The 115343-nt window shown below is 34.8% G+C and carries 103 protein-coding genes, 1 pseudogene, 2 riboswitches and 1 other annotated feature; of the genes and pseudogenes, 31 read left to right on the top strand and 73 right to left on the bottom strand.

Features of this window, described 5'->3' with window-relative positions; all coding sequences use genetic code 11:
• Positions 1–9: 9 nt before the first annotated feature.
• Positions 10–1386: an MFS transporter gene (locus tag HMPREF3267_RS06145; RefSeq protein WP_037553850.1), complete on the top strand. Its 1377-nt coding sequence runs from the start codon at positions 10–12 to the stop codon at positions 1384–1386.
• Positions 1387–1875: 489 nt separating this feature from the next.
• On the opposite strand, the gene HMPREF3267_RS06140 is transcribed toward HMPREF3267_RS06145, so the two are convergent.
• A complete protein-coding gene (locus HMPREF3267_RS06140; RefSeq protein ID WP_002479045.1) occupies positions 1876–2448 on the bottom strand; it encodes an ECF transporter S component in 573 nt (190 codons plus the stop codon).
• A 134-nt stretch (positions 2449–2582) separates the two neighbouring features.
• A riboswitch (TPP riboswitch) is annotated at positions 2583–2681 on the bottom strand.
• A gap of 97 nt (positions 2682–2778) precedes the next feature.
• Positions 2779–2878: riboswitch (TPP riboswitch) on the top strand.
• A gap of 71 nt (positions 2879–2949) precedes the next feature.
• Here HMPREF3267_RS06140 and HMPREF3267_RS06135 point away from each other — a divergent pair.
• The 3 genes from HMPREF3267_RS06135 to HMPREF3267_RS06125 are packed head-to-tail and all read left to right on the top strand — an operon-like array spanning position 2950 to position 6254.
• On the top strand, positions 2950–4017 hold the full coding sequence (locus HMPREF3267_RS06135) for a LuxE/PaaK family acyltransferase (protein ID WP_002460757.1): 1068 nt from the start codon (positions 2950–2952) through the stop codon (positions 4015–4017).
• Positions 4018–4029: 12 nt separating this feature from the next.
• Positions 4030–5463 carry an acyl-CoA reductase gene (locus HMPREF3267_RS06130; RefSeq protein ID WP_062078247.1) on the top strand — a complete coding sequence of 478 codons (1434 nt, stop codon included), beginning with the start codon at positions 4030–4032 and terminating at the stop codon, positions 5461–5463.
• A 20-nt stretch (positions 5464–5483) separates the two neighbouring features.
• Positions 5484–6254, top strand: coding sequence for an SDR family oxidoreductase (locus tag HMPREF3267_RS06125; RefSeq protein WP_002460759.1), 771 nt, complete (start codon positions 5484–5486; stop codon positions 6252–6254).
• A gap of 205 nt (positions 6255–6459) precedes the next feature.
• Here HMPREF3267_RS06125 and HMPREF3267_RS06120 read toward each other — a convergent pair whose 3' ends face one another.
• Positions 6460–7995 (bottom strand): PTS transporter subunit EIIC, encoded by a 1536-nt coding sequence (locus HMPREF3267_RS06120; protein ID WP_062078249.1) that lies wholly within the window; start codon positions 7993–7995, stop codon positions 6460–6462.
• Positions 7996–8242: 247 nt separating this feature from the next.
• Between HMPREF3267_RS06120 and HMPREF3267_RS06115 the strand changes: the two genes are divergently transcribed.
• The 3 genes from HMPREF3267_RS06115 to HMPREF3267_RS06105 all read left to right on the top strand — a co-directional run bounded on the left by HMPREF3267_RS06115 (position 8243) and on the right by HMPREF3267_RS06105 (position 10615).
• Positions 8243–8821, top strand: a complete 579-nt coding sequence (locus HMPREF3267_RS06115) for a hypothetical protein (protein WP_002460762.1) — start codon at positions 8243–8245, stop codon at positions 8819–8821.
• Positions 8822–8924: 103 nt separating this feature from the next.
• Positions 8925–9680: an SDR family oxidoreductase gene (locus tag HMPREF3267_RS06110; protein ID WP_002460763.1), complete on the top strand. Its 756-nt coding sequence runs from the start codon at positions 8925–8927 to the stop codon at positions 9678–9680.
• Positions 9681–9820: 140 nt separating this feature from the next.
• Positions 9821–10615 (top strand): arylamine N-acetyltransferase, encoded by a 795-nt coding sequence (locus tag HMPREF3267_RS06105; protein ID WP_237450174.1) that lies wholly within the window; start codon positions 9821–9823, stop codon positions 10613–10615.
• A 372-nt stretch (positions 10616–10987) separates the two neighbouring features.
• Here the strand turns inward: HMPREF3267_RS06105 and HMPREF3267_RS06100 are convergent, their stop codons facing one another.
• The 5 genes from HMPREF3267_RS06100 to HMPREF3267_RS06080 form a co-directional block, all read right to left on the bottom strand.
• Positions 10988–11257, bottom strand: coding sequence for a hypothetical protein (locus HMPREF3267_RS06100; protein ID WP_002479052.1), 270 nt, complete (start codon positions 11255–11257; stop codon positions 10988–10990).
• 63 nt (positions 11258–11320) lie between these two features.
• Complete coding sequence (locus tag HMPREF3267_RS06095; protein WP_002460766.1) at positions 11321–11641, bottom strand: hypothetical protein; 321 nt, start codon at positions 11639–11641, stop codon at positions 11321–11323.
• Between the two features lie 18 nt (positions 11642–11659).
• Positions 11660–13003, bottom strand: a complete 1344-nt coding sequence (locus tag HMPREF3267_RS06090) for a glucose transporter GlcP (protein WP_062078253.1) — start codon at positions 13001–13003, stop codon at positions 11660–11662.
• A gap of 115 nt (positions 13004–13118) precedes the next feature.
• Positions 13119–13640, bottom strand: a complete 522-nt coding sequence (locus HMPREF3267_RS06085) for a hypothetical protein (protein WP_062078255.1) — start codon at positions 13638–13640, stop codon at positions 13119–13121.
• A 42-nt stretch (positions 13641–13682) separates the two neighbouring features.
• A complete protein-coding gene (locus HMPREF3267_RS06080; RefSeq protein WP_062078257.1) occupies positions 13683–15089 on the bottom strand; it encodes a YfcC family protein in 1407 nt (468 codons plus the stop codon).
• A gap of 878 nt (positions 15090–15967) precedes the next feature.
• Between HMPREF3267_RS06080 and HMPREF3267_RS06075 the strand changes: the two genes are divergently transcribed.
• Positions 15968–16483, top strand: coding sequence for a YceI family protein (locus HMPREF3267_RS06075; RefSeq protein ID WP_002479056.1), 516 nt, complete (start codon positions 15968–15970; stop codon positions 16481–16483).
• Positions 16484–16671: 188 nt separating this feature from the next.
• On the opposite strand, the gene HMPREF3267_RS06070 is transcribed toward HMPREF3267_RS06075, so the two are convergent.
• A complete protein-coding gene (locus HMPREF3267_RS06070) occupies positions 16672–17439 on the bottom strand; it encodes an ABC transporter permease (protein WP_062078259.1) in 768 nt (255 codons plus the stop codon).
• A gap of 1 nt (position 17440) precedes the next feature.
• Complete coding sequence (locus HMPREF3267_RS06065) at positions 17441–18136, bottom strand: ABC transporter ATP-binding protein (RefSeq protein WP_002479058.1); 696 nt, start codon at positions 18134–18136, stop codon at positions 17441–17443.
• Between the two features lie 278 nt (positions 18137–18414).
• Between HMPREF3267_RS06065 and HMPREF3267_RS06060 the strand changes: the two genes are divergently transcribed.
• Positions 18415–18936: an immunodominant staphylococcal antigen IsaB family protein gene (locus HMPREF3267_RS06060; protein ID WP_002460777.1), complete on the top strand. Its 522-nt coding sequence runs from the start codon at positions 18415–18417 to the stop codon at positions 18934–18936.
• Positions 18937–19133: 197 nt separating this feature from the next.
• Here the strand turns inward: HMPREF3267_RS06060 and HMPREF3267_RS06055 are convergent, their stop codons facing one another.
• A complete protein-coding gene (locus tag HMPREF3267_RS06055; RefSeq protein ID WP_002492441.1) occupies positions 19134–19577 on the bottom strand; it encodes a MarR family winged helix-turn-helix transcriptional regulator in 444 nt (147 codons plus the stop codon).
• A 164-nt stretch (positions 19578–19741) separates the two neighbouring features.
• Here HMPREF3267_RS06055 and HMPREF3267_RS06050 point away from each other — a divergent pair, with 164 nt between their 5' ends.
• On the top strand, positions 19742–21382 hold the full coding sequence (locus HMPREF3267_RS06050; protein ID WP_002460779.1) for an alpha-keto acid decarboxylase family protein: 1641 nt from the start codon (positions 19742–19744) through the stop codon (positions 21380–21382).
• Between the two features lie 189 nt (positions 21383–21571).
• Here the strand turns inward: HMPREF3267_RS06050 and HMPREF3267_RS06045 are convergent, their stop codons facing one another.
• From HMPREF3267_RS06045 to HMPREF3267_RS06020, 6 genes are read right to left on the bottom strand one after another with little or no spacing between them, the layout of a single operon-like run.
• Complete coding sequence (locus HMPREF3267_RS06045) at positions 21572–22195, bottom strand: ABC transporter ATP-binding protein (RefSeq protein WP_062078263.1); 624 nt, start codon at positions 22193–22195, stop codon at positions 21572–21574.
• Positions 22182–22898 (bottom strand): ATP-binding cassette domain-containing protein, encoded by a 717-nt coding sequence (locus tag HMPREF3267_RS06040; RefSeq protein ID WP_002479059.1) that lies wholly within the window; start codon positions 22896–22898, stop codon positions 22182–22184. Before HMPREF3267_RS06040 ends, HMPREF3267_RS06045 begins: the two co-directional genes overlap by 14 nt.
• Before the next feature lie 23 nt (positions 22899–22921).
• Complete coding sequence (locus HMPREF3267_RS06035; protein WP_062078265.1) at positions 22922–23692, bottom strand: ABC transporter permease; 771 nt, start codon at positions 23690–23692, stop codon at positions 22922–22924.
• On the bottom strand, positions 23689–24639 hold the full coding sequence (locus tag HMPREF3267_RS06030) for an ABC transporter permease (RefSeq protein ID WP_002479061.1): 951 nt from the start codon (positions 24637–24639) through the stop codon (positions 23689–23691). The genes HMPREF3267_RS06035 and HMPREF3267_RS06030 overlap by 4 nt, the downstream gene beginning before the upstream one ends.
• The gene (locus HMPREF3267_RS06025) at positions 24639–26192 is read right to left on the bottom strand and encodes an ABC transporter substrate-binding protein (protein WP_002479062.1); all 1554 of its coding nucleotides are present in this window, start codon (positions 26190–26192) and stop codon (positions 24639–24641) included. The genes HMPREF3267_RS06030 and HMPREF3267_RS06025 overlap by 1 nt, the downstream gene beginning before the upstream one ends.
• A 5-nt stretch (positions 26193–26197) precedes the next feature.
• On the bottom strand, positions 26198–26881 hold the full coding sequence (locus HMPREF3267_RS06020) for a class I SAM-dependent methyltransferase (protein WP_062078267.1): 684 nt from the start codon (positions 26879–26881) through the stop codon (positions 26198–26200).
• A gap of 375 nt (positions 26882–27256) precedes the next feature.
• On the opposite strand from HMPREF3267_RS06020, the gene HMPREF3267_RS06015 reads away from it, so the two are divergent.
• The 5 genes from HMPREF3267_RS06015 (at position 27257) to HMPREF3267_RS05995 (ending at position 32414) form a co-directional block, all read left to right on the top strand.
• Entirely contained in the window at positions 27257–27853 is a 597-nt protein-coding gene (locus HMPREF3267_RS06015) for a DUF5067 domain-containing protein (protein ID WP_002460789.1), read from the top strand.
• Positions 27854–27877: 24 nt separating this feature from the next.
• Positions 27878–29374, top strand: coding sequence for a DUF6583 family protein (locus HMPREF3267_RS06010; RefSeq protein ID WP_002460790.1), 1497 nt, complete (start codon positions 27878–27880; stop codon positions 29372–29374).
• Positions 29375–29644: 270 nt separating this feature from the next.
• Positions 29645–30811, top strand: coding sequence for an ABC transporter permease (locus HMPREF3267_RS06005; RefSeq protein WP_062078269.1), 1167 nt, complete (start codon positions 29645–29647; stop codon positions 30809–30811).
• Positions 30808–31728 (top strand): ABC transporter permease, encoded by a 921-nt coding sequence (locus HMPREF3267_RS06000; RefSeq protein WP_070823829.1) that lies wholly within the window; start codon positions 30808–30810, stop codon positions 31726–31728. The genes HMPREF3267_RS06005 and HMPREF3267_RS06000 overlap by 4 nt, the downstream gene beginning before the upstream one ends.
• Positions 31729–31742: 14 nt before the next feature.
• A complete protein-coding gene (locus HMPREF3267_RS05995) occupies positions 31743–32414 on the top strand; it encodes an ABC transporter ATP-binding protein (RefSeq protein WP_002460794.1) in 672 nt (223 codons plus the stop codon).
• A 126-nt stretch (positions 32415–32540) separates the two neighbouring features.
• On the opposite strand, the gene HMPREF3267_RS05990 is transcribed toward HMPREF3267_RS05995, so the two are convergent.
• Together HMPREF3267_RS05990 and HMPREF3267_RS05985 are read right to left on the bottom strand one after the other, a co-directional pair.
• Positions 32541–33014: a MepB family protein gene (locus HMPREF3267_RS05990; RefSeq protein ID WP_062078273.1), complete on the bottom strand. Its 474-nt coding sequence runs from the start codon at positions 33012–33014 to the stop codon at positions 32541–32543.
• 34 nt (positions 33015–33048) lie between these two features.
• Complete coding sequence (locus HMPREF3267_RS05985; RefSeq protein ID WP_062078275.1) at positions 33049–33990, bottom strand: hypothetical protein; 942 nt, start codon at positions 33988–33990, stop codon at positions 33049–33051.
• 444 nt (positions 33991–34434) lie between these two features.
• Between HMPREF3267_RS05985 and HMPREF3267_RS05980 the strand changes: the two genes are divergently transcribed.
• Positions 34435–35607, top strand: coding sequence for an MFS transporter (locus HMPREF3267_RS05980; protein WP_062078276.1), 1173 nt, complete (start codon positions 34435–34437; stop codon positions 35605–35607).
• A gap of 172 nt (positions 35608–35779) precedes the next feature.
• On the opposite strand, the gene HMPREF3267_RS05975 is transcribed toward HMPREF3267_RS05980, so the two are convergent.
• The 6 genes from HMPREF3267_RS05975 to HMPREF3267_RS05950 are packed head-to-tail and all read right to left on the bottom strand — an operon-like array spanning position 35780 to position 41793.
• A complete protein-coding gene (locus HMPREF3267_RS05975) occupies positions 35780–37285 on the bottom strand; it encodes a phytoene desaturase family protein (protein WP_002492491.1) in 1506 nt (501 codons plus the stop codon).
• 2 nt (positions 37286–37287) lie between these two features.
• On the bottom strand, positions 37288–38151 hold the full coding sequence (locus tag HMPREF3267_RS05970) for a phytoene/squalene synthase family protein (RefSeq protein ID WP_012990676.1): 864 nt from the start codon (positions 38149–38151) through the stop codon (positions 37288–37290).
• A gap of 35 nt (positions 38152–38186) precedes the next feature.
• A complete protein-coding gene (locus tag HMPREF3267_RS05965) occupies positions 38187–39305 on the bottom strand; it encodes a glycosyltransferase family A protein (RefSeq protein ID WP_002479071.1) in 1119 nt (372 codons plus the stop codon).
• A gap of 1 nt (position 39306) precedes the next feature.
• Positions 39307–40806 carry a phytoene desaturase family protein gene (locus HMPREF3267_RS05960; protein ID WP_002479072.1) on the bottom strand — a complete coding sequence of 500 codons (1500 nt, stop codon included), beginning with the start codon at positions 40804–40806 and terminating at the stop codon, positions 39307–39309.
• 11 nt (positions 40807–40817) lie between these two features.
• Positions 40818–41300 carry a glycosyl-4,4'-diaponeurosporenoate acyltransferase CrtO family protein gene (locus HMPREF3267_RS05955; RefSeq protein WP_002479073.1) on the bottom strand — a complete coding sequence of 161 codons (483 nt, stop codon included), beginning with the start codon at positions 41298–41300 and terminating at the stop codon, positions 40818–40820.
• Positions 41293–41793 carry a TspO/MBR family protein gene (locus HMPREF3267_RS05950; RefSeq protein ID WP_037544261.1) on the bottom strand — a complete coding sequence of 167 codons (501 nt, stop codon included), beginning with the start codon at positions 41791–41793 and terminating at the stop codon, positions 41293–41295. The genes HMPREF3267_RS05955 and HMPREF3267_RS05950 overlap by 8 nt, the downstream gene beginning before the upstream one ends.
• A gap of 201 nt (positions 41794–41994) precedes the next feature.
• Here HMPREF3267_RS05950 and HMPREF3267_RS05945 point away from each other — a divergent pair, with 201 nt between their 5' ends.
• Positions 41995–43200, top strand: coding sequence for a DUF418 domain-containing protein (locus HMPREF3267_RS05945; protein WP_062078278.1), 1206 nt, complete (start codon positions 41995–41997; stop codon positions 43198–43200).
• A 178-nt stretch (positions 43201–43378) separates the two neighbouring features.
• On the opposite strand, the gene HMPREF3267_RS05940 is transcribed toward HMPREF3267_RS05945, so the two are convergent.
• Positions 43379–45076: a CocE/NonD family hydrolase gene (locus tag HMPREF3267_RS05940; protein WP_062078280.1), complete on the bottom strand. Its 1698-nt coding sequence runs from the start codon at positions 45074–45076 to the stop codon at positions 43379–43381.
• A gap of 154 nt (positions 45077–45230) precedes the next feature.
• Here HMPREF3267_RS05940 and HMPREF3267_RS05935 point away from each other — a divergent pair, with 154 nt between their 5' ends.
• On the top strand, positions 45231–45806 hold the full coding sequence (locus HMPREF3267_RS05935) for a TetR/AcrR family transcriptional regulator (protein WP_062078282.1): 576 nt from the start codon (positions 45231–45233) through the stop codon (positions 45804–45806).
• A gap of 55 nt (positions 45807–45861) precedes the next feature.
• Here the strand turns inward: HMPREF3267_RS05935 and HMPREF3267_RS05930 are convergent, their stop codons facing one another.
• The 11 genes from HMPREF3267_RS05930 to HMPREF3267_RS05875 all read right to left on the bottom strand — a co-directional run bounded on the left by HMPREF3267_RS05930 (position 45862) and on the right by HMPREF3267_RS05875 (position 58822).
• Positions 45862–46062: a cold-shock protein gene (locus HMPREF3267_RS05930; protein ID WP_002479078.1), complete on the bottom strand. Its 201-nt coding sequence runs from the start codon at positions 46060–46062 to the stop codon at positions 45862–45864.
• A 248-nt stretch (positions 46063–46310) separates the two neighbouring features.
• Positions 46311–47084 (bottom strand): acetoin reductase, encoded by a 774-nt coding sequence (locus tag HMPREF3267_RS05925; RefSeq protein ID WP_002460813.1) that lies wholly within the window; start codon positions 47082–47084, stop codon positions 46311–46313.
• Between the two features lie 375 nt (positions 47085–47459).
• Entirely contained in the window at positions 47460–48167 is a 708-nt protein-coding gene (locus tag HMPREF3267_RS05915) for a hypothetical protein (RefSeq protein ID WP_002479079.1), read from the bottom strand.
• Entirely contained in the window at positions 48167–48985 is an 819-nt protein-coding gene (locus HMPREF3267_RS05910; protein WP_002479080.1) for an ABC transporter ATP-binding protein, read from the bottom strand. Before HMPREF3267_RS05910 ends, HMPREF3267_RS05915 begins: the two co-directional genes overlap by 1 nt.
• Before the next feature lie 150 nt (positions 48986–49135).
• On the bottom strand, positions 49136–50425 hold the full coding sequence (arsB, locus tag HMPREF3267_RS05905; RefSeq protein WP_269466908.1) for an arsenite efflux transporter membrane subunit ArsB: 1290 nt from the start codon (positions 50423–50425) through the stop codon (positions 49136–49138).
• Complete coding sequence (locus HMPREF3267_RS05900; protein WP_002460816.1) at positions 50425–50742, bottom strand: ArsR/SmtB family transcription factor; 318 nt, start codon at positions 50740–50742, stop codon at positions 50425–50427. Before HMPREF3267_RS05900 ends, arsB begins: the two co-directional genes overlap by 1 nt.
• A 123-nt stretch (positions 50743–50865) precedes the next feature.
• Positions 50866–51621, bottom strand: a complete 756-nt coding sequence (pflA, locus tag HMPREF3267_RS05895; RefSeq protein ID WP_012990672.1) for a pyruvate formate-lyase-activating protein — start codon at positions 51619–51621, stop codon at positions 50866–50868.
• 21 nt (positions 51622–51642) lie between these two features.
• Positions 51643–53889: a formate C-acetyltransferase gene (gene pflB, locus HMPREF3267_RS05890; RefSeq protein ID WP_012990671.1), complete on the bottom strand. Its 2247-nt coding sequence runs from the start codon at positions 53887–53889 to the stop codon at positions 51643–51645.
• Between the two features lie 313 nt (positions 53890–54202).
• Complete coding sequence (locus tag HMPREF3267_RS05885) at positions 54203–54772, bottom strand: PepSY domain-containing protein (protein WP_062078286.1); 570 nt, start codon at positions 54770–54772, stop codon at positions 54203–54205.
• Positions 54773–55128: 356 nt separating this feature from the next.
• Positions 55129–56160, bottom strand: coding sequence for an SDR family oxidoreductase (locus HMPREF3267_RS05880; RefSeq protein ID WP_062078288.1), 1032 nt, complete (start codon positions 56158–56160; stop codon positions 55129–55131).
• A gap of 175 nt (positions 56161–56335) precedes the next feature.
• On the bottom strand, positions 56336–58822 hold the full coding sequence (locus tag HMPREF3267_RS05875; RefSeq protein ID WP_062078290.1) for an MMPL family transporter: 2487 nt from the start codon (positions 58820–58822) through the stop codon (positions 56336–56338).
• 234 nt (positions 58823–59056) lie between these two features.
• On the opposite strand from HMPREF3267_RS05875, the gene HMPREF3267_RS05870 reads away from it, so the two are divergent.
• Positions 59057–59653 carry a TetR/AcrR family transcriptional regulator gene (locus tag HMPREF3267_RS05870; protein WP_002460823.1) on the top strand — a complete coding sequence of 199 codons (597 nt, stop codon included), beginning with the start codon at positions 59057–59059 and terminating at the stop codon, positions 59651–59653.
• 390 nt (positions 59654–60043) lie between these two features.
• Here the strand turns inward: HMPREF3267_RS05870 and pbp4 are convergent.
• The 3 genes and pseudogenes from pbp4 to HMPREF3267_RS05855 all read right to left on the bottom strand — a co-directional run bounded on the left by pbp4 (position 60044) and on the right by HMPREF3267_RS05855 (position 63407).
• Positions 60044–61279, bottom strand: a pseudogene (gene pbp4 / locus HMPREF3267_RS12855) (penicillin-binding protein PBP4).
• A gap of 198 nt (positions 61280–61477) precedes the next feature.
• Complete coding sequence (locus tag HMPREF3267_RS05860) at positions 61478–62593, bottom strand: low temperature requirement protein A (RefSeq protein WP_062078292.1); 1116 nt, start codon at positions 62591–62593, stop codon at positions 61478–61480.
• A 121-nt stretch (positions 62594–62714) separates the two neighbouring features.
• Entirely contained in the window at positions 62715–63407 is a 693-nt protein-coding gene (locus HMPREF3267_RS05855) for an alpha/beta hydrolase (protein WP_002479088.1), read from the bottom strand.
• A 118-nt stretch (positions 63408–63525) separates the two neighbouring features.
• Here HMPREF3267_RS05855 and HMPREF3267_RS05850 point away from each other — a divergent pair, with 118 nt between their 5' ends.
• Positions 63526–64446, top strand: coding sequence for an ABC transporter substrate-binding protein (locus HMPREF3267_RS05850; protein ID WP_062078294.1), 921 nt, complete (start codon positions 63526–63528; stop codon positions 64444–64446).
• Between the two features lie 364 nt (positions 64447–64810).
• Here HMPREF3267_RS05850 and ptsG read toward each other — a convergent pair whose 3' ends face one another.
• Positions 64811–66802 (bottom strand): glucose-specific PTS transporter subunit IIBC, encoded by a 1992-nt coding sequence (ptsG, locus tag HMPREF3267_RS05845; protein ID WP_248285658.1) that lies wholly within the window; start codon positions 66800–66802, stop codon positions 64811–64813.
• A 462-nt stretch (positions 66803–67264) separates the two neighbouring features.
• Here ptsG and HMPREF3267_RS05840 point away from each other — a divergent pair, with 462 nt between their 5' ends.
• On the top strand, positions 67265–67864 hold the full coding sequence (locus HMPREF3267_RS05840; protein WP_002460829.1) for a hypothetical protein: 600 nt from the start codon (positions 67265–67267) through the stop codon (positions 67862–67864).
• A 139-nt stretch (positions 67865–68003) separates the two neighbouring features.
• On the opposite strand, the gene HMPREF3267_RS05835 is transcribed toward HMPREF3267_RS05840, so the two are convergent.
• Both HMPREF3267_RS05835 and HMPREF3267_RS05830 read right to left on the bottom strand, forming a co-directional pair.
• Positions 68004–68972 (bottom strand): alpha/beta hydrolase, encoded by a 969-nt coding sequence (locus tag HMPREF3267_RS05835; RefSeq protein WP_062078296.1) that lies wholly within the window; start codon positions 68970–68972, stop codon positions 68004–68006.
• A complete protein-coding gene (locus HMPREF3267_RS05830) occupies positions 68953–69633 on the bottom strand; it encodes a type 1 glutamine amidotransferase (RefSeq protein WP_002479091.1) in 681 nt (226 codons plus the stop codon). Before HMPREF3267_RS05830 ends, HMPREF3267_RS05835 begins: the two co-directional genes overlap by 20 nt.
• Before the next feature lie 194 nt (positions 69634–69827).
• On the opposite strand from HMPREF3267_RS05830, the gene HMPREF3267_RS05825 reads away from it, so the two are divergent.
• Positions 69828–70307 carry a peptide-methionine (S)-S-oxide reductase gene (locus HMPREF3267_RS05825; protein WP_002460833.1) on the top strand — a complete coding sequence of 160 codons (480 nt, stop codon included), beginning with the start codon at positions 69828–69830 and terminating at the stop codon, positions 70305–70307.
• A 146-nt stretch (positions 70308–70453) separates the two neighbouring features.
• Here the strand turns inward: HMPREF3267_RS05825 and HMPREF3267_RS05820 are convergent, their stop codons facing one another.
• Entirely contained in the window at positions 70454–72085 is a 1632-nt protein-coding gene (locus HMPREF3267_RS05820) for an APC family permease (RefSeq protein ID WP_070823828.1), read from the bottom strand.
• A gap of 201 nt (positions 72086–72286) precedes the next feature.
• Positions 72287–72874 carry a DJ-1/PfpI family protein gene (locus HMPREF3267_RS05815; protein WP_002460835.1) on the bottom strand — a complete coding sequence of 196 codons (588 nt, stop codon included), beginning with the start codon at positions 72872–72874 and terminating at the stop codon, positions 72287–72289.
• 212 nt (positions 72875–73086) lie between these two features.
• Here HMPREF3267_RS05815 and HMPREF3267_RS05810 point away from each other — a divergent pair, with 212 nt between their 5' ends.
• A complete protein-coding gene (locus HMPREF3267_RS05810) occupies positions 73087–74400 on the top strand; it encodes a M30 family zinc metallopeptidase (RefSeq protein WP_002460836.1) in 1314 nt (437 codons plus the stop codon).
• A gap of 136 nt (positions 74401–74536) precedes the next feature.
• On the opposite strand, the gene HMPREF3267_RS05805 is transcribed toward HMPREF3267_RS05810, so the two are convergent.
• The 12 genes from HMPREF3267_RS05805 to brnQ form a co-directional block, all read right to left on the bottom strand.
• Positions 74537–75727, bottom strand: a complete 1191-nt coding sequence (locus HMPREF3267_RS05805) for a staphylopine family metallophore export MFS transporter CntE (RefSeq protein ID WP_002460837.1) — start codon at positions 75725–75727, stop codon at positions 74537–74539.
• A gap of 11 nt (positions 75728–75738) precedes the next feature.
• Entirely contained in the window at positions 75739–76488 is a 750-nt protein-coding gene (locus HMPREF3267_RS05800; protein ID WP_002491982.1) for an ABC transporter ATP-binding protein, read from the bottom strand.
• The gene (locus HMPREF3267_RS05795; protein ID WP_070823827.1) at positions 76481–77296 is read right to left on the bottom strand and encodes a staphylopine uptake ABC transporter ATP-binding protein CntD; all 816 of its coding nucleotides are present in this window, start codon (positions 77294–77296) and stop codon (positions 76481–76483) included. Before HMPREF3267_RS05795 ends, HMPREF3267_RS05800 begins: the two co-directional genes overlap by 8 nt.
• Positions 77293–78162 (bottom strand): staphylopine uptake ABC transporter permease subunit CntC, encoded by an 870-nt coding sequence (gene opp1C, locus HMPREF3267_RS05790; protein ID WP_062078300.1) that lies wholly within the window; start codon positions 78160–78162, stop codon positions 77293–77295. The genes HMPREF3267_RS05795 and opp1C overlap by 4 nt, the downstream gene beginning before the upstream one ends.
• Complete coding sequence (gene opp1B / locus HMPREF3267_RS05785; protein WP_002460841.1) at positions 78153–79094, bottom strand: nickel/cobalt ABC transporter permease; 942 nt, start codon at positions 79092–79094, stop codon at positions 78153–78155. The genes opp1C and opp1B overlap by 10 nt, the downstream gene beginning before the upstream one ends.
• Positions 79095–79106: 12 nt before the next feature.
• Complete coding sequence (gene nikA / locus HMPREF3267_RS05780) at positions 79107–80708, bottom strand: staphylopine-dependent metal ABC transporter substrate-binding lipoprotein (protein WP_062078302.1); 1602 nt, start codon at positions 80706–80708, stop codon at positions 79107–79109.
• 512 nt (positions 80709–81220) lie between these two features.
• On the bottom strand, positions 81221–81442 hold the full coding sequence (locus HMPREF3267_RS05775) for a hypothetical protein (protein WP_002460843.1): 222 nt from the start codon (positions 81440–81442) through the stop codon (positions 81221–81223).
• A gap of 164 nt (positions 81443–81606) precedes the next feature.
• Positions 81607–82965, bottom strand: coding sequence for an MFS transporter (locus tag HMPREF3267_RS05770; protein WP_062078303.1), 1359 nt, complete (start codon positions 82963–82965; stop codon positions 81607–81609).
• Positions 82966–83094: 129 nt separating this feature from the next.
• Positions 83095–83895 (bottom strand): Cof-type HAD-IIB family hydrolase, encoded by an 801-nt coding sequence (locus HMPREF3267_RS05765; RefSeq protein WP_062078305.1) that lies wholly within the window; start codon positions 83893–83895, stop codon positions 83095–83097.
• Positions 83896–83971: 76 nt separating this feature from the next.
• Positions 83972–86584, bottom strand: a complete 2613-nt coding sequence (locus HMPREF3267_RS05760) for an AAA family ATPase (protein ID WP_062078307.1) — start codon at positions 86582–86584, stop codon at positions 83972–83974.
• A 13-nt stretch (positions 86585–86597) separates the two neighbouring features.
• Positions 86598–87326 (bottom strand): zinc ribbon domain-containing protein, encoded by a 729-nt coding sequence (locus HMPREF3267_RS05755; protein ID WP_062078310.1) that lies wholly within the window; start codon positions 87324–87326, stop codon positions 86598–86600.
• Positions 87327–87942: 616 nt separating this feature from the next.
• Complete coding sequence (brnQ, locus tag HMPREF3267_RS05750) at positions 87943–89301, bottom strand: branched-chain amino acid transport system II carrier protein (protein WP_012990665.1); 1359 nt, start codon at positions 89299–89301, stop codon at positions 87943–87945.
• A 312-nt stretch (positions 89302–89613) separates the two neighbouring features.
• On the opposite strand from brnQ, the gene HMPREF3267_RS05745 reads away from it, so the two are divergent.
• Positions 89614–91116, top strand: a complete 1503-nt coding sequence (locus HMPREF3267_RS05745) for an FAD-dependent monooxygenase (RefSeq protein WP_062078312.1) — start codon at positions 89614–89616, stop codon at positions 91114–91116.
• A gap of 198 nt (positions 91117–91314) precedes the next feature.
• On the opposite strand, the gene thrS is transcribed toward HMPREF3267_RS05745, so the two are convergent.
• The 5 genes from thrS to HMPREF3267_RS05720 all read right to left on the bottom strand — a co-directional run bounded on the left by thrS (position 91315) and on the right by HMPREF3267_RS05720 (position 98158).
• Positions 91315–93231, bottom strand: a complete 1917-nt coding sequence (thrS, locus tag HMPREF3267_RS05740; protein ID WP_002491985.1) for a threonine--tRNA ligase — start codon at positions 93229–93231, stop codon at positions 91315–91317.
• A 50-nt stretch (positions 93232–93281) separates the two neighbouring features.
• Positions 93282–93496, bottom strand: a binding site (T-box leader).
• Between the two features lie 281 nt (positions 93497–93777).
• Positions 93778–94392, bottom strand: a complete 615-nt coding sequence (locus tag HMPREF3267_RS05735) for a metallophosphoesterase (RefSeq protein ID WP_062078314.1) — start codon at positions 94390–94392, stop codon at positions 93778–93780.
• Between the two features lie 41 nt (positions 94393–94433).
• On the bottom strand, positions 94434–96092 hold the full coding sequence (locus HMPREF3267_RS05730) for an ABC transporter permease (protein ID WP_002460870.1): 1659 nt from the start codon (positions 96090–96092) through the stop codon (positions 94434–94436).
• 1 nt (position 96093) lies between these two features.
• Positions 96094–97116 (bottom strand): extracellular solute-binding protein, encoded by a 1023-nt coding sequence (locus tag HMPREF3267_RS05725; RefSeq protein WP_002479112.1) that lies wholly within the window; start codon positions 97114–97116, stop codon positions 96094–96096.
• Positions 97117–97120: 4 nt separating this feature from the next.
• On the bottom strand, positions 97121–98158 hold the full coding sequence (locus HMPREF3267_RS05720; RefSeq protein ID WP_070823826.1) for an ABC transporter ATP-binding protein: 1038 nt from the start codon (positions 98156–98158) through the stop codon (positions 97121–97123).
• A 136-nt stretch (positions 98159–98294) separates the two neighbouring features.
• Here HMPREF3267_RS05720 and HMPREF3267_RS05715 point away from each other — a divergent pair, with 136 nt between their 5' ends.
• Complete coding sequence (locus HMPREF3267_RS05715) at positions 98295–99164, top strand: LysR family transcriptional regulator (protein ID WP_002479114.1); 870 nt, start codon at positions 98295–98297, stop codon at positions 99162–99164.
• 263 nt (positions 99165–99427) lie between these two features.
• On the opposite strand, the gene HMPREF3267_RS05710 is transcribed toward HMPREF3267_RS05715, so the two are convergent.
• Positions 99428–100219 (bottom strand): hypothetical protein, encoded by a 792-nt coding sequence (locus tag HMPREF3267_RS05710; protein ID WP_062078318.1) that lies wholly within the window; start codon positions 100217–100219, stop codon positions 99428–99430.
• A gap of 233 nt (positions 100220–100452) precedes the next feature.
• On the opposite strand from HMPREF3267_RS05710, the gene HMPREF3267_RS05705 reads away from it, so the two are divergent.
• Positions 100453–100647 carry a hypothetical protein gene (locus HMPREF3267_RS05705; protein ID WP_002460876.1) on the top strand — a complete coding sequence of 65 codons (195 nt, stop codon included), beginning with the start codon at positions 100453–100455 and terminating at the stop codon, positions 100645–100647.
• A gap of 145 nt (positions 100648–100792) precedes the next feature.
• Here HMPREF3267_RS05705 and HMPREF3267_RS05700 read toward each other — a convergent pair whose 3' ends face one another.
• Both HMPREF3267_RS05700 and HMPREF3267_RS12585 read right to left on the bottom strand, forming a co-directional pair.
• Positions 100793–101404, bottom strand: a complete 612-nt coding sequence (locus tag HMPREF3267_RS05700; protein WP_062078320.1) for a hypothetical protein — start codon at positions 101402–101404, stop codon at positions 100793–100795.
• Positions 101405–101505: 101 nt separating this feature from the next.
• Positions 101506–101667, bottom strand: a complete 162-nt coding sequence (locus HMPREF3267_RS12585) for a hypothetical protein (RefSeq protein ID WP_002460879.1) — start codon at positions 101665–101667, stop codon at positions 101506–101508.
• Between the two features lie 659 nt (positions 101668–102326).
• Between HMPREF3267_RS12585 and HMPREF3267_RS05695 the strand changes: the two genes are divergently transcribed.
• The 4 genes from HMPREF3267_RS05695 to HMPREF3267_RS05680 all read left to right on the top strand — a co-directional run bounded on the left by HMPREF3267_RS05695 (position 102327) and on the right by HMPREF3267_RS05680 (position 105047).
• The gene (locus HMPREF3267_RS05695; RefSeq protein WP_002479118.1) at positions 102327–102755 is read left to right on the top strand and encodes a DM13 domain-containing protein; all 429 of its coding nucleotides are present in this window, start codon (positions 102327–102329) and stop codon (positions 102753–102755) included.
• A gap of 128 nt (positions 102756–102883) precedes the next feature.
• Positions 102884–103342, top strand: a complete 459-nt coding sequence (locus HMPREF3267_RS05690) for a DoxX family membrane protein (protein ID WP_062078797.1) — start codon at positions 102884–102886, stop codon at positions 103340–103342.
• A complete protein-coding gene (locus HMPREF3267_RS05685; RefSeq protein ID WP_002479120.1) occupies positions 103320–104000 on the top strand; it encodes a response regulator transcription factor in 681 nt (226 codons plus the stop codon). Before HMPREF3267_RS05690 ends, HMPREF3267_RS05685 begins: the two co-directional genes overlap by 23 nt.
• Positions 104001–105047: a sensor histidine kinase gene (locus HMPREF3267_RS05680; RefSeq protein ID WP_002460885.1), complete on the top strand. Its 1047-nt coding sequence runs from the start codon at positions 104001–104003 to the stop codon at positions 105045–105047.
• A 271-nt stretch (positions 105048–105318) separates the two neighbouring features.
• On the opposite strand, the gene HMPREF3267_RS05675 is transcribed toward HMPREF3267_RS05680, so the two are convergent.
• The 8 genes from HMPREF3267_RS05675 to HMPREF3267_RS05640 all read right to left on the bottom strand — a co-directional run bounded on the left by HMPREF3267_RS05675 (position 105319) and on the right by HMPREF3267_RS05640 (position 113702).
• Entirely contained in the window at positions 105319–105897 is a 579-nt protein-coding gene (locus tag HMPREF3267_RS05675; protein ID WP_002460886.1) for a histidine phosphatase family protein, read from the bottom strand.
• 123 nt (positions 105898–106020) lie between these two features.
• Positions 106021–106785 (bottom strand): DeoR/GlpR family DNA-binding transcription regulator, encoded by a 765-nt coding sequence (locus tag HMPREF3267_RS05670; protein ID WP_002460887.1) that lies wholly within the window; start codon positions 106783–106785, stop codon positions 106021–106023.
• A complete protein-coding gene (locus HMPREF3267_RS05665) occupies positions 106778–108118 on the bottom strand; it encodes an MATE family efflux transporter (protein WP_062078322.1) in 1341 nt (446 codons plus the stop codon). Before HMPREF3267_RS05665 ends, HMPREF3267_RS05670 begins: the two co-directional genes overlap by 8 nt.
• A complete protein-coding gene (locus tag HMPREF3267_RS05660) occupies positions 108102–108962 on the bottom strand; it encodes a metallophosphoesterase family protein (protein WP_002460889.1) in 861 nt (286 codons plus the stop codon). The genes HMPREF3267_RS05665 and HMPREF3267_RS05660 overlap by 17 nt, the downstream gene beginning before the upstream one ends.
• A gap of 13 nt (positions 108963–108975) precedes the next feature.
• Positions 108976–109872, bottom strand: a complete 897-nt coding sequence (locus HMPREF3267_RS05655; RefSeq protein WP_002460890.1) for a carbohydrate ABC transporter permease — start codon at positions 109870–109872, stop codon at positions 108976–108978.
• A 13-nt stretch (positions 109873–109885) separates the two neighbouring features.
• Positions 109886–111577, bottom strand: a complete 1692-nt coding sequence (locus HMPREF3267_RS05650; protein WP_002491962.1) for an extracellular solute-binding protein — start codon at positions 111575–111577, stop codon at positions 109886–109888.
• Positions 111578–111587: 10 nt separating this feature from the next.
• Complete coding sequence (locus HMPREF3267_RS05645; protein WP_002479125.1) at positions 111588–112556, bottom strand: ABC transporter permease; 969 nt, start codon at positions 112554–112556, stop codon at positions 111588–111590.
• A 27-nt stretch (positions 112557–112583) separates the two neighbouring features.
• Entirely contained in the window at positions 112584–113702 is a 1119-nt protein-coding gene (locus HMPREF3267_RS05640; protein WP_002491959.1) for an ABC transporter ATP-binding protein, read from the bottom strand.
• A gap of 468 nt (positions 113703–114170) precedes the next feature.
• Here HMPREF3267_RS05640 and HMPREF3267_RS05635 point away from each other — a divergent pair, with 468 nt between their 5' ends.
• Positions 114171–115103, top strand: coding sequence for a ketopantoate reductase family protein (locus tag HMPREF3267_RS05635; RefSeq protein ID WP_062078326.1), 933 nt, complete (start codon positions 114171–114173; stop codon positions 115101–115103).
• Here HMPREF3267_RS05635 and HMPREF3267_RS12670 read toward each other — a convergent pair.
• Positions 115072–115343: hypothetical protein (locus tag HMPREF3267_RS12670; protein ID WP_083324704.1), on the bottom strand; the 272-nt coding region annotated here is incomplete at its 5' end. The genes HMPREF3267_RS05635 and HMPREF3267_RS12670 overlap by 32 nt on opposite strands.

Below are 115343 nucleotides of genomic sequence, written 5' to 3'. Positions count from 1 at the left end.
GTGATGAGTATGTCAAATTCATATCAAAAAGGTAAACAACTTATTATTGGAATTATATTAGGTATTTTAACGTATTGGCTTTTTGCGCAATCATTATTGAATATTGCACCTCATGTGCAACATGACTATAAAATAGACATGAGTGTAGTTAATATAGCAGTGAGCTTAACCTCATTACTTACAGGCGTCTTTATCGTTGTAGCAGGCGGATTATCTGATAAATTAGGCCGTGTCAAAATGACCAACATCGGATTAATCCTTAGCATTATTGGTTCTTTAGCACTCATTATCTCAAACATGCCTATCTTATTATTAACAGGACGTGTCTTACAAGGATTGTCAGCAGCTTGTTTATTGCCTTCTACAATTGCTTTAATTAATCAATTTTTTACTGGTGAAGAACGGCAAAAAGCTTTAAGTTTCTGGTCATTTGGCTCTTATGGTGGTACAGGTTTAGCGTCATTATTCGCTGGTACTATTGCAACTTATGTAGGTTGGCGTTGGATTTTTATCCTATCTATCATCTTTGCGTTTATCGCAATTATCTTATTGCGTGGTACACCTGAATCCAAAGATCGTTCTAGCGATGGTAAACGCTTTGATGTCATCGGTATCATTGTCTTTGTAATCATGATGGTCAGTGTCAATGTAGTGATTACGCAAGGATCAAAAATTGGCTGGTTAAGCCCAACCATTTTAACCTTGATGATTATATTTGTACTCACGTTATTTATCTTTTATTTTTACGAACAACGACAACGGCATCCCTTTATCGACTTTAGTTTATTTTCAAACAAGGTCTATATTGGAACAACAATTGCCAATTTATTAGTAAATACCGTGATTGGTTCACTTGCTTTATTCAATATTTTTGCGCAAGCGGGCTTAGGTTTAACCGGAGCACAAGCTGGACTGATTACTATCCCTTATATGCTAGGCAGTCTATTAATGATACGTATTGGTGAGCGTTTTATGCAGAAAAAAGGCCCACAAATCCCATTGATGGCTGGTCCAATATCAATTAGTGTAGGTATTTTGTTGCTTGCCTTAAACTTCTTACCACATATCCTGTATTACATCATTGCTCTTATTGGTTTCTCTTTTATAGGACTGGGATTGGGCTTCTTCGCCACACCAGCGCTATCAACTGCAGTATCTAATGCACCTGAATCTAAGGTCGGTATGGCTTCAGGTATCATTAAAATGACCTCTACATTAGGTGCCGCATTCGGTATCGCTGTAGTAACAACTGTTTATTCAACTTTAGAGATAAACCACACACCTCATATGGCAGCAACTATCGCCCTTATTGTCGGTGCATGTATGGTCATTTCAGCCTTTATAGTAGCTTTCTTAGTTATACCTAAACAACACGTCAAAGCCTAACTTTTCACAGTCTAGGACATCAATACCTCTGACAAGTTAGGGCGGGGCCCCAACAAAAAGAATTTCAAAAAGAAATTCATCAAGCAAAGCAAGTTGGGGGCGGGGCCCCAACAAAGAGAATTTCAAAAAGAAATTCATCAAGCAAAGCAAGTTGGGGGCGGGGCCCCAACAAAGAGAATTTCTAAAAAGAAATTCATCAAGCAAAGCAAGTTGGGGTATACACAATATTAAGTGTTGTATATAAAAGAAGCACAGAGATGGTTTGATATAAATCATCTTTGTGCTATTATTTTAGAATCTTTTTCTTAGCCTGTTTTATACGATGTGACTTTTACTATTATATAATAATTCAGCGTTTTAGATGATTGAAAAAGCTTGGTATCCAGCGTATTTTCAACCCAGTCAACTAGTGACAATATATAGTTTATAGCCTAAAACATAATGATGTCCCAGACTTTCTTTTTAATAATCAAAGTTATCACTGTATCTTTATAACGAATCGATATCTTTTTTCGTCGATGATTGATACAAGCGTGTAACACCTGTTTTCTCTAGTGATAGGACAATATAATAGCCAAATAATCCTGATAAAATGGTTCCACTTAAAATGCGAATCGTATAAAGTAATATCACATTCCACCACGGCATATTGCCTAAATAATTAAAGAACCAATCGACAGGAACGGTAAAAATTCCTGCAGTTGCCCCTGCCAACATGGCAACAGATGCTTTCGTTGACTTATATTTAAAAATTAAGAAAATCAATTCACATGCAAGACCTTGTGCAAGACTGTGCATGATGATTGACATGTTTAACTCGCCAGATAATATTGTTTCTCCTGCGCCAGCTGCAAGTTCTGCTAAAATGGCAACACCCGGTTTACGAATGATAAGAAAAGCAACAATCGCCGCGATAAACCATAAACCATATGCAATTTGGTCTAAATGCAATCCTAGTGGTTTTAATGCGGCAACGGTTAAGCCTACCATTTTATAAATAATTCCAAAAATAAAACTAATTAATACGGTGACTAAAATATCTGCTAACGTCAATCTTTTCATTCTTACTCTACTCCTTCGATAACATTGAGCAGAAAAGTACAAAAAAAGAGAGAGACAACAATCTAGTTTCAGAACTTTTGGTTCCGAAAGCATAAGCTGTTTCTGTCTCAACCTCGTAAAAAAAGTATATATATCCCGCATCCTATATACTTCCCTACGCTAGTATTAACTAGGTCAGGTTCAAAGGGTTTGGATGACACCATCTCAGTTCGAAAACACCCCTAGTACTTATATCTGCATTACTTAAAATATAGTTCATTTAAAATACAATGTCAAAATTATTTTTGCATACACGATCTATCTTCAATATAATAAAAGTATTCCAATATTATACATCACTATGGGTGCATCTTGCTGAGAGAAGTAACTTACTTCAACCATTGAACCTGATATGGCTAATACCAACGTAGGAAAGTGATTAGATTTAATTACCGCTGAGCAGGATGTACCATTATATGATGGTGTATCCTGCTTTTTATTTATGCTTAGGAGGCTGTCCCAATGGATATTACACAAATAAAACAACAGATGACTAACTTTATTACTGACGGTAAATCAGAAGATTTTCCACAAATGGCGCTCACGCTTTTTAACTTTCAATTTAATCATAATTTAGACTATCAAAAATTTTGTATCGCCCAAGGCAAGACACCTCAAACTGTGCGTCAATGGCAAGATATTCCTGCCGTACCTATAGACGCCTTTAAACAAGCGACCTTTAGTGCGATTCCTCCAGAAGATGCAGCATATGTCTTTATGACAAGCGGTACGACACGCGGAATCAAAGGAAAAAATTATCATCTAGATTTAGATGTTTATGATTTAGCTATGACGAAATTTTTTAAGCAAAAGGTCATGCCTCAGATAGAACGTATTGATATGGGTATCTTATTCCCTAGCCCTAATGATATGCCCCATTCATCTTTAGCGCATTACTTAGAGGTTGTTAAACAACAATTTGGAACCTCACTTAGTGACACATTTATTAATCAACAGGGCATTCAATTTGAGTCAGTGGTGCAATCTTTACGTCATGCCGAAGCACAAGGAACACCTTATGCATTATTAGGCGCAAGTTATAGTTTGGTTCATTTCTTGGATTATTTAGCTGACCACGGCCTTTATTTTAAACTACCTAAAGATAGCTTTATCTTTGATACTGGAGGCTATAAAAATCAATCTCGCGATGTACCTCAATCAGAATTTTATAGCACATTAGAAAAACGATTTGGTGTGCCAAAAGATAAATGTATCAATATGTATGGTGTCACAGAATTAAGTACGCAATTTTATGATGATGGCAATGCGGTGTCACCTTCAATCAAGCACGGACCTCATTGGTGTCGTAGTAGAATTGTTAATCCGCTCACATTAGAACCTGTTCCAAATGGAGAAAAAGGTGTCTTAATTCATTATGACTTAGCTAATTATAATTCTGTTGCTGCAATTATGATGGAAGATATTGGTGAAGCACGAAATGATGGCTTTATCTTACATGGACGCACTGAAGGCGCTTTAGCTAAAGGTTGCTCCCTAGCTGTTGAGTCATTTTTAAACACGATGAAATAAAGGAGGATTAACGTGACCATACAACTTGGCTATGTCCCTTTTCTAAAGGCTGAAGACATTCATTATCAAACAATTCAAGTGGGCAACTATACCGTGAAAATTCCAGACTTAACACAATCTCAATTAACTAACGTGTGTCATCAAATTAAATCGGCCAGATATCATTTACAAGCATATACGATTAATGACATCATTGACGTAATTGATCACGCCATCCAGATATTATTAGACCGCACATCTAAATGGCGTCAATTAGCTGAAGAAATTTTACCGCAATCAACGGGTTATCCTTTTGACATAATAAAGGTTGGGCTAACGCGTTATTTAATGACTTTCCGGAAGCATCAACTACATCGTTTTATCGCGGAAGACTTACCTAACCCACAAATACTTAATCAGTTTATTCCAAATCATAAAGGGGGTTATACTAAGGCCGTTAGTCCTGCACTCATCACCCATTTATGGTCTGGCAATATACCAGGACTACCATTATGGAGCTTTATTAGTAGCTTATTAGTGAAATCTGGTAGCATTTGTAAATTACCGCATGCTGAACCCTTTTTAGCTAGTTGGTTCGCAGAAATTATTGCGGAAATCGATCCTGTTATTGCTCAATGCTTCGCCGTCATTTATTGGCCTGGTGGCGAGACACAATTAGAAAGTATTGCCATTGAACAATCAGACGTTATTTTAGGTTACGGCAATAATGATGTTCTGTCTGCCATTGCTCAACGAATTCCCGTGACTAAACGTTTCTTAGCTTATGGCGAAAAGGTCAGCTTAGCCTTAATAGGCAATGAAACATTATCTCCTAATAAAGTAGAGCAAGTAACTCGAAATATTGCCCGGGAAATTACTAACTATGATCAGCAAGGCTGTTATTCACCACAAATGATTTTTATACAACAGGGTGGCAACTATCATCCTCTACAAGTTGCTCAAATGATTGCACATCAGCTACAACAACTTGAACAACTTTTCCCTGTTCAATCATTCAATTTACAAGATAGTATGACCAGATCACATTGGTTACAACAAGCAGAGACGCAAGCTTTACTTACTGATGATATACATGTTTTTAAAGGTGCTCATGCGTCATGGATTGTCACCTTCCATAAACAATTAACCTTTTTACCAAGTCCATTAAATCGATTTGTTAGAATTATGCCATTTACCAACATTACACAGCTAACACAGCTGCTCACACCTTATCGTTCATATTTGCAAACGGTTGGCATTGCAGCTGCGACTGAAAAAATGTTTCAGTGGTCTGAAGCACTGGCTCAAGTAGGTGTCTGTCGTTTTTCAAGTCTTGAAACAATGACTTTACCGGAAGCTGGTTGGCATCATGATGGTGGCTTTAACTTACGTGATTTACTAAGCTTTGTCGATATTGAACAACCATTATTATCCAGCAGTGAACATTTTGTCGATTATGAAATTTAATTTTCAAAGAAGGAGGAATGATGATGACTACGTTACAAGACCAAGTCATACTCATCACTGGTGCAAGTAGAGGTATTGGCAGTGCCATCGCAGAAGCATGTGCTCAATCCGGTGCACACGTTATTATCAACTATAAATCCAATACACAAGCGGCACAAAAAACTGTGTCACGATGTCAAGCACATGGCGGTATTGCTGAAGCGATACAAGCAGATATCAATCAACGTCAACAAGTAGATGAGATGATGCATTATATACAGAATAATTATGGCAAACTCTCATGCGTTGTAAACAATGCCTTTCGTCCATTCGAATTTAATGCTGAAACCCGTCAAGTCGCAGATGAGATGAATTGGCAAGATTACGCGACACAATTTGAGGGCGCACTGCTGTATACGCATAATGTGATACAAGCAGCCTTACCCTATTTAAAGCAACAACAAGCAGCTTCAATTATTAATATGACAACAAATTTAATTAAACGGCCCATCGTCCCTTACCATTCTTATAATGTAGCTAAAAGTGCACTAGAAGCCTACACCAAAAATTTAGCAATAGATTTAGGTAAGTATGGTATTCGCGTAAACTGTGTTGCTCCTGGCCTTGTCTATCCAACAAATAATACACTAGCTACGAAAGAACAGCTTAAACAACAATTGATACAGCAAACACCTTTAGGCCGCTATACCGTCCCAGATGATATTGCTGGACCTGTAATGTTTTTAGCAAGTGATTGGAGCCGTTTTATGACAGGACAAGTTCTATATGTTGATGGTGGACTCACAATATAGAATGACATTATGAGAGAACGAATCTGGAACATCATGCAGTAGTTGACTGGATTGAAAATACGTTGATACCAAGCTTGTTTCAATCCTAGTCAACCTTGCCGGGGAGCGGGACAGAATGCATAATAAATTCTGCCCCGCTCCCGTTCGAAATCATATTATATATATCATATTTAACGATGAAAAAGCATATTTTAAACTATGTTCCCTATGATTGTTCTAATAATTCTTCAACTTCATTTTTAATTGTCGTAACGTGAGGACCGTATACAATCTGAGCGCCGTTACCTCTAACAATTACACCTTTGGCATCGGTCTTTAACAGTGTGGATTTATCAAGTAAGTCACCATCTTTAAGTGTTACACGCAACCGCGTTGCACAGCAATCTACGACCTCAATATTTTCTTTACCGCCTAACCCTTGGACAATTGTTTCAGCGCGCTCTGTTGCAGCTACTGTGTGTTGTGCTTCTTTATCTTCTCGACCAGGTGTCTTAAAGTTAAAAACAGTAATCAATGTTCTGAAAATCACATAATATAAGACAAACCACACAATACCAATAGGAATGACCCACAGATAATTTGTCTTATCATTACCTTGTAAAACACCAAATAAAATATAATCGATAAACCCACCACTAAATGTTTGTCCTACCGTGATATTAAAAATATCTGCCATCATAAAGGCCAAGCCATCTAAAAATGCATGAATTAAATACAATACTGGCGCAACAAATAAGAAACTAAATTCTAACGGCTCGGTAATCCCTGTCAAAAATGATGTTAATGCTGCAGACAACATTAATCCACCAACAACCTTTTTATGTTGTGGTTTAGCCGTATGATAAATGGCCAATGCCGCGCCACATAACCCAAACATCATCGTAATAAAACGGCCAGACATATAGCGTGAAATACCTGAGAAATAATGTGTGACATGTGGATCTCCTAGCTGTGCTAAAAAGATATTCTGCGTACCACGTACCATATGGCCTCCAACTTCTAATGAACCTCCAAGACCTGTTTGCCAGAATGGTAAATAAAAAATATGATGCAACCCAAATGGACCAAGTAATCTTAAAATAAAACCAAAGAAGAATGTACCAATAACGCCTGTTTTTTCAACTAAACCGCCCGCATTAAAAATCCCACTTTGCACTGTAGGCCAAATATAAAACAAGATAACGCCAAGAAAAATAGCACTTATCGCTGTGACAATAGGTACAAAACGAGAACCACTAAAGAAACCAAGATAAGCAGGTAACGTAATTTTATTATATTTATTATGCAAATAAGCCGTCAAAATACCTGTAACAATCCCACCAAAAACACCTGTTTCTATCGTTTGAATTCCTAACACCATACTTTGTCCATGCTTTGCAAGCTCCGTTGTCTTAGCTAAACCATCAGTTATGACTAGCATCCCATTCATGGTGGCATTCATGATTAAAAAGCCAATCAATGCAGCTAGTCCAGCCGTCCCTTTATCACTACGCGCTAGGCCTATAGCAACACCAATCGCAAAAATAACTGGTAAATTTTGAAAGACAATGTTTCCTGCACTAGACATTAATGTAAAAATATTCTGTAGTATGGCTACATCTAATACTGGATAAGCTTTGACTGTGTTTGGATTACTAAGTGCACCTCCTATGCCAAGTAATAATCCAACAGCAGGTAAAATAGCAATAGGCAACATAAATGATTTCCCAAATTGTTGTGCTTTCTCAAAAACTTTGTTCACTGTTTACACTCCTCCCAATAAGCAAGAACCACATTGTATGTATATGGGTTCGTTTTCACATATACTATAATGTCGCAGAAAATTATTATCAATCTTTTTTAGTATTTTGAAAAAACTTTTCAAAAGAGCACTTGAACAACTAATTTTATATCAGTCTAAATAAACAACAAATTATTTCATATAATTTATACTTCAATATTTATATATAATAAAACTACTACGCCATACATAAGAAAGGTCACTAACCATGGAAGAAGTATTGACAAATGATAGCTTTTCAAATTTAACATATACAAAACTTAAACGATTTAATAAAGATTATTGGAAATTTGTCTTAATCATGTTTCCAACCATACCAATATCTGCTATATTGCCTTATTTAGGAAATATATATTTAAAAAATAATAAAGATAATATATTTGTCCATGGAACCATATTTCCAGATAATTGGACGATTATAGCTGGTTTAATCTTTGCTTTACTATTTTTTTATCTCATTGTGCTTTCACCGCTACTCTCATTTAAAAATGACGTGCAAACTGAAATTGACATCGTAAATAGCGTACTTATAAACAATCAGGGTGAGCTTCACTCATTTATTCACTTAATTAGGTGTGATCATTTTGAAACTGAGTATTACGAACATTTAATTACATTTATCTCAAGAGAATATACACGCGTAACTAAGCAAGATTTATCTCATGAGCAGCAAACACGCTATGACGAAGTACAGCCACATTTATCATTAGATGAAGCGCATCGCTATGTACGAGAATTGTATTTAACATTGGAAAAACGTTATAACAACATTAACCTACCAGAATAGTCATGCCTTGTATTGTCAAATAGCATTTATGATTTAATTGGTTTAAGATCTCCTTTTTGATGGAATAGAGAGAGTGAAAATTAATTAATCATGAGGTGATGGAATGTTTAAGTTAACAAATCAAATTGCACTCGTTACTGGCGGTGCTAATGGTATTGGCAAAGGCATTGCAGCAGCATTAGCCCAAGCAGGTGCTAAAGTGATTATTGGGGATATTGATGACACACGTGGTAAAGAAACGGCACGTGAATTGAACGGAGACTTCATTGAGTTAGATGTCACACAGCATGACCAAGTTAAAGACGTCGTTGATCAAATTGTTGCTAAATATGAACGCATTGATATTCTGGCATCAAACACAGGTGTATACCCACAAATTGATATCGAATCATTGACTGAAGCAGATTGGGATTATATTCAAAATATTAATCTAAAAGGTATGTTTTTTGTAACACAAGCTGTGTTAAAAGTAATGAAAGCACAGCGTTATGGTCGTGTCATCATTACTTCTTCTGTTACTGGGCCAATTACTGGCTACCCAGGTTGGGCGCACTATGGTGCCTCTAAAGCAGGTCAATTAGGCTTTATGCGCAGTGCGGCACTAGAGTATGCGAAATATGGTATAACTGTAAACGCTGTACAACCAGGAAATGTATTAACTGACGGATTAAAAGCTCAAGGTGAAGCTTATTTAGAAGGCACACGTAAAATTATTCCTACACATGAATTAGGCGAACCTTTAGATATTGGTTATGCGGTAACATTCTTTGCGTCACAAGAAGCAAAATTTATTACTGGCCAAAGCCTAGTTATCGATGGTGGTCAATTGTTACCCGAAGAACCTGATGGTGTACTATAAAAATAGCACTGCTTTAATAAAACGGGGATGATGTTACCCCGTTTTTTTATTTTTAAAAATTGATAAAACATCATAATTGTAACAAGATATAACGATTGTTAACATTGCGTCTATAACTGATTATAAAAGGAGATTTTATGATGAATATCCGAGCGTTTGAGCACTATATGAGCATTGATTCTGAACGCTATTCAGAACCATCGCTAGAAGCACTAAATGATTATGCAACACGCTTTATGTATACGGTGCCTTTTGAAAATATCAACGTTCAAAATGGCATACCTATCTCTGTCGACATCAATGATTTATACCATAAAATTGTCGACAACCATCGCGGAGGTTTTTGTTATGAATTAAACACGTTATTCCAGGCATATTTAAAAGCTAAAGGTTTTGATGCACAGATGATGTCAGCTACCGTTCACACAGCAAACGGGGGACATCGGTTAGAAGGCTCACACGTGTCACTCGTCGTTCCATTACAAGGGACATATTATGTGACCGATGTAGGATTTGGTGATTTACCACTTCATGCGATGCCTATTACTTTAGAACAAGATAGTCAACCTGTACAAGATATATCTGGAACATTTCGTGCCATATTTGAAAATGAAAATAAAACAAGATTTTTTGTCCAAAAATGGGAAAGTGATACTTGGAAAACGAAATACGATGCAATATTAAAAGCATCTTCAATTGATGCATTTAAAGATAAAATTAACTATAATGAGACACATCCCGATTCTATCTTTGTTCAAAACTTACTCATCACACAGCCTAAATCATATGGTCGTGTAACAATGTCCCAACAACATCTTACGGTGACTAAACAAAACAAAAAAGTACAATACGACGTCACACCTCAAAATTATCGTCAGCTGTTACAAGATTATTTTAATCTTAATGTGACGATTGATCGGCTAGAACTATCATAATAGAAATTTCAATTGTATAACATATGTTATGCTGATTTTATACACAAGTTACCTCATTCGTTTAGCACCGAAAAACTGGCTAAACCAGTTTTTCTAACAAAGTAAGCTACCCACTAAGCAAAAGCGTCAACTATACGAAGTATTGAATATAAAAAGGGAGCGGGACAGAATTCATAATGAATTCGTAGTCCCGCCCCGGCAAGGTTGACTAGTATTGAAAAAAGCTTGGTATACGCGTATTTTCAATCCAGTCAACTACTGCCAATATAGAACTCAGAGCCTAAAATATAATTATGGCCCAAACTCTATATTTTAAAATCAGACATTTGTCCTGAATTATATTGATGACTTTTTATAAAAAGAGACAATCTTTCAAATTATCAACGCGATGATTGTTAGTACACCAACAACAAGCGCTATGATTACAGCTTTAACATACTGCTTATCAAACACTTCAGATATAATCCATAATAACATGCTAACAAATACAAAGTACATATTATACTGAGTATTAATGATATGATGGTTTACCGATATTCCAGCTATAAAATTGATGATATCACACAAAACCACAGCACTGATGATGATAACCGCTAATATCAATAATAAACTACTAATGATCGATCTACGTCGCTCACTCAAAATAACACTCCTTTTATGATGTTATTATTTCTTTTATAAATATAATTTCACTTTGTTACTCAATTAATCAGCGAAAATAATAATGATTGCTAACACAATCATTATTATACTTAACACCACAGCTTGAGTCTGACGCTGTATAATATTAATACTAACTTCAGCAAGCATGCCAATGATAAACAATACATATGCAAAATGATAAAATGGACGACCACCTACAATAAAATGGGCAATGATACTGATTAATAATGTTAAGACAGCTAACCCGACAAAGACAATCATAATGATATGCAGTACAGTTAATAATTTGGGATGTTGTTCTTTATTAAAAATAATATCACCTTTCCTAAGAATGTTTTTAACATCGCTACAATGATTGACCATTATTACATGATTTAATTGTTACTGTTCTGTTTTTACACCAGCACGCTGTCTAAGCTCAATTTCTATTTCTTCTAAGCTACGGCCTCTTGTTTCTGGCAAGAACTTAATAACAAAGATTAAGGCTACAACGCCAATTGCCGCAAAGATTAAGAATACCCATTCAACATCTAATGCTGCATTAATCATTGGGAACAATTGTGCCACGATAAGCGTACCAATATTCAATACTAAGGTTGCAATCCCTGTTGCAGCACCACGTGCACGCGTTGGGAATAATTCTGGTAACATTACCCATAACACTGGTCCCCAAGACGCACCGAAGAATACAATAAAGAGTGATAAGCAAACAATAATAATCCATGCAGATGATTGAATGCCTAACGTCCAAATCAAGATTGCCATAATTACTAAAGAAGCCACCATACCGATATTACCGACAACCAATAATTTTTTACGATCTATTTTATCGACAATAAATAATGCCAGAACTGTTACAAGCACATTTACTACACCAATGCCTACAGAACCTAAGATTGACGCTGATTCTCCAAAGCCAGCTTTTGTTAAAATAGGTGATGCATAGAAGATAACAGCATTAATACCAATAAACTGTTGTAAGATAGCAAACGTACAACCGATGATTAACGTCGGTCTTAACCATTTAGATTTTAATACCGACCAACTACTCTCCGTCTTTTCAGCAAGTTCTTTCATTTCTTTAATCTCACGGTCGATTTCTTCATCACTATATGTAATTTGCATTACGTGACGCGCTGCTTTTTCTGTTTTATTTTCTAATAGCCATCTTGGGGTTTCCGGCATAAAAGCAATACCTATTAATAAAATAATAGATGGTACCACTGCAAGTCCAAGCATCCAGCGCCATGCGCCCATATCTGCAAAGCCATAGCTTACTAAATAAGCTGCCAAAATGCCGATTGTAATCATCAGTTGGTTCAATGAACCCAATGAACCACGTAGTTCTGTTGGTGCTAATTCAGATAAATACACTGGCACTGTTGCCATTGAACCCCCTACAGCTAGGCCTATGACAATTCGTCCAAGAACTAATATCGTAACATTAGGCGCAATTGCTAAAATAAATGCACCTAATGCGAAGATAATCGCAATAAATAGTACTAAACGACGTCGTCCAATCTTATCTGATAGCGGCCCGCTACTACCTGCACCAATAACGGCACCAAACAGCATAGATGACACAACTAAACCACTTTGAAAGCTTGTTAACGGAATATCTTTAGGGATATAGGTTAAAGCACCTGAAATAATCCCATTATCGTAACCATAAAGTAAACCGCCTAGCGCACCTATAATAAAAATTAAATATTTTTTAATATTCATGTAATTATCCACCTTTTTTAAAACTTATGTATATTATAAGCTCTGACTCCATATGATTCAATTTACTTCACTCATCACTATTATCGACTTTCACTATTTTTACAGCGAACTCTATTCATTGAGATAGACGTTTAAAATGAGCCTCCATTTTTCCTATAGCTTCTTGTGCTCCTATTCGTGTAGTCGCAAACTTAAACGTGCCATTTAATGTTACGAGTGTTAACGAAATATCTGGCGCAAATAACGTTGTATCCCCAAAGTATCGTCGTAATCTTACTTTATCAACATGTTTGTAATACCCTGTATATTGTTGGTTACCAATGATGAATTCGTAACGTTCATGTCCATATTGGTACAATGTAACTTCTTTTTCAAAGATTTTATTGTGTAAACCTTTAAATAAACTATACGAAACAACAAGCGCAACGAGCCCACTAGCCATAAAGCTATATTGTCCAGTTATTGTCGCTGAAAGAAAACCAAAAATGACAATAAAGACGACTAAACCACATATAAACAAAATAACGCCAACTATAAATGGGAAAATGATATTTGACGTATATTTTAATATTTCATTGTCAATAATTGTTACTTTAGCATGTGTATTATCTTGATGTATTGCATGGTTAAATTCCATGTATTCACTACCTTTACATATTTTGTAAACGCTGCAATCTATTTAATATCCTACAAATAAAGCGATAGACATTGCTATAGCACATATTAACACCCAAATCACAATCAACTTCCAAGCAAATTTAATCCATTGTCCATAAGTGATACGCCCTACTGCTAATGCCCCCATCAAAATAGCAGATGTTGGAAAAAGCACATTGCTAATCGCATCACCATATTGGAAAGCTAATACCGTCAATTGGCGGTTGATGTGTAATAAGTCAGAGATAGGGACCATCAGTGGCATCGTTGTTAATGCCTGACCTGAACCTGATGGTATAAAGAAATTAAGCATAAATTGTAATATAAACATAGCAATAATAACGAACGACGCGGGTACATCAGCTAATAGTGATGTCATGCCATGAACAATCGTATCGATAATCTTGCCATTTTCTAAAATAACGACGATACCTTTAGCAAAGCCTACAACCAACGCGCCAAACAGAATACTTTGCATGCCTTCAATTAAAGCATCAAATGTCCCATTTAGTCCTAAGCCAGAAATAAGACCAGCTAATATACCTGCGAGTAAAAAGTTGGCACTCATTTCACCAAACGTCCATTCAAACTTAAAAATTCCGACAACATTCAAAATAATTGCTCCAAGCATAAGTGCCAAACTTATCACTTGTCTCGGCGTAAAATGCTGGTATCGAATATCTTCGTTCATTGTCCCCTCTTGCTGTTCTAACTCATAAACAAGACTTTTCGAATGATCTCGTTTAACTTTACGTGCATATAACATCACTGTTGTAATGGCTGCAATTAAGATAAAAATGTAGATAATCGAACGTAAGCCCCAACCAGAGAACATTGGTAATTCAGCGACTGTTTGTGCCACACCGACCGTAAAAGGATTAAGCATGCCACCAATAAAACCACTAGCAGCACCCAAGATGACCATTGCAGCACCTGTCATAGCATCATAACCCAAAGTTCTAGCGATTAAAATACCTAAAGGAACAAAAATAATGGTTTCTTCTGCTAAGCCAATTGAAAACCCTAAAATTGAAAAGATTGTCATCGTTAAAGGAATCATCAATATTTTTGCATTCCCTAATGCACGCATCGCTTTGTTCACACCATTTTCAAACGAACCCGTTTTATGTACAATCCCAAATGCGCCACCTACGAGAAAAATATAAAATACAATTTCTGCCCCGCTTACTAAGCCCTCTGGTATAGCTCTAAATATATCTAGAAATGACGTTGCCGCATGCGGTACATGATGATATGTACCATCTACAACTAACGTCTGCCCACCTTTTTTGTGACGTTCATACTCTCCTGAAGGTATGATAAATGTCATAATCCAAGCAATGGTAATAATGATCATTAATAATGCATATGTATGTGGCGTTTTAAACTTTAATTTCCGTTTCGGTCGTTTATTGTACCCGCGTGCCATAACGTTTGTCTTCCTTCCTCAACCAGGTTTATTTTATATGTTGTTTTCATATTTTATCATATACCCTTATTCTAGCCGGTTAACATACCCTTTATTAATTCTAAATTTTATCTTGTTCATTAAAACAAATGATTGCTCCAATTCAAATATACGATGCAATTTAGTAAGTATATAAATTTTTCATATATACAATGAGATTAAACACACTATATTAAAGTACATCTAGGACATAAAGTTCTTGGACAAATTAAAAAGGCAATTCCCATTGAAATAATTATAGAAACTGCCTTATTTTTAAAGCATTTAAAGGTAAAATTACATGTTAATACGTAGTATTTATGGCGAGACTCCTGAGGGAGCAGTGCCAGTCGAATACAGGGGTCCCAACAAAGAAGCATTTCGCCAAGCAAAGCAAGTTGGGGTGGGCCCCAACAGATAGGCTTTCGAAAAGAAAGCCATCGGACAAAGCAAGTTGGGGTGACTGAGACGGCACCCTAGGAAAGCGAAGCCATTCAATACGAAGTATTGTGAAAACTGTAACATTTTACACCTTATTATTATTTACTAATCAGACCTACTACAAATATAACTGCTACCATCACAATAAATCAGTTACTTAATTAGATAGCAAAATAATCCATATTGAAATTAACAGTTTAATAGAAACTATACATACTACGATAAACTACGCCATACAACACATTTTGATTTGTAGTTTTTATGTTTAAGTTTACATAAATGGGTTAAGTCAATAGTGACAATGTTTTTAAATTAATCGCATTTCGATACATTTTAGTGTACAAAGTTTAGAACATGTGATACATTATTTATATCAAATATACAAAATATATTAAGATAAAATTAGGAGGTATTTATTTATGACTCAATTTAATTTCGATAAAGTACACAGCAGTATTGAATTTCAAATCAAACATTTAATGGTATCAAAAGTAAAAGGAACATTTAATGACATCGATGTAACCGTTGAAGGTGACATTAATAATCTTAGCTCATTAAAAGCAACTGCTACAATTGACCCTAAATCTATAGATACAAAAAATGAAGATAGAGATAACCACTTAAGATCAGGTGATTTCTTCGCAACGGATGAATATGACAAAATCACTTTTGTAACTAAAGAAGTGAAAGACGATAAAGTTGTCGGTGATTTAACAATTAAAGGCGAAACACACGAAGAAACATTCGATTTAGAATTTAATGGCGTAAGTAAAAATCCTATGAACGGTGAACAAGTTACTGGCTTTGTGGTTTCTGGTAAAATTGATAGAGAAAAATATGGCGTTAGCTTTAACCAAGCTTTAGAAACTGGTGGCGTTATGTTAGGTAAAGAAGTGAAATTCGAAGCATCAGCAGAGTTTAGTATTCAAGAGTAATTCAGTCATAAACATTTTATAAACTGAGATAACATCTCAATAGTATGTTTAGTTTGGTATATGCGTATATCCCAATAATAGATGGACTTGTTTTTAATAATTAATAAAAATTTTAACACTAAATAAAGCTATCGCTTGTGACACACTCCTCACAAACGATAGCTTTGACTTTTATCTATATATCGAAGTTACACATTTTTCTTTTTAAAAACAACAACTAATAATACTAAGAAAATAACGATATAAACAATATTACCAATAAACAATTCATGTAATTCTAAGTGACTCATTTCCTTAAAATCATTATCTACAATTTGTTGAGGTAACATAATCATATTTAGCGGATTCCATTTAAACCATTCCCATTTGCCATTAAAATATGTTAATAATGCTGCGACAAATGACATTACAAAATAAAAAAAGATGCCTATAGTAATCGAAAGTGTCGGACCTTTCATCGCACATGAAATCAGTAAAGTCAAACTTAGCACAAGCCACATGGTTACAAAATCAGCTACTGCTAAAAGTAACATTTCATTTAACAGTGGTGGCTGACTACCGTGTGGAGCCAATAAATCAATATCATTAAAGCTAATAGCATATAGGAGTAACGTTACAGCAATGACCCCAATAAAGCAGATAAGTGAATATATTACTAATGTAATAACCTTACTAATAACAATGCTCGTACGTGAATAATTACGGTACAATACATTTTTAATTGTTTCATAATGAAATTCCATTGAAATAATCGTACTTGCTTGTACAATCATTAAAATGACCACCCAATAAAATCCTGAAAAACCACCTTGAATAAGGCCTTCGCTAGACATGATATCACTATTTTGGGAAATGAAAAGTAATGTAAACATTATTGCTATAATAACGATTGGCCAAATCCACGTCGATTTCTTTTTACTTAATTTGAAACATTCTTGTTTAATTAAAGAACCCATATTATGCGTCGCCCTCCTTATCAATAATGTCTAAGAGCACCGTTTCAAAATTTTCAGCATCATGTTGCTCAATTTCTTCCCGCGTTGTTTCTTTAACGATTTTACCTTCATCAATAATTAAAATAGCATCTGTTATCTTTACTAATTCGCTTAGCATATGACTGGAAATTAAGAACGTAATACCTTGCTGTGCTTTATCTAAAATAAGATTACGCACATCTCTAACTGCTCTAGGATCTAAACCATTCATAGGTTCATCCAATATAATCAGCTTTGGGTCATTTAAAAAAGCAATTGCGATACCAAGCTTTTGTTTCATACCTAGTGAATATGTTTTAGCCTTATTATGTATATAGTCTTTCATTTTCAATTTAGTGACAATATCATCAATATCTGAATTATCCTTCGATTCATTTAACAATTTTAAATTATCGTATCCAGACATAAATGGGTAGACTCCAGGGCTTTCAATTAAAGCACCTATACTACTTCTTTTACTGCCACTATCAACAACTTTATAGTGTCCTTTTTGGTAATTGGAATATCCAAGTATAACTTTCATTAATGACGTTTTACCTGCGCCGTTCGCACCAACAAGGCCTACAATTTCACCTTTTTCCAAGTTAAAAGAAACATCTTGGAGAATCGTTTTCGAATTTATTTTCTTCGATATGTTATCTACTGTTAAAACGCTCACTCTGTCATCCCCTCCATTGAATAATAAGTAACACTTTAAGCCAATTCTCATATCATCATTAGCTACATCTAAATAAAAAGTGATACAGTATGACCATAACATAAAATATGTATTAAATTGATAATTGATTGTATATTTAAGGTTAATTTAAGAAAAATTATTTAAACTAAATACAACTATGTCATTTTACATTTTTTGTAATCGTTTGCAATTTTTGTAACTATTTTGTAATATGAAGGTGTAATAACTGCTATATCAAATTTAAGGAGTGAACGAACATGAATAAAATGACAAAGTTAGTATTATCTAGTACCCTTGTTTTCGGTTCTGTCCTCGGCGTAAATGCGATTAGTACGAATGCTCAACATGTATCCCATGCAGCAATAACTCCATATTATACTTATCATGGATATGCAGGTTATAACCCTAGTTTCTTGTTAACTCATGAGTTCAAAAATGGTATAAAATATAAAAATATTACCTTTAACGGCAAAAAAATTGTACCAACAAAAGGAACTAAAACTGTAAAGCTTTATGATCAAACCTTTTCTGGAGTTACTAAATCAGGTAAAAGTGCTTCAACCGTCTCATTTGATGTAACAGGTAAACTCACAACAGCACAACTCAAAAATGCTTACGGTAAAGCTTTAAAAAAGGTCGGTCCACCGAAACCTAGTAAAAAAGTAAAAGCAGTCTATGATTATCGACCATCTCTGGAGACACCACGTGTCTTATTTACCGTAAACCATAACAACAGAGTTACACATGTCGATATTACTTATGGTAGCATTGGTTATTAACCATCACCTCAATATATGTTTTATAATCAATAACTACTGACAAATGACGCGCGCTTACCCTCTTTGAGAATAAGCGCGCGTTCAATTTTTTATTGTTAGTGACCGTGCACAGTACGCGCACACAACCCGAAGTCTGACTTAATATTTTGTTAACCGTATATTATACGTATACTAAACCATTTCTGCTGTGTGCTTTTTTATTCATCTTTAAGGTGTTTTACATTTTTAAATCCTTGTCGATAGGAAGCCAATTCTTCCATAATCGCATACCAATCCGTACCAACTTTTTTTATTGTCTGCTGTATTAACTCATCTTGTGCTTTGTTTAAAGTGGCAATCAAGGCTTCACCTTCTTCAGTTGTATAAAGTTGTTTCACACGCCGGTCGTGTTTAGAAGGTTGTTCAAAAATTAATTGTTTATCTTTTAACTTTTTCAGTGTCGCATGTGAACCTTGCTTAGAAATTTCTAATGTCTGCAATAATTCTTTTATGGTAATACCGGGCAATTTATTAATAAAGAAAAGAAATCTATGGTGTTGCCGACTCATACCATATTGTTCGATAATTTCATTTGCAGTTAATGTGAAGGTTTTGTAGGCAAAATAAAATAACATGTGTTCATAATCATTTTTGTTCATCATTTTTACGTCACTTTCTATAAAGTAGAATAACGTCATTATAGTAAACTTTTGGTCTCACGTCATTAAAGTTCGAAATATTTTCGATAGGTCAATTATGTTGACCTATCAATAAAAAAGTATTATCATTCAAAGTGTAGAAAAAAGAGATAAAGGTGGAATGAATTATGAAACAACGTGTAGGACAATATTTAATGGACGCAATTTATCAAGCTGGTGCAGATAGAGTATTTGGTGTTCCAGGTGACTTTAATCTGGCATTTTTAGATGACATTGTTGCTCATGAACATTTGCAATGGGTTGGCAATACAAATGAACTCAATGCGAGTTATGCTGCAGATGGTTATGCCCGCCTCAAAGGTGTAAGCGCTTTAGTAACTACTTTTGGTGTTGGTGAACTTAGTGCTGTTAATGGCATTGCCGGTTCTTATGCGGAGCGTGTGCCTGTCATTGCCATTACAGGTGCGCCAACACGTGCCGTAGAACAAGCAAAAAAATATGTCCACCATTCATTAGGTGAAGGTACTTTTGATGATTATCAAAAAATGTTTTCACATATTACAACTGCACAAGGTTACATTACACCAGAGAACGCGACAACTGAAATACCAAGATTAATTAATGCTTCCCTTCAAGAGCGTCGACCTGTTCACATCCATTTACCAATTGATGTAGCTATGACAGAAATTGAAGTTACAGAACCATTTAAACTTCAAAATCCAAAACAACATGATGTTTCAGAATACATTAAACTCATTCAACAAAAATTACAATCCGCTTCAAACCCTGTCATTATTGCAGGCCATGAAATCAATAGTTTCCATCTTCATGATGCGCTTGAACAACTCGTGAATCAGACCAACATTCCTGTCGCTCAATTATCTTTAGGTAAAGGCGCTTTTAATGAAGAAAACCCTCATTACCTTGGTATTTTTGACGGTAAATTTGCTGAAGATAATGTACGTGACTATGTAAATAACAGTGATGCGATATTAAATATAGGTGCTAAACTTACGGATTCAGCAACAGGCGGTTTCTCTTACGACTTTGACATTGAAGATGTCGTCATGATTAATCATCACAATTTCAAACTAGGAGATACTCAAAATAACGAGGTCTCATTGCCTGATATGTTACATGGGCTATTAGAGATGGATTACCATAACAAAGGTACGTATTCATCATATGTAAGACCTAAAGCACATTCTTACACATTATCAGATGAGCCACTTACACAAGAAACATACTTTAATATGATTCAAGACTTCTTACAGCCTGATGATGTTTTACTTGCAGAGCAAGGCACATCTTTCTTTGGTGCTTACGACTTAGCATTATATAAAAATGTTGACTTTATCGGCCAACCGCTTTGGGGTTCTATTGGTTATACTTTGCCCGCTACAATAGGTAGTCAAATGGCTGATACAACGCGTAGAAATATCTTACTTATTGGTGATGGTTCTCTACAATTAACGGTTCAAGGTTTATCAACGATGATTCGTAACCAGTTAAAACCAATCATTTTTGTAATCAACAATGATGGTTATACTGTAGAACGTCTTATTCATGGCATGAAAGCACCTTATAATGATATCCATATGTGGGACTACAAAGCCTTACCAGCAGTGTTTGGTGGCGATAATGTAGCCATACATGATGTACACACTTCAAATGATTTAAAACGAACATTTGATGAGATAAATGCAGAAAGTGATGTCATGCATTATGTCGAAGTTACAATGGCAGCTGAGGATGCGCCTGAAAAACTTGCGAACATTGCAGAAGCTTTCGCCTCACAAAATAAATAAGCTAAATATAAAACAGTTTGAGCCATAATTATGTTTTAGGCTATAAACGATATATATTGGTAGTAGTTGACTGGATTGAAAATAAGCCTTATCCCAAGCTTTTTCAATCCAGTCAACCTTGCCGGGGCGGGACTATGAATTCATAGTCCCGCCCCCTTTTTCACGTGAAACAGTGAATAACTTTATTTATTATGTTAAAGAGAGATGCTGTGCTTCAAATTGTTGAATCACATAAGGGTCATGAGAAATAATCAGCAATTGTATATCCGTAAGTGATTGCAACATTTGTAAAATTAAGTCTTCATTAACAACATCTAAATTCGTTGTCGCTTCATCTAAAATCAATAGTTTAGGTTGAATGATTAACGCTTTGGCAATCCATACGCGCTGAAATTGACCACCACTCAATATGGATACACGCTGTTGTAGCAATTGTGAAGATAATTGACATTGCGATAAAACGTTATCAACACGTGAAGCATGTAACGTCTTTGGTATACCAAACCGTTTTAACGGCTCGGTTAATACCGCTTCAACGGTTTGTCGTGGATCCATACTTGTACGCTGATATTGTGGCACATATTGAATATCACGCATCCATTGTTTCGTTTTGTAATCATGCATTAACCTTCCATCTAATCTTAAAGAACCGGTATATTGTTTATCTAATCCTGCAATTATATGTGCTAATGTCGATTTCCCACATCCGCTTGGTCCACTGATAATAAGATTCCCTTGTGCTAAATCAAAAGAAATATCTTCCAATATTATGCGCCCTTGTATCGTTTTATTAATATGATCAACCTGTAGCATAAGCTTCCCTCCGCTCTGCTGTACGAATCAGTGTTTGTGTATAGTGTCGCTCAGGATGATGCATCACCTGTTGCGCCTGCCCACTTTCAATAATTTGACCATGTTGCATAATACTGACATGCGTAGCGTAATCTTTTACTAAGCTCAAGTCATGTGTCACAAAAATAACCGTCATCTTTCTTTCTGAAATAATATGCATTAACTGCTGCATAAACTTAGTACGATTTTGCACATCCAAGGCACTTGTCGGCTCATCTAAAATCAAACATTGTGGATTACGAATTAATGACAGTATAAATGCCACGCGTTGAGCCATACCGCCACTTAGTTCGAACGGATAGTATTGTAAAAGTTGTTCAGGTTGTTCTAAACCTAAACGTGTCATCATTGTTTTTACCTCTTGATATTGTTCTGCTCGTGATAGTGTTGATTTTTTTGCATCATATAACATTGCAATATGCTGCTTGATTGTAATATTTTGAAACAAATTACTATTAGCATCTTGAAACATGGCATCGGCATGTAGTAAATCAATGTCCACATTACCTTGATATGTCAACTGATCATCAGTCATGTGTAAAATACTGCGAACCAATAGCGATTTACCACTACCACTTTCACCAACAATACAATGAAAACTGTACCGTTCTACCTCAAGCGATAACGATGAAATCAAGGTTTTATCTTTATGATAGATACTCAATGACTTAACTTGTATTATTCGATCTACTTGATGATTTTGTTGTTGATGATTTGAAATAATAAGGCATAACCTCCTAACAAAATACCAGGGAAGAAGAATAACCATGGTGCAATCGTTAAATAACTTTTACCGTCAAATAAAATAGTGCCAAGTTCGGGAATAGGCGGTTTAACACCTAAACCTAAAAAAGCTAATCCTGAAATACTCAGCATTATTTTTCCAAAATCTGCCGTTACTAACGCCATAATTTTACTTAATAAGTGTGGTAACATATGCGCATACAGCGTTTGAACGTTAGAATTACCACTTAAAACTGCGTATTGAATAAATGGTTCTTTTTGAATATCACGTGTAAGATTACGAAAATAACGTAAATAGCGCCCTAGCCAGCCTATAACTAATGCACATAATAACCCAATCATTGAATCACTAACTAGCCCTAAAATAACGAGCGCAATAATGAATGAGGGTATTGCTAATAATAAGTCAGCTACGAACATACATAGTTTGTCTAACCAACGTCCCATTAGGCCTGCCATCATGCCAAAAATCAAACCTATACTGACACTTAAAACCACTACGACGACAGTTAAACCTAAAGTAACACCACTTCCTATAATCATACGTGTAAACATATCTCTGCCTAGCTGATCGGTTCCCAATAAATGTTGCAAAGAAGGCGGCGCTAAGTGTTCACTAGGTTTACTATTCCACCCAATAACAGCAATATACAGTGCTCCTATGAGACTGACACCTATGATCCTCCATTGCCAATTAACATGTGAATATTTCATCGTGCACCTCTCACTTTTGATTTATTAGCACGCAATCGCTGAATTCGAGGATCACTTTTTAATATCAATATATCTCCCAAATAATTAAGCAACATAATGACGACAATAATCAACATAATAATGCCTTGAATAAGTGGATAATCTCGTTGATTAATTGCTGTAATTAGCAGTTTTCCTAATCCCGACATACTAAAGATCACTTCTAAGATTACAGCTCTACTAAACAAATGAATAATACTATTGACGACAATCGTCATCAATGGCGCGAAGATAACTTTAAATTGGCAATAAATACGTGCCTTCCAAGTTGCTTGTCGTAACTTTATTAATTGGTAGGTATCATCCTGTCTAGTCTGCGCAATAAGATGCGCTGTCATCAATAAGAGATGACTTCCTTCTACTATAATCATGATGCCAACAGGCAATAGGTAATTTTGCCAAGATGCACTACCTACAAAAGGAAGTAACTGCCATTTGACACCCATATAATAAATAGCGACAATGGCTATCCAATATTCTGGCATCGATGTTATCACCTGGGAAATATAGCGTAAGCTTTGTGCTATACGAGCATGTGGCAGCATACCAACGCAGTAGCCTAATCCTACCCCTAAAGGTAACATGAGTACTGTAGCCCAACTCATTAATATCCATGTAGGTTTAAGTGCATTAGCAATGAGATTCATAACAGGTTCTTGCGTACTAAAGCTATACCCCAAGTCCCCAATTAATGCATGACCTAACCAATCCAAATAGCGCAACAAAATATGGCGTCCTAACCCCAAATGATGTTGTGCCATATCAATTTGTTGTTGTGTCATTTGAGTATAGCCATGGCGTTGTAAATATAAAATGGCTGGGTTACCTGCCGTTTGTTCTACTAAAATAAAAATGATAAGCGAACTTACAATAAGATAGCCAAATAATTTATATGTACGCTGCCACATTATTGATTAACTTCCAGCTTTTTATAGTCTACAGGTGCATCCGTTAGACCTGAAAATTTAAAGGACTTTATTTTGTCACTTGTTACGAATGTTTCGTTTGGATACGCGATAGGCACACCATAATATTGTTGATTAAAGTGCTTAAAGATATGATTAAAAGCCTTTTTTTGTGATTGCTTATCTATTTCTTTAGGAAATGCTTCTAACTGTTGCGTTAAGACTTTATCATTAGCTAAAACGCCTGGTTTATCGCCATTATTTTTAAACACTGAGTTCATGAAGTTATATGGCATTAATGCATCCGAATACGTGCGATAGAAAATCAAATCATAATCTTTCTTTGTCCATAAAGTATCGTAATACGATTGGGCATCTAAGTGCTTAATATTTACTTTAACTCCAACCGCTTTAAGATTGGCTTGAACTTGTTCAGCTTTATCTTTCCAATTCGGAAATTCTGCAGTTTGAATCACTAGATTAAATGTTAATACTTGACCATCTTTTTCATACATGCCTTGCTTGTTGCGATGATAGCCTGCCTGTTCAAATGCGTGTTGTGCCGCTTTTTTATCAAAACGATGTTGCTGTTGATTTTGCGCCGTTACATATTGTACATCTCGTTGAAATAGGCCTTTTAATGGTTGAGATGATAGCGCTTTTGTCTGAATACTTTCACTAATAGCTTGTCTTAAATCTTTATGTTGCAATTGTTTATTTTCTGGATTAAAAGCTATAAAATGGCTGACTGTACTAGGATTTTCTGATACCGATAACTTTTGGGTAGATTTTGCTTGTTTAATTTGTGCATCAGTCAACATACCCAAGGCACCGCCAGTAATATCAACTGCCCCACTTTGAATAGCGGATTGACGAGCATCACCATCTTCAATTGTTTGGAAGACTAAATCATAATTTAGTGGTTTATTGCCTTTAAAATACGGATTAGGTTTTAACGTTGTTTTTTCTTTGCCAGCGTCGCCTATTTTAAACGCACCCGTACCAATCGCTTCTTTAAATTGACCTGTTACCTTGCCGTCTTTTACCGCGTGTGGACTCATAATTCGTAATGGCCTTACTTGTGTCAATTCATTCAACACTTGGTTGGATGGTGTCTTGAGGTTGATTTCAACTGTATGTTTATTTTTAACGACGACACTTTTTAATTGTTTGAGTGTTTCAACTGTCGTCTCTTTATTCATTGCTTTGGCACGTTCAATTGAGAATTTTACCGCTTGCGCATCAAAATCACTACCATCAGAGAATTTAACGCCTTTTTTCAAATGGAAACGATAAGTTTTACCCCCATCTTCAACCTCCCATTTTTGTGCTAATCCAGGTTTAAATGTTTTCTTTTTATCATACTGCACAAGGGCATCATACACAGCACTATAAACTGGCATTGCAGCATCATAGCCTTGTGCATCCAGCTTCGCAGCTTTTGCTTCAGTTGGCAATGACAACGTGACTTGTTTATGATTGTGCTGTGATTGCGAACAACCAGATGTTAATATTAATGCCCCAGTTACTAAAGCACATAATTGTCGTTTCATCATAATGACTATCCTTCTTTCACTGTTGCTTTAATCACGTAAGATTCTTGGAAAAGTGTACGCAAATAGTCACTCGGCGATAAATAAAAATCACTATAATGGGTTAAATCTATTTCGTCTGGCACCATTTCCCTCTTTACGCTAACTTGAAAGCCTTCCTGAACAAAACTGTCCACAATATGTTTGAGCGAATGATTTTGCGAAGGCGTTGCGCCATATGTATTAATGACTTGTGCCATATAATCACAACTTGGATTATCGGTTAAATCTGCAAACGTAGCATAGTAAACACCTTGAGGCTTTAATACGCGTTTTAACTCTTTTGCGTGTTGGGGAATATCATCGATAAGATACAATACAGACGTACTAATCGCTGTATCAAACTGTAGGCCAGTATCACTTGGCATATCGGTTAAGACATACGATAATGGTAAATCTCCTTTTAGCAATTCTGCTTTCTGCAAAGATTTTCGAGCTAAGTCAATACCTACACCTTGCTTGAATGGAACCTTTTGATATAGTTGTCGTAAAAAGCCACCTTGATTACACCCAAAATCCAAAATCGTTTTTCCAATAATATCTTCTTTAGCGATGACATCAATTGTTCTATCCCAAGAATCATGATGATCACGTGCCATCGTGTCATCATCTTCTTGTCCTTTATGCCACCACTGTTCATAACTGTTTTTCATATTCTTCTCCTTAATATTTCTTAATCGTAATTATTACGTTTTGTATTGTACTACAGTTTTCAATGAATAACAATGTCAAAATGGACTGACTAAATACAATTTATGTTGTCTGAATTTAATTAACATTTGTTCAAATGATGGGCAAGGCCTTTCTTAAATTATTAAAAATTATTTTAGATATATAAATGATACTAGAGTTAAATTGAATAGTCATTTATATAAATTAAGATTTTCTTTGTATACGAAATTTAATAAAAGTGTTACCTTTTAAAAACATCAATGGTATACTATTTTCGAAAACACATAAATAATACTACTTTAATACGATTTATTGTTTTCAGTCTTACATCATTCTATATAAGTTGGGGAGGATATATGAAGAGATTATTCAGTTTATTGCTCATTTCATCATTAGTACTTACAGCATGTGGATCAAAATCGCATTCAGAATCAAATAGTTCTGAGAAAAAATCATCTGAAAGCAAGTCGGCTACTGACAAATCAGAATCAGTTGATTCTTGTTTAGAAAAAGCCAAAAACAAACCTACAGCTAAATTCAAAGATAATAAATTTACATCAAATAAATTTGATATTGAAATTAAGGAAACAAAGGTTGTTAAGCCAGATAAATATGCAGATAGTAAAAATCCTAATTTAGCCATTGTCTATAAGGTCAAAAATAAATCTAGCGAAAAAATTACGGCTAGTACGGCTTTTATTGAAGCATTTGACGTCTATAATGACACGAAAAACGTTCAAAAACGTTTAGAGACCGGTTTTGCTGAAGACTCAGACTTGTACAAAAAGTATGGCGAGGATATGCGCAATAACATTAACAAAGATGGTGAAGTAACAGGTGTGAGATTCTTTGAAATTAAAGATGACAAAAAACCTATTACGATTGAAGCCAAAAATCCTGATGGTTATACTACCAAGGAAATAGGCAAAAAAATCATTAAATTAGAACATTAATATAAGCTATTTAGGAGGCGCACAATGTCAAAAAAACTTAAAATTATTATTTCAGCAGTAGTGATATTGCTTATCGTTGCAGGTATTGGATTTGGTGCATATAAAATTTTTTCAAACACACCAAAAAATACATACTTACTGAGCGAACAAAAAACAGCAAAAAAATTCCAAAATTATTTTAATGACCGTTTTGATAATGAAGTTAAATTCCAAGAAAAGATGAAGGATAATTCTTATTTATCAAACATGTCTTTGAGTGCAGATGCTTCTAAAGAACTCATTGAAAGTATGGGATTGCCTAAATCAGTCATTGATGCAACAAAAATTACAGCTTCTATTGGTCATGACGATAAAAATACTAAATCATTAATCAAAGTAAATCCTACAATTGCAGATAAAGAAGTGGGTAATTTCCAATGGGCTGCAGATAAGAATTTTCAATACTTTACAGCACCATTATTTAAAGGTGACTACAAAGTTAAAAATTCTGAGTTAGTGAAACAATATGCAGAAATATCTGGAGAAGATGAAGAGCAGCTTAAATCATCAGGAGTGACGAATCAAAGTTTAAATCTAAATACACTTTTAGGTTCGACACAAACACAACAAAAAGATTTGGATACAATTATTAAACGCTATACAGATATTGTCTTCGATCATTTAAAAGATGATAACTTTAAAAAAGAAGGCAAAGAAGAAGTTAAAGTCGACGGTGAGACAGAAAAAGCAAACAAAGTCACATTAAAATTAGACCGTGCTGATACTAAAAAACTTACTTTAGCCATCCTTAAAAAAGCTAAAGATGATAAAGAACTACAATCACTTGTGAAAAATCAAATGTCTAAAGATGAATACAAAAAACAAATTGAAGATGCACTCAAAAAAGCCGAAGATGCAAAAGAAAAAGAATTTATTGAATTCACATCCACAATTTACGAAAAACATCATGAAATCTTAAAACGTGACATTACATTAACAGATAAAGACAACAAAAAAGTAAAAATCGTTGGTAACAATAGCATCACTGATGACAAACTTGCGTTAGATTATAAATTCACTACTGACGATGGTTCATTCTCATTAAAAGGTAAATCTACTGGTAAAGACGATAACTATAAAGATAAATACGATGCTACATTCGATAACAACTACAATAAATCTACATTGACATTTGAAAACAAAGAAAAACAAGACGGTACAAAACGTCATGATAAAGGTACAATCACATTTGACAATGCTGGAACTAAACAAGACTTTACTTTTGACAACAGCTTAGATACAGATGTGAAAAATAACCAACAAAAACAAAAATTAACAGTTGGTATCAAACTTCAAGACGAGCCAATTAACTTTATTTTAAACAGTGATACGAAGTTAAAAGCAGACATCAGCTTTGATACGGATAAAGCCAAAGATATTGGTGAACTTTCATCTAAAGAACTTGACAAATTAGATAAAGAAATAAGCAAAAATGGCGAAAAACTATTAGAATCTATCATTAAAAAAGTAACTGATGATTAAACGTTTACGACCTACGCGTTAACTGTGATGAGCTGAAAAGCAAAGATGGTAGCGGGACAGAATTTATTATGAATTCGTAGTCCCGCCCTGGCAAGGTTGACTAGGATTGAAAAAAGCTTGGTATAAGCGATGTTTTCAATCCAGTTAACTACTGCCAATTTAGAGTCTAGAGCCTAGTCCAAGACTCACATCTACTGCAATAATAAATCCCTACACAATCATATCGCAGTGCATGCTCACACGATGATTAAATATGGAAGGAGTGGTCAAATGAAGTCAATACAATTGTTTCATATCTACCACTCTTTTTTATTAAAGAAGTGGTATTTATTTGTCTATTTAATATTGATTGTCCTATCACTAGTCTTGGCTTTGACGGCAGTTCAATATGCCAATCAAGAAGATAAAGGTTTCCGTCTTGGCATTGTGGATAAGGATCATTCAAAAGAAACACAGCTTATTTTAGGTTCCGTGGGTAAAGGGAGTAATTTTGGGAAACATGTTACCTTAAAACAATACAGTGAGAAAACAGCTAAACAACGTCTATACAAACATGAATTAGATGGCTATTTTGTTTTTGACAAAGGTATGACACATGCCTTTTATCATCAAGGACAATTACCTATCACAGTATATACATACGACCAACAGTCTACAAAGAGTGTCGTTATTAGCCAATTAACCCATTCAGTTTATGATCGCTTAATGTTATCTATGGGAGGTATTTTAAGCTACACACACTTAACTGAGAAGCCATCATCTCAAGACATGGTTATGCTAATGACTGATTTACTATTTACCGGATTGAATCGTGTTAATGCTTTTAATTACGAACCAGTAAAGGTTTATGATACAGGCAGTTACTATGTCGTTACTGGATACTTACTATCCATTTTTATACTTTGTCTATCGTTATTTTCTGTGCTCAAAATGAATCAAGAAACGGCATTGAAAGAACGATTGCAACTCTTTCACTTCTCATTTGAAAAGTTAACATTTGTTCGTGGTGCGATTGCATGGTTCTATTCAATGATTTGGGCAATCCTTGGCTTTCTATGGATTAACCATACATTAGACGGGTCTTTTGAAAGTTATAATTGGCCAACCGTAGCAATTCAGCTCACTTATTTCGTGACTTTCTTAGTCATGCTGCTCATCTTAATTGAGCTTATTAGTAAAAACTGGATGAATTTACTTTTAAAATGCGTATTAACGCTTATCTTTATCGTATTCTCAGGCATAACGGTGCCAACAATCTTTTTCCAACATAGCTTTAACAGTATATTGGCAACACAACCGTTTAGTTTAGTAACAAATCAAATGTTGGAAATCACATTAAATAACTTTATTTTAGATACACATCCAGCCTTTTATATCAGCTTTATTGCTGTGGCATTGGCACTCTGTGTGGTCGCTGTTTGGAGGTATCGTCGATGAAACCTTACATTCAACTTGTCATTCGAAAACAATGGCTACAATATGTTCTTCTGCTCATCATTATTGGTGCAGCACTAAGCTTATTATATGCCGGACAAAAAATGGCTAGTCAAAACTTTAAGATACCTATTGCTATTCAAGATATGAGTCATAGTAATGACTCAAAACAACTGATCAAGCACATTTCGGATACACGATTTGTTTCGGTTAAATCCATATCTGCAGACGATATTTATATTGATGATGCAGTTAAGAAAAAGGAAGCTATGATCAGCTTACAAATTCCAAAAGATTTTGATAAGCGCTTAGCCGAAAACCGTTTGAAGTCATCGATTCAACTCTATGGACGAGATGATTTTATTGGTAATATTGCATTAGAAATCGTTAGTCGTTCATTATATGAACAACAAATACCGCACATCATTCAAGAACACTTAGATAAAAATCATCACCACCAAAGTATAGACAAAATTAAAGAAGCCTATAAGAATCATACACCAACATCAAAATTCAAAAATGTTGCGATTCATTCATCAGCGAATCACTCGCTTTCGATTAGTTTAATATTTGCATGGGTACTCATGATCAGTGCAATTCAAATTGTACTTCATCAAAGATTAAAACAAAATGCGCCACTTGGGCGATTATTCCAATTTAATCACAGTCGACTCAAACTTTATGGCACTTATATCGTGACACATACATGTTTGCTTTTATTCGTAATGATGATGATTCAGTGGTTGATGCACCAGCCATTAAGTTTATTCTTTTATGCTAAATCATTCGCTGTTATTTTTATCTATGAATGGGGTATCGCAAGCTTATTATTTAAGGTTAATACACTCAGCCATAGATTATTTATGGCTATTGTCTGGTCAATCGTGATAGCTATTCTATTTATTAGCATTCAAATGTAAAGGAGTGAGACACATTGATCGAATTACATGCTATTTCTAAAAGTTATAAACGTAAACACATTTTTGAACAGCTAAATATGCAATTTGCTGACAATCAACTGACTGTCTTGCTCGGAGAAAATGGTGCTGGGAAATCGACATTATTGCGTTTGATTTCAGGGATTGAACAACCAAATTCAGGTACCATTGATTACTTTGGTAAGACGCTATCAAAACGTCAAATTAGAAATATAGTAGGCTACGTGCCACAGGATATTGCTTTATTTGAACATATGAGTGCACAAGAAAATATTCAATTTTTTAAATCATTGTGTGACAAACCTGTTGATGATGATACCATAGCCCACTATTTGAAATTATTAAACTTTACTGACATGAAGGCACGTGTATCTACATTATCAGGCGGGAATAAACGCAAAATTAATATTTTAATTGGTTTATTAAGTCAACCTAAAATACTAATTTTAGATGAGCCTACTGTTGGTATTGATTTAAAATCACGTTATGATATTCACCAACTGTTAAACCAAATGAAATCCAGTTGTTTAATCATTTTAACGACACACCATTTAGATGAGGTAGAAGCATTAGCTGATAACATTAAACTCATCGGTCAACATCCATTTTATCGAGATGTTTTAAATGATAAACAATGGACTTATGAACATTATCATAATGCTTTATAGTATTAATAAACGCCTATCACAAAAGGACAATTTCTAACTCCTTTCGTGATAGGCGTTTTCGTATAATGCAGTTGTATCTTAAACAATTTCAAAGTAATATTCTTGCCAATTGATTATATTTAACCTTCATTCAATAGTTAGATTTGTAAAATACTTATCTTGCCAATGCTGTGTTTTAGCAGCTGATGGATTAAGGTCCTCTTCCCATGTTGGATAGACACGTAAAGCCATTTTCCCCTTATGTGATGTTGTCGATATGATATGTTGTTTAACTAGAACCTCTCGAGGAAATACGAACTGTCCAAACCGTTGTCCATCAATAACATTGACGACTAAAAACATTGGAAATTCAGCATCTTGATATGGTCTGTTGTTATTATCGTCATCTTTACACCACATCGCAAAGAAATATCCTCGTTTTTTAGGTGTTTTATGTGCGCGTCTACTCATATAAGTTTGCCCATTTAACTCGCACCTAAATGCTTCATAATCCGCATTCCACAGTTCTGTCTTGATTTCGATAGATGTATTACTATGATTAACTTGCAGTAGTTCTTTAACTAGATCTAAAGATTGCATGTTTTGTAAGTGTTTTGTCATATATACCTACCTTTTTGGCATAACCACATCTGCTTTATGATGCTGAATCATTTTTGATTGGTGCCGATTTGACTTGATTACCATTTTGATCTTCTTTAATCATTTTTTTACCTTGCAATTTATAAGTACCTAGAATTTCGCCATCTTGATTCCGATAATTGATTGACCAACTATCTTTCGTCATTTTAATATTATCCCACAGATAATCTTTATTAGCAGGCGCTCCTTCAAGTTGAGCAATTTGGTCAAATAGCTGACTACGTGCATGTGCCATTTCAGTGCCGCTTTCTTTTAATTCGCGCTGTTTTCTCTCAGTATCTGATTCATCCATACGTGGATCCTTTTGTGTTATTTTAATTTTATTCTCCATCTCAGGTAATGAACGATTATTTTTATTCTCTGTATATACTTTATTTAAATCGTATTCATCTCCAGATTTCAAAGCATCTTGATAATTGCGAATTGGACTTTGTGTAGCACCAATATAAATCTTATCATTATTTACCCCTACTACTGTGCGATAGCTACCTTTATCAGGATAAACCATGTAGAATTTCATTCCATCAGGTGCCTGACTTATATTTTCATAAGGAACTAGACCAAAGTCAACAATTTGCTTCACATCATTGTCACCTGTCCCTTGTCGCTTATATTTGCCTGTTAATATTTCATTTTTGGTTAGTGAATATTTACCTTTTGGATCAGCATAAAAAATTAATGCAAGTTTCGTTTTATCTGATAATTGTCCTGCTGACGATTTAGTTTGTCCCTTATCTTCTTTATCACTGTGTTGTTGGCCTGATGTTTTATTTTGTTTCTCATTGTTCTCCGTTTGATGTTTAGATGTGTGCTTTTCATCTTTCTTATTATCAGCTTGTGACGTCTTTTTTTGATTTTCTTGTTGTGATGAATCACTGTTTTGACAAGCCGTCAATAACATGAGTGCCACCGAACTTGCTAGAAATACTTTTTTCATATTCCTCATCCTTTCTTTGTTTAATAACACTTTTTAAAATATATAATTAACTTATACTTTAAACATATCATAAAATGTATTATAAAAAAATATGGTATATGCTTCACATCCTACGCGCTTAATTCAACCTACTTTACATAACTTCGAACGGCAAACGTATGTCAAAGTTGAAACTGAACAAGAAACAACGAATTCAAACACTTTATATACAAAAAACTGAATAGCGCACAGAACAAAGAAATATCATAAACATTTCTACAAACAATGCAAGATGGAGATGAATTGTCTAAATTGACTTTGTTGTCAGTTTTCTTCTTTTAAGATTTACTTACTTCTTTGAATTTTTTTACTATTGCCTCTTTTTAATGTGGCCTTTAGAAAAGTCATGAAACGTGGGATAATATGAACATTGCGAACAATTTAATATTTGAAAGGAGTTAAATGATGACACCATCATTGAAATATAATCAAATTACAACTATTTTCTTCATCACCGGCATCGCTGTGATGTGTAGTTTATATACAGCGCTTCCTTTAACCGTAGCATTCGCTAAAGACTTCGATATTCCAAAATCGATTGCTACATTAAATGGTGTTGTTTTCTCAATTACCTATTCTGTAAGCTGCTTATTTTATGGCACTATTTCAGAAAAATTTGGTCGTATTCGTACCATTTTATGTGGCTTAGTGGGCTTAGTCATTATTTGCTGTCTGATTGGCTTTGTGCGGTCATTTATCTTATTAATTATTCTACGCGCACTGCAAGGCATCTGTGCTGCAGCATTTTCTCCAGTATCTATTACCTATGTAACTGAGAACTATTCACCAGTGAAGCGTGTAACAGCCATTAGTTTTATTAGTACAAGCTTTATGTTATCTGGTGTAATTGGTCAAAACTTAAGTGAAATTATTGTACGTTATACACATTGGCATAGCGTGTATTTTACCTTAACAATACTTTATCTCATTTTAGCTGTGGCCATTTATAAAAAAGTTCCTGAAAGTCCAGTCTACCGCCCTCATATTCGTTTACTTAGCTTTTTCACTAATTTTAAAGCCTTTAAAACGAACAAAATGGTCTTACTATGTTATTTTGTATCACTAACCTTGTTAACGATGTTTATTAGTATGTATGATATATTTAATGCCTATATCACTTCAGATATTGTCGGCGGGAATCAAACAACTGCGATTAATGCAAAGCTATACGGCATCTTCGGCATGCTATTAGCTTTACTTGCAGGACGTTTAAGTGATCGTATCGGCGTCAAAAATGTCATCCTTACATCATTAATGATTAGTATTATATCGTTATTAGGTATGGCATGTACTACAAATGTTACTTTACTTGTGATTTGGAGTGTCACGTTTATTGCAGGAATTGCATTTTGTGTCCCTTCCGTCATCTCAAATGTAGGTATTGTAGTCAACGGTAATCAAGGATTCTTTTTATCTGTAAATACCTTTATTTTATTTTTAGGAACTGCACTTGCACCAATTATTAATATTTATATAGCACGCATACAAAGCTTTTCACTTCAATTTATTATTATCGCTTGTATTGGTATCATTTCTCTTTGTGTTGCACTTTTTCTACCTAAAACTAAACGCTATTAATTAACAATGGTATGTGTCTGGGGCATAATTATGTCTCAGGCTCTGAACTCTATATAGACAGTAATTGACTGGATTGAAAATACACTTATCCTAAGCTTTTTCAATCCGAGTCAACCTTGCCGGGGCGGGACTACGAATTCACAATGAATTCTAGCCCGCTCTAATTCTTTTACTATATACCTGCTGCAATATCTTTCAATATTTCTTCAACAGTAATCTTTGCACTGGTTAAAACAATAGGCACACCTGCACCTGGATGTGTACTTGCACCTGCAAAATATAGATCGTGATAGTCACGAGCAACATTTGGCGGTCGGTAATAATTACTTTGAGCGAGCGTTGGCATTAAGCCAAATGCTGCACCATACTGCGCATGATAGTCTCGTTGAAAATCTAACGGTGTAAAAATTGTTTCTGATACGATATGCTGTTTAATATTTTCAAGGGCTTCTATCGTTGCTAACTTGTGATAAATGATTTCCTTGATGCGAGCTACTATCGATTCATCCTGCCAATCTATTTTTGTTGTTTTCAACTCTGCAGTAGGCATAAGTACATATATACCTGTTTGTCCCTCAGGCGCTAGCGTCGTATCACCTACTGCTGGAACATAAATATATAATGATGGATCCTTTGACAATTGACCATTAAATATTTCTTTCACATTTTGTTCAAAATCTGCCGAAAAAATCACATTATGTAATAACAGGTTGTCTCTCAAGTCTTGATCTATACCAATATACATTAGGCATGCAGAACATGAATAATCTAATTGTGCTATTTTTTGTGGCGGATACTTTTTAACAGGGCTATGTTCAGGCATAAGATGTTGTGCTGCATATGGAAAATCAGCAGTACATAATACCTTATCAAAGCGTTCAACAAGACCATTGACTCTTATTCCATCGGCTCGTTTATATTTTGGGTCTATAATAATTTCATCGATTTGTGCGTTTAAACGAATATCAACACCCAAATCTTGATTTAAACGTGTTAAACCTTGTGCCATGCCGTACATGCCGCCTTTAATAAAATGCACACCAAACATCATTTCAATCATCGGTATAATAGAATATAGTGATGGCCCACGCTTGGGATCGATGCCAATATATAACGTTTGAAAAGCTAAGAGTTTTTGGATTTTATCATTATCAACATATTGTGCAATTAAATCATCTGCATGATTTAACGTCTTTAATTTAGCACCTTGCACTAATGACGTTAAGTTATAAAAATCACTAGGCTTACGAAACGTACGCTCTAAAAAATATTTGCGTGCAATTTCATAACGCTTATAAATATCAGTAAGAAATGACATAAAGCCATGTGTTGAACCTGGCTCGATGTGCTCTAACATTTGTTGTAATTGAGCTAGATCAGTAGGTACACGAACTTTGTCATCCTTAGCAAAATAGACATCATAAATATAAGGTAATTGTGTCATCTCTACATAATCTTCAAAGTTTTTGCCACATGCTTCAAATACTGCTTTATAGACTTCAGGAATCATCACGATTGTAGGGCCCATATCGAAAGTAAATCCATCTTTAGTAAACTGACTCATACGCCCACCAAGTTGATCATTTTTCTCAAACAATGTCACTTGATGACCTTTTGCTGCCAATCTTGCCGCGGATGCTAAACCAGTCACGCCTGCACCAATTACTGCTATATTCATTGCTATTCCACCTGTCCTTGATATTTCTTTTTTATACGTCGATAAAATTTTGCCTTATCTACTTTGGATACATACACGCGTTGATGTAATGTGTACCCTGCCTTTCTAACTTCATCAAGAATGCTCGCATAAATCACTGCAGCTAGCTCAATAATAGGTTGCGCTTGCTTATTAAACACATGAATATTCGACAGCGCATCATGGTAGGCTTGTTCTGCTATATAAGCTAATGCTTCCCACATCTTAATATAATTCGATGTCACACCTTGCTGATATTGTTGTTTAATATCAATATTAAAGTGCGCCAACCGTTCTTTACTAATATAAATACGTCCCTGTTCAAAGTCTTCTCCAACATCACGTAAAATATTAGTTAATTGTAAAGCTTCTCCTAATTTTCGTGCGACTCTAAACGTTTCTGTAGTTGGCTGTTGTGCTAAAATAGGTGTTAAAACTTCTCCAACAGTTCCCGCAACCCCATAACAGTAATCTAACATAGCTTCATCGGTATCAAATTGCTCAAAATATTGATCTTTGCGTACTGTATCAATAAGCTTGTAAAATGCTGGGTATTCCATTTTAAATGTATGTGCGACATTTGAAAATGCGTGCATGATTCGCGCATCGCTTTGAAATTCAGGATGCAACTGTTGTTGTTCAATGGCCATAATATCTTGTCGTATGTACTGCAAATATTGTGGATCATGATGAACATCGATACTATCATCAATCACACGGCATACAGCATAAATCGCCCATACTGCACGTCTTTCTCTATCTGGTAAATAATCAAAGGCATAGGAGAAACTTTTAGAATGATGCTTCATCAGTTGATGGCAGTACTGAAAATGGTCATCTAGTGTCATCTCGTGCACCCTCCTTGTATTAAATATTTATAACATCACAAATGATACGTTCGGCCTTTCCATATAACGCTTCGCTTACAGTAAGACTGTATCCATGATGATAAAAACACACCACTAAAAAAGATAAATAAGATAGGGTGCAAACATAACATCCAACGTGAAAAATGACCTACTCGTCGATGTATGCGTATAAATTGCATTGTATAAAGAATATATAATATCCCCATGTTAACTTTAGATATCGGCTTTACTAACAAACTAAGTATTAAGCCTGATGCTGTAATAATCGATCCCATTAACCATATAACAATACTTGTCATAACCTTTGGCGAAGTTGCAGTAGCACCAACAGAAAAATGTTTAACCCATCCATGAACGAGTGACTGAATGCCATCTTCATACATTCGGAATTGAATATCTTGCTGTCCTTCATATAAATTTACTGGTAAGCCTTGTTGTGAATATGCTTGACCTAATGCGAACCCTTCAATAATATGATGTTTAGCTTGTTGATGTCCTTGTGTGGACTTATAATCAGTTGAATTAGTCAAGACAACAGGCCCAAAGGCCATGCGCGTAGTCTGCTGTCCGTCTATTAATGAAAATTGATTCGTACCAACTACTGTCAATGTATTAAATAGCGCCGATAAACTTTCATAAGGTCGTATAGTAGAATGATAAGGTTGGACACTTAACAAACCTCGGTAATCTTGTTGGTAGTAAGTATCGATGAGTGCTTGAATTGCTCTAGGGGATGTTAATGTCACATCGGCATCAACAAACAACAATAGTGGAGTTGATGCGTAGGTCGCACCTTGATAACAAGCCAATGACTTACCTTGCCATAATGACGGTTTATCAGCTTGAACTGAATAGACAGAAGCTCCAGCTGCGCGTGCGATTTCAGCAGTTTGATCTGTGGATCCATCATCCATCACAATCATTTCTACAGAAACGGTTTGTTGTGCTAATGACTTTAATAAGCGTGGTAAGCGTTGCGCTTCGTCACGCGCTGGAACAATAACGGATAATTCCAATTGTTTTGATGAATGAATCTTACTATGTGTCAATGGATGGCGTCGACCATACATGACTTTACCACTAATGATAGAAAAGAACGTAAATAGCATAGTTAATGAACTAATCCATTTCACTTTAGTCTCTCCTTTCACCGTGTTCGATAGCATTAATTTTATCCGCTACTTGTTGCCCGCTTAAAGTAACCATAGGCATGCCCCCACCCGGATTTACAGAACCACCAACAAAAAATAGATTATTAAAATAAGCACATTGCTTTGGAAACTTGAAGCCCTTATTTTTCTTTTTATCTGCCACAACGCCATAAATAGCACCACGATTAGAACGATAATGATGTTCTATATCTTCAGGCGTCCACATATCCTCAAACACAATGTGCGCTCTTAAATCATCTAATCCCATAGCTTCTAACTTATCCAAAACACGTTCTTTTAATTGCAGATAATCTTCCTGAGAGAAAGGTTGATTTTGAATATATGGAATATGCGGTAAAACTTTAATGCTCTCATAACCTTGAGGTGCCTGAGTTGGATCGGTTTTATTCGCATTCACTAAATAAATTGTTGGATCATACGGTAATATTTTGTCGTGAAAGACTTCACGATAATTACGCTTTGAATCTGCTGTGAAGAAAAAGTTATGATGTGCAAGCTGTGGAAAGTACTTATCAATACCTAAATGTAGTACAAGACCTGAACTTGCAGGTTCATAAATCTTTTCTAAACGTTCAATCTTTTTATCACTAAAATGCAGTAATTCACGATATGTCGGAATAACTTCCATATTTGAAATGAGATAGTCCGCTTCGACGCTTTCTCCAGTTGTTAGTCTCACACCTACAACTTTGTCAAATGACGTTTGAATGTTTTCTACACCTACACCAGTATGAATATGAACGCCTTCTTCACGCGCTAACGTTTCAAGTGCTTGAGCCAGATGATGCATTCCTCCTTTGACATACCACAAGCCTTGTTCTTGTTGCATATGATAAAGCATTGATAACACGGCTGGTGCGTCATATGAAGATGAGCCAACATATTTAATAAAGTACCCTAACATATCTCTCAATTGTGGATTTGATACACGTCTATTAATAGCTTGTTGCATAGTAGAAAAATAATCAAAGCCACGCAATGCTTTAAACGGCCCGTGGTAAGTCAAAATTTCTGGTAAGGTATCTAAACCTAAGCGGAAATAGCCTTGTTCCGTAAAACGATGAATGCGTTCTGCGTAATCATAAAATGACATTAATTCTTGTCGATCTTGTGCTGTCAGAGTTGAATTATTATCAATAGTATCAGCAACATTATCATATAAATCTATCGTTTCCCCAGATGGAAAGAAACTACGCCATTGCAATGGCAATCGCTCTATATCTACGTAATCTCTCATTTCTTTACCACTGTGTTGAAAAAGCTGTTCAAAAATATAAGGCATAGTAAGAATAGATGGTCCTAAATCAAAACCAAATTGAGAGGTAGTTAGACGATTAACCTTTCCGCCGATATGGTCATTTTGTTCATATAAATCGACACGGTAGCCACTCTGTGCCATCCGAATCGCAGCGGAAATACCGCCAAGACCGCCACCAATCACAACTACTTTTTTAATTGGCATACACTCACTTCCTATCTGTTTTTCAATTTATGATAATAACGCTCGAGCTTAGGGCGATTATAACGTTGCACAATCATACATGGTAAATTTGCTAATAAAGCATATGTCATATGTGGTATTTTTATATATTTCGGCGCAGCAAGAAATACAAACATTGGTAACATCGCTATTCCATGAACAAATTCTGCACGCCGTGTTTCTATAATAAAATCATATATATCTTGCGCTGACGGTTGCGCCATTAGAGTCGATTTATTATAAATTGCCGGATTTAAACGATGTCCCTTTGGCAAATGATCTTTCCAGCGTTTGACTTGAAAGACATCATTCCAAAAATCTCCTTCACGTTCGAATGCGAATGACTTAAAACAGAAATCACACTTCATTAAAAATGTAGTACTTAAACGTGTTCCCCACACGGCAACCAACATCTGAAGCACAAACCAATAAATACCACTGCCTATGATGAGCCAAATAACGGATTTTTTACGCATGGTGTCCTGCCGTATAATCTGGATTATCTTTATTGAGTAACCAATTACCTGTCGCCAAGTATGAAGCAAACGCTGACCAACAAATATAAGGAATTAATAAATAACCCGCAATTCGATGTTTTTGATAGAATTGGACGGCGGTCGCAACAACTGCACTAAATAAAATATAACTGTCAATGAGGGCTGCACCACGTAATTTATATTTAAAATAAAGTAATGACCATAAGTAATTTAAACCTAACTGCAAATAATACGTGGCTTGTGCTGCTTGATGCTGTTTTTGTTGTGAAATGATGTCATGAGCAATACCCATACTTAAGTAAAGTGTTGGCCAGACAATCGGAAAAACATAACCCGGTGGTGATAATGGTGGTTTAACATTTTTACTATAATCCCGACGTGCATTTTTTACGGTGATTTTGCCAATAATTTGGCCACCGATTAAAGGTAAAGCAATACGACATAGCTTCTTGCTCACTTTGATACTGTTCATCTTCACATCCTCCTTTATGTTGAATAACGTAAATTTATAAAAGAATTAATTACATTTAGTTAATAATTCACCTATTCCCTTAAAAGATATGCATTAACCACTATATAACAAATTGGTACCTTTAATATTTAAGGAAGAATTAAGCTGCATTTAGTTTTATTTTTATGTGTGTACGTTATGGTATGGGAGAGGTGAATAATATTGAAACGAATTAAAGTTGCAGATGCACTAAGAGGATTTAGCTTATTAGGGATTTTTATAGCTAATTTACTTATATTTCAATTTGATTTAACTGGCCAATTATATATTGATTATTTTCATTTAAGTCCATTCAACCATGGTGTTTTTAATATTATTAATATTCTTTTTGTAGGTAGTTTTATGCCTATCTTTGCTATGCTTTTTGGCTTTTCTATGGATAAATTATACCAATCCATGAAACGAAAAGGTGTTAAACGTCCGAAACTAAAACTCTTTCGTCGTGCTTTTTTCCTGATGATTATTGGAGGTTTACATGCATCTTACATATGGGGTGGAGATATATTATTTGGTTATGGCTTCTCTATGCTATTTGTCATTCCTTTCATTCATATGGGGAAACGTGCTTTTAAATACTTTACGCTCATTATTTTTGGATTATTGCTCGTACTATTTATTGTCATGCCATTTTCCGGTGATAATGGTATGCAAACAACACCTAGCAAACATGACACAGCAAATTATGTATCAAAGATTACAAAGATTTACAGTGAAGGTAGTTATTCAGATATTCGTCATGTTGATGAAACAGTTGAAGATCCAAAATTTGCTTTATTCGAAGATCAACTAGGGTCAATCTTTTTCCTACTCATTTTTATTCTTATTCCTTTAATGGAAGTGCCATTATTTACATTAGGTGTCTATTTATCTAAAAGTGGTTGGTTCGAAAAAGATGCGCTTGATTGGTGGTCCTCTAAATTATGGATATGGATTATACCCCTAGCACTTATCGGCAAATCAGCAGTACTCTGGGTTCAACATCCAACAATTGCTGAAAATTTCACGGAAGTGTTCGGTATCATACTCGCATTTGGTTATATGAGTTTATTTAAATATATGTATCAAAAATTACCACAACATTTTACATTCCGAGGTTTAGAACATATTGGTAAAATGTCACTGACCTTTTACTTAATACAAAGTGTGATTGGCACTATGATTTTTTATGGCTATGGCTTAGGACAATTCGGCAGCGACCATGTAACAATGATGTTTGGTATCTTTATTATTCTTTATGTTCTTCAAGTGCTAGTTGCTTCTTGGTATCAACGTCATTGGCGGTATGGACCAATGGAATATCTATTACGTATGTTTACCTATTGGCAATTACGTGTCGGCAAGAAAAAACATGCGAGACATCATTCCTAGAAAAAAAAGTTTAGGCCAAAATTATGTATTAGGCTATGAACTATATATTGGCAGTAGTTGACTGGATTGAAAACACACTGATACCAAGCTTGTTTCAATCCTAGTCAACCTTTCCGGGGCGGGACTACGAATTCGTTATGAATGCTGTCCCGCCCTTTTTTTATTTTATGTTTATCCCTTAATCTTCTAATAATTGATATGGAATTAATAGATGCGAGTCATACTTGCCACCTGTATATATGTGATTTAAACCATGATTGACTGTATCTTGATGTTCATAGCGTGTCTTCATTCCTGGTACTGGTGTGCTTGTGCCTTTAACGACTTCACTACCCTTTATCACAACTTGTAATTGTTCTCCGCTTTTAAATAGCGTACTAGATGGCAAAATTTCTACTTCAACAGCAACAATTTCTTGAGGTGCAAGTTTATGTTCTTTCATATGGTGATACCAAGGTTGTAGTGCTGTTGATTTTTCAATATCTAATTCTCGATGTGATACACGTAACCATCCAGTTGCCACTTGTCCATTTTCAATATGATTAAAATCAGGAAAATGTACCTCTTCTCCTTGACGATTGATTTTCTTTATGCCAATGAACAAGTCCATATCATCTGCTTCTTCTGTTGCTACCCATAACTTGAGTTTCATATTTCCAGTTATTTCAGTATTGTGAGTAAAACGTTTACTAAATCTCACTTCATCATCAAGTGAATCATCACTTAAATAGCTTACTGAAACTGTTTCTTCTGGTAACTGCGCTTGTAATGACATATCTTGTGCATTTAAATATAACGGCTTTTCACTCATCTGTGGTAATGGATATGCTGTCGCTGTGTTGTGATAACCCTGATAAAATTTATCACGTACTTCATAACTTACACGTGGTGTTTCAGGCCAATCATTATCAATACCTTTAAGGTAGTAATCAAAGAACGATTTTTGTTGTTCTAGTGATTCACGTGCATAATATGTTTCCCATTCTTTACGTCCATGAATTTTCAACCATTTATGCTGTGATGATGCTTGTTTAAATCCTTCAAATGTGCCACGATTATGGAGGCCTTGTGTAGACCAACTCGCACAGACAAACATAGGTATTTGAATGTGAGCTAATGGCGCTTGTTTAGCTTGCCAGTATTCATCAAACAACGGATGATTTTGCTGTGCAGCAATTAAATCTTCAATATCCATGTCTGGCCATCTTTGCACTAAACCTTGATACCAAAAACGGTAAAATCCTGTATCTGGAATACCACCATGAAAGGCGATTTCTCTATACATATCGTTCAATCCTTCCCACGGTATCATAGCTTTTAAATGCGTTGGATTTAGAGAAGCAACCCACCATTGCGTCACCGCTAAATAAGATACGCCATTCGTCCCTACATTGCCATTGCTCCATCGTTGTTTGCCAGCCCAATCGATGACTTGAGCATAATCTTTAGCTTCTGATAATCCCCAAGGATAAAGTGCACCAACTGATTTAGCACTACCTCTTAAAGCTACTTTTACAACAACATAATCATTAGGTACCCAAAAGCCTGGATCCGGTGATTCTTCAGGTGTAAAGCTTGACGTTAGAATTGTACCTATTGTTGGCCACATAGGTCCCATATTTGTGATTTTAGGTTTATTATCTTTTCCATAGGTATCTGCAGATATAACAACAGGAAATTGCCCTTCTTTATTTGGTCTAAATATATTCACATATAATTGTGTACCATCTTCCATTGTCACTGGTCTATCTTTTTCCATTATCATTTCTTGATTTCCATATTGAACACTATCAACGACTATATGATTAGTTCCTTCTTTAATCTGTTCTAATGGCGTAACTGTTAATTGTGGATTACCTAACATATCTTTTTCTATCGTTTGTCATCCCTTTCATGTTTCTGCATTTTAATTACAATTTCATTCTAACCACTGTATCATTTTTAACAACAAGCAGACCATCGCAATTTGTTTGAAAATCAACATAGGAGTCAAAACTGTTTATAATTAGACTGGAATGAGGAGGGAGTATGTGGCACAAGATCGTAGAATTAGAAAATCTAAACAAGCGATACACCATGCCTTTTTACAATTACTAACAGAAACGTCGTTTGATAAGCTAACTATACAACAATTAACTGAAACTGCTGATATTAATCGTAGTACGTTTTATAGTTATTACGTAGATAAATATGATTTATTAGAAGAAATTGAGAATAAACTCATACAAGATTTACAATATTTTATTGCTGAACAACATCAACAACAACACAACATCATGCTTAAAAACATCATCACCTATTTAATCGAGCACATTGATAATCATAGAGATGTATTTAGCATCTTATTTAAAATTGGTAAAGCATCAATGATTCAAGAAAAACTTTATAACCTTATTTATAATCATTTAAGTCAATATAAAAATGAAGATGATACGATTGAAGGCATGCCATTTTCTTATTATATGAGCTATGTTTCAGGTGCAGGAATTTCTTTAGTCAAACATTGGATTCAAGATCCGCATCCTATAGATAAAGCACAACTTGAATATCACTTTTATCAAATTGTTAGCCATGGTGCAGCAAGTATGATTCGATTTGACTCATAAAAACATAAAAAAGCCTAGAACATTGAATGTTCTAGGCTCTTTCTATAATGGTTAGTTACATTACTACAACGTTAGTAGCTTGGTCGCCACGTTGACCTTCAGTAATGTCGAATTCAACTTTTTGACCTTCTTCTAAAGTTTTGTAACCTTCACCAGCGATACCACTGAAATGTACGAATACGTCATTTCCGTCTTCTCTTTCGATGAAACCAAAACCTTTTTCTGCGTTAAACCATTTTACTGTACCGTTATTCATATAGAATACCTCCGTGTGCTTTTGCACTAATATTTGTAACAAAATCATGTATAAAAAAGAGAGTATTCTAGATAAACACACTACAATTTCACGAACTTTTATTACGATAGACTAACTATAACGTATATTTCATGATAAGTAAAGCTTTTTACTAAAATAAATAATTATAAGTTTTAGTTATTTTTATTTTCAACTGATAAAACCCTACTAAATCCTACAGTTATCCGCTTCACTTTGTAACTTATAATTTATCTATATACTAATCCACCATCTGTAAGAATAGCTTGACCTGTAATATAGTCTGAATCATCTGATGCTAAGAATGATACTAGATTAGCCACATCTCGTGGTTCTTGATAACGTCCTAATTTAATTGCAGCTGAAAATTCAGCAAAAGCTTCACCTGGTTGTAACTCGTCGTTATAGCGTACCATTTCAGCATCGATACGATCCCACATTTCTGTTTTAGCAACACCTGGACAATAAGCGTTCACTGTAATATGATCTTGCGCTAACTCTTTTGCTGCTGCTTGTGTAAATGAACGCACCGCGTGTTTTGAAGCTGAATATGTGCTTAACATTTCATAAGATTCATGTCCGGCAATGCTGCAGGCATTGATGATTTTACCTTTAGTATGTTGTTTTTTAAATTGTTCTGCTGCTGCTTGTGTGCCATAAACCATACCAAAAACATTAATATTAAACACACGTTGAAGTTGCGCTTCATCAACTTCTAAAAATGGACTTACTGCATCAACACCAGCATTGTTTACGAACACATCTAATTGACCAAATTCAGCTACTGCAAATCTAACCAATTCTTGTTGTTCTTTTTTCACTGATACATCACTTCTAAAAGCAACAACGTTATAGCCTTTACCTTTGAATTCTTCTTCTGTTTTTAATAAAACATCTCCATTAATATCTTGGATAACTACGTTAAAACCATCATTCGCTAAGCGTTCTGCAATGCCTTTACCTAATCCACCTGCTGAACCTGTAACTACTGCTGTTTTTGACATAATAAACAACTCCTTAAGATTATTAATCTATCTCTCACTTACTAGTTTAGCCTTAAGAAGTAAAATTACAATAAATACGCATAAAAACCAGCTCATTTTAACATATCTTTCAAACTTGTAAGCTGAAACTAATATTTTGAAAGATTAGATAAAGGCTCATACATATAACCATTTATATAATCAAATTATAATAAATCATTTGAGGTGAAGTACTATGACAATATTGAAAAATATCATTTCAACACTTTTCTGTCTCGCAATGGTGGCGTTGGGTTTATTCATCATCATGAAAATTGGTGGTCACTATTTCCCACAAGTTGACATGTTACGCACAATCAATGAATATAACCCGCTCTCTAATCTGGATATCTATTATTAACGGTATTCTGTGCGACTTACAAACACAAAGATTAAAGTAATTAGCACGCAAATATATAAAGCAAACCAAACATTCAGAATGGCAAAGGGCATATTCAATAATTGAGATACATCTTTGTTATAAACGGATAATAACTCACTCACGGGTGGAAAGACCCATAAGATAAATTTTAATATTGAAAAATTTTGTATCAGAGGTATCTTCAAAATTGAAATTAAATATATCAACACCAGTACTAACCAGCGATACTTTTGAGATAAACCTTGAATAACTTTTAACAATAATGTAAAAACAATTCCTAATAGCGCTAATGCTATGTGAATGTATATTCCTAAAAGAATATTAGAAACTGAAAGATGTTGCTCAAACCTCATCGTCACAATTGGATATGCCACAGCAAATAATATGAAAGGTATAGACACAAGACAGCTAAATACCAATTTACCCAAAATGTATTTCCTTTTCCCATTCAATTGGACAAACAACAATTGTTGTTCTTCGATATTTTCTAAATTTAAAATTATTGTAGTTAACCATGTCATGATGAACAATAAAATAATAGCACTGCTAGCAAAGCTTGAGAGAATAGGCTGTCCTGAATAAAAATAAAGCATGATAAGCGCAGTTAGAAAGAACATACAAGGGGCAATGTATTGATATGCTGTAATAAATTTCTTATATTGATAGATGACAAGACCGCCCATTATGTCCACTCCTTCACTGTTGTTATATCATATTGTTTATCTATTAATATTTTTAGAAGATGATTACATTGTTGTTGATTAACTTTTATTAAAGTACACGTTGAGTGCTGTTCAATGATTTCCATATCAAACTCTCTTACTAATTCATTTAAGTCTATTTGGCTAACAAATTGTGTTTCAATTATTTTATAACTTACTTGAGCCTGTTCCGTTAGTTTCATGAGACGCTGTGTACTTAATTTAAATTGGTGTGTGACTAATCCGTAATGCTGCGCTTCATCATGTGAGGTTAATATTACTGTTGCATATTGTTTCAAATACTTCAATATAGATGTTAGCACTGAAACAGATTGTTTATCTAATCCTGAAAAAGGTTCATCCAAAATATAAATGTCTGCTTGTTTTAATAAGCATTGTATTAGGTTTAATTTTTGTTGCGTCCCTTTTGAACATTGTTTAATCGGTTGTGATAAAAATGCCTCAATATGGAAACGTTGAATTAAATCATCTAAAGCGAAACAGCTATGTTGCACTTCATAAAGTTGTTCAACAAATAATAGATATTGTTGTACCGTTAATGTTATGGATTTAGGTAAATGATCAGGTGCATAACTCACTTGCCCATTAATAGTTACATTTCCCACTGTTGGTTTATATATTTGTGCTAACATCTTTAAAGTAACACTTTTACCCGAACCATTAGCCCCAACGATTTGGATAATGCTCTGATTAGGAAATTCAATCGTCATATCACTAAAAATCACTTGTCCATTGATAACTTTAGTGAGAGATTTCCCTTTAATAGCTAAGTCCATCATACCTTTGTCTCCTTATTTGTTTCTGTCTTTATAACGTAAGCTTAACATCATTTTCTTGAATCAAATTTATTATCCTATCGTGTTTGACAATCATATACAAGCATTCCAACACGATAAACGAATTATACAGAGATGACATCATTTTTGAGATTATAGCCACTTCAAAGTGATGTATAAACCTATTAATGTGATAAAGAGGACAGGTAATGTAATCACAACCCCTGTCTTAATATACGTCCACCAAGAAATTTTCATCCCTTTTTGGCTTAAGACATGAAGCCATAACAATGTGGCAAGGGAACCAATAGGCGTCATTTTAGGTCCTAAGTCAGAACCAATCACATTAGCGTAAATCATGCCTTCTTTAACTATTCCTACTACAGCTGCTTGGTCGATAGCTATCGCATCAATCATCACGGTAGGCATATTATTCATCACAGAAGATAATATTGCTGACATAAAGCCCATACCCATAATGCTTGTAAAGAGGCCATGATGTGCTATCGTCACTAATACATGTGATAATAATGTTGTAATGCCTACATTTTTCAAACCAAAAACAACCAAATACATTCCTATGGAAAAGATAACAATATTCCATGGTGCACCTTTGACCACCTTTGTTGTATTAACAACATGCGATTGCAGTGCTAATGCTAAGAAAACAAGTGCAATCGTTCCAGCAATAAATGATATCGGTATAGGTAGAAATTCACTTAGTATATAACCTATAAATAGCACACTGAGTACAATCCATGACCAACGAAATAATCGATAATCTTTAATCACTGCTGTAGGTTCTTTTAATTGTGAATGATCAAAATGTTTAGGAATTGTTTTTCTAAAATAAAGCCACAACACAATGATACTTGCAAAAAGGGAAAAGAAATTCGGTATTAGCATTCTAATTGCGTAACCCATAAAACTCAAACTAAAAAAATCAGCTGAAACGATGTTCACTAAATTGCTGACGGTAAAAGGCAATGATGTCGTATCTGCAATAAAACCACATGCAATAATAAATGGGAAAATGACTTTTTCTTTAAAGCCAAGATGACGTACCATAGCTAAGACAATAGGCGTTAAAATGAGGGCTGCACCGTCATTAGCAAAGCAAGCTGCAACGATTGCACCTAAAAGCAAAATATAGATAAACATCTTTACCCCTTTACCATTAGAAGCACGTACCATATGTAATGCTGCCCATTCAAAAAAACCAATTTCATCTAAAATTAACGAGATGATAATCAATGCGACAAAAGTTAACGTCGCATTCCATACAATATCAGTAACTTTAACAACATCTCCAATGCTGACCACACCTGTTAATAAAGCAATGATGGCACCCATCAATGCAGTGATACCAATATCTAAGCCCTTTGGCTGCCAAATAATAAAAATAATCGTCACTATAAATATAAGGATCGCTAGCATAGTTATCATTGACTTCCACCTCGCTCAAGATCATTACAAATACACATCGGATTAGATTGGTGAATCTGATTTAGCTGCTGTATTAACTGTTGATAATGTTCTTGATTTAAGCGATACATTCGCTTATTACCTTCTTTACGTACTTCTACAAAATGATGTGCAACTAGCACTTTCATATGGTGGCTCAGTGTTGGTTGCGAAATATTAAAGTATTTTAAAATATTGTCTGCACACAACTCATCACATGATAGTAAGTCTAAGATTTCTAAGCGTGTCGCATCTGCACATACCTTTAATTTTACTGCTAACGATTGATATGACATGGCTATCCTCCTTTATCCATATATAGATTAACATCTATATAGATAGAGGTCTATATGTATTTTACATAAAATTAAACCTCTCTACATTACCAAATATTGGCAATATAGAGAGGTCATCATTCATTATAATTGTACTGGGATTTTACCTTTAAAGTTCACATACCGATATGCTGCCATTACCGCTTCCTCATCAGGGGGGTCAACATCTTCTAATTGGTAATGTACGCCTAACGTCTTCCATTTATGAACACCGAGCTGATGATAAGGTAAGATTTCAAACTTTTCTACATTATCTAGCGAATTAATAAATTCTCCTAGTCGTATCAAGTCTTCTTTATCGTCTGAGTAACCTGGAACAAGTACATGACGAATCCACACGGGTTGTTTCATTTCTGATAATTTTTGAGCGAATTTCAATATATGGGTATTGGGTCTTCCTGTTAAAGCCATATGCTTATCATTATCAATATGTTTGATATCTAATAAGATTAAATCCGTATACTGCTGTAGTGTGTCAAAATGACGATTGAAAGCAATGGTATCATTGGCACAACCTGCTGATGTATCAATACATGTATGAATACCATATGCTTTTAAAGATTTAAATAGCGCTTCTAAAAATGGCATTTGAAGTAATGGTTCTCCACCACTTACGGTCACACCACCACCTGAGGCATCAAAGTATGGCTGATATGGTAATATTTCGTTAACCATTTCATCAACAGTCACTTCTCTTGATGGCTCATTAATCTTCCACGTATCAGGATTATGGCAATATAAACAGCGTAATAAGCAACCTTGCGTGAACAATATATATCTTAATCCAGGTCCGTCGACAGTGCCCATACTTTCAACGGAATGTATGTGTCCTTTAATCATTTGACTCCCACCCTACTTCTATTACATTTGTTCATGGAATGTACGAGAAATAACATCTAACTGCTGTTCACGTGTTAATTTAATAAAGTTTACCGCGTATCCAGATACACGAATCGTCAATTGTGGATATTCTTCAGGATGTTCCATTGCATCCATTAATGTTTCTCTGTTAAATACGTTAATATTTAAATGGTGTCCATGTTGCATAGCATAACCATCTAGCATACTTGTCAAGTTTCTATTTTGATCGTCATCTTCTTTTCCAAGTGATTTTGGCACAATACTGAAGGTATTAGAAATACCGTCTTTACAGCAATCATATGGAATTTTAGCAACCGAACTTAATGATGATAATGCACCTTTTTGATCGCGTCCGTGCATTGGGTTAGCACCTGGTGCAAATGGTTCTCCTGCCTTACGACCATCTGGTGTGTTACCAGTCTTTTTACCGTAAACAACGTTTGAAGTGATTGTTAAGACACTCATCGTATGTTCAGAATCACGATATGTTTTATGACTACGTAGCTTAGTCATAAAGCGCTCAACGAGTTCGACAGCAATATCATCAACGCGACTATCATTATTACCATATTTAGGGAAATCGCCTGTAATATCGAAATCAACCACTAAACCATCTTCATTACGAATTGGTTTCACTTGGGCATATTTAATTGCTGAAAGTGAATCAGCTGCGACAGATAATCCTGCAATACCTGTTGCCATCGTACGAATAATGTTCGTGTCATGTAAAGCCATTTCAATACGTTCATAACTGTACTTATCATGCATGTAATGGATGATATTTAATGAATTAATATAGACACCTGCAAGCCAGTCCATCATTTTATCAAACTTATCATATACTTCATCGTAATCTAATATTTCTGTATCAATACCTTTATATTCCGGTCCTACTTGATTGCCAGATTTTTCATCTTTACCACCATTAATCGCATATAATAATGTTTTTGCTAAGTTAGCACGCGCGCCGAAGAATTGCATTTGTTTACCAATCTTCATGGCAGATACACAACATGCAATACCGTAATCATCACCATAGCTTTCACGCATTAAATCATCATTTTCATATTGAATTGAACTTGTTTTGATACTCATTTTAGCACAATACGTTTTGAAATTATCAGGTAAGCGTACAGACCATAGCACAGTTAAGTTTGGTTCTGGCGCTGGTCCAAGGTTATCTAATGAATGTAAGAAACGGAATGAGTTTTTCGTTACGAGCGGACGTCCGTCAATACCTACACCACCGATTGATTCAGTTACCCAAGTTGGGTCACCTGAAAATAGTTCATTGTAATCTGGTGTACGTGCGAATTTTACGATACGTAATTTCATGATGAAATGATCGATAATTTCTTGAACTTCACTTTCTGTGATTGTTCCATTATTTAAATCACGTTCAGCATAAATATCTAAGAACGTTGATGTTCTACCTAAACTCATTGCTGCACCATTTTGTTCTTTAATTGCTGCAAGATAAGCAAGGTATAACCATTGCACCGCTTCTTTAAAGTTTTCAGCTGGACGACTTAAATCAAAGCCATACGTTTGACCTAATTCTTTTAACTCTTTTAATGCACGATATTGTTCTGATAATTCTTCGCGCAAGCGGATAACATCTTCTGACATTTCTGTAGACATCGTATGGAAATCATGTAGTTTTTGTTCCATCAAGAAGTCTACACCGTAGAGTGCAACACGACGGTAGTCACCGATAATACGTCCACGTCCGTAAGCGTCTGGTAATCCTGTAATGACACCTGCTTTACGACAAGCAAGCATTTCTTTAGAATACGCATCAAAAACACCTTGGTTATGGGTTTTACGATATTCTGTAAATATTTTTTCTGTATCGGCATCTAATTCATAACCATAAGCTTCACAAGCTGCTTTAGCCATACGAATACCACCAAATGGTTGCATAGAGCGTTTAAACGGTTTGTCCGTTTGTACACCCACTATAGTTTCTAAATCTTTATCAAGATAGCCTGCATCATGAGAAGTTATTGTTGAAGCAACTTTAGTGTCCATATCCCACATGCCACCGCGTTCACGTTCTTCTTTAGACAGTTGCATCACTTGTTGCCATAATGTTTGGGTTGCTTCTGTAGGTCCTGTTAGAAACGCATCGTCTCCTTCATATAAATTGTAATTCAATTGAATAAATTCTCTTACATCTACATGTTTGTTCCAACGACCATTTTTAAAACCTTGCCAAGCATCAGTATGTTTATATGTTTCTTTCATACAGTTGCCCTCCATTTCTATTGTAAGTGTTTTCAAGAGCATTGTAGCATGGTTATTGTGATTTTTTTCACATTATTTATGACTAATTTTCATCAAATATTTGTCTAAATCGTAAACCTGTATTAGTTTGTAAAACAGTTTAATGTTCATTTAGTTGTGTTATGCAACAGTTGTATTGTGCAATGTATAAATTATAGTTTTGAACTATCAATCATTCATATAATCAAGCATGAAACGCGAAGCAATTATCAAATTTGACTTTTGCTCCGCGTTTCTTATGTCAGCTTTAACTTCTATTTTTGATTGCCAACTTTTAATCGTCTTGTTGGTTGTCTATTACTTTACCTGTTTGCGCATCTACTGTGATATCACGTTGTTCTTTACCTTTTTGTAACGTGATATCATAGACTAACTTACCATCATCTTTACTGAGTGACCATTCTTTAATCTCACCATCAAATGCTCGTTGTGCTGCTTTAATAGCTGATTTATAGCTTTTCACTTCGCTATATTTAAACGTGTCTTGGTCATCTGAATGATCTTGATCACCTTTTTCTGATTTTTTATGCTCGACACGTTGGCTTTTATCGTTAACTATAACCTCAGATTCATTATGGTTCTGAGGGTTTTGCTGTTCGACTTTATAAACCCATTCTCCATTTGATTTTTCAAAAGAGATTTCGGTCACTTGCTGATTTTTATAACTGTTCTGAGCTTTTTTAATCGCGTCTTCAGGTTTCGTTTTAACTTCTTTTAATGCAATTGTCCCCTGATGACTATCTTTTTGATGGTTCGATGTCGTGGTATGGTTATCTGATTGACTACAAGCACCTAAAAATAGTGCCGATGCTGTAATCAATGCGATTGTTTTCTCTTTTTTCATGTTGTTCCACTCCTTTTTATGTGTTAATAGACGTTTCCCGCTGAACATCGAACAAAACACATTTTAAGAAATTTTATAAATTAGATATGAAGCAAATGGGAGCGTGATAGCACTCATTTTGAATTCGTAGACCCGCTTCCAGCAAGGTTGACTAGGATTGAAAAAAGCTAGGGATAAATGTATTTTCAATCTAGACAACTACTACCAATATATTTGTTTAGACTGAGACAGCACACTGGGAAAGTGAAACCATACAATACAAATCATTAAATATAAAAAGGCACAAAGACGCCTTTAATTTCAAATCATCTTTGTGCCATTATCTTTGAATTTATATTACAGCGTTGTATGAATCATTAATTATTTAACAAATCATATTGTACGATGCTGTCAAGTGCTGCTAAAATCGCTTCTTCTTGTGTCGCTATTGGTGTCCAACCAAGATATTTCCTAGCTTGTTCATTACTAACATTACGATTAATATCAAGTAACAATTTGCCCTCTTTCGCTTGCTTATTCACTTTTGCACCTAACGATAATATAAAATTAGGCACGCGTTTTGTTGATACTTTCTGTGCTAGATTTGGGCGTTCTTTCTTAATAAGCGCTGCGATTTCCGGCATAGTAATCTGACCGTCTGCAGTGGCAATAAAGCGTTTACCGTCTGCTTCATTATGCGTCATTGCACGAATATGCAAATCGGCGACATCTCTCACATCAACAATATTTAATGCAATATTTGGTATGCGTTTCATTGAACCATTAACTAAATTTTTGACTAAATCAAAACTACCAGAAATATGTGCATCTAAAGATGGGCCCATCATTGCTACTGGATTGATTGTTGCAAATTCTATTTTACGCGTCGCATTTTCAACATAATTCCATGCAGCTTTTTCAGCCAATAATTTAGATTTTTCATAAGCTGATAAGCCCGGTTCATGTGCATCTGTCCAATTACGTTCCGTCGTTATACTTGATTTATCCTTATTACTAAAACCAACCGCACCAAAATTTGATGTCATCACAACACGTTGAACACCTGCATGATCAGCAGCACGTAAAATACGTTGCACACCTTCGATTGCAGGACGTATTACTTCTGACTCATCGTCAGGAATTTCAAAAAAGACAGGCGAAGCGACACTTAGCACATATTGACAGCCTTGCATCGCATCATCCCAATGTTCATCACTAGATAAATCTGCTTCGACAAATGTGAGTCGTTCTGTTGGAATATCATTGGCTTTCATTGTATTTAAAATATTTGCTTGTTTATTGATAGAACGCACAGTTGTACGTACGTCATAACCTTGTTTCAATAGTTCCGAAATAATACGCATGCCTAAAAAGCCGGTACCACCTGTCACTAATACTTTACTATCCATGCTCATAACCTCCTGGCTACTTCTTTTTAAGAGTAAATTTTAACAGCTTATCACATTATAACGTTAATAAAATAACTTAATTCACTGTTTATTTAGCAGCTCATCTTATTAAAATACCCCTTAATCAACATGACCAAGCATCATATCAATTAAGAGGTATCTTTTTTTATTTCATCTATTTATGTTGCTGTTTTTTAGGACCTTTTAATGGCCACCAATTTCCTTTACCTAGCGTGCTTACTACGGCTGGAATAAACAATGGTAAGATGAATAAATTATATATAAGTAGCCCCAAAATGAGTATTGTCGCAATTTGCATCAGTGTGAGCATTCCTGATGTGTACAATGCCGCAATGGTACCAACGATAATAATGCATGCTGTCACAATAACCGTACCCATTTTCTTCATCGCAGTTATTAATGCATTATGAATATCATGTGTGCGTACTTCCTCATTAAAGCGGTTGAGTAAGAAGATTGCATAATCAATACCTAATGAGAATAATATAACTAGGCTAAAGAATGGTGCTACTAAAAGTACGCCTTTTTCACCAAACGAATAATCAAATAGCATATTGGCGATACCCATAGAAACGTAATACGTAATGAGTATTGAGAACATCATATACAACGGCATAATAATAGAACGTTTAAAGACGACAAGTACTAAGAATGTAACTAGAGACATTAATATAATCACTTTCGTCATATCCGTATTAATCGTGTGGTCTAAATCTGCGTTTTGTGAGGTAACACCGCCGTATTCAATCTTGCTATTTTTAAATACAGTACCATTTTTCTGATTATCTACTGTATTTTTAATGTTATTTAACGTTTTAAAGGCTGACTTAGAATAAGGATTTTGTTTTAATTCTACATTGAGCAAGACAACATTACCGTGGTTTGCACTATATTGGTCAATTGAGCGTTTCATATCTTTATTATTCAGCATATCTTGTGAAATATACATACCTGAACGGTTAACACTATCGTCTTGTGACATACCTTTCAAATAGCTTTGTATTTCTTTTTGACCATCGATGACTTGTTCATTACCTTGTTGTGCTTGTTGCAAGCCTTGGGATAATTGACTTGCTTGCTGTGTAATACTTTGAACACCAGCCTGTGGATTTTGACTTGCTTGTTGCATTTGTTGCTGTACAACTTGACTTTGTGTCAATGGCTGAACCTTTTGTTGCATTGTACCTAAACCATTGTTAACTTGTCCTAATCCTTTATTGGCTTTCGTCAATTGTTGTTGAATTTCATTTAATTGATTTGTGGCAGATAATTGCTTAATTGGGGTGCCTGTTGGACGAGTAATCGTATTAACACCTTTGACATTATCGATTTTATTTATACTTTTCGTTAACGTTTCTAAATCACTTAACCCTTTAGATGTTGTTAATTTATCATTATCTTTGATGGCAATGGTTACCGGGAAAGCTTCTCCTAATTCAAATTTATCTTTGATAATATCTAAGGCTTTAACAGAGCCATAATGATTACTTATTTCATTTGTATTATCGTATGTGATTTTATTTGGTGTGAAGTAAATAAGTGGTAAAAATACAGCTAAAATCACTAAAATGACAACGAATGCGTGTTTACTAGATAAATTTCCAAGTTTACCCCAAAATCGATTTTCTTTGTGCGATGTTGCTTTTTTACTTGGCCAAAATATTTTTTCGCCTAATAACACCATGATAAGTGGAAGTAATGTGTACATAATAATTAATAAACATACTACACCTACGCCGATACCCACCGCAGAGCGGAATAAATCGAATTGTGCAAACAAAATCACTAAGAAGCTCACAAAAATTGTACTTCCACAAATGAGTATCGTTTTACCGCCACTCACAAATGTTTCATAAACCGCTTTCGTCTTATCATCATGCGCGGCCAACTCTTCTTTGTATCGATTCAATAATAAAATACAATAATCTGTACCAATACCAAACAATAAAGCTACTAAAAATGGCTGAATATATACTGATACTGGGAAATCGCAATATTTTACTAAGAATGCAATAATTGCAGAGCTAAATAAATAAGATAAACCTACAATAAACAATGGAATAAATGGTGTGACAACAGAGCGGAATACTACAAATAGAATGATCAGAATTAAAGCAACTGTTACAATTTCTGTTTTCTGTAGCCCTTTATCTGTCGCTTTATTAATATCATGTGTAACTAAATCATTATTAGTTAAGTACACTTTTCCAGGGTGATCGTCAATTTTATTAATCTTATCAGCCACTTTGACAGAATCACCTGTTGTCATTTCAACTGGAATCATTATTGTTTTTTTATCTTTTGAGACAACTTTTTTGAAGGTATCTTTATTGGTATACGGTGATATAACATGATTAACGCCATCTATCTTTTTAATTTCTTTAATAAAATGTTCTACTTTGTCATTGCCTTGTTCACTTAATGGTTCTTTCATTTTGATGACTGCAACTATGGAATTAGAATTTGCTCCTACGTCTTTCAACATATGTTCATATTTTTGTGACGATGTACTATCAGGAGGCTTAATTTCACCCTTTTCTTTTGCCAATTGAGACAAATTTGGTGCAAAAATAAGTGACAACACAATTACAATGATTACTAATATTGAAATCGGCCATTTAAATCTCAAAATTGTCTTCATTATCTCTTACTCCCTTTTTTATTTTTTAGCAAGGTCATTATCTAACTAAGTGTTAACCATTGCTTTCTGTAGTATTTTCGTTTATCTTTTAATAGACAAATTGTCTATTATGTAAGATACCACAAAACATTTGATATTTCTCATTAAAAATTTCTAGATTTGCACTATAATAGACGTTTTTAAAATTTGTGTTGATTAAATTCCAAATGATAGACGAATAAGGAGGAAAACAACATGGACAAACGACAAAAACGGACGAATAACTATTTAAAAAAAGGCTTAACACAATTATTAAGCACTCAAAACTATTCAGACATTACCATACAACAACTTGCTGAAGCATCACATATCAACCGCAGTACATTTTACTTACATTATCAAAGTAAAGATGACTTTATTGTTTCAATCATTGATGAAACAATTACAGAGTTATTAGATTATGTAAAACGAGATTCATCCTCAGAAGATGCCATTTTCAGTTCAGAATTTAAAGTATCATTTTATAAGTTATTAGAATACATTGAAATGAATTATGAGTTTATTCGTGTTCTGTTTATCAATATGAATAATACAAGATTCCGTTCACTATTAGTTGAAAAGGTACGAGAAAATATTTTCCTACCTTTATTAGAGAAAAATCATGTTTCATTAACGTTTAAAAATGAAATTGCATTAAACTTTATTATTCATGGGCATTTAGGCGTTATTGAACGTTGGATTAATGACAATGTTCAATATAGCTCACATTATATCGCTCAAGTCATGCTTGAAATAGCTAACACTAATCCTTTTGAGCTATTAGGCATCGAGTCAGAACTAGAAGAGCGCTAAAGAAACAGAGAATAGAACATCCTTTTTAGAAAAACCAAGGAGCGGAACAGCATTCATGATGAATTCGTAGTCCCGCTCCTGCCAAGTTGACTAGGAGTGAAAAAGCTTGGTATCCAGCGTATTTGCACTCCAGTCAACTACTGCCAATATAGCATTCAGCGCCTAAAACATAATGTTGTCCCAGACTCTGGTTTCTTTATTGATAATACTTTGTATGATTGGCTTCTTAGGGAGAGAACTTCAGCCACCCAACTTGCGTTGCCTGGTAAACTTCTTCTCGAAATTCTCTTTGTTGGGGCCCACCCCAACTTTCGTTGTTCGTGGAAATGCTTGTTGCATTTCTCTTTGTTGGGGCCCCCACCCCAACTTGCTGTGTTTGTTTATTTTACTTTATATTCTTTTTCTATTTTTGATCATAGTAATTGTAAAGATAAACGCTATAATTAGTCCACCACTTATACATAGACTGATGACTATGGGCCGTTTCATCCCGGATACTTTAACCACTTCTACTTTTGGCGGGTGTGTTCCCGGTAAAAATGAACGTTGATACGTTAAATGCACATATTTACCGTGATTGATTTTGAACTGATAACCTTTGTGATCTTTAGGTACAACATCATATAAATCTTTCTTCACATAATACATTTTCCCTTGAATACGATGCTGACCTTTACTAAGCACTTTGCGATAATCATAATTTTTGAAAGCACGTCGAACCATGATATTAGAAAGTTGTTGACGCACATGTTTTGCTCGTTCATCAGCAAATGGCTTTACTTGAAATAGCACTGAATGAATTCTTAAGTTATTTTGTTTAGCTGTTAACGCTAAGTTATAGCCGTGATTGCTGGTACCTGTTTTTAAACCATCAGCACCCGCTAAACCATCAGCTTGTGCGGGTAATGATAAATTAGTGTTTTTAAGCATATGACCATGTTGTTTATCGGACGTCAGTCTTGTAATCTTCAACACTTTAGGATGTTGCTTTACTAATTGTTGTGTTAATACAGCCATATCTTTCGCAGTCGTTTTAGAGAAATGTTGTTGCTTGTATTTTGACGGTGCAAAGGGCTTTATTAATCTATTATCTGCACCACTAGGATTATTAAAATGCGTATGTCTCATGTGCAATGCTTGCGCCTTACGATTCATACGATGTGTGAAATCAGATGAGTTGCCATCAATATGTTCTGCCAACACCAACATTGCTGCATTACTTGACGCTAATGCACCTTGTTTTAATAATTGCTTAATCGTATATGTTTTACCTTTAATCAATGGAAAGGTTGTTAATCCCGGTATGCGTGACATTTTGGCATATCATCCTGAAACTTTTACTTCATCAGTTAATTTAATTTTACCTTTATCTATGTCGTCTAATACTAAATAAATAGTCATTAGCTTGGTAATTGATGCTGGATCTACGTTGTCATGCTGATGATAGTCGTAAAGAATTTGTCCTTGTTGCGTAGTTACAATCATACTTTTAGGATTGTAGTGCTGAGCGATATGTTGCTTTTCCGCTTCAGCGATTTGTGTGGGCGTTTTTGCTGCATAGGTAGTTAATGGACTAAACATCATACATAAGCATAATAGAAGTACAAAGCCTTTTATTTGTCTCACCGTTTAAATCCACCTTTTTTATCTCTTTTCTTTAAAATATCATGTTATATGCTGTGACACCATTTAAAAAGGATACAACTACCCTTGTTTTTCTAATTACTTTATCTATGTAACCACTCACGCAAGCCATAATCGTATCTATTAATGAAAAAACTGACGAATGCCCTTAAAGACTTCGTCAGTTTTTGAGTATGCGTACTATTCGGCTACTTTTAAATAATATATCGCTAAAATTAAACACGTCGCAATTGCTGTAACAATTACAAAGACATGTCCTACATTAATAAACACGATACTCATCATATATGCCACAATAATAATTATAATTTGATAGACAATTGGTTTTACTATTTTTAAATGTGCGTGAAAATATGATGAATTAAACCATAGTCCTGCTAAAAATAGCACTATACTTACATATAATAAGTTGATTTCAAAGAAACGATACAGCTCGTTACTATTACTATATACAAGTGCTGTATTTAACATACCTAATGCAATATTAATCACCAAATGTGTATACACAAGTAAAAATCCTATCGACTTATGCTGGTGATTGATATAGTTTTCAGTGACTAGCCAATAAATCCCAAATAGACTAACCAAAATTAGAAATTGAAATATATAAATAATGTCAAAATGTTTAATACTAAAGGTAGATGCTAAACCGACAAGCACTTCTCCAAAAATAATTATCGTTAGTAATGAAAAACGTTCAACTAAGTGCATCATATTGACTGGTGATTGATATAAATATTTTCTAAATGGAATTAAGCCTGTGCCAGCTACAAAGACACCTAAAAAGGCACTATAATAATGAATATGTGTCGGTAAAATAAGTGATAAGCACGACAATGCTGCTACCGTAAATGCGACGATAGCAAAAGCTTTACACGTTTGGTAGTCATTAGGATAACGCGTATATCTTAGCTGCACTAGATATTGTAACCCAATGCTCACATACATGATTGTGACACATAAAAAGAATGGGAAAAATGTCTTTTCAAAACTTGGATATAAACTATTCGATAGAAAAATCAGCACAAACAAATTAAACATCATGAAGCACACATCGGTCTTAGACGTCTTACCAAAACGGTTCGTAAAGAATGTTTGGTGCGACCATAATATCCATAAGATTAAACTCATCATAATATATTTAAAAAACAAATCGGCAGAAATGGTACCGCCATGTGTGTGTAAAATAACATGCGCAATTTTTTGAATCGCATAGACAAAAATCAAGTCAAAAAACAATTCATGAAAGCCTGCGCGTTTCTCTTCTAAATGTCGTTGTATTGGTTGTCTTTCCATATATTAACTCCTTTATTTACTATTCTCATTATAATAGCACAAGTTAAATATCCATGTCTGACAAGCTCAATAAGAAACGATACTAAATTTACAGTGCTGTGATATTAACTATTTACTCATGTTAAAACACTTCCTTCAAACCACGTTTGAAAAACTTTTTAAAGTATCGCTGCCGATGAATACCACGCTTAGCTGTTTGAAATTTAAATGTCGACGTCTCGTTTGCTAAATCATTCGCTAATATTGCTTTTCCCAACAAACTGTTACCAACCATGTCTTTAACAATCTGTGTATGCTTAATGCCTTCTTTCATCCCTACATACCAGTAGACATGTACTGACGCATTAATCGCCTGCTGTTGCTTCATAAAATCTATGAATTCCGGATACCATACTGAAGGGGAAATCAAAATGTATTTCCCAAATTGTTGCGGCATGGTATACAATGCATAAAGTGACACAAGTCCACCATAAGATGCACCAGCAATGCCAATATCCTGATTATTTAATGATACACGATACTGTTCTCTCACATAAGGTAACAATTGTGTCGTTAACCAAGTGAGATACCTAGACGCTTGGCCTTGATTAAGTCTTGTGCCAACTTTTGCCGGCCACGGTGTAAAGTCTTTTGTACGTTCTTTAGAAAGAATGCCGATAAAAATCATATCTTTATTACACCGTTTAAATAACATATCGCCATCATGAACAATGAGTGCAGCATATCTTTTAACCTTCTGCTTACCATAATCCTTTGGTAATTGAATGGTAATTTCAAAGCCATCCATTTGAAAGACCTGTCGACGTTTATTCATGATAACTCCCCTTTAAAATTCTAATAATTAAATTTATTTAAAAGTTAAATATATTTAAAATTATGCTATAATTGATAACGATTATCAATACATATTTTTTTAAATAAAGGGTGATGAAATGAAAAGATTTATCATATTAACGTTATGTACCATATTATTTTTAGCTGCTTGTAACTCAAATGATAATCATGAGCGCGCTAAAGATCATAGCAATACGAAAGCCATGCGAACAGTAACGATGGATGACGGCAATAAAGTTAAAATACCTAAAAATCCTAAGCGCATCGCTGTATTACATCCCACATATGTAGGTGCTTTAGTAAAATTTGGCCATAAACCGATTGCCGTACCAAAATTTGTTGCTAAAAATAAAGTGTTAAACAAGGCCACAAAAGGCATTAAACGTATAGATAATACTAGTGTAGAGCAAGTTGCCAAAGTAAAACCCGATTTAATTATTACGTCAAAAGGCGATAAAAATTATGGGAAATTGAAAAAAATTGCCCCAACCTATGTGTTCGATGCGAATCAATCATCTTATAAAGACACTACTAAAAAATTAGCACAACTTGTTAACGAGCAACATAAAGCAGACCAATGGCTAAAACATTGGGAAAAACAATTAGCAAAAGATAAGAAAGCATTGGCACCTATGATTAAGGGGAAAACTGCTTCCGTCTTACAACAAACACCTAAAGGCATTATGGCTTTCAGCAATCACATGGGACGTGGAACAGAGATTATATATGAGGGCTATGGCTTGAAACAGCCTAAAGCATTAAAACAAGCAACTCAGAAAAAAGTAGCAACACCAATCAATGAAGAACAGTTCCCAGAATATATTGGTGATATTGCTGTTATTGCTCAACAAGGTAACAAGTCACCACAGTTTGAACAAACACAATTTTGGAAGAGTCTCAATGCTGTCAAAAAACATCGTGTCATTAAATTTGATGTCAGTGAAACACAATATAATGATCCTATTTCTTTAGAACGTCAACGAGATATTTTCTATAAAGCATTAAAAGCAATGAAATAGCACAACACTTTGGAACATCAATGTGACGGACTAAAGTTATAGCACCAAAATCCTTTCTTCGGTATAGTTTCACCATAACATTTGAATATATTAAAACTAAAGGTTCTATTGGTAGCATATGTTGATTTTATACATAAATCACCTTGTTCATTTAGTTTAATGAGGTTCATTAAATGTTACGAAAATCTCTTATTTTTTTATAAGCATTTTAGTATAACTTCATATACGACTACACAGTATTGATTACAAAAGAAGCACAAAGACGATTTTTAATTTCAAATCATCTTTGTGCTATTATTTTGGAATTTAAATCCAATCCTGTTTTTCTATAAATGATGTTCAAACCGCTTTTATTTCAAGCTGTTTATTTAATGTTAAAAAGGTGGTCGCCGAAATGGATACTGTTACCAGCTTTTACAGCTATATCTGTAATGTCACCTTTCGTCACAATAATTGGTGTAATTAAACTTTTCGCATTTTCACCAAGATAGTCTAAATCAAAGGTTACTAATTGTTGACCTTGTTCAATTGTTTGCCCCTCTTCGACATGCATTGTGAAACCTTGTCCTTCTAATTGAACTGTATCTAAACCAATGTGAATTAATAACTCTAATCCTTGATCAGATACTAAACCGATGGCATGCTTCGTAGGGAAAATCATTTGAACCTTACCATTGAACGGTGCTCGAACTTCACCACTAACTGGATCAATCGCTATGCCGTCTCCCATCATTTTCTCACTAAAGACCTGATCCGGAACATCAGCTAAATCGACTACTTTTCCTTCTAATGGCGCAACGACACTTTCACTATGTGTCTCCGCTTGTGCTTTTGTTTCTGTTACAACTACCGCTTCGTCAGAGTCATCTTCAGCTGACATAGGATGTTCGACAACTTCACCATTCATGATTTGTTGCATTTCATGTTTGATTTGATCTGATTTAGGACCAAAAATAGCTTGCATATTATTACCAACTTCTAACACACCTGAAGCCCCTAAATCTTTTAATCCTGCAACATCCACTTTCGCTTTGTCATTCACTTCAACACGTAATCGGGTAATACATGCATCTAAATGTTTAATATTCGTCTTACCACCCATTGCTTCTAATACTGCATATGGCAACTCGCTTGCTGCTGTTTGTTTAGCTGAAGCCATTTTGTCTTCGCGACCTGGTGTCTTAAAGTTTAACTTCTTAATGAGGAATCTAAATATAACATAATAGATAACTGCATAGACTAAACCAACTGGTATGACTAGCCACCAAGCTGTTTTATTAGGTAATACCCCTAAAAGTACGTAATCAATAAAGCCACCTGAGAATGTATAACCTAAGTGCAAATGAAGTAAATATAGAATTAAGAATGATAGTCCATCTAACAGTGCATGGATAACAAAGAGCAACGGTGCCACAAATAAGAATGAGAATTCTAGTGGTTCTGTGATACCTGTTAAAAATGATGTTAAAGCTGCTGAACCCATCAAACCTGCAACAACCTTTTTATTTTCAGGTTTTGCTGTATGATAAATCGCTAGCGCCGCTGCCGGCAAACCAAACATCATTACTGGGAATTCACCTTGCATAAATTTACCAGCAGTCAGATGTGCACCTTCACGAATTTGATCAATAAAGATTAGTTGATCTCCTCGTACTATATGCCCTGCCGCATTTTTCCAAGAACCAAATTCAAACCAAAATGGCGCATGGAAAATGTGATGTAGGCCAAATGGTATTAACAATCGCTTAATAAAGCCAAATAAGAATACGGCCAAACCTGTATTAGAGTCCAATAATCCTTCACTAAATGCATTCAATCCAGATTGAATCATTGGCCATACATATGCCATTGGAAACGCTAAAACAAATGACGTCGTTGCCATCATAATTGGCACGAAACGTTTACCCGCAAAGAAACCTAAGTACGATGGTAACGAAATATTGTAAAATTTGTTATAACACCACGCGGCTAAGCCACCTATAATAATCCCACCAAAGACACCTGTTTGCAACGTAGGAATACCTAATACACTGGCATAACCACTGGCAGCATCTTTTACTTCATTTGGGGTAACATTTAAGATAGCACCCATCGTTTTATTCATGACGATGTAACCAACAAATGCCGCAATCGCAGCTACACCATCACCACCGGCTAAACCGATAGCTACACCTAAAGCAAAAATCATTGGCAAGTTATCAAAGATAATCCCACCTGCCCCTGTCATCATTAGGGCAATATTTTGAATCACACCATTTTTAATAAATGGTAGATAATGCTGTAATGATTCACCCTGCATCGCAGTACCAAGTGCGAGTAACAACCCAGCAGCTGGTAAAATAGCAACTGGTAACATTAATGCTTTACCTATACGTTGCAATTGACCGAATAATTTCTTTCTCACCTTTCTAACCTCCAAGCAAGAACTCAATTAAAATAGTATTCATTATCGATTAACAACAATCTATTCAGACTGAACATGATGTATGGCCTAGCTAGATATATAAAACACTAATGGTCCTAAAACATAAACATCACACTATCATCTGCACTAATTTGACTACTTTTGATTGAATTCGAATGAATTGTTCCCAGATATTTTAGCACGTTAAAGTAAGCGTTAACAATATAAATTTTAAATTTAATTTAAATGTTGTTGGTTTGACATAATTCAATGTAGTCATTGTTTCAAATAAATCAGTAATATTTCATTTTTAATGCTTGTTTCTATTGATATTTTGTTTATATATTAAATTTGCATAAAACAAATGTTATGCCATAATAGCTTTAAATTAATATAGGTTGGAGGGATTGTTTGATGAGTGAGTTTATTGCAGCCATTATCGGTGGTTTGTTCACGTTAGCTGGGACATTCATAGCATTAATATTCCAATTTAGAAAAGATGAGCGAGATAAAAGAGAAGATTATCATAATGATTTAGTCAGTTCATTAGATGTTATTGCGTATAAAGCCGCAAAAGTACGCAATAATTATTTAGATTTCAATTATTCCAATTTCAACAAAGACAATACAACAGAGATTTACCAAGAGATTCACACAGATTTCAAAGGTTTAGATAAACAATTACAAAGTTTAATCTTATTGATGAGTCATCACAGTGACAATTCTAATAAAGTGCTAAGACGTTTATTAACCAGCTATGAACCAGTTGAAAATCAGTTTAATAACTTTAAAATTTCTTACAAAATCTATACTCAAAAATATGAGAGTCCTGATTTTAATAAAAACAATATTACTTTTTCAAAACGTAAGCTAGACATTAGTATTGAAGATTTCATCGCACATATTAAAAATTTTGCAAGCGAGAAATATCAACATGATTTATACGAACCTACTTTAAATAACTTAGTCGACCCAAATGATGCGATTAATAACGATAAATACTATCAGAAATAATATCACTATAAAGAGAGCGGGACTACGAATTCATAATGAATTTTGTCCCGCTCCGTTCTTCTACTTATTAAGAACCTGCTACAATCACTTATGTCATATTTTATAAATGGTGTATGTGTATGAAAGCATTGTTATGTTATTATTTCTCATTATTCTTAGCTTTAAAAGATGCATCTTCATCTGTTAATGCCTGTTTTAAAGCTTGTAGCGCCGCCGCTTTGGATTGTTTACTAATAGGTGCATCTGGCGCGATAGATTCAAATTCATGATAACAGCCTGGATATAAATGAAACTCAACGGGTACACCCGCTTGAGCCAACGCTTGTACATAATTGATGGTTTCATCTCGATATGGATCCAACGTTCCTACAGAAGTATATGTCGCTGGAAGTTGGCTGAAGTCTGTTTCACGTATTGGGGCTGCATATTTAGGTACATCACCTTTAATATTTTTCAGATACATCGACCAAGCAAATTGATTTAATTCCGAAGACCATACTTTAGAATCTAAAACTTCCTGACTTGAAGGTGTGGCGCACGTATCATCTATCATTGGAAATAACGGCATTTGAAATTTAATGTTAGGCCCTTTTCTATCTCTGGCTAATAGTGTTAAAGCTGCCGTTAGTCCTCCCCCAGTACTGCCACCAACTACAGCTAATCTATCAATATCGATATTTAATGTTTCACGTTCGCTAACAATCCATTGTAATGCGAGATAACAGTCTTCTAGTGCTGCAGGATAGGGGTGTTCAGGTGCTAAACGATAATCTACAGAAACGACCACACACGGTACATGTTTAACATAACTTGCACATGTAGCATCGTTACCTTCTACCGTTCCAAAGAACGTACCTCCCCCATGAATATATAGCACGACAGGCAAAGGCTGTTGTTGTGCTTTAGGCGCATACACTTTCACTCTTATAGAGACGTCACTATCTGCATATGCAATATGATGTTCTGTAAACTGTAATGATTCATCCTTATAGGGACGAATTAACTTTTGATTAATACCTCTGATGAGTGGTAATCGCGCTTCAGTAAAAATCATTGGCGACAAGCGCTTAAATGCCGGTAATAAATCTTTATGAATATGTTTCTCCATAAGTACATCCTCCTATAAGATGATCCATAATCTTGCTTAAGACGATTTGATTGTCAGTTGGTATTTCGTGTTGCAAGATACTGTCACGTGTTTGTTGTAGTACATTCCCTTCAATATATTTGTAGTCAGCTGCAACAAGATCTTGTAATGTCTGAGACGTTGTTTCTAAATGAAATTGCAAACCAATCACACAATCTTTATAAATAAATGCCTGGTTTTCACAATAAGGTGAACAATAAAGTCGTTCTGCCCCAGGAGGTAATGAAAATGTTTCTCCATGCCAGTGTAAAACGTCTAACGTTTCAGGCAAGAAGTTATAACGAGATGTTGTTTTTTTAATATTTGAAAATCCTACTTCCTTACCTGCTGAATTGTTATAAATTGTTGCGCCGAGCACTTGCGCAATGAGTTGTGCACCTAAGCAAATCCCTAACATTGGTTTCTGTTGCTTAAGCATAGCAATAATAAGCGCTCTTTCTTCTGCTAACCAAGGAATATCGTCATTCACACTCATTGGCCCTCCTAAAATAATAAGCACATCAACTTGCTGAGCATCGGGTATACGGACTGGCGTTTCATATAATTTAATAATATGCGCATCTAAATAAGCTAAACTCCCAGGGGTCTCAAATGGGACATGTTGTAATATATAAATCTTCATTGGCGTTCCTTCTTATCATTTGAGTATATAATCGCATCATTGCGAATGCGACTCATTTCATATTCAAGTATACCATTTTTATTATATGTACTTTGAGGACTGCATTGACAGAAACTGGTTGCATACATTGAATTATCACTACAATTTTACTATAATTCTAATTGATAATGATTTTCAATTATAGGAGGTTGTTTATGGAAACAGTATACTTAGCAGGTGGTTGTTTATATGGCGTTGAAGCATTTATTCGAACACTCCCAGGGGTTATCAATACGACAAGTGGTCGCGCAAATGGCATTACAAAATCTCTAGATGGTGAGTACGACGGTTACGTGGAAGCTGTCAAAACGGAATTTGATCCAAACGTCGTGTCCGTTACAGATTTGATGGGCTATCTCTTTGAAATTATCGATCCTTATAGTCTTCATCAACAAGGTCAAGACATCGGGTTAAAATATAGAACTGGATTCTATAGTGAAAACCCTGAACATTTAAAAGAAGCTCAAGCCTTTATCGATGCTATTGAAGACCATCATCTTATTGCAACGGAAGTCTTACCGCTGACCAATTATATTAAAAGTGCCGATATGCATCAAAATAGATTAGAACGCTATCCTGATGACTACTGCCATTTACCAAAAAGCTTAGTTTATAAATATAAAAACAATGCCTAATAAGTATTGAAATAGATAAAAGGTCTGGACATAAAGTTCTTGGACAAATACAAAGAAGCACTCAGATGAGTTGAAATTCAATTCATCTGAGTGTTATTTTTCTGAGATTTATGTCTCAGACTGTATTAATTTAAAACCTAATTTTTTTACTTGTTATTTAGTTCATTATCTTTTAGGTCTCTTGCCATCTTAGTATTTATTTTCTTCGCATGTCTAAAGTAAATACTTTCAAAATAGCTTGTTGCTCCGATGCTGTAAAAGATCAATGCAACTACGATAATCACGATAAAGTCATATGGATAGTGAATCAAATTGATACCTTTAAATTCTTTACTTCCAATAAATGACAGAATTGCCAATACAATAAGATACACGATAATCCATAAGCTACCACCAATTTGTTTCTTCGTATTTCTCCAATTCATTTTATATTCATAGAAGAAATAAATCGGTAAACCTAAAATAATAATAAAGATAACTTCAGCTGTTGTAGGCCACATTGCCCAATAAATTGCTAGTGAAGCCAAGACAAACGATAATGGTGCCATCACTTTTAGCAATGTTGCACGATATGGTCGCGTCATTTTTGGTGCCATTTTACGTAAGGCGATTACAGTTGTTGGACCAGTTAAATATGCCACAAGTGTCGCTGTTGAAATTACGGCTGCTAATGTTCCCCAATCGCGGAATAACGTTACCATAATTATGCTAATTATTGCGTTAAAAAGAATGGCAACACGTGGAATATTATATGTTTCATTCATTTTTCCTAAAAATTTAGGAATATGCCCATTCTTTTCCATAGCACGTAATACACGCCCTGTCACAGCTACGAATGATACACCAGTACCAAATGGCGAAACAACGGCTTCAATATAAAGTAAAATTGCTAGCCAATTAATGTTTAATAAAATCGCCAAATCAGCAAATGGAGAGTTGAAGTTAATACCACTCCAACCATGTGCATTAATCGTAGATTGAGGCATTGATGTAATAAAGGTACTTTGTAAAATAATATATAATGCAGCACTTAATGATAGTGAAATTGCGATACCACGTGCAATATTCTTTTCTGGATTGCGAATTTCAGACCCCATATTAATGATTGTTTGGAATGCGTTAAATGAAAAGATAATTCCTGATGTTGTCGTTGCCGCAAAAATTGGCGCACTACCATAAGGCATAAACGTACTTACAGAATGACCATAATTTCCTGTGTCAAAGCCAGACAGCATTAACATAATAACTGTTAATAATGGCACACCCAATTTAAACACTGAAATCAAACTTGTAAATGACGTTAAAATTTTAACCGACCAATAATTTAACAGTGAAAAAATGATGATGATGATATAAACTGCAAATAACCCACTTGTACTAATTGAGCCATCTTCCATTAATACCGATGTAAATTTAGCCCAATCCCAAGGCCATGAACTAATGTATTGTACAGCCGACACAGCTTCAATAGGAATAATGGTAACCAATGATACCCAGTTCGCCCAAGCTGCAATAAAGCCTAGCAACGAACCATGCGTATATTGTGCATAGTTACTCATTCCACCTGATTGTGGAAACATAGTGCCGATTTCAATATAGTTATATGAAATAGTTCCAATGACGATAAATCCAATCAACCATGAAATAATTGCTGCTGGTCCTGCGATAGATGAAGCTTCCCACGCTCCAAATAGCCAACCCGAACCAATGAGTGAACCAAGTCCTAATAGCACAAGTTGTGCCAAACTTATCTTATTGCTTTTATTTTCATTACCCATAATAACTCCTTAATTATTGTTATGTTTCATTTTTTAATAAACACGTAACCATTATACGCTACTCAAAATAATAGTCAAACTCAATTATTCATATAAATGTTTAATATAGCATTATTATTATTTTGAAAAATCAAATAAACAGACTATATTACAGCGTTCGTTTCAAGTTGAACAAATGTTTATCATTTTTAAATTTATATTTTATAAATATGGATTACCATAACGCTCACAATAATCATAAAATCCAAATTGATTCATATAGGCCTGTCGTTCTATATTGTCATTTGAATCAAAGTCAATCAACTGTTGTACAGCCGCTGTAAAAGGAATGGCCGCTGTACCATTTGCCGTAACTAAATGTTTGTCACGCACCACCTGCGTGGCAATAAATGGATAAGTTGGCTGATAATTTTCGTATTGGTCTAATAACTGTACCGCATTGCCGGTATGTCGATACGTATTCAAATGTCCTTGCCGTGCTAAATAATCTACAGCACCACAAATGGCAGCAATAGGTTTGTGTTGTTCAAATGCCTGTTGAACAAAATGATTTAAAATCTGATTGTCGATATGCCAACTTTTACCACCAATCAATACCAATAAGTCATACGCATTTACCGCTTCAAGCTGAACATCAATAAGGGTTGTTAAACCACCCATCGAACGCACTTCATCTTGGATAGATGCTGTCATCACTTCCCACGTATCACTTTGATTTAAAGCTGATGCTAAATAACTGCCTTCCCAATCTGCATATTCATCCAATAACAAAAAAATTGCTTTTTTCATATTTTCATCTCCTCTATGCTTGCAATCAATATTTAAAAATATAATTTGTATAACTTAGTCATATTTTTCATTATATATGAAAAGTTTTATTTTATACAGTTAGGCAAATATTTGAACAGTTAAGAGCTAAAAACCAAAATTTTACTGCTAGTCCATAGAATAGTATATAGATTTCAAATAAATCTAAATTTTTAAAAAAAGGAGAGTCTGCTATGAACATTTCACATAAATTATTAATCGCCCTTAGCACAACGATTACTATTGCCTTACCGATTTCACAATGCGCACAAGCCGCATCCTACGTCGTTAACAATGAAAATATAGATAAAGATGGCCGCCAAGCTTATACAGGCAGCTATAACCGTGCTGCACTTAAACAGCAAACCGTGAAGCAAATGGGACCACAAAATCGCGAAGCCTTCAAAGAAGATAAATTATTTAAGGCACCAAAGAATAAACAACCGATTCGAAAGAGTGAAAACCGCAGTCAAAATGGCGGCAAACAATATAGCCTAAATGATCAGCGTACCTTTACAACAATTGATAATAGAACTAATCAAGATGAACAAACCACTGCTACATTAAAATACGATGGTAAAAAAGCCCAAGTGTGGGTTGCTGATCAATACATTACTGATAAACAAGCGCAAAACATTGGTAGAGAATTTGATGAACGTATCGACCCACTTATCGAAAACAACTTTGGTGAACCCTCTGATGTTGACAATAATGGTAAAGTAAATATCCTTGTATATGATATTAAAGATAACTATGACCAAACAGGAACGTATATTGGTGGTTATTTCCATCCAAGAGATTTATACAATGTCCGAGGATCAAACCACAGCGAAATCTTCTATATGGATACGTATCCATCAATGGGAACAGATCGTCAACATTTGAATGAATCACAAATCTATTCCACATTAGCGCATGAATATCAACATATGGTCAATGCCAACGAAAATCTATTTAAAGAACAAAGTCAAGAAGAAATGGATCCATGGTTAAACGAAGCATTATCAATGGCTAGTGAACAAATGTACTTGAATGCACCATTGAATTCACGTATCGATTATTATAATAATTCAAAATCCATCGCCTATGGTCATTCATTAATCCGTTGGGACGAACAAGGTGATACATTATCAAACTACTCATTATCTTACCTCTTTATTGAATATCTGAAAAAACAAAGTGACAATGGTGAACAAGTCTTTAAAGAACTCATTAATGATCCAGGTGATACGAATACTGCACTTCAAAATGCAATTCATGAACATGTAGACCCTAATTTATCACTTAGTAAATTCATGACTAACTTTAGAATCGCCCTTGTGAAAAAAGAAAATAGTGGACCGTATGGTTTCAAAGGAGATGCAGACTTCAATAACGTTCATCCACAACCAATTTCTCAAATTCCAGAGACATTAGCACCTCAAGGATCTGTGTTATTCCAAACAAATCAAGACTTCAACGTACCTAATGACAAAGACGAAGATATCTCATACAATAAAGTCAATTAATCACTTGTCAGAAGTTCATTAGCTAACGATTTAAAAAGGCTACACAGTTGCGTTTGTATGATGGCAACTGTGTAGCCTCTATATGTTTAAACAATCCTATGATTCAAGGCATGAGTGATTGTTTAAATTTCGAACACTATCGCTTATGACATTGTTGCTGATTCCAATTACTGACACTGGACACCATAGCAATGACAACAAAGCTCGCACATAGTAAATACATGAATTTAAATCCTAGCCAATCTGATATTGGTCCCATCAGTACACCACCTAGTGAAATACCTAGGTCTGCACAAGCAATAAATAGACCTAACAACATATTACGCTCAACTTTTGGTAAGACAAAACTTAAATAAGATGTCAGTGTTGGATAAACGAGTGCTTGAGTAATACCAATACAGACAGCACCAATATAGACAATCATTTGTGGAAGCTGTGGGCCAAACGCTATCACAACGGCTGAAATAACGAGTAATGATAACACACGTAGCATAAAAACTGAATGCCACTGTCCATCAGATGGTATGTATTTGCGTAAATAAAAGCGTGACAATACAACCGCTATCGCTTGAATTGTTAAGAAAAGTCCTGCATGTACAAAGCTATCACGCACCGCATAAAGAGGAATAAATGTATTTACAGCTCCAAAGACGATGGACGTTAAAATCATGATACAACCACTTTGACATAGTGCTTTATTTTTAAATAATTGTCCAAACACAGTCACTGCATTATACGGTAAAGCATCAATCTTGCTACTCGTATCTGGCTCTTGCTCTCCAAACGTCACACGATAGCCAAATATCGTGGTTGATAATGCAATCATTACCATGATTACTGCAAAAGCAGACATATGATGTATCTGCCAAATACCCACCGCAATTAACGGTCCAATTAAGTTAGGAATCATCGAAAAGAGAGAATATAACGATACGCCTTCAGCACGGTGTTTTTCCGGTAAGGCATCAATAATACCAAGCTGTAAGGACATTGAAAAGAAAGCCGTACATATCCCCTGCATAACCCGGGCAATAAAATAGCCTTCAAGTCCAGTAAAACCATATAAAATCAGTGCCAATGCATTGATAATTAAAATAATGCGCAACACTTTTATGGGACCTACACGAGCAATCATTTGTCCTGCCCAAGGTCGTAGCAACATGGCAGTAAGCATATAAGCGCCCATCACTACTCCAATAACTGTATTCGTTGCACCTAAGTCATGACCACGCAGTGGAATAAAGACATTTAAAATTGCATTAGCACTAAAAAATAATAACGTGAGTAAATATAATCTTAAAAATGGCCCTGATAATGCGCCTTTCATGCTTTTCCTCCTTAAAATGACAATTGTTTATTAATGAGCGCATTGGTATAAGCATTCTCACTACAATGTAATGCTGTCGTTGGCATCTGTGCTTCAATTGCACCATCTTTAAAAATAATGAGTTCATCACACAAATAAGTCGCGGCTTGTATATCATGTGTAATAAAAATATAGCTCAACTGTCTCGTTGCACGTAATGTCAGTAATAAATCCAAGATTTGTGTTTGAATTGACATATCCAACGAACTAATCGCTTCATCAAATAAAATGTATTGCGGATTAATACTGATTGCACGAGCAATGGCTACACGTTGTGCTTCTCCCCCTGACAACATATGAGGATATCGATCCATATAATCAGACGACAAGCCAACTTCAATTAAGCATTCACATGCGCACTCCTCCATCTCTGCTTTAGAGGGTTTGCCACATTGACACATCACTTCAAACATAATGTCTCTGACTGTTTGAAAAGGATGTAAAGACGAACTGTAATCTTGAAATACGGCTGCAATATGATGACGTCTTACTTTTCTTTTATATATGGGCTGTTGTTCTAATGTCACCGAACCATTGTCTGGCTTTTCAAGTCCTAAAATCATCCTACTAAGTGTTGACTTGCCACTGCCACTTTCACCAATAATTGCAATTGAACTGTTTAATGGGCAGTTAAACGAGACGCCTTTCACAATAGATACTTGTCGATGTTGAAAACCATGCGCCGTTCGATAAGATTTTTCAACATTTGAAATTTTAAGCATTGCATTCACCTCGCATGACGCGTTGAAAGTGGTCGCTGATTTTCTTTTTAGTAGCTAAAAGGTAGGACGTATATGCATGCTGAGGATGATAGAGCACTGCTTCACTAGTACCTTGCTCAACCAAACGGCCTGCTCGCATGACAGCAACATGGTCAGCTACGTGATTAACTACTGTCAAATCATGTGAAATAAAAATCATTGCACAGCCCATTTGTTGCTTCATATCATTAAACGCTTCTAATACTTCATATTGTGTGATGGTATCAAGTGCGGTTGTAGGTTCATCAGCAATAATCAACTTCGGTTGCAATGCTAACGCTAAAGCAATCATCAAACGTTGTAACATACCGCCAGACAACATATGTGGATACATCGACAATACTTGCTTCGGATTTTGTAATTTCATATACAACATACGTTCTACAAGAATATCTATCACCTGCTGACGTCCTAATGACGTATGTGCCTGCATGGTTTCCATCATTTGCTTTCCTACAGATGACGATGGATCAAAAGCACGACTGCCTTGTTGCATGATCATAGCAATCTCTTTACCTCGATATTGCTTAAGCTGTTTGTCATGAAGCTTCAACATATCAACACTTTCAAAGTTAATCTGACCTTGTACCTTTAACCGGTCATCATTTAATCCAACAATCGCTTTACAAGTAATAGATTTGCCACTACCACTCTCACCTATAATACCTAAGGTTTCACCGCTGTTAACATTGAAGTTGACGTCGCTAACAAGCGCTTGGCCTGTCCATGAATCAATAATGTTTAAATGGTGAACATTTAATCTTGTCATATGCGTATGCCACCTTTCTTCACGGCCTGACGTCGTTCAACCATTGATAACTTTGGATCAATCGCAAGTTGTATTGCATCCGATAAAAAATTAAACGCCATTACAATGATGACAATCGCTATTGCTGGCGCAAACATCATTTCTGGATGTGTAAACATCACTTTTCGAGCCTCATTTAACATCATTCCCCACTCAGCAGTTGGCGCTTTAACGCCTAAGCCTAAAAATGAAAAGCCAGATATTTGTAAAATCATCGAACACATAGAACTGCTTGATATAATAGCAATATCGGCTAAAGTCAAAGGCATAATATGCTTATGAATAATCTTAAAGTGACTCATACCAATTGTTTTCGCAAATTGTACATGATGCGCAGTCGTGTATTGCATCACACTCGTTCGAATAACCCGACAAAACCATGCCCAACGTGTCAAAATAAATGCCAGAATAATATTTTCTGTACCCATGCCAAACATAGCAATAAGCGCTAATGTTACAACATAGCTTGGAAATGCCAGCATAACATCGCATAAGCGCATGATAAGCGCATCGATATATCCTCGGAAATAACCAGCAATAAATCCAAGCACAGCACCAATAACAACAGAACAAATCAGTGCCACAAAGACATACAACAAGCTTGGTCTAATTGCATAAATCAAACGTGTTAAAATATCACGTCCTAAATGATCCGTACCCAGTAGATGTTGCCAACTGATACTGGCATATTTATGTGCTGTATCAATGTGGTTGGGATCATACCAAGTCACTGAAGGAGCTAATACGCCTAACAACACATATCCCAAAATAATGACTAAGGCTAAAACGGCACCTTTATCATGTAACAAACGCTTCATTACGAGCATGATATATCCTCCCTTAACCTTGGATTCAATAAGGCATTGATAATATCTGCTAACGTGTTAAAGACAATAAATAAAATCGCGACAATTAACACATAAGCTTGAATGATTGGAAAATCATGTTCCAATATAGCTTTTAAACTAAGTTGTCCCAATCCAGGCCAAGCAAAGATATATTCAATTACAACCAGTCCACCCATAATCATTGGAATAGACATACAAAATATAGATACAGCTACTTGTAACGCATTGCGTAATACGTGACAAATTAGTTTCTTTGTAGATATTCCACATGCCCTTAAGTACAGCACATAATCCTCATTTAGTTGTTCAATCATCGAGCGACGTACATTTCTAAAATAGATACCAGCATAGGCAATTGTAATCACTAATACAGGTAAGACATAACTTTCTGGGCCTGTTAACCCTGACGTCGGCAATAGATTTAGTTTAACCGAGATATAAATAACGAATATTGAGGCAATCCAATATGACGGTAATGCCGTAAGTACAAAGGCCATCGAACGTATGCTACGATCAATCAGTGTGCCTCGTGTCAAAGCACTAATCACACCAAAGATAATAGATGTCATGATAACCATAACACTAGATATTAATGTTAATTTCAATGTATTGATAAACGCTGGCGTGATTCTACTTGCAACGGGATCACCAGTAATGTAACTTGTGCCAAAATTTAATTGCAGCGCCTGTATTAGCCAATTTTTATACTGAATAAGCAATGGCTGATCTAAGCCATATTTCGCTTTCGTTTCAGCAATAAGTTGTGGTGTGACATGAGGTACGCCTTGCGCATGTAAAATCGTGACAGCTGGGTTTTCATCAGTCAAATAGGTCAGTAGAAACGTTAAAAAACTCACAACAAGCATCAAAGGAACCATCAACGCTATACGTTTTATAATAAATTTGACCATAATGACGCTCCTTTATTTATATTGCATCTCGTTAAATGGTAATTCATATTGTGATTGGGTAAATGAAACCTTTTCTAAATCTTTTGGTGCGACGACAGTCATTCTTCCGTGAGAAATTGGAATGAAAATGCCTTCATCATCCATTTGTTTCAAAATGTGTTGATATTTAGCAGAACGCTGTTTATCATTTTGCATCTTAAATGCAGCGTCTATATCACGATATAATGCATCTTTGTGCGCAATACCTGATGTCGCACTTTCATAACCATTTTTCGCTTTAAATGCAGCAATTGTACTTTGCGGGTCATATAATAAGCCCCATGTTTGGTTAAACATTAAATCATAGTCACCTGAAGTTCGGCGTTCCGCAACTTTATCAGACGTTTCACCATTAATATTTAGCTTAATACCTACCTTTTTAAATTCTGCTTGTAAAAATTCTGCTTGTTCCTTTTGACTTGATGAACCTTTGTCATAGTACAAGGCTAGTTCAAGTGCCTTACCCTCTTTTTCACGAATACTACCCTCTTTAGACGATGCTTTCCAACCCGCTTTATCTAATAATTGCTGTGCTTTATGCGTATCAAATTGACGTGTAGGCATATTAAAGTTAATGTCAGTGACATTTTTTGCAAACAATTGTGTGGCTGGCTTTTCTTGTTTATCTAAAATATCTGTCGCAATCTTATTTCTATTTACTAAGTGACCTAGCGCTTGACGTACCATTTTATCTTTTACAGCACTATCTTTACTACCTGAATTAACAACTAGCATTTTTGTGTTCATTGCTTGGCTGCGTTTCACTTGATAATTTCCGGTATCTTTAAGCTGTTTTAGTGAATCTTTGTCTAAACTATCTGTACCTCGATCGTCGGTGAATGCAAAGTTAGTTTCGCCTTTTTTCATTGATAAGAATGCCGTCTCCCCAGCAGGCATCACTTTAGCCTGTACTTGATTTAATTTTGGCTTAGTGCCCCAATAGTCATTATTTTTATTGAAGTTAGCCTGCTCATCTTTTTTATGTTTGCCCATTTTAAAAGGTCCGGTACCATCAAAGGCTTTCACACCATCTTTTGTTGTACCATTTTTAAAATCTTTCGGTGATACAAACACATATGGTCTTGGCATCGCAAGCTCAGCTAACGCAGGTTGATATGCTTCTTTTAAATGAAGTTGAACCGTATATGTATCTTTAACTTTCACATCATCAATCAATGTTGATAATTTTAGCCAGGCATGTAATTTCTTATTTTGCTGTACAGCATCTATATTTTTCTTTACCGCTTCAGCATCAAATTTTGTACCATCATGAAACTTAACATCATCACGCAAATGGAAAGTGTAGGTCTTACCATCAGCAGATATATCCCATTTCTTTGCCAATAATGGCTTGATACCATCTTTCGTGTTACGTACTAACGGCTCATACAACATACTTTCTGCCGACATAGAACCACCATATACATGTGGGTTCATATCCCCAATATCTTTAACCGTTGTATAACTCAACGTCTTCTCTGATTTCTTATTCTCTAAAGCTTTGTTATCACTGCACCCCGCCAAAATCATCCCAGATGCAAGCAACGTGACTGTTATTTTACTAAGTTTATTCATTTCTTTGCCTCTTTCTATGTTGAAAATGATTATTTCATTCCTAATCTTTTAAAACGAAATGATTCTTATTAACAATTATTAATATTTTCTATGCACTTGTCAATCATTATTAAAATAATTTAATATTTTATTGTTTTAATTCCTTTAGGGCCGATAGAGGTAGTCAGATTTCACATGGTTCAATCTTGTAGGTAGATATTTCTAAAAATATAACTATCGCTTTTCATTTTGTCCCTTTTAGATAAGCATTCTTTAATAAAATTAGTTTTATGCTATTATGCTTACTAAAAGTGATAATACTCGTTATATAGATTTCAATTTGACTATACAAAATATGCATGCAGCATCAAGGTAGACAACCCGAAGTCTTACCCATTGCTATATTATTTATTGCAGTTAAGCCATATAGAAACCTAAATTAGAAAAAAAGACTGCGAACTTAGTTAAGTTCACAGTCAGTATCATTTTGATAGATGTGTCATGTTAACGATATCTATGACAGATTATATCCATTATAAATAGTTCTCAGCATACTCTAATCTAAAATGTTCATTCGTTTCTTTCTCTTTCTTAAATTCTTTTTCCGTTAGTTTCGTAATATTTTCCACAGCATAGCGCAACTTTTTGGCAAGCTGTTCTACTTCCCCTTTATTTTGCGCCACAACAAAGACCGTTAAAATATTTTCATCAACTATATCTTTATGATGTTGATAGTCTAATCTATAAAATTTCATAGTACCGCCCCCCTTTTGTATATATACCCCTCATATTTTAAAACTTATCATGAAATTTAAAAAAAGCATGGGACATCAATCACAAAATATTTTAGTTTCTATTTGTTAAAATACCTATGTAACAGTAATAAGGCTGCTACACAGGTACGCATGGTATATCTTTTCTATTCTACTTCAACATTTTTCCCTACAGGTTCCCATTTGATTGCGCTCGTAATAATTAATCCAACTAATGGTACGATACTTAAGATTAACATGGTGTTGGTAAGGCCTACTGCAGCTAGAATAATAGGGAAAATAAATGTCCCAATAATACTTCCTGTACGACTGACTGCTTCGACAAATCCAGTTGCTTGCGACCGCAAATATGTAGGGAATGATAACGCGCCAATGGTTTTCCCTTGTGTCCCTGGCCCACCTGAATGTCCGAATAAAAATAAAGCAATAAGAAATGTATTTAAGATCATTGGTAATAAATGATAGAAGACACCTGTCATGACCATCGCAATTAATACTAATGCAAAACCAATGATTGTTAGTTTACGTGTGCCTAAGCGATAAGTTAATTGTGCACCAAAGTATGCTCCTACAATACCTGCAATATTAACAATCGCCGTACCTAGTAAAACACCTAATTTTTCTTTACTAATAATGTACGTAGCTATAATAGGAATATATAAACCAACGGCATAATATTGCATGCCTTGAAGTGTTGATATAGCTGTTGCTAATAATAATCTTTTACCATATTTAGGTTGAAACAATGCGCGTGCTGATGGCTGTCGTTCTTGAGAGCTAACGTCATTCGTCTGATTAGATGCTAATTGAATATCGACATGATACTTTTGACGAATATAGTCGGCTGCTTGACCTAATGAGTAGTGGTTAACCATCCACGTTGGACTCTCATGTAAGAATTTTAACCTTAATAGATAAAGCACTAAAGCTATAATAGCACCAAATCCAACTGCTACACGCCATAGATGACTACCTGTACCCATTAAGAAGAATGCAATCACACATAGTGATGACGTAACAATGGCAACATACCATACGACTTGCCAATAATTGACGTTACGACCTTTTTGCGCGCGATTACTTATTTCTGCAATAAAGGTAAAGGCAACTGGGCTGTCCATTCCAATTGCCATTCCCATTAGAAAACGGCAAAGCAATAAGATTGTTAAATTTGGAGCTAAAGCTGCACCTAAAGAAGTGATTACTAACGCTAATAACGATATCGATAAAATACGTTTGCGCCCAAATCGATGTGCGAAGACACCACCAAAAATAGCACCAATCAAAGCACCAATGGGTAAAGACGTCATAACCGTGGATAACATTGTTGGAGATAAATGAAATTGTTGCGTAAGTTGATCCGTCATTGTGCCTAGAATCGTAATATCATAAGCATCTAGAAAAATCGTTCCTAAAATCATAAATAATAACATTTTGGATGTATATTGTTCATCTGCATGATCAATAATACGAAATAAATCCTCTTTTGACTTTACAATTTCCACATGTATCATTCCCTTAAATTATGATTAATTTAAGCGTACGCAACGATTTTTAAGTCCTGATGAATTGAACATTAACATTCCGTTAAGATGTACAAGTGTCTACTGAGAATCAACTGTATGAGCGATATATTATCGTGCCAATTTTAACAATACGTTTAATGTTGTAACAACACCGTCTTGATTATGATTAAGTGCAATAAGGTTTGCTTTTTCTTTTAGCTCTGGATAGGCATTATCCATCGCCACTTTATAGGCTGCATTTTCAAATAAAGGCATATCATTATATCCATCGCCAAAGACGATCGTCTCTTCGGCAGGAATATTAAGCAGACTCTGTAAAAATTGAATTGTCGTACCTTTGTCAACAGCTTTATCAGTAATATCAATCCAACTTTCTTCTGCAGCTACAATATACAAGTCATCTTGGAATTCTGCTAAATCATTGACGTGGTTAAAACATTGCGCTTTGTGATCATAAATCGTAATTTTTAATATTGGTACAGTCAAATTAGCCAAGTCATCCACAAAAGTGACCTGTTCATATGAACCAAAGACCATTGACTTATCTTGGTCTCTCACGCTATTTTCTACATAGGCCGTTTCCGGTGTACAAACAATGATAGTAAGCTCTGGATCTATCTTTTTAATTTTATTGATCAATTGTTGACCTACTGCTGAATCTAATGTTTTCGTATAGATATTCTCCCCGTTCAACTGAATACGTGTCGCACTGTCACCAATAATAAATAAATCTTGTGACAAATCTCCCACAACTGCTTCTACACGTTCCACCTGCTTCCCAGTACAAAATGCAAAACGGATACCTTGGGCTTTCATTGGCGCTAGTAATGCTTGAAAATGCGCTTTATTAAACGTACCTTGTGCATTTAAAAACGTGCCATCCATATCTGTCACAACTAATTTAAACATATGTATTTCCTCCCATGTGTTATTTATTAATAAAGCCTTCATCAAAATGTGCTGTTCATCTCGATGAAGGCGTATGTTATACTTCCTGCATTTCTAGAATTGTTTCATTGCTAATTGTTGTTAAATCAGCATCAGGTGTAGCTGTTTGGATTACTTTGTTTTTATGTCTAACTAATAGTTCTTGAACGAAATTACGTGCCCAACGACCATTGGACTTTTGTGATTCTTCAATATTCGCATATCGTTCTTCCACAATTTCTCTTAATAAGGTTTCATCAAATTGCCAATCTTCTTTTATTAATGTCATTACAACAATATCAGCCACTTCTTCTGGACTGTAATCTTCAAAGTGTAATTGATAAGGAACACGTGACTTTAAGCCTTCATTCGATTCTAGAAAGCGCTGCATATCATCATTATAGCCGGCAAAGATAGCAATAAACTTATCACGATTATTTTCTAATTCCGTAATCAATGTTTCAATTGCCTGACTACCAAAGTCATTGTCACTTTGACCTTTTGGCGTTAATTGATAAGCTTCATCGATAAATAATACTCCGCCCATTGCCTGTTCGACTGCTTGTTTTGTATTCTTTTCCGTTTGACCGATATAATTACCAATCAACTTACTGCGCTCTGTTTCAATTAAATGACCTTTTGACAATAGACCTAAATGTTTAAATATTTGTGCTAATAATCTAGCAACAGTCGTTTTACCGGTACCTGGAGCACCAGTAAAAATCATATGATAATTACTATGCGTCGTAACTTTGCCTTGTTCTTCTAATAATTTATTGAATTTTACTTCATTAATAATTTTATCTACGTGTTGTTTGACGTTAGCTAAGCCGATGAGCTGATGTAACTCTTCTAATAAATCATGTAACGTTTCATCTGAACCATCATCTTGTGATGAAAACATCGAAAAGTCTTCATCTGTAATAGTCATTAGTGCTTCATCATCTATATATTCTCCGCTTTCAGAAATACGTTGTATTTGTTCTGACGTTAATTTTTCATTGAAATTTCGAACCCAGCGTCCATTACTATTATCAAAATTATGTCGATATTCATTGGCCAAGGCTTTTTGATAGTGATCAGCGTCAAATACATAACCTTTATTTATTAAATCAGCTTCACCAATTTGTACAAGTTGAGGTAACTTGTAGTCTTCAAAATCAAATGTGTGAGGTATTCTTGAGGCGAGACCTGGATTAGAGTTTTTAAAAGTAATCATTTCATTGGTATAGCCTGCAAAAATAATCATGATTTCTTCTCTATGATCTTCCATATATTTAAGAATTGTATCTATTGCTTCTTGACCAAATCCTTTATCTCCCTCGCTAACCAAAGTATATGCTTCATCAATAAACAATACACCATTTTTAGCGCTTTCTAGCACTTCCAACGTTTGTGTTGCAGTTCTACCAATATATTCTGATACGAGATCTTGACGTGAAACTTCAACAAAATTGTTTTCTTTAATGACTTGTTCTTCATATAATGCTTGTGCCATCAAACGCGCAACCGTTGTTTTACCGGTACCTGGATTCCCGATAAATAACGAATGCATGGCTGGCATATTTGGTTGCAACCCTTTTTGTTGTTTGATTTTATTTATTTTAGAAATATTAATAAATTTTTCTACTGCTTTTTTAACACCATCCAAGCCAATAAGCTCATGTATCGCATCTAATGCACTTTTTTCTTCAGGCATTGCTTCTTCATCAAACGCATCCATAGTATCTTCATAACTATCATTCTCTGATTCATTTACTGTATCGTCTTCATAGAATTCGTCAAATTGAGTATCAACGTCTTCTTGTCCTATATTGTCATCTACATTCTGTGCATATGCTCCCTGATCATTTAACTGGCGCTGATATTCATCTCTGTTAATGACTTCAAAGCCTTCTCCTTCAGCGTCTGAAAAATTGTCTATATTAACAAGAAATCCATTAGTATTTTCGGTATTAACATGTTGTAACGATAGATAGCCTTCTTCTAAATATGCTTCAGAGCTTCCCGAAACAATAGTTAGTCCATCAATATACATTTGTCCATGACTGAACAACATGATGTCTATGGTTTCCTCTGTCTTATCGATATATAAATCATTTGCGTTGATTCTACCTTCTTGCTGCGCACATACTGTTTCAGTCGATAGACTATGGTTGACTTCAATATATGCATCTTGATTCGCTGTTAATCCATTCATTAAAGACTGATTAATTTGAGCACGTGAACCATTATCTACAAATATTCCACTAATTTCCTCTTCAGCATGAGTATCTACCGTCACTTCATTAATAGACACACTGCTGTTTTGATCTATATATAGTGCAATAGCTTGCTTCCCCTTTAAAATGACATTATTTATTGTCACATGACTATTATGTATATTTAGCGCATGATCATTAGGCTGTGAATTATCAATTGTTAAATTCTCTATAACAGCATTACAGTTCTCAATATAAAACCAAGAATCAATCACTGTATCTTCAGGTAAACTGTTACCTCGTAATTTAAAGCGCATATTTTGAAATTGCATACCTTGATTGAAATAGTGCTTTTGGTCTCCTAAAGACTCAAATACAATTGTGCTGTCATCCGGGATGGGCGTTTCTAGTACTAATTTTTCAAAACTAATTCGACGAAACCCTTTGCCAACAAGTATTGGTTTTTTCATTGTTATGACTCCCTTAACCTAGTTTTTTTGCCAATGAATAGAGATAAATAAACGAAAGAATGCCAAGAATCCACGAAAAGTTCCATATAAATAATAAGAATATGTATTTAAGTGTAACTTTTCCAGTAGCTATGGCAAAACCATGTTGTTGAATATCGTATGCATAACTTGATTTCTTAAATACTTTACTAAGTACGTGATCAACAACACACATCACAAATGGGAATAATAGCACATTCAAGATAAATATTATCATATTATATGTTATATGAATGAAAAATACATAAAACACAAAAAACGCAATTGAAATAATGATACGTTTAGCCCATGCCGCGGTATCATCTAATTTAAAGATGTTTTTAACGACATCCAAAAATCCTGTTGAAACTGAATCCGTCGAAGAAGCACCAAAATCGTTCTTCGATACGTGTGATGCATGATCACCTGAATGTGCACCGAATTGCTCTTGAGACTCTGTTGAATGTGTATTCGCTTCATCTGTAGTTGATGATGCGCCAACTTGCTCTTTTACATCACTGTCATGGCTTGCTTCTTGTTGCTGATCAGGTCGTTTTTTATGCTGTTGTGCACCTGCGCCAAACTGACTTCTAATATCACGTTTCTGAGATTGCTTAGAAGTTTGTTGCTGATTTGATGTTGTATCAACTTGTATCGGTTCACCACACGTCGGGCAGTGTTGTTGGAAATGATTAAATTCTGTCCCACATTGCTTACACTTCATTAAAGTTCACCCCTGAATAAAGTCTATGTCAAATGAATAACAAGACAATTTTTGTTTTTTGAATATATATAATATTTTAATAAAGTTTTGTGCCGTTGTCAGTACCTTATTGCAAAAATTATGATGCTTCACATTTAACTGAAATTTTAAAAAAGCAGTGCATTCTTTTTACCAATTATTGGCAATGAATGAGCAACTGTGAAAGATGATTATTAAGTGATTACATTCGCTAATAATATAAAATCTAATCCTAAGATAGAAAATAGCAACTCTAATAATGGTATATTATTATAAAGAAGGTATTATTTAAAATATGAAAATAAATAATCACAATAGCTTTTTTATTCCATGTGGCTTGTTTTTGGGTTTAGGATTAGGATTAATATTTAAAGAAATTGTAGCAGGCGCATTTTTAGGGTTAGCTTTAGGATTTTTACTATATATAATTTTCAATAAAAGAGATAATAAGTAATATTAATGCTTCGTTATTACAAGGGAGCGGAATCGCATTCATTATGAATTCGTAGTCCCGCCCGAGCAAGGTTGACTAGGATTGAAAAAACTTGTTGAACACTGACAATGCACAGTTATTCAACAAGTTTTTAAGTTATTTTTCTTATGTTTGTGGTTGTCTTGGTAAGCGAATTTTATAAACGATGAGTCCGATAATAAAGCCTATAAGTGCCGGCAACATCCAACCCATGCCTATGTCAAATAATGGTAAGTAATGCTCACCTAGCGCAATTAACCATTGTGCGAAACTTGTGTTTACAAAGAATTCTGGACTTGCCTTTATACCATCAATTAACGCAGCAATCATTGTAAAGAATGTCGTAAAGCGATAAACAGTTGTTGAATGATTAAATAGTGGACTGATTAATGTCAATAAGATTAATGTAATTGCTAAAGGATAAATAAACATTAATACTGGTATTGAATACATAATAATCTTCGTTAATCCTACATTCGCAAAGATGCAGGCTAGAACGCTAACTATCGTAGCAATAGCTAAATAATTTTGTTTAGGAAATAATTCTGTAAATGTCTCAGAGAATGCAGTTATTAAGCCAATAGCCGTTTTTAAACAAGCAACAATAATGATTAACGATAAAATAATAATGCCGTAATCACCTAGATAGTATTGAGCGATTTGTGCCAATGCTATACCACCATTCTCACTTACTTTGAAATGGCCTAAACTCATCGTTCCCATCACCGCTAATAACGTATATATAACACCCATTGCAACAATACTAATTGTTCCAGATTTAAAGGTTTCTTTAGCAATCGTATTGGGGTTTGAAATACCTAATTTTTTAATAGTTGAGACGATAATAATACCAAATGCCAATGACGCTAAAGCATCTAACGTATTGTAGCCATCAATAAAGCCTTTAAGCACTGTGCCATGCTTATAATTTGGACTAATCGATGCATGATTGATGCTACCCATTGGATGGATAAATGCCAAAATGACGACAATACCTAATAATATTAAAAATATAGGATTTAAAAATTTACCAATATAATCTAATATTTTAGATGGTTTTCTAGCGAACAGCCATGCTAAAACAAAGAATACAATACTAAATATTGGTAGTAATATCTTTGCAGTACTTGGTGAAATAAATGGAGAAAAAGCAATTTCAAAGGATGTTGTTGCTAATCTTGGTAAAGCAAAGAACGGTCCTATAACGAGATATAACCCGATTGTAAATATGTATGCATAACTTGTACTTACTCTTGAAGCAATTTCAAAGACACCATTGGTTTTTGATACTCCTATTGCAATAATGCCTAAAAATGGTAAACCAATCGCTGTAATTAAAAAACCTAAATTGGCCAACCAAACATTTGCGCCTGCCGTTTGACCGAGATGGATTGGGAATATTAAGTTTCCAGCACCAAAGAACAAACCAAACAACATCGAACCAATAAATATATTTTGTTTTAACGTTAATGTATGATTCTTCATAATTCTTGTGTCTCCTATTTATGTGATATTTGTTATTATACATGGTTTTATTGTCTATTTGTTCAGATTATTCAATAAATTTTTAAAAAAGATGTATTTTCTCTCAAATTGTAAATTTAATCTTACTAAATTGCATCAAAATCTCACTGAATTGACCTTTTCAACATTTTAGCTTTCATTAAATTTTAACTTCTATGTATGCCTTTTCTAAGACATTAACCTCGGTTAACATCACCTTATTCTTGCTATCATGCTTAATGTATAGTGCTTATGGGAATAATTATAAAAATATCCGAATAAGGAGAGAATGCCATGTCAAACGATGTTTTAATTGTAGGCGCTGGACCTAGTGGATTGGCATTAGCCATTGCTTTAAGTGCTCAAGGTATATCATATAAGCTGATTGATAAAAATAAAGGCCCCGGTACAGCTTCAAGAGCCATGGTCGTTCAGTCACGTGTACTTGAATTCTACCGTCAATATGGTTTCGACGATAAGATTGTTGAAGCAGGCATACCAATTCAACATTTTAATGTATATAAAGATAAACGTCCTGTTGGCAAATTACCGATTGCAAAGAAAGGAAAAGGCGTAAGTCCTTATCCATATATATTAACTTTACCGCAAGATATTCATGAACAAATTCTTGTAGAAGAATTAGAAAAAGTCGGTGGACAAGTATGTTGGGAACATGAACTTATATCATTTGATGACAACGAGACATTTATAAGTGCGACATTTCAACGACCTAATGGTGAAGAAGTAACTGAAACATTCAATTACATTTGTGGTTGTGATGGTGCCAGTAGCACCGTAAGAAAACGACTTGATATCGGTTTCCCTGGCGGAACATACACACAACTCTTTTATGTTGCGGACGTTGAAACGAACACACAATTAGATGGTGCTAGTATGGGCTTTCATGGTAATCATTTCTGTGTTGGTTTCCCTATTAGAACAACAGAACAATTACGCCTCATTGGTATTATCCCCGAAGAGGTAAAGACCAATGGTGAACCGCCTGAATCATTTAAACCACTGATACCATTTGCCGAAAATATCTTACCTATACACATTAAAAACATTAATTGGTATTCATCTTACCGCTCACATCATAGAGTAGCAGAACATTTTAGAGTAAATCGTGCCTTTATTTGTGGTGATGCAGGACATATTCATAGTCCCGCTGGTGGTCAAGGTATGAATACAGGCATTAGCGACGCCTTCAACTTAGCTTGGAAGCTGAGTAACGTCATCCAAGGAAAAGCTGATAAATCAATTTTAGATACGTATGAACCTGAACGCATTGAATTTGCAAAAAAATTAGTGAACACTACTGATACAGGATTTAAATTTATGGCGAATAGTCAAGTCGTAAAAGATTGGATTATTCCCTATATCTTCCCTACTTTATTACATTTGGATATTTTGAAGAAAAAGCTGTATAAAACGATATCTCAAACAGCTATTCATTATAAACACAGTGATTTAAGTACAGGAAATTATGGGAACATTGCTGGCGGCGATCGTCTTCCATGGATTCATATTGATTCAATCGATAATTTCGAACCTCTAAAATCTCGAACTTGGCAAATCCATATTTATGGCAAATTAACACAAGAATTAAAACAGTTCGCATATGATTCACAATTACCGATTTACCATATCCCTTGGGTTACACAGATGTCCCAAAAAGACATTCAACGTGATGCTGTATTTTTAGTACGACCAGATGGCTATATTTCAGTGGCTACAAATTCATATGATGTAGAACCACTTAAACAGATGATTGAAAAATATCACATTAAACCCTAAATATTAGGTACTTTAAACATAAGGATACCTATTGCTGAAGCTAACACATAACATATTTTTCAGTAGTGTCTTAAAATTAGCGTAATATTAAATATTTATCCGCAAAAATGCACTCCTCAAGGTTAGATTTTCAGTCTAACTTTTGGAGTGCATCTCATTGTTAGTAGAATTTAAACTTAACGCAACAGTGCTTATGTCTTATACAAGTAGTGCTTTACTTTCTACTTCTTCTTGTAGTTGTGCAATAAAGGCTTGAATATCCATCACTTCATTATCTTCATGCGAATATTTTCTTGCTGAAACAACATTATTCTCTTGTTCATGGTCTCCAAGCACTAAAGTGTATGGAATTTTTTTCATTTGGCTTTCTCTAATTTTTTTACCTAATTTTTCATCTCTATCATCAATAACAACACGAATGTTATTATTTTGTAACGCTTCAAATACTTTATTCACATAGGCTGTGTTATTGTCAGACACACCGATGATATTTACTTGAACAGGTGCCATCCAAAGTGGGAACGCTCCTTTAAAGTGTTCAATTAAGATGCCAAAGAAGCGATCTAGAGAACCGAATATCGCTCTGTGTAATACAACAGGACGTTCTTTTTCATTTTGTTCATTAATATAAGTAAGATCAAATTTTTCTGGCATTTGGAAATCAAGTTGAACTGTTGCACATTGATGACTTCGGTTTAATGCATCTTTAATATGCACATCAATTTTAGGGCCATAGAATGCACCATCACCTTCATTAATTGTATATTTTAACCCTAATTCATCAAGCACATTGGCTAAAGATTGTTCCGCTTCATTCCATAATTTTAATTCACCTAAATAATCTTCTGGACGTGTCGATAACTCGATACTATATGTGAAGCCAAACACTGAATAAATATAATCAATTAATTTTAGTATATCTTCTACTTCTGATTTAATTTGAGATTTCATAATAAAGATATGTGCATCATCTTGGCAAAATGTTCTTACACGTAATAATCCATTTAACGCCCCACTAAACTCATGGCGATGTACTTGTCCAAACTCTGCCATTCTTAATGGTAAATCTTTATAAGATCTAAGTTCATTTTTGAAAATTAACATATGACCCGGACAATTCATTGGTTTTAAAGCATAATCATTTTCATCTACTTTTGTGAAGTACATATTTTCATGATAGTGATCCCAATGTCCAGATTCTTCCCATAGTTTTTGATTCATCATAAGTGGTGTTCTCACTTCATCATAATCATTTTTCAATTGAATTTCTCTCAGGAAATTCTCCATTTGATTACGCACAAATTGACCATTTGACAAATAGAAAGGCATGCCAGGTGCTTCTTCAGAGAACATAAATAATTTTAACTGTTTACCTAATTTTCTGTGATTGCGTGCTTCTGCTTCTCTTAAAAATTCAAAATAGTCATCTAACTGCGCTTGTGATTGGAAAGCCACACCATAAATACGTTGAAGCATTTTGTTATCACTATCGCCTCTCCAATAAGCACCGGAAACTTTAGTTAACTTAACATGTTTCACAAATTTTGTATTTGGCACGTGTGGTCCAACACATAAATCTAAGAATTCACCTTGGCGATATACTGATAGTTGTTCACCTTGATATTGCTCAATAATCTCTAACTTATACGGATTATCTTTGAATAAAGCTTTTGCTTCGTCATAGCTGACATTTTCTTTTACAATGTCTAAATTTTCACTTTGAATTTTCTTCATTTCTTTTTCGATTTTATTTAAATCGACTTCGCTGATTGATTCATCCAAGTCTATGTCATAGTAGAATCCATTGTCGATGACTGGTCCTATTGTCAATAAGACTTGAGGATATAATCGAGTTAATGCTTGTGCTAGTACATGGGCGGCAGTGTGTCTCATCGCTTCTATACCTTCAGCATCTTCTAATGTATAGAAAGTGAGTTCACAATCTTCTTGGAGCGGGTAGGTCAAATCAACTAACGTTCCATTCACACGACATACGACTGCCGCTTTAAATAAAGACGTACTGATTGATTTAGCAACATCGCGCGCTAAGACGCCTTGTTCATACGCTTTTTGACTTCCATCTGGGAACTGAATATTGATTCGTTGATTAGACATGATAATCTCTCCTTAAAAATTTGATATATAAATAAAAAACCCGTCCCTAAACAAGGGACGAGTCTATTATTACCCGTGGTTCCACCCAAAATTCCATCTTAAATAAGATGACACTCTAGTCATGTATTAACGCACATGAAACGTTACATGTTTCCATGTAAATAATACAAGGTAGTAAACTTCATTTATGATTTAGGAACCTTTCAGCTGCCATTCCCTCTCTGAAAATCGTCCATAAAGTTCGTGTCCTTTAAATAATATTGATTTTTTATCATCATATACCTATTAATAAAGATAGTCAATCTGATGTCAGAATATTTAAAAGAAAATTCATATTTTAAACAATGACTTAGTAAGCAAGACAACATTCATAATGAATTCGTAGTCCCGCCCCAGCACGGTTGACCAGGATTGAAAAAGCTTGGTATCCAGCGTACTTTCAATCCAATCAACTACTGCCAATATAGCGTTTAAATCTTAAAAAAATGATGTTACAGATGCTTGGTTTGTCGAAGCAATTTTAACGCTTATTTTTTACAGTATCTATCACAGCATTAGATGTCGTTTACGAATCGTACCATCTTTGTGTGATACATTAACACTATAGCTGCATGCATTTGTCAAATCTACTAGTGTCAAATACATATTATGTCCTGCCCCTGTATCAATATCTATCATGCCGTTTTCAATATGAATTTCTTCTTTTGAATAACCCAATTTATAATTTGGCACATGGCCATGGATAATTGTTTTGCCTTTGATTTGATGCTGATTTAATGCTACTGAATGATGCGCAGTTACATGTTCACACTGCTGTTTATCTATGGGGACCCGCACATCGATACCAGCATGCACAAAGATGTATGAATCTAACACTTTGATATACGGCAGTCCACTCAAAAATTTATGCCAAGCCTGTGCCTCGCTATCCTGTCTTTCTAACCAACGTAATTCATGATTTCCAACAAGCGCTATAGCTCCTTTGTTGACTAATTTTTGAACTAACCGTAATGTCCCAACCGAATCTGGACCATTATTTACATAGTCTCCAAGTAATACGAGTTGGTCTGTTTCTGCATTATATACTGCCTCACTTAGTAGCTTGATTAAAGCATTTCCATGACCATGAATATCTGAGGCAACTAATATTCGTTGCGGCATACGCTTGTATCAACTCCTCTTGTACTGAGTCCATTACACATCTAAGACTGCTGGACACTGCTTTTTCGTTGGTAGACCTCTAACGCGATTAATATCACTGATGTAATACCAATGGACATCAATGCCATCGCCATACCTTGCGCAGAGTCACCTTGTTCAAACTGGCGATAGATAAATGTTGATGAAGTATCCGTATTCGGTGGTCGTAGCATCAATGAAGCGACTAATTCACGCATAGAAATACAGAATATTAAAATCCAGCCAGATATCATACCCGGTTTCAATAATGGTAATGTAATCGTTCTAAATAATGTCCAGCCATGACTACCTGAAATTGCAGCTGCTTCATATAAATTAGGGCTTAACGTTCTTTCCACATTTTTAATATTCTGTACGGCATATGGAATATAAAGTACAGTGTAAGCAACCACCAGAATAGCAATCGTATTATAAATAGGTAATATGTTGTATCGGTTATTCCAAAACAATATCAATCCAATCACAACAATAATACCCGGCACAGTATTTGGAAGCAGACTTGTAAAATCAATTAATCGACTTAGCATACTTTTGTGTTTTGTAATTAAGACACACCATAAACCAATGACAGTAGCCAATGTCGCTGCTATCGTTGCAAGCATGATACTGTTAAACAGTGCAATACCACCATTACCCGTCAATACATTGATAAAATTATTAATTGTAAAATTGCTAAAATGAAAGCCAGCAGCTAACTTTTTCATAAAGGCACTGACAAAAATGCTCGCGTACGGTAAGACAATCGTCACAAACAATTCAACCACAACAAACGCATAGCATAGTATATTCCATGATGATGCTTTATGAATCTTTACTTGATGACCTTTACCAGAATCAGCTTGAATATTAGTACGCGTTTGAACCCATTGTTGGAATGCCCATACGGTCATGCTAACGGCCAATAACAAACTCGATAACAATGCCGCACGTTGAAAATCAATCGGCCAAATCGACGCACTGTGATGAATTTCTGAAGTAAGTACGTGAAAGCCAATTCGATTCCCCATTGTAACTGGTGTTCCAAACTCTCCAATTGTTTTAACAAATACTAATAGTGCCGCCATGCTGTAACCTGAGATAAATTGTGGCACGATGATTTTTCTAAAACGATACATAAACGAACCGCCATATATTTCAGCCGCTTCTTCTTGTGATTGATGTATTGTCAGTAAAGCATTTTTTAGCATGACATATAAAAATGGCGTTAAATGGCAACTCATAATAAGTACCATGCCAAAAAAGCTAAAGAAATACGGTGTTATATGTGCAAAGATAGGACTAATTTGCTCAAGCAAACCATTGCGCTGCATTGTCAGCATCCAACCCATAGCACCAATATATGGTGGCACCATGAATGGAATCATAATCATCATGTCTAACCATTGATGTTTTACTAACGTCGTTTTAGTCATAATAAAACTTAATGGTAAGGCAATAACTGTACTTAGAATCAATACTGAAATACCTAAAACAATTGAATTCCATAATATTTTTAAGTGATAGCTTTCAAATAACTGTGATATATTACCTACAAAAGTATTTTCTTCAGACGGTACAAATCCTTTAAAAAGTATTAAACATAAGGGCATGATGATAAGCAAAAAGAGCACGACACTAGCTAATATTTGATTAGTTCTTAACATGAGTTTGTTTTGTGGCATATTATCTCATCAATTCCGTAAATTGTTTTAATACTTTTTCACTTTTGTCTGATAAATTTTCCCAATCATATTTATATTCTTTAATATCTTGACGTTTAGCTTTACCTTTTTTCTTTTCTGCAGCTTTATCTGCTGGAATTAAATAATGGTCATCCACTTGCTTTTGTCCTTTTTTACCAGTGACATAATCCATGTATTGTTTGGCCAGTTCTTTATGTTTTGATGATTTTAAAATAAATGCTGGTCTTGGTGAAATCGCTGTACCTGATTCTGGATATTTAATATCTACTGGTTCACCGTTCGCTTTAGCTTTATAAACCATGTAATCGACACCACCATAAACAACATCATTGTCGCCTTTAATAACTGATTCTAATGCTGGTTTATTAGCACCTGCTTGTTTCATACCATTGTCTTTTAATTTTTTATATTCATCCCAAGCTTTATCCCCTTCGTTATTCACTTTTATAGATAATAAATCTAAGGCAGTTCCTGATTCTGATGGATCTGGAATCGCAATTTTATTTTTATATTTAGCGTTAGTTAAATCCTTAACATCTTTAGGTGGTTGTTTTACTGCTTTGGTATTATATGACAAGCCTAATGCGCTACCGCTGAAACCGTAATAATAACCTTTGCTATCAATCCAATCTTTATACAATTTATTATGATTCTTAACTTTGTAAGGTTCGATTAAGCCTTTTTTCTTATAATCAAGTGCAGCAGGTAATGATGCGAGTTGTACGACATCCGCTTTCGGATTATCTTTTTCTGCTTCTAAGCGACCTAAAATTTCGCCCGTCGTCCCTTGAAAGACTTCTACTTTTTTGCCACTTTCTTTTTCAAATTCTTTTACCATATCTTTGACTAAATCATCAGGTCCAGCTGCATAAAGAACCAATTTATCTTTACTACCAGAACTTGAGTCGGACTTGTTATTGCCGTCTTCTGATTTATTTTGACATGCCGTAAGTACTAAGACTGCCGCTATCGTTAAAACGAAATATTTGATTAACTGTTTCATTTTTTTATTCCCCCAAATGAATAAAGTAGTTTTTTGGTATATCAAATGTTAAATACACTGTATCTTCAATATCATGTAATTGCGTATCATAAAACATCACAGTTTCATTAGCGAGTTGTGCAGTATATTGATATCTTTCTCCTGTAAAATGCATTGTCTTAATGATTGCTTGATTTTCTTGTTCTTCAGCATGTACATGGATATTTTCAGGTCGAATCAATAAACCATAGGTACCTTCTTTTATCTCATCATTCACTGGCAACTCTAATACTTGCTTATTAGTAAAAATATGCGTTTGAACTTGCCCTTCAATATAGGTTCCTTTGCCAATAAATGTTGCAACCTTTTTACTTTGTGGATTGTAATACAATGATTCGGGCGCGCCTTGCTGAATAATCTTGCCATCACTCATCACAGCAATTTCGTCTGACATCGTCATAGCTTCATATTGATCATGTGTCACAAAAATAGCCGTCATACCATAGGTCTTAATCAGCCGCTTGATGAGTAATTGCATGTCTTCTCGTAACCCTGCATCTAATGCCGATAAGGGCTCATCCATCAAAATTAATTTCGATTGTGAAATAATTGCTCGCGCCAATGACACCCGCTGTTGTTGACCACCAGATAATTGATGAATTGCTTTATCATGTTGATCCGCTAACTTCACTTCTGCCAAAGCAGCCATAACCCGTTCTTTCAATTGATTGGTATCTTTCTTTACCTTTAGTGGATAAGCTACATTTTGAAACACTGTCATATGTGGCCACAGCGCAAAATCTTGAAAAACCATACCTAAATCTCTATCTCCCGGTGCCATAAAAGCGTGTTGCTGTGACGAGAAATACACATCGTCATCATTAGTAATCACACCATTATCCGGTGTTTCCAAGCCAGCTATTAATCGCAATAACGTCGTTTTCCCACAGCCAGATGTTCCTAATAGTGACAAAAATGTTCCCTGTTTTACAGTCAAATCAATTCCTTGAATGACTTGTTTTGAATTAAAGGACTTTGTAATATCATGTAATTCTAAAACCACTTTCTCACCTCTTTCACTTATAACTATAGGAAAAGATTGTTAACGAAGTTTAAATATAATATTAACGTCTCCTCAAAAAAGTATATGTAAGCTATATAGATATATAGATAAAATTTATATTTTGGAGTGTTAACCGATGAATACAAAACAAATGCTTATTTTTAAACATTTTGTGGAATATCAAAATGAAAATATGGTCGCAGAAAAACTGAATATTACACAACCTACTGTCACATTTCACCTTAAAAATTTAAATCAACGCTATGGCACACCGCTATATCATAAAAAGGGGAAGCATTTTAAACTCACTGAAGCTGGGGAATTACTATTTCGTAACAGTAATAAACTATTGTATTTAATGCAGGAAACAGAAGATATTTTAGAAGACTACCGGCAGTCTAAGCGTGGCACTTTAAAGATTGGCGCTAGTCATGCACCGGTTTATCACATTTTGCCGCATATACTTAAAAACTATCTTCAAGCTTACCCGCATATTCAAATTGATTTGATAGTTGATACTGCACCCAATATTATAGAAAAGCTACGTCATCGAGAAATAGAAATCGGCGTTATTTCAGAAAAAGGCTTTTATGACGACGATATCAAAGTCAAGCGCTTTACTGATAATCCTTTAATGGTCGCAATGGATTGCCACCATCCACTCGCAGCTCAAGAACATTTAACATTGACCGATATTACACAGTATCCGTTTATATTACATAGCGGGGGTTCTACTAGACAAAGTATTGAAGAATGGCAAACAGAAAATTTTGTGGATTTACCAGTACGTATGCAAGCCAATAGCGTAAGTAGTATTTTAGAAATGTTGAAAGACGCAGATTATTTAAGTCTAATTAGTGAGCGCGCATTAAGTAACAATCCATACATCACCGCTAAAACACTTCCCCATGCACCCGCTCCTAGACACATTTCATTAATTTATCGTGAGGATCAATATATGACACCTATTATTCAGAACTTTATATCATTAATGTACGAAAGTTAACATGCATTTTAGATAAAAATCAAAACGGGTTAACATGTTTAGAAAAATAAGACACCATCGTCTCATTTAATAAACACTACTAAATTAAATGAACGAGGTGTCTTATATATAAAATCGATTACGTAACGCAACATACGCTATCAATAGATATTGCCGTTTTCATACATTCAAATCATACCTCTTACTATCATAAGGATATTGAGGAAATCCTGCTCGAAGAAAAGATTTTTTGCTGTAATTTTGCACTAGACCTCACTGTCTGTCTAGTAATTATCAAATATCAGATTTGTTTTAAGTTGATCACGTTGCTCGTGTATACCTAAATCATTGAGCTTATTAACGATGTCCTTTTGAGCTTTTTTGGCTTCTGCTTCTGTTTTCACTTTAGTTGATATTTCAACGATATTTTGATTTTTTACATCCCAATTTTCAATTTTAATATCATGATTATTGATAGTACCTTTGTGACGTTCGAAATGAACTGGACCAATTAATGTTGGTTGTGTGATTGCTGCAAGCTTATTTTTGTATGGGCTCGTGGCAAATGATTTAAATAATGTTAAGCTTTGAGCTGCATTAGGCATTTCTAACCCTTTTAAATCTGTATCTGCTTTGGCTTCCTTTGTTACACTTAGTGTTTGACTATTCTCGCCATACTCAACTTCAAACTCGTCACCATTGTAACCGTCTGCTTTCGCTTGTTTAATTGCTTGATCTACTTGATTATTTACGATTGGATAGCGCTTTTTGTATTGTAATGCATATTTTTTATCCTTTTCACTTTTTCGCAGTCTATATGTGACTTTATCTTTGTAATTTGAACGTTCTTTGTTATCCAGAAAAGCGACGTTAAAGTCTTCATCTTTATCTTCAGAACCCAGTGCTTCTAAAACATCATGTTTAATATGACGATTATCTTTGACCACTTTATCACTATCGACATATACTTTCACCTCATATTGATCTGCTGCAGCATATGTATAGTGATGTGTAATACCGCTGCATATCAATAATACTGTTGTAGCTATACCCACTTTTAAACCTTTCAATTTCATATACATTCCTCCTTTAATACTAATGATAGAAGAATAATATAACCTCAGTTTAAGATTTTTGTTAAATCACCACTAATTTTTATAAACATATTCTATAGTTATATTTATTATGCCGCGAATGCATTTTTAATTATTTAAGCGTGTCTTCCATTTTTGTGATAAAAGTCAGTATAGAAGCAAATTGCACTGTTTGATATAACGTGATAAATTTTTAAAGGGAGTTGTTTTTATATATGAAAATTAAGATGTATATTTTTTCTTTATTGATTTGTTTTATTGGATTCTTTGTCACATATTATTTGTTTGAATTAATCGTAGGTAACCCTATTACAGTTGGGGAAGGTTTAGTAGGCGCTCTAGGATTTACATGTGTTATTGGTATTTTTTCACTCTTGTCTCTTTTTTTAAAAAGAAATAACGATAAATAGTTCTGTTAAAAGTGATTACCATGAATACGCAAACGCTATCGGTTTCTACTAGGAGCATTTTCCACGTCTATGTTTCATGTGAAACTTTATTATTTTCTTACTAATTTTAGGCTAGACAACTACTGCCAATATATAGTTCATAGCATCAAACATAATTATGTTTCGAACTGATTTTATTCATAATATAACTAACGGTTGAAAAAAGAAGTAAAAACATTTGCTCTTCAGTTGATGTTAAGTAGGTTACAATTACTGCTATAAGGAATATAATTACATAGCCTAGCCATTGATTGTGCACCATATTCATTATCAATTTAGTACTATAATTACACGTAGCAATAAATGTTATCACATACAGTGCAATCACAATTATAATAGGTATTTCAAACTGGTAGTGCTTAACTATTTTTAATCCTAACCCTAGCAACACAATCATTGGAAATAGTGCAAAATAAATAAACTGACTACTTGGAATATCAATACTTTCTTTAAATTTTTCCATATTAAAATCAGGTTTATCTTTTTCTTGCATAAACAAAGTATTGATATGATTGATTTGTTGCATCGTACGCCTGATATATAAATAAAAAGGTACCATCATTATCATGAATAACACATTGATACTAATATACTGCAACCATGATTGTGTATTTATGAAGTCTTCAAGCCACACATCTAACTTGTGATTTAGACCAAACATGTAATAACAGCCTAGCGTAACGAATATAACTAACAACATGCTGTATTTACCTTTCATGGTTGTTCCTCCTTTAAATTTAAGGTGCGTCATAACACACTTTGAATCTTCATTACCTTCATGATTGCAGTCAATGCATATCGTTTCTATCAGCTGATTCGTCATTTATTATGCTGATTCATCTCTTTTGTCCATCTAAGTACAAAGACAATAACAACAACACCAAATATTGCCGCAAATAACCAATCTTGCTTTACAATAAAGACAATTGTCGAAATAACAAAAACCATGGCAATAAGCATTCTTAGTACATTTTTAGACATCGTTATCCTCCTTTGATGAGAGACTTTAGCTTAATCATATGCTTTATATCTAACGCTGAACATTTGAATTCAATATAAAGCATGTACTTTTCCATTTAAGTATAAGATATATGCAACTCGTATGTTTTGACTTAAATCATAATACATACAATTGTCATTTTATATTTACATAAATTACAAATAAAAATGGAAAGCATATTTTCAATCCCGTCAACTACTGACAATATAGCGTTTAGCGCCTAAAAAAATTATATCCTAGACTTATTTTAATCCCTATAGCTATGCGAATACCTCAGACAATTCAGTGGTGGTATAATGGGCAGCACTATCTTTAAACTTATGTATTGCGTGTCTCATGTATGTTTGCTGTTCATCTTTACTTAAACACTGCCAACCCAACCTTCTTCGCTCAATCCAACGACTAAACTTCCTTTAATAACAGACCTTCACAGTAATATTGTAAAACCAATTACACCCACTTCATAATAAGTCCACAAAATAATTTAAAGCTAAAAATCATACATATGTTAAATTAATATTTTAACAATCCTGATATTTAAGAATTAGTTAAGAATTATTAATAGTTAGTTAATGTGATTGTGTATCTTTTCTTCGTATGATTAAGCATGTAAACATCACAAAGAAAGAAGGAATAGATTATGAAATTAAAAACTTTATTATTATCAACAGCACTTGCAACATCACTATTATTAGGCGCATGTGGAAATTCAAATCATGACAGTGATACAAAAAAAGATGAGAAAAAAACGGAAAGTCAAAAATCTAACCATACAACTGCAGAAAAAGGGATGTTTAAAGGAGAAAACAAAGAAACCGTTGAAGGAAAGGCAATGATTAAAGACAACAAATTAATGCTGACAGACTTCAAATCTTCAAAAGGACCAGACTTACATGTCTATTTAACAAAAAATGGTGATATTAAAACCGGTAAAAAAATCGATGCAGTTAAATATGATGAAAAAGAACAAACATTTGACTTAAAAGGCATCGATGTCAAAGCGTACGATACAGTAACGATTTATTGCGATAAAGCACATGTTGTATTTGGAAATGCCAAAATAAAATAACCACACCTTTTAATAACATATAGATTAATCATACAACTGATGAGATAGACGTCTATCATTAAGGCATGCTATCTCATTTTTTAACAGCAAAGGAGACAAACACGATGACAAACACGATAACAAACGCCATGACAATGACATGGAAGATCATCATACTTTTACTTAGAATGGGCAGTGGTTTCGTTATACTAAAGCAAGGCTATGAAAAATTGACGGGAGGTTTTGCCGTTGATGGGCTTGTTCCCGTTATTAAAGAAAACCAAGATTCCCCAGAGTGGTATAAATACTTTTTTGAACATGTCGTCGCACATCATTTAGACCTATTTCAATGGATGATCCCCATTGGTGAAATCGCCATAGGTCTAGGCTTATTATTTGGCGTTCTATCTTATACAGCTAGCTTTTTCGGCACATTTGTGATGTTAAATTACATTCTCGCAGATATGATATTTACGTATCCATTACAACTATTTTTCTTTATAATATTATTAATGAATAAAGAAACATTACAATCTCTTAAATTAATGCATTTCTTTAAGAAAAAACAATCAAGGAATGATGTAAATGGAAAGAATCGCCATCATTGATGATGAACCTGATATTAGAGACATATGTAGAACATACTTTGAATTTGAAGGATATGAAGTGTTGACTGCTTCAAATGGTCAAGAAGCATTAGATTTGCTCGAACAAGACGTGGACTTATTTATTCTAGACATCATGATGCCAGAGAAAGATGGCTATGCCGTTATAAAAGAAATGAAGGCTAGACAATTAGATATTCCTTATATTTATCTTACCGCTAAGACAACAGAATCAGATACGATTTATGGCTTAATGTTGGGTGCAGACGATTATGTCAAGAAGCCCTTTAGCCCTAGAGAACTTGTAATTCGAGCTAAAAACATCTTATCTCGCACGGTTAAACATTCATCCGCACAAACACTATCTTTTGGGGCATTAACACTTGATAACTTAACTAAAACAGCGACAATTAACAACGAAACTATCACGCTTAGAATTAAAGAATTTGATTTACTTTGGTATCTTGCAACCCATGAAAATGTTGCATTATCTAAAACAGATTTACTCGAACAAGTATGGGGTTATGACTATTATGAGGATATGAACACGCTTAATGTTCATATTCATCGTTTGCGAGATAAATTAGAACAACATCACTATAAAGACTACATCATTTCCACTGTTTGGGGACTTGGTTATAAGTTCCACAGGGGGTATTAAATGACGATACGTAAACAACTTATTATCTCGTTTTTTACATCGATCACGTTTTCAACTCTATTTTTATTTGTACTCAATGAATTAATGTGGTTTGACATGGCGCAGACACTGCTACTTACGCTGTTCTCTCTTATTTCAAGTATGGTTACAATGATGATCGCTATGACTTTTTCAATACCCACCATTCATAAGATTGAAAAGTTAAACCATGAAACACAGAAAGTAGCCAATGGCAGCTTTGAAATAGAGCCATTAGATATTCAATCACCTTTAGAATTAAAAGAGTTAAATGATTCATTTGAAACCATGGTCACCAAAGTACGCGAGCAGATGGAACGCATTAAGAGTGAAGAAACTGAAAAAATTCATATGGTACAAAATTTAGCACATGATTTAAAAACCCCGTTAGCTACAATTAAATCGTATTCTGAAGCTTTAAAAGATGGTGTCATAAACACAGAAGAACGACAACAACATGCTTATAAAGTATTAATTTCCCAATCAGATAGATTAAGCCATATGTTTGATGATTTAACTACAATGATGACGGTAAGCGGCCATTCACAAGACCTTGGTTACTTACAAATTGATCAATTATTATTGCCAATCTTAGAAGCTTATCAGCAACAAATAGAACAGCAACATCGTGAACTTATTGTAGATGTAGAAAAAGGCATTCCTCGCTTCTTACAAGATGGAATGGCTATTGAAAGAATCTTATCAAATTTTTTAGATAATGCTCTAAAATTTTCTAAACTAGAAACACCTATTGTTGTCACTGCTAAGAAAGTCGATACGACGCATGTGTCGATTGCAGTCACTGATCAAGGCTGCGGTATCGCTGAGCACCATTTAAAACGCATATTTGAACGCACATATCGTATCGAGCACTCACGTAACCTCAAGAGTGGTGGCTCGGGTCTTGGATTATACATTGCTCAAATGCTTGCTCATCAAATTGATGGTCATATTACGGTGGATAGCAAGCTCAATGAAGGTACAACCATGACGCTAACTTTTAACACACACAAGAGTAAACTTAGCTGATATCCTTAAAACTTTCACTAGCTTAGTTAGCAGCTGTAACAGTTACATTTATCTTTTTATTTAGACATCCTTTAGTATACCCGCACACAAACGTCAGTGTAACCTAATAACAGTTTGAGGCATAAATATAAAGGATTAAAACAAAGAAGCCCATGGGTCTGGACATCATTATGTTTTAGACTATGAACGTTATATTGGCAGTAGTTGACTGGATTGAATATGCGCTTATACCAAGCTTTTTTCAATCCTAGTCAATCTTGCCTTCCGTTGTTTATGCCGGATGATGTATTGATTTAAAAGTAAATGCACCATCTTCATAGTCAAATTTTAAGATACAGCAGTTCGTAAATTTCATTTCACTTGCTTCCGCTAATGGTAAGCATGTATGCGTAAATAACGATAAAACATCCCCATGACTTACGACTACAACGTTATGCTTGTTCGTTTCATTAAGTATTTCTTGTAATGTATTAACTGTTCGTTGTTGTACTTCATCTGCCGTTTCTCCACCATAGTCTGCAAAGAATGAACCAAAATCTATCACACTATCATGTGGCGGATTTAACAGCTCAGACTCACCTTCATATATACCATAATTCCATTCTTTAATGCCTTTTAATCGTCGATAATTTTCATTAGGGAAAATAATTTCTAACGTATCCGAAGCACGTTCTTGCGTTGAAGAGAATAACTCATAGTCACTTAAATTTAATTGATTAAAGTATGTTTTGGCTAGCGCTGCTTGTTGTTTTCCTAAATCCGTTAATGGTGAATCAGATGCGCCTTGGATTTGACATTTTTTATTAAATATTGTTTGTCCATGTCTAATTAAATATAATGTTTTTTTCATATCAATACCCCTTTAAGTCCTATTTTTTATTTTAGTATCGCCCTATCTGTGTGAAAAATGCTTGATTCCTAGTTTTTCAATCCAGATAGAGCATAAAATACCCTATCCACAATGCACTAAAGCTTAAACCTGTAACCAGTGGTTGTTGTCAAATTCAACATGATCTGGCTTAGCATAATCCGTAATCATATAATCTATTGCTTTAAAATCATTAATGACAAAAGATGCGTTATTATCACGTTTAGTACTATCTGCAACCAAGAAGGTTTCACTACTCTTCTGAAGCATCATGTTACTCACTAAAGCCTCTTCTAAATCATATTCATAAATTTGAGATGTATCAAAAGCGCCACAAGATAAAAATGCTTTATCAAATTTAAATTGTTGTAGTACTTGATTTGTTAATGAACCACGTACAACATCTTGCTCTGTGTTGGATATTCCTGGAAGCATAATAATCTCTGCTTCGATACGTTGTTCCTCAACTGCTTTATTTAATTCCATAACTGTCATAAATGAATTTGTAACAAACGTACAATTTGATAGATGATTTAAATACTTGGGAATACGGCCTATCGTTGTTCCTCCATCTAGCACGATAATTTCTGCATTATTAATAAACTGAGCTGCTCGCATTGCTAAACGCTCTTTAACTTGCGCTTGCTTTTCCCATTTATTTGTATAAGACTGCTCTTTATTCAAATAGTTATATTTGACCGCACCACCATGTATTCTTGTCACTTTTTTATCTTCTTCAAGTGTTTCTAAATCTTTTCTAATGGTCTCGGGTGTAACTTCAAAATATAATGCTAAATCGCTCACAAATACCTTTCCATGCGTAGCAATTCGCTCACAAATCACTTCAAGTCTCGATTTCTTTTTATACATGCAAATGAACTCCTATCTGTGCTAGTTTCATTTTCCAGTGTCCCTTATCCCATCTTCGAATGATTAATATAAAGCGCACACCTTCTTCAAAAATATTTATTAATATAATACCAATATATCCCCAGCCTAAGACAAATGCTGTAAGATAAGATAGCGGAATTAACAAACACCAAGTCGTTATGACATTCACGCATACTGGATAGCGAACATCTCCAGCGACGTTAAGTATATCGACAATAAAGTTATTAATCGCTCTTATAGGCTCCAGTGCAATAAACAACATTAAATACGATAATGTTAAATGATACACACTGTCATCACCTGAGATATAGCGCCCCAGACTATAGAACACACCAACTACCGCAACCATAATGACTACTGAACGCAACACATTGATGGCTAAACCCTTGTATACACTACGATGTAATACATTGAATTTCCTGCGCGCAATTAATTTCCCTAAATATATTTGACTAGCTAGGCTATATGCCATCGCAACGCAAAATGATACATTGCTAATAGCGACTGTTAGTGATTTAGCTGCCAGAACTTCGGTTCCTAACACCGCAATAAAGGCCGTCGTAATCGTCTGTGCAAAGTTATAAGAAATTTGTTCACCAGCACCTGGTAAACCCAGTAAAATTACTTTTTTAGTCATGAACATATTTAACTTTAAAAACTTTGCCTGTGGTTTATATTTTTTAATTAAATAATAGCCTCCATATAGCAATCCCAACAATCGACTCATCAGTGTGGCAACAGCTACAGCTAAAATAGGGTTACCTACATAATCTGTAAAGACAAACAAGATGCAACAACTTAATATGATATTGATGATATTAATACCTACTGTGATTTTAGCTGCAATGTTAGCCATATATAAAATTCTTAATATCGTGCTGACCAGCATCTGAGCTGTTGTAATAGCAAAACCAAGTAGTAAGATCACGCCAAATTGATACGTTAGTTCAAAAATGTCTTGTGAAACCTGCATAAGCATCAAAATCCAGCGATAACAAATAAGTGCAGTAATCCCAAGTAACGCTGAAAGCACTAAATTCAATGTCAGGCTATGATATAGTTCCGATTTAATCGCTGTCATATCCCGTTCCTTTTGATGTACTAAGCGAATAGAAACACCCACATGGACAATCGTAATCACAAAAGTCAACAGTGTTAGTATTTGGGTACTTATCCCTGATACTGCAATCGCTTTGGTATCATAAGCACTCAGCATAATCACGTCAGCTTGACCCATCAACATCATAAACAGTTGCTCTATTAAAATAGGAACATATATCTTTTGAAAACGAGATTTAGAAACACTGGTCATATTCTACAATCTTTGTTTCATATGGTTTGTTTGGTGATAATTCAATTAGACGCGCGCCCCTAGTAATATCACCATAGCAATGAAATCCGCTGATGCGACCATAATTTAAATGAATGCCATAATGATTGAAGCTAAAATCATTGTCATGATCATGACCACAAAACATGCCTTCAATATTGCCAGAATGCAACATTTGTGCGAAAAGTCCTGAGTTCATTGTTGGACAACCTATCTCCTCATTAAAAATACCGTGATACAATTTAGTTTGTGAAATGGCTTGATATTCTGGTATAGGAATATGCGTAAACAACAAGTTATGCTTAGGCATGATTTGATCTTGTTGCTCATAATAGCGTTCTACTTCAGCAATCCATGCCACATGGTCTGGGTGAATATAAGCATATTGACCAATCGCAGTTGTGCTATAATCTCCACCATCAATAACGTAAAGCAAATGTGATAACTGGTCATTGTCATATACTTCTAACACATATGCTTCTTTATCATTAACAATCTTCGAATGCTTCTTACATGCATAGTTGTTTGCAAGCTCGGCTTCAATTTGTCTTAAATCACTGCGACTTAAATGATTTTCTGTATCGTGATTACCAAATGTCGTCGCAATGCTAGTGTCAAATTGATTTAAAAATTCAATCAGATTTCGGTATACCTTTTCAGAATCCATCACACCTTGAGACCATATTTGATCACCCGTAAACATACATAAGTCTGGTTGATATGTGGTAATGAGTTGTTCAAGCAATTGATACGTCTGTTGATCTTTGTCATTATTTTTCGGACTTAAATGTAAATCTGTAAATTGCATGATTTTGAATTTTGACATTGTCTATACTCCTTTATTCTTTGGTCGAACCGATATTAACACCTTTAACAAAGTGTTTTTGGACAAACGGGAAAAGTAACAGTACAGGAATAATTAGCAACACAATCATTGCCATTTGTAGTGAGTCCCCTGTAATCGTAATGCGCTCAATCATTTGATATGCACCTGACTTTTGTTTCAACGCATTGGCGATAGAATCCTGGCTCGTCAACATATCTTGTAAGACGGTTGCCAATGGCTTTAACTGCGGATTTCTAACAAAGAATGCACCTGTAAACCAATCATTCCACTGACTTACCGCATTAAAGAGTGTAATTGTCGCAATAACAGGTTTACTCATCGGCAAGATGATTTTCCAAAATATTTGCCAATCATTACAGCCATCTATACGTGCCGCTTCAATCACACTAATTGGTATTTGATTGAAGAACGTACGCATGATTAAAATGTTATACACGCTGTATAGCGATGGAATAATATAAACCCAAAATGTATCTGTCAGGCTTAGTTGATTCAATAAGATATATAATGGCACTACACCTGCACTGAATAACATCGTAAAGACTAAGAAAAAAGAAATCGTTCTTCTAAACGGTAGCGACTTAATCGTTAATGCATATGCAGCCATAGCGGTTAATATAACGCTAAGCACTGTACCAATAATCGTTTTAGCCAAACTAATAAACAACGCATTCAAAATGGTTCCTTGTTTAAATATTTCCTTAAAATTATCTAATGAGAACTGACGCGGCCAAAAGGTAATACCACCCTTTTGTGCATCAGCCCCACTATTGAAAGCTAATGCAATAATATTAATCATCGGCAACAGAATTGATAATGCAAGGGTAATAATAATCACCCAGGAAATACTGCGAATAATAATACTGCTCCAATCTCGCTTGATTTTCATTCATTGTCATCCTTTAGAATCGTATTTTTTCGCCATTTTTTATTTTCTTTTCAATCATTTTTTCAAATTCTGGGAGACCAGCTTGGTCTAATTTCTTTTTCGCATCTGCTAAAATACGTTCAGACTCTTTGTCAGTTTTAGCATAATACGCGCGTTTTAAAGATTCATCGTATTCATCCAAGGCTATTTCCAATTCTTCACCTTTATCAAATTTTGGTAAGAAGGATTTAACTGTTAAACCATCAATAACTTTTGCATGCTTTAATTTTTCATCATAATGCCATGATTCGGCCATTTTCTCTGGATTTGTTTTACCTTGTTTTTTTCGAGCATTGTCGCCATACTCTCTTTCACCAAAATCATCTAGATTATCTACATCGGTAAGTCCTAAGTGGTCAGCCCAGTATGAACCTGCACCACGGAAACCTCTTTTTTTCGCTTGATCTGGATGTTCATCTATTTCTTTTAACACTTCTTTTTTCACAACAGGATTGCCTTTTTTGTCTAAATTATAATCGCGTCCCTTAATACCATATTCACCTAATAATTTCCCTTCACGACTGGCTAAGAAATCCGCTAACTTCACTACATCTTCAGGGTGTTTTGTACTTTTAGGAATTGACCAACCGCCATATCCTGATTTATAAGACATTTCCATTTGGTACTTTCCTTTAACCGTGTTTAAAGGCCCTAGCGGAATGTATTTCATACTTTGGTTTTCAGTCACGTAATTGTGCAAATCTGACACAATGCCCCATGAACCATTTACAAGCCCTTCTTTAGCTTGGTTTTCAGACATAGTATAAAAGGCTTTATGCATCAATCCTTCATCCATTAATGACTTCACATATTTTACACGTTTCATGCCATAATCTGTATCTGATTCATGTTTCACCTTATCATGATCTATTTGGAACTTTTCATCTGCCCCACCAGTCCATACTAAGTCGTTATAAAAAGCCGTACGATCACTACCACCCCATGCTGTAGGTCCTATAGGTGTAATTTCTTTACCATTGTCATCTTTGAAGTGATGATTTTTAATTTTTTCAGCTAATGCTTTCATGTCTTTTGATGTTTTAATAGAGCTTGGATCTAAATTTAGTTGTTCTGCAATATCTTTACGAATATACGGACCGCCAACTACTTTTCTGCCTGGATCACCTGGTTTACGGTTAATACCCATATGCACAAAATACGTCCCGTCTAAATCTTTGGGAAACATAATATTGTCACGCGTATCTTTAGGTAAATAATCTTTCTTTAAGTACTTTTTATACACATTTGTATCTTTGAGTAATGGTTTTAAATCTGTTAGTTGCCCTTGTTTCGCAGCTTTATTTAATACTTTCATTTCTGGACGACCACTATTATCTAAATAATACACAATGAAATCTGGTAAATCTCCAGAAGCTAGACCAGAAGTTAGCGCTTCTGTAGAGTCATTTCCCGATGCCGTTTGTAATTCAAGCGTAATACCAGTCTTCTTTTTTAATTCTTTTTCAATTTCTTTATTCATTTCTGGTGACACGTCATTCTTACTTTGAAAGACGAGCCCTTTTAGTTTGCGATCTGCAATCCATGTTTTAGGTTTTCCTTTAGCGTCTGCGCGTCGTTTCTCTTCATCTTCATCTTTGCCACAAGCAGTCACAAATACAAGTAGTAACACCAATAATAAAATACTCAATTTTTTTATATGTTTCATTGTCTTCTCCTTAATATAATGATGTGTTGAATTTTCTATCTGCAAAACGATTCACTACAATGACCAAAATCAAGCCAATCACACCTTGTAACAAACCAATTGCTATTGAATAACTGAAATCCCCTTGCTGAATACCAGTACGAATCACGAAAGTATCCAAAATTTCTGCGTATTTTGCATTACCAGGTGTTTTTAATAAGTAGATTTGATCAAAACCAGCTTTCAAAATGTCCCCTAACGATAAGATGAATAAAATAATAATCGTCGGTGTCAACATCGGTAGTGTGATATGAATAATTTGCTGCCAACGATTAGCGCCATCAATTTTAGCTGATTCATAAATTTCAGGATTGATTCCCATTATGGCAGCAAAATAAATGATAGAGTCCCAACCCACGTTCTTCCATAAATAACTTGAAAACATAATTGTATGGAAATATTCAGGATTCATCATAAAGAATGTAGCGCCATTGCCACCAAATTGCTGAATTAATTGATTAATCAATCCACTATCAGGCGCGAGTACTTTTTGAAAAATACCAACAACAACAACCCAAGATAAGAAATGTGGAATATACATGACCCCTTGAAATAAGCCACGGAAGCGTCCTAACTTCTTCGTATGTGAGATTTCATTAAACATAATTGCCAGAGCAATCGGAAATGGCAAAGCGAGTACTAATTTCATTCCACTGATAATTAAGGTATTGATAATAATTTGGTAGCTTTGAGAATCAGAGAAAAATCGCTTGAAATATTTGAAACCTTCCCATTGTCCACCGAAAATCGTCGTATCAAAACGGAATTCTTTAAAAGCTAAGACCAACCCTGCCATTGGAATATAATTGAAAATTAGAAAAAAGAGGAGGCAAGGAAGCAACATAAGATACAATACTTTATGCTGCCAAATACGTTGTAGCAAAGTCACTTTATGCTGCTTAACTGGGTGTGCATGATTGACGTGTAGCGTTTCTTTCACTGTACTTACTCCAATCTGTTTGTTTTGTTATATACTGACTGTTTCTGAATTCATCGCTTGCTGCTGAGGCGTAACTAAGTCACCTGTTTCACGATCAAATAAATGACAGTCTGCTAATTGCATCCCTAAATGAATGGTTTCCCCTGGCTTTAAGTCCATTTGATTATCAGTAGAAACAACGATATGTGTTTCCCCATTCACGCAATGAATTAATTTTGTAGCGCCAATTAGTTCTACTAACGTCACCTGCCAATCTGGCAATTGTAATTCATAGTCTTTTAACGCAGCGCTTTCAGTAGAAAATTGAATATTTTCAGAACGAATACCTAAATTTAAAGCATTATGCTCAAATACTCCCAATACTTGAGCATCAACAACAGGTTGTTGATTGAACAACCAACTTTGATCTTTAATGTCTAACGGAATCATATTCATTGTTGGATTTCCAATAAATGTGGCAACAAACTGATTAATAGGATGATGATAAATCTCTTCAGGCGACCCAACTTGTTGAATCACACCATCCTTTAATAACACAATTTTAGTAGCCATTGTCATCGCTTCTGTTTGATCATGCGTGACATAAATTGTAGTAGCACCCATTTTCTTATGTAGCTTAATAATTTCCGTTCGCATATGCGTTCTTAACTTTGCATCTAAATTAGATAAAGGTTCATCCATTAAAAAGATTTTCGCATCACGGACAATCGCACGGCCAAGTGCTACACGTTGACGTTGACCACCTGAGAGTGCTTTTGGTTTCCTATCTAACAAATGACTAATTTCTAATATTTTCGCTGCATCTTGAATACGTTGATCGTATTCCTTTTTATGAATGCCGCGCATTTTCAATCCAAATGCCAAATTCTTGTACACAGACATATGCGGATATAACGCATAGTTTTGAAACACCATTGCAATACCACGATCTTTAGGTTGAACTTGATTTAATAACTGATCGTCTACATAAATCTCACCTTCACTAATTTCCTCTAATCCAGCAATCATACGTAATGTTGTAGATTTGCCACATCCAGAGGGCCCTACAAAAACAACAAACTCTTGATCATCAACTTCTAGGTTAAAATCTTTAACTGCATAATGATTCCCGTCATAAACTTTGTTCAAATGTTTGAGCGTTATCATATTTTCACTCCTTAAATGATCTTACAGTTAAATTCTAGAATGCTTTTGTTAATTAAATATATTTGTTTGATAAAAAAAGATTAAAGTCCAAATTTTTGATTATAAATTTTCAAAAATATTCATCTTACAAACCATTGAAATAACAGAAAAAATATCTATTTTTAAAACAAAGATTATTCAAAAATATTTACACTAGAATAATAAAATTCACATAACACTAACAAAACATATTGAAAACCCCGTTGACACTCATCAACTTGCGTCCTCACAATTATTTGGAAATAAGACAAACATAGAAAAGCCCTTTCATCTTGACCATAAAAAATAAATAACGTAATCATGATGGACTGGTTTGACCACTTAGGTTCAATGTTCGATACTTTTGTCCTTAAGTTTATAAATGTTTTTTTAATAATGAATTGGGATATATCACTTGTGAAATAAAAAATAATTAAGGAGTGTCTAATCATGTATAAAATTGCAATCGCGGGCGCAGGTGCCATGGGTGGACGAATTGGCGTTTCCTTAAAACAAGCTGGCTATGATGTCACGTTAATCGATGATTGGCAAGAACACGTCAATTGCATCAATGAAAATGGTATGGAAGTCCAAACAGAGACGGATACTTATACTGTCAATATTCCAGCAGTTCTAACTAAAGATGTATCAGGACAATTTGATTTAATTATCATCTTAACGAAAGCCATGCAATCTGAAAAAATGTTACAACATTTACAAGAAGCTAATACAATTCACAAAGATACAGCAATACTAAGCATGATGAATGGGTTAGGTCACGAAGAACGCTTGTCTAAATTAGTGCCATTATCTCAAATTTATCTAGCCGTAACGATGTGGACAGCAGGTTTAAGAGGCCCAGGACAGCTACTTTTAGAAGGTGAAGGTGCCATTGATTTACAACGTGCAGATGGCGAAAAAGATTCTCGAACTGAAGTTATATTAAACATGCTCAATACATCTGGCTTAAATGCACAAATCAGTTCTGACGTCTTCAAATCCATTTGGTCTAAAGCAACTTTGAATAGCGTGTTAAATCCTTTATGTACCATTTTAGATAAAACGATTTATGAATTTGGCTGTTATGAAGATGCGCAAGATATGATTACGCCAATTGTTGACGAGATTATATCGGTAGGACAGGCAAAACATATTGACTTAAATCGACAAACGCTCTTAGACAAAATTGAAGCCTCTTATCCAAAAGAAGCACAGGGCCTACATTACCCTTCAATGCATCAAGATTATAATAACGGCCGCTTAACAGAAATCGACTATCTTAATGGTCAAATCGTTGAATATGGTAAAGTATTTAATATTCCTACACCTACAAATGCATTAATCACCCATCTTATTCACCAATTAGAAATGAAAAATCACTAACGATACCTATTCCTTGGCGATTGATTGCAGTCAAATCATTGCAGTTCATAATACAACTCACAATGCTTGTTCCTTTTTTACTCGAAAACTTCTCTGTTGGGAGCCTACCCCAACTTGCTTTGCTTGTAGAATTTCTTGTTGAAATTCTCTCTGTTGGGGCCCCACCCCAACTTGCTTTATCCGTTGGGCTTGGAACATGTTTTAAGCTGTGAACTAAATATTGGCAGTAGTTGACTGGAT

Source organism: Staphylococcus sp. HMSC62D11 (assembly GCF_001839145.1).
In the GTDB taxonomy this organism is placed as follows: Bacteria; Bacillota; Bacilli; order Staphylococcales; family Staphylococcaceae; genus Staphylococcus; species Staphylococcus lugdunensis.
This window is presented reverse-complemented; position numbering and strand designations above follow the sequence as displayed.

What these genes read in the sequence shown, in the direction of transcription:
- HMPREF3267_RS06145 (WP_037553850.1), top strand. Translation starts at nt 10, where the DNA reads ATGTCAAATTCATATCAAAAAGGTAAACAACTTATTATTGGAATTATA.
- HMPREF3267_RS06140 (WP_002479045.1), bottom strand. Translation starts at nt 2,448, where the DNA reads ATGAAAAGATTGACGTTAGCAGATATTTTAGTCACCGTATTAATTAGT.
- HMPREF3267_RS06135 (WP_002460757.1), top strand. Translation starts at nt 2,950, where the DNA reads ATGGATATTACACAAATAAAACAACAGATGACTAACTTTATTACTGAC.
- HMPREF3267_RS06125 (WP_002460759.1), top strand. Translation starts at nt 5,484, where the DNA reads ATGATGACTACGTTACAAGACCAAGTCATACTCATCACTGGTGCAAGT.
- HMPREF3267_RS06115 (WP_002460762.1), top strand. Translation starts at nt 8,243, where the DNA reads ATGGAAGAAGTATTGACAAATGATAGCTTTTCAAATTTAACATATACA.
- HMPREF3267_RS06110 (WP_002460763.1), top strand. Translation starts at nt 8,925, where the DNA reads ATGTTTAAGTTAACAAATCAAATTGCACTCGTTACTGGCGGTGCTAAT.
- HMPREF3267_RS06105 (WP_237450174.1), top strand. Translation starts at nt 9,821, where the DNA reads ATGAATATCCGAGCGTTTGAGCACTATATGAGCATTGATTCTGAACGC.
- HMPREF3267_RS06095 (WP_002460766.1), bottom strand. Translation starts at nt 11,641, where the DNA reads ATGGTCAATCATTGTAGCGATGTTAAAAACATTCTTAGGAAAGGTGAT.
- HMPREF3267_RS06090 (WP_062078253.1), bottom strand. Translation starts at nt 13,003, where the DNA reads ATGAATATTAAAAAATATTTAATTTTTATTATAGGTGCGCTAGGCGGT.
- HMPREF3267_RS06085 (WP_062078255.1), bottom strand. Translation starts at nt 13,640, where the DNA reads ATGGAATTTAACCATGCAATACATCAAGATAATACACATGCTAAAGTA.
- HMPREF3267_RS06080 (WP_062078257.1), bottom strand. Translation starts at nt 15,089, where the DNA reads ATGGCACGCGGGTACAATAAACGACCGAAACGGAAATTAAAGTTTAAA.
- HMPREF3267_RS06075 (WP_002479056.1), top strand. Translation starts at nt 15,968, where the DNA reads ATGACTCAATTTAATTTCGATAAAGTACACAGCAGTATTGAATTTCAA.
- HMPREF3267_RS06070 (WP_062078259.1), bottom strand. Translation starts at nt 17,439, where the DNA reads ATGGGTTCTTTAATTAAACAAGAATGTTTCAAATTAAGTAAAAAGAAA.
- HMPREF3267_RS06060 (WP_002460777.1), top strand. Translation starts at nt 18,415, where the DNA reads ATGAATAAAATGACAAAGTTAGTATTATCTAGTACCCTTGTTTTCGGT.
- HMPREF3267_RS06055 (WP_002492441.1), bottom strand. Translation starts at nt 19,577, where the DNA reads ATGATGAACAAAAATGATTATGAACACATGTTATTTTATTTTGCCTAC.
- HMPREF3267_RS06050 (WP_002460779.1), top strand. Translation starts at nt 19,742, where the DNA reads ATGAAACAACGTGTAGGACAATATTTAATGGACGCAATTTATCAAGCT.
- HMPREF3267_RS06045 (WP_062078263.1), bottom strand. Translation starts at nt 22,195, where the DNA reads ATGCTACAGGTTGATCATATTAATAAAACGATACAAGGGCGCATAATA.
- HMPREF3267_RS06035 (WP_062078265.1), bottom strand. Translation starts at nt 23,692, where the DNA reads ATGAAATATTCACATGTTAATTGGCAATGGAGGATCATAGGTGTCAGT.
- HMPREF3267_RS06030 (WP_002479061.1), bottom strand. Translation starts at nt 24,639, where the DNA reads ATGTGGCAGCGTACATATAAATTATTTGGCTATCTTATTGTAAGTTCG.
- HMPREF3267_RS06025 (WP_002479062.1), bottom strand. Translation starts at nt 26,192, where the DNA reads ATGATGAAACGACAATTATGTGCTTTAGTAACTGGGGCATTAATATTA.
- HMPREF3267_RS06020 (WP_062078267.1), bottom strand. Translation starts at nt 26,881, where the DNA reads ATGAAAAACAGTTATGAACAGTGGTGGCATAAAGGACAAGAAGATGAT.
- HMPREF3267_RS06015 (WP_002460789.1), top strand. Translation starts at nt 27,257, where the DNA reads ATGAAGAGATTATTCAGTTTATTGCTCATTTCATCATTAGTACTTACA.
- HMPREF3267_RS06010 (WP_002460790.1), top strand. Translation starts at nt 27,878, where the DNA reads ATGTCAAAAAAACTTAAAATTATTATTTCAGCAGTAGTGATATTGCTT.
- HMPREF3267_RS06005 (WP_062078269.1), top strand. Translation starts at nt 29,645, where the DNA reads ATGAAGTCAATACAATTGTTTCATATCTACCACTCTTTTTTATTAAAG.
- HMPREF3267_RS06000 (WP_070823829.1), top strand. Translation starts at nt 30,808, where the DNA reads ATGAAACCTTACATTCAACTTGTCATTCGAAAACAATGGCTACAATAT.
- HMPREF3267_RS05990 (WP_062078273.1), bottom strand. Translation starts at nt 33,014, where the DNA reads ATGACAAAACACTTACAAAACATGCAATCTTTAGATCTAGTTAAAGAA.
- HMPREF3267_RS05985 (WP_062078275.1), bottom strand. Translation starts at nt 33,990, where the DNA reads ATGAAAAAAGTATTTCTAGCAAGTTCGGTGGCACTCATGTTATTGACG.
- HMPREF3267_RS05980 (WP_062078276.1), top strand. Translation starts at nt 34,435, where the DNA reads ATGACACCATCATTGAAATATAATCAAATTACAACTATTTTCTTCATC.
- HMPREF3267_RS05975 (WP_002492491.1), bottom strand. Translation starts at nt 37,285, where the DNA reads ATGAATATAGCAGTAATTGGTGCAGGCGTGACTGGTTTAGCATCCGCG.
- HMPREF3267_RS05970 (WP_012990676.1), bottom strand. Translation starts at nt 38,151, where the DNA reads ATGACACTAGATGACCATTTTCAGTACTGCCATCAACTGATGAAGCAT.
- HMPREF3267_RS05960 (WP_002479072.1), bottom strand. Translation starts at nt 40,806, where the DNA reads ATGCCAATTAAAAAAGTAGTTGTGATTGGTGGCGGTCTTGGCGGTATT.
- HMPREF3267_RS05955 (WP_002479073.1), bottom strand. Translation starts at nt 41,300, where the DNA reads ATGCGTAAAAAATCCGTTATTTGGCTCATCATAGGCAGTGGTATTTAT.
- HMPREF3267_RS05950 (WP_037544261.1), bottom strand. Translation starts at nt 41,793, where the DNA reads ATGAACAGTATCAAAGTGAGCAAGAAGCTATGTCGTATTGCTTTACCT.
- HMPREF3267_RS05930 (WP_002479078.1), bottom strand. Translation starts at nt 46,062, where the DNA reads ATGAATAACGGTACAGTAAAATGGTTTAACGCAGAAAAAGGTTTTGGT.
- HMPREF3267_RS05925 (WP_002460813.1), bottom strand. Translation starts at nt 47,084, where the DNA reads ATGTCAAAAACAGCAGTAGTTACAGGTTCAGCAGGTGGATTAGGTAAA.
- HMPREF3267_RS05915 (WP_002479079.1), bottom strand. Translation starts at nt 48,167, where the DNA reads ATGGGCGGTCTTGTCATCTATCAATATAAGAAATTTATTACAGCATAT.
- HMPREF3267_RS05910 (WP_002479080.1), bottom strand. Translation starts at nt 48,985, where the DNA reads ATGATGGACTTAGCTATTAAAGGGAAATCTCTCACTAAAGTTATCAAT.
- HMPREF3267_RS05900 (WP_002460816.1), bottom strand. Translation starts at nt 50,742, where the DNA reads ATGTCATATCAATCGTTAGCAGTAAAATTAAAGGTATGTGCAGATGCG.
- pflA (WP_012990672.1), bottom strand. Translation starts at nt 51,621, where the DNA reads ATGATTAAAGGACACATACATTCCGTTGAAAGTATGGGCACTGTCGAC.
- pflB (WP_012990671.1), bottom strand. Translation starts at nt 53,889, where the DNA reads ATGAAAGAAACATATAAACATACTGATGCTTGGCAAGGTTTTAAAAAT.
- HMPREF3267_RS05885 (WP_062078286.1), bottom strand. Translation starts at nt 54,772, where the DNA reads ATGAAAAAAGAGAAAACAATCGCATTGATTACAGCATCGGCACTATTT.
- HMPREF3267_RS05880 (WP_062078288.1), bottom strand. Translation starts at nt 56,160, where the DNA reads ATGGATAGTAAAGTATTAGTGACAGGTGGTACCGGCTTTTTAGGCATG.
- HMPREF3267_RS05875 (WP_062078290.1), bottom strand. Translation starts at nt 58,822, where the DNA reads ATGAAGACAATTTTGAGATTTAAATGGCCGATTTCAATATTAGTAATC.
- HMPREF3267_RS05870 (WP_002460823.1), top strand. Translation starts at nt 59,057, where the DNA reads ATGGACAAACGACAAAAACGGACGAATAACTATTTAAAAAAAGGCTTA.
- HMPREF3267_RS05860 (WP_062078292.1), bottom strand. Translation starts at nt 62,593, where the DNA reads ATGGAAAGACAACCAATACAACGACATTTAGAAGAGAAACGCGCAGGC.
- HMPREF3267_RS05855 (WP_002479088.1), bottom strand. Translation starts at nt 63,407, where the DNA reads ATGAATAAACGTCGACAGGTCTTTCAAATGGATGGCTTTGAAATTACC.
- HMPREF3267_RS05850 (WP_062078294.1), top strand. Translation starts at nt 63,526, where the DNA reads ATGAAAAGATTTATCATATTAACGTTATGTACCATATTATTTTTAGCT.
- ptsG (WP_248285658.1), bottom strand. Translation starts at nt 66,802, where the DNA reads ATGTTACCAGTTGCTATTTTACCAGCTGCTGGGTTGTTACTCGCACTT.
- HMPREF3267_RS05840 (WP_002460829.1), top strand. Translation starts at nt 67,265, where the DNA reads ATGAGTGAGTTTATTGCAGCCATTATCGGTGGTTTGTTCACGTTAGCT.
- HMPREF3267_RS05835 (WP_062078296.1), bottom strand. Translation starts at nt 68,972, where the DNA reads ATGGAGAAACATATTCATAAAGATTTATTACCGGCATTTAAGCGCTTG.
- HMPREF3267_RS05830 (WP_002479091.1), bottom strand. Translation starts at nt 69,633, where the DNA reads ATGAAGATTTATATATTACAACATGTCCCATTTGAGACCCCTGGGAGT.
- HMPREF3267_RS05825 (WP_002460833.1), top strand. Translation starts at nt 69,828, where the DNA reads ATGGAAACAGTATACTTAGCAGGTGGTTGTTTATATGGCGTTGAAGCA.
- HMPREF3267_RS05820 (WP_070823828.1), bottom strand. Translation starts at nt 72,085, where the DNA reads ATGGGTAATGAAAATAAAAGCAATAAGATAAGTTTGGCACAACTTGTG.
- HMPREF3267_RS05815 (WP_002460835.1), bottom strand. Translation starts at nt 72,874, where the DNA reads ATGAAAAAAGCAATTTTTTTGTTATTGGATGAATATGCAGATTGGGAA.
- HMPREF3267_RS05810 (WP_002460836.1), top strand. Translation starts at nt 73,087, where the DNA reads ATGAACATTTCACATAAATTATTAATCGCCCTTAGCACAACGATTACT.
- HMPREF3267_RS05805 (WP_002460837.1), bottom strand. Translation starts at nt 75,727, where the DNA reads ATGAAAGGCGCATTATCAGGGCCATTTTTAAGATTATATTTACTCACG.
- HMPREF3267_RS05800 (WP_002491982.1), bottom strand. Translation starts at nt 76,488, where the DNA reads ATGCTTAAAATTTCAAATGTTGAAAAATCTTATCGAACGGCGCATGGT.
- HMPREF3267_RS05795 (WP_070823827.1), bottom strand. Translation starts at nt 77,296, where the DNA reads ATGACAAGATTAAATGTTCACCATTTAAACATTATTGATTCATGGACA.
- opp1C (WP_062078300.1), bottom strand. Translation starts at nt 78,162, where the DNA reads ATGCTCGTAATGAAGCGTTTGTTACATGATAAAGGTGCCGTTTTAGCC.
- opp1B (WP_002460841.1), bottom strand. Translation starts at nt 79,094, where the DNA reads ATGGTCAAATTTATTATAAAACGTATAGCGTTGATGGTTCCTTTGATG.
- nikA (WP_062078302.1), bottom strand. Translation starts at nt 80,708, where the DNA reads ATGAATAAACTTAGTAAAATAACAGTCACGTTGCTTGCATCTGGGATG.
- HMPREF3267_RS05775 (WP_002460843.1), bottom strand. Translation starts at nt 81,442, where the DNA reads ATGAAATTTTATAGATTAGACTATCAACATCATAAAGATATAGTTGAT.
- HMPREF3267_RS05765 (WP_062078305.1), bottom strand. Translation starts at nt 83,895, where the DNA reads ATGTTTAAATTAGTTGTGACAGATATGGATGGCACGTTTTTAAATGCA.
- HMPREF3267_RS05760 (WP_062078307.1), bottom strand. Translation starts at nt 86,584, where the DNA reads ATGAAAAAACCAATACTTGTTGGCAAAGGGTTTCGTCGAATTAGTTTT.
- HMPREF3267_RS05755 (WP_062078310.1), bottom strand. Translation starts at nt 87,326, where the DNA reads ATGAAGTGTAAGCAATGTGGGACAGAATTTAATCATTTCCAACAACAC.
- brnQ (WP_012990665.1), bottom strand. Translation starts at nt 89,301, where the DNA reads ATGAAGAATCATACATTAACGTTAAAACAAAATATATTTATTGGTTCG.
- HMPREF3267_RS05745 (WP_062078312.1), top strand. Translation starts at nt 89,614, where the DNA reads ATGTCAAACGATGTTTTAATTGTAGGCGCTGGACCTAGTGGATTGGCA.
- thrS (WP_002491985.1), bottom strand. Translation starts at nt 93,231, where the DNA reads ATGTCTAATCAACGAATCAATATTCAGTTCCCAGATGGAAGTCAAAAA.
- HMPREF3267_RS05735 (WP_062078314.1), bottom strand. Translation starts at nt 94,392, where the DNA reads ATGCCGCAACGAATATTAGTTGCCTCAGATATTCATGGTCATGGAAAT.
- HMPREF3267_RS05730 (WP_002460870.1), bottom strand. Translation starts at nt 96,092, where the DNA reads ATGCCACAAAACAAACTCATGTTAAGAACTAATCAAATATTAGCTAGT.
- HMPREF3267_RS05725 (WP_002479112.1), bottom strand. Translation starts at nt 97,116, where the DNA reads ATGAAACAGTTAATCAAATATTTCGTTTTAACGATAGCGGCAGTCTTA.
- HMPREF3267_RS05715 (WP_002479114.1), top strand. Translation starts at nt 98,295, where the DNA reads ATGAATACAAAACAAATGCTTATTTTTAAACATTTTGTGGAATATCAA.
- HMPREF3267_RS05710 (WP_062078318.1), bottom strand. Translation starts at nt 100,219, where the DNA reads ATGAAATTGAAAGGTTTAAAAGTGGGTATAGCTACAACAGTATTATTG.
- HMPREF3267_RS05705 (WP_002460876.1), top strand. Translation starts at nt 100,453, where the DNA reads ATGAAAATTAAGATGTATATTTTTTCTTTATTGATTTGTTTTATTGGA.
- HMPREF3267_RS05700 (WP_062078320.1), bottom strand. Translation starts at nt 101,404, where the DNA reads ATGAAAGGTAAATACAGCATGTTGTTAGTTATATTCGTTACGCTAGGC.
- HMPREF3267_RS12585 (WP_002460879.1), bottom strand. Translation starts at nt 101,667, where the DNA reads ATGTCTAAAAATGTACTAAGAATGCTTATTGCCATGGTTTTTGTTATT.
- HMPREF3267_RS05695 (WP_002479118.1), top strand. Translation starts at nt 102,327, where the DNA reads ATGAAATTAAAAACTTTATTATTATCAACAGCACTTGCAACATCACTA.
- HMPREF3267_RS05690 (WP_062078797.1), top strand. Translation starts at nt 102,884, where the DNA reads ATGACAATGACATGGAAGATCATCATACTTTTACTTAGAATGGGCAGT.
- HMPREF3267_RS05685 (WP_002479120.1), top strand. Translation starts at nt 103,320, where the DNA reads ATGGAAAGAATCGCCATCATTGATGATGAACCTGATATTAGAGACATA.
- HMPREF3267_RS05680 (WP_002460885.1), top strand. Translation starts at nt 104,001, where the DNA reads ATGACGATACGTAAACAACTTATTATCTCGTTTTTTACATCGATCACG.
- HMPREF3267_RS05675 (WP_002460886.1), bottom strand. Translation starts at nt 105,897, where the DNA reads ATGAAAAAAACATTATATTTAATTAGACATGGACAAACAATATTTAAT.
- HMPREF3267_RS05670 (WP_002460887.1), bottom strand. Translation starts at nt 106,785, where the DNA reads ATGTATAAAAAGAAATCGAGACTTGAAGTGATTTGTGAGCGAATTGCT.
- HMPREF3267_RS05665 (WP_062078322.1), bottom strand. Translation starts at nt 108,118, where the DNA reads ATGACCAGTGTTTCTAAATCTCGTTTTCAAAAGATATATGTTCCTATT.
- HMPREF3267_RS05660 (WP_002460889.1), bottom strand. Translation starts at nt 108,962, where the DNA reads ATGTCAAAATTCAAAATCATGCAATTTACAGATTTACATTTAAGTCCG.
- HMPREF3267_RS05655 (WP_002460890.1), bottom strand. Translation starts at nt 109,872, where the DNA reads ATGAAAATCAAGCGAGATTGGAGCAGTATTATTATTCGCAGTATTTCC.
- HMPREF3267_RS05650 (WP_002491962.1), bottom strand. Translation starts at nt 111,577, where the DNA reads ATGAAACATATAAAAAAATTGAGTATTTTATTATTGGTGTTACTACTT.
- HMPREF3267_RS05640 (WP_002491959.1), bottom strand. Translation starts at nt 113,702, where the DNA reads ATGATAACGCTCAAACATTTGAACAAAGTTTATGACGGGAATCATTAT.
- HMPREF3267_RS05635 (WP_062078326.1), top strand. Translation starts at nt 114,171, where the DNA reads ATGTATAAAATTGCAATCGCGGGCGCAGGTGCCATGGGTGGACGAATT.